This window comes from Streptomyces yangpuensis (genome assembly GCF_024666385.1).
Taxonomy (GTDB): Bacteria; Actinomycetota; Actinomycetes; order Streptomycetales; family Streptomycetaceae; genus Streptomyces; species Streptomyces yangpuensis.
In genome coordinates this window covers 3517501-3632409 of the sequence record NZ_CP102514.1, presented here as the reverse complement: position 1 = coordinate 3632409, position 114909 = coordinate 3517501, and the positions used below count along the sequence as shown (strand labels likewise).

General features: G+C 72.8%; 99 protein-coding genes, 13 tRNA genes and 1 other RNA gene (1 of these 113 only partly in view). 60 read left to right on the top strand and 53 right to left on the bottom strand.

What is annotated here, in order from left to right:
* Positions 1-101: 101 nt before the first annotated feature.
* From NRK68_RS16555 to NRK68_RS16520, 8 genes are all read left to right on the top strand, one after another.
* A complete protein-coding gene (locus tag NRK68_RS16555; protein ID WP_257856116.1) occupies positions 102-533 on the top strand; it encodes a DUF6344 domain-containing protein in 432 nt (143 codons plus the stop codon).
* Between the two features lie 398 nt (positions 534-931).
* Positions 932-2083, top strand: a complete 1152-nt coding sequence (locus tag NRK68_RS16550) for an acyl-CoA dehydrogenase family protein (RefSeq protein WP_257856115.1) — start codon at positions 932-934, stop codon at positions 2081-2083.
* Positions 2080-3030, top strand: coding sequence for a bifunctional MaoC family dehydratase N-terminal/OB-fold nucleic acid binding domain-containing protein (locus NRK68_RS16545; protein WP_257856114.1), 951 nt, complete (start codon positions 2080-2082; stop codon positions 3028-3030). Before NRK68_RS16550 ends, NRK68_RS16545 begins: the two co-directional genes overlap by 4 nt.
* Positions 3030-4061 (top strand): acyl-CoA dehydrogenase family protein, encoded by a 1032-nt coding sequence (locus NRK68_RS16540; protein ID WP_257856113.1) that lies wholly within the window; start codon positions 3030-3032, stop codon positions 4059-4061. The genes NRK68_RS16545 and NRK68_RS16540 overlap by 1 nt, the downstream gene beginning before the upstream one ends.
* Positions 4058-4441: a MaoC family dehydratase gene (locus NRK68_RS16535; protein ID WP_257856112.1), complete on the top strand. Its 384-nt coding sequence runs from the start codon at positions 4058-4060 to the stop codon at positions 4439-4441. The genes NRK68_RS16540 and NRK68_RS16535 overlap by 4 nt, the downstream gene beginning before the upstream one ends.
* Positions 4438-5604 carry a lipid-transfer protein gene (locus NRK68_RS16530; protein WP_257856111.1) on the top strand — a complete coding sequence of 389 codons (1167 nt, stop codon included), beginning with the start codon at positions 4438-4440 and terminating at the stop codon, positions 5602-5604. Before NRK68_RS16535 ends, NRK68_RS16530 begins: the two co-directional genes overlap by 4 nt.
* 136 nt (positions 5605-5740) lie before the next feature.
* Positions 5741-6274 (top strand): SigE family RNA polymerase sigma factor, encoded by a 534-nt coding sequence (locus NRK68_RS16525; RefSeq protein WP_183066323.1) that lies wholly within the window; start codon positions 5741-5743, stop codon positions 6272-6274.
* A 152-nt stretch (positions 6275-6426) separates the two neighbouring features.
* Positions 6427-8076: a long-chain fatty acid--CoA ligase gene (locus NRK68_RS16520; protein ID WP_257856110.1), complete on the top strand. Its 1650-nt coding sequence runs from the start codon at positions 6427-6429 to the stop codon at positions 8074-8076.
* A gap of 21 nt (positions 8077-8097) precedes the next feature.
* Here the strand turns inward: NRK68_RS16520 and NRK68_RS16515 are convergent, their stop codons facing one another.
* The 3 genes from NRK68_RS16515 to NRK68_RS16505 all read right to left on the bottom strand — a co-directional run bounded on the left by NRK68_RS16515 (position 8098) and on the right by NRK68_RS16505 (position 12574).
* Positions 8098-8673 (bottom strand): antibiotic biosynthesis monooxygenase, encoded by a 576-nt coding sequence (locus tag NRK68_RS16515; protein ID WP_257856109.1) that lies wholly within the window; start codon positions 8671-8673, stop codon positions 8098-8100.
* 13 nt (positions 8674-8686) lie between these two features.
* On the bottom strand, positions 8687-12028 hold the full coding sequence (locus NRK68_RS16510) for a PAS domain-containing protein (protein ID WP_257856108.1): 3342 nt from the start codon (positions 12026-12028) through the stop codon (positions 8687-8689).
* 120 nt (positions 12029-12148) lie between these two features.
* Positions 12149-12574, bottom strand: a complete 426-nt coding sequence (locus tag NRK68_RS16505) for an SSI family serine proteinase inhibitor (protein ID WP_257856107.1) — start codon at positions 12572-12574, stop codon at positions 12149-12151.
* A 186-nt stretch (positions 12575-12760) separates the two neighbouring features.
* Here NRK68_RS16505 and NRK68_RS16500 point away from each other — a divergent pair.
* The 3 genes from NRK68_RS16500 (at position 12761) to NRK68_RS16490 (ending at position 13744) form a co-directional block, all read left to right on the top strand.
* A tRNA-Ser gene (locus NRK68_RS16500) sits at positions 12761-12851 on the top strand.
* A 259-nt stretch (positions 12852-13110) separates the two neighbouring features.
* Positions 13111-13183: transfer RNA gene (locus NRK68_RS16495), tRNA-Arg, on the top strand.
* Positions 13184-13378: 195 nt separating this feature from the next.
* The gene (locus NRK68_RS16490; protein WP_030956977.1) at positions 13379-13744 is read left to right on the top strand and encodes a PH domain-containing protein; all 366 of its coding nucleotides are present in this window, start codon (positions 13379-13381) and stop codon (positions 13742-13744) included.
* On the opposite strand, the gene NRK68_RS16485 is transcribed toward NRK68_RS16490, so the two are convergent.
* Positions 13702-14673: an SMP-30/gluconolactonase/LRE family protein gene (locus NRK68_RS16485; RefSeq protein ID WP_257856106.1), complete on the bottom strand. Its 972-nt coding sequence runs from the start codon at positions 14671-14673 to the stop codon at positions 13702-13704. The genes NRK68_RS16490 and NRK68_RS16485 overlap by 43 nt on opposite strands.
* Positions 14674-14780: 107 nt before the next feature.
* Here NRK68_RS16485 and NRK68_RS16480 point away from each other — a divergent pair, with 107 nt between their 5' ends.
* From NRK68_RS16480 to NRK68_RS16440, 9 genes are all read left to right on the top strand, one after another.
* Entirely contained in the window at positions 14781-15215 is a 435-nt protein-coding gene (locus NRK68_RS16480; protein WP_030956979.1) for an Lrp/AsnC family transcriptional regulator, read from the top strand.
* Positions 15212-16105, top strand: a complete 894-nt coding sequence (locus NRK68_RS16475; protein WP_257856105.1) for a DUF2797 domain-containing protein — start codon at positions 15212-15214, stop codon at positions 16103-16105. The genes NRK68_RS16480 and NRK68_RS16475 overlap by 4 nt, the downstream gene beginning before the upstream one ends.
* Positions 16106-16264: 159 nt before the next feature.
* A complete protein-coding gene (locus NRK68_RS16470) occupies positions 16265-16603 on the top strand; it encodes an antibiotic biosynthesis monooxygenase family protein (protein ID WP_183066317.1) in 339 nt (112 codons plus the stop codon).
* Positions 16587-17468, top strand: coding sequence for an amidohydrolase family protein (locus NRK68_RS16465; RefSeq protein ID WP_257856104.1), 882 nt, complete (start codon positions 16587-16589; stop codon positions 17466-17468). The genes NRK68_RS16470 and NRK68_RS16465 overlap by 17 nt, the downstream gene beginning before the upstream one ends.
* Positions 17469-17538: 70 nt before the next feature.
* Positions 17539-18306 (top strand): response regulator transcription factor, encoded by a 768-nt coding sequence (locus NRK68_RS16460; RefSeq protein ID WP_046777547.1) that lies wholly within the window; start codon positions 17539-17541, stop codon positions 18304-18306.
* Positions 18306-19892 carry a sensor histidine kinase gene (locus NRK68_RS16455; protein WP_257856103.1) on the top strand — a complete coding sequence of 529 codons (1587 nt, stop codon included), beginning with the start codon at positions 18306-18308 and terminating at the stop codon, positions 19890-19892. Before NRK68_RS16460 ends, NRK68_RS16455 begins: the two co-directional genes overlap by 1 nt.
* A 25-nt stretch (positions 19893-19917) precedes the next feature.
* Entirely contained in the window at positions 19918-21279 is a 1362-nt protein-coding gene (locus NRK68_RS16450; protein WP_257856102.1) for a bifunctional glycosyltransferase family 2/GtrA family protein, read from the top strand.
* Positions 21276-23432, top strand: a complete 2157-nt coding sequence (locus NRK68_RS16445) for an ArnT family glycosyltransferase (protein WP_257856101.1) — start codon at positions 21276-21278, stop codon at positions 23430-23432. The genes NRK68_RS16450 and NRK68_RS16445 overlap by 4 nt, the downstream gene beginning before the upstream one ends.
* Positions 23433-23605: 173 nt before the next feature.
* Complete coding sequence (locus tag NRK68_RS16440) at positions 23606-24268, top strand: TetR/AcrR family transcriptional regulator (RefSeq protein ID WP_183066314.1); 663 nt, start codon at positions 23606-23608, stop codon at positions 24266-24268.
* Between the two features lie 36 nt (positions 24269-24304).
* On the opposite strand, the gene NRK68_RS16435 is transcribed toward NRK68_RS16440, so the two are convergent.
* A complete protein-coding gene (locus NRK68_RS16435) occupies positions 24305-25927 on the bottom strand; it encodes an MDR family MFS transporter (RefSeq protein ID WP_259656613.1) in 1623 nt (540 codons plus the stop codon).
* Positions 25928-26036: 109 nt separating this feature from the next.
* Positions 26037-26540, bottom strand: a complete 504-nt coding sequence (locus NRK68_RS16430) for a MarR family winged helix-turn-helix transcriptional regulator (protein ID WP_308296183.1) — start codon at positions 26538-26540, stop codon at positions 26037-26039.
* A 116-nt stretch (positions 26541-26656) separates the two neighbouring features.
* Here NRK68_RS16430 and NRK68_RS16425 point away from each other — a divergent pair, with 116 nt between their 5' ends.
* On the top strand, positions 26657-26896 hold the full coding sequence (locus tag NRK68_RS16425) for a hypothetical protein (RefSeq protein WP_257856100.1): 240 nt from the start codon (positions 26657-26659) through the stop codon (positions 26894-26896).
* Between the two features lie 37 nt (positions 26897-26933).
* On the opposite strand, the gene NRK68_RS16420 is transcribed toward NRK68_RS16425, so the two are convergent.
* The 10 genes from NRK68_RS16420 to NRK68_RS16375 form a co-directional block, all read right to left on the bottom strand.
* Positions 26934-27716 carry a hypothetical protein gene (locus tag NRK68_RS16420; RefSeq protein ID WP_257856098.1) on the bottom strand — a complete coding sequence of 261 codons (783 nt, stop codon included), beginning with the start codon at positions 27714-27716 and terminating at the stop codon, positions 26934-26936.
* Positions 27717-27802: 86 nt separating this feature from the next.
* Positions 27803-28645 carry an RNA polymerase sigma factor SigF gene (locus NRK68_RS16415; protein WP_183066311.1) on the bottom strand — a complete coding sequence of 281 codons (843 nt, stop codon included), beginning with the start codon at positions 28643-28645 and terminating at the stop codon, positions 27803-27805.
* 230 nt (positions 28646-28875) lie between these two features.
* Positions 28876-29751 carry an RNA polymerase sigma factor SigF gene (locus NRK68_RS16410; RefSeq protein ID WP_373024464.1) on the bottom strand — a complete coding sequence of 292 codons (876 nt, stop codon included), beginning with the start codon at positions 29749-29751 and terminating at the stop codon, positions 28876-28878.
* Positions 29752-30083: 332 nt separating this feature from the next.
* On the bottom strand, positions 30084-30245 hold the full coding sequence (locus NRK68_RS16405; RefSeq protein ID WP_167344740.1) for a hypothetical protein: 162 nt from the start codon (positions 30243-30245) through the stop codon (positions 30084-30086).
* A 424-nt stretch (positions 30246-30669) separates the two neighbouring features.
* Positions 30670-30999: a hypothetical protein gene (locus NRK68_RS16400; RefSeq protein WP_136230385.1), complete on the bottom strand. Its 330-nt coding sequence runs from the start codon at positions 30997-30999 to the stop codon at positions 30670-30672.
* Positions 31000-31142: 143 nt separating this feature from the next.
* Positions 31143-31227, bottom strand: a tRNA-Ser gene (locus NRK68_RS16395).
* A 57-nt stretch (positions 31228-31284) separates the two neighbouring features.
* On the bottom strand, positions 31285-31713 hold the full coding sequence (tadA, locus tag NRK68_RS16390; RefSeq protein ID WP_257857869.1) for a tRNA adenosine(34) deaminase TadA: 429 nt from the start codon (positions 31711-31713) through the stop codon (positions 31285-31287).
* 59 nt (positions 31714-31772) lie between these two features.
* Entirely contained in the window at positions 31773-32321 is a 549-nt protein-coding gene (locus NRK68_RS16385; RefSeq protein ID WP_030957005.1) for a tRNA adenosine deaminase-associated protein, read from the bottom strand.
* 272 nt (positions 32322-32593) lie between these two features.
* On the bottom strand, positions 32594-32773 hold the full coding sequence (locus NRK68_RS16380) for a hypothetical protein (protein ID WP_030647083.1): 180 nt from the start codon (positions 32771-32773) through the stop codon (positions 32594-32596).
* A gap of 84 nt (positions 32774-32857) precedes the next feature.
* Positions 32858-33814: a universal stress protein gene (locus NRK68_RS16375; protein ID WP_257856094.1), complete on the bottom strand. Its 957-nt coding sequence runs from the start codon at positions 33812-33814 to the stop codon at positions 32858-32860.
* Positions 33815-33977: 163 nt separating this feature from the next.
* On the opposite strand from NRK68_RS16375, the gene upp reads away from it, so the two are divergent.
* Positions 33978-34613, top strand: a complete 636-nt coding sequence (upp, locus tag NRK68_RS16370) for a uracil phosphoribosyltransferase (RefSeq protein WP_030647077.1) — start codon at positions 33978-33980, stop codon at positions 34611-34613.
* Positions 34614-34688: 75 nt separating this feature from the next.
* Here upp and NRK68_RS16365 read toward each other — a convergent pair whose 3' ends face one another.
* Entirely contained in the window at positions 34689-35366 is a 678-nt protein-coding gene (locus NRK68_RS16365) for a LytR C-terminal domain-containing protein (protein ID WP_257856093.1), read from the bottom strand.
* Positions 35367-35458: 92 nt separating this feature from the next.
* The gene (locus NRK68_RS16360) at positions 35459-35755 is read right to left on the bottom strand and encodes a type II toxin-antitoxin system VapB family antitoxin (protein WP_008740979.1); all 297 of its coding nucleotides are present in this window, start codon (positions 35753-35755) and stop codon (positions 35459-35461) included.
* A gap of 88 nt (positions 35756-35843) precedes the next feature.
* Here NRK68_RS16360 and NRK68_RS16355 point away from each other — a divergent pair, with 88 nt between their 5' ends.
* Both NRK68_RS16355 and opcA read left to right on the top strand, forming a co-directional pair.
* Positions 35844-37523 carry a helicase HerA-like domain-containing protein gene (locus NRK68_RS16355; protein ID WP_257856092.1) on the top strand — a complete coding sequence of 560 codons (1680 nt, stop codon included), beginning with the start codon at positions 35844-35846 and terminating at the stop codon, positions 37521-37523.
* 20 nt (positions 37524-37543) lie between these two features.
* The gene (gene opcA, locus NRK68_RS16350; RefSeq protein ID WP_183066308.1) at positions 37544-38476 is read left to right on the top strand and encodes a glucose-6-phosphate dehydrogenase assembly protein OpcA; all 933 of its coding nucleotides are present in this window, start codon (positions 37544-37546) and stop codon (positions 38474-38476) included.
* Here the strand turns inward: opcA and NRK68_RS16345 are convergent.
* Both NRK68_RS16345 and NRK68_RS16340 read right to left on the bottom strand, forming a co-directional pair.
* On the bottom strand, positions 38425-38898 hold the full coding sequence (locus NRK68_RS16345) for a cupin domain-containing protein (protein ID WP_183066307.1): 474 nt from the start codon (positions 38896-38898) through the stop codon (positions 38425-38427). The genes opcA and NRK68_RS16345 overlap by 52 nt on opposite strands.
* Before the next feature lie 92 nt (positions 38899-38990).
* On the bottom strand, positions 38991-39617 hold the full coding sequence (locus tag NRK68_RS16340) for an HhH-GPD-type base excision DNA repair protein (protein WP_257857868.1): 627 nt from the start codon (positions 39615-39617) through the stop codon (positions 38991-38993).
* 103 nt (positions 39618-39720) lie between these two features.
* On the opposite strand from NRK68_RS16340, the gene NRK68_RS16335 reads away from it, so the two are divergent.
* Positions 39721-40533, top strand: coding sequence for a VOC family protein (locus NRK68_RS16335; protein WP_257856091.1), 813 nt, complete (start codon positions 39721-39723; stop codon positions 40531-40533).
* A gap of 122 nt (positions 40534-40655) precedes the next feature.
* Complete coding sequence (locus tag NRK68_RS16330) at positions 40656-41438, top strand: hypothetical protein (RefSeq protein WP_257856090.1); 783 nt, start codon at positions 40656-40658, stop codon at positions 41436-41438.
* Positions 41439-41517: 79 nt separating this feature from the next.
* On the opposite strand, the gene NRK68_RS16325 is transcribed toward NRK68_RS16330, so the two are convergent.
* From NRK68_RS16325 to NRK68_RS16315, 3 genes are all read right to left on the bottom strand, one after another.
* A complete protein-coding gene (locus tag NRK68_RS16325) occupies positions 41518-41940 on the bottom strand; it encodes a PIN domain nuclease (RefSeq protein WP_183066303.1) in 423 nt (140 codons plus the stop codon).
* Positions 41937-42152: a type II toxin-antitoxin system VapB family antitoxin gene (locus NRK68_RS16320; RefSeq protein WP_183066302.1), complete on the bottom strand. Its 216-nt coding sequence runs from the start codon at positions 42150-42152 to the stop codon at positions 41937-41939. Before NRK68_RS16320 ends, NRK68_RS16325 begins: the two co-directional genes overlap by 4 nt.
* Before the next feature lie 406 nt (positions 42153-42558).
* Positions 42559-42643, bottom strand: a tRNA-Ser gene (locus NRK68_RS16315).
* Between the two features lie 121 nt (positions 42644-42764).
* Between NRK68_RS16315 and ffs the strand changes: the two genes are divergently transcribed.
* From ffs to NRK68_RS16285, 6 genes are all read left to right on the top strand, one after another.
* An RNA gene (ffs, locus tag NRK68_RS16310) (signal recognition particle sRNA small type) lies at positions 42765-42859 on the top strand.
* Positions 42860-42962: 103 nt separating this feature from the next.
* On the top strand, positions 42963-45218 hold the full coding sequence (locus NRK68_RS16305; protein WP_257856089.1) for a DNA polymerase III subunit gamma and tau: 2256 nt from the start codon (positions 42963-42965) through the stop codon (positions 45216-45218).
* Between the two features lie 61 nt (positions 45219-45279).
* Entirely contained in the window at positions 45280-46533 is a 1254-nt protein-coding gene (purD, locus tag NRK68_RS16300) for a phosphoribosylamine--glycine ligase (protein ID WP_183066300.1), read from the top strand.
* A 286-nt stretch (positions 46534-46819) separates the two neighbouring features.
* Positions 46820-48673, top strand: a complete 1854-nt coding sequence (locus tag NRK68_RS16295) for a M48 family metalloprotease (RefSeq protein ID WP_257856088.1) — start codon at positions 46820-46822, stop codon at positions 48671-48673.
* Positions 48674-48911: 238 nt separating this feature from the next.
* The gene (locus NRK68_RS16290; RefSeq protein WP_183066299.1) at positions 48912-50399 is read left to right on the top strand and encodes a N,N-dimethylformamidase beta subunit family domain-containing protein; all 1488 of its coding nucleotides are present in this window, start codon (positions 48912-48914) and stop codon (positions 50397-50399) included.
* A gap of 95 nt (positions 50400-50494) precedes the next feature.
* The gene (locus NRK68_RS16285) at positions 50495-51400 is read left to right on the top strand and encodes a phosphoribosylaminoimidazolesuccinocarboxamide synthase (RefSeq protein WP_183066298.1); all 906 of its coding nucleotides are present in this window, start codon (positions 50495-50497) and stop codon (positions 51398-51400) included.
* 47 nt (positions 51401-51447) lie between these two features.
* Here the strand turns inward: NRK68_RS16285 and NRK68_RS16280 are convergent.
* The 8 genes from NRK68_RS16280 to NRK68_RS16245 form a co-directional block, all read right to left on the bottom strand.
* Positions 51448-51520: transfer RNA gene (locus NRK68_RS16280), tRNA-Gly, on the bottom strand.
* Positions 51521-51542: 22 nt separating this feature from the next.
* Positions 51543-52154, bottom strand: a complete 612-nt coding sequence (locus tag NRK68_RS16275) for a response regulator transcription factor (protein ID WP_046777520.1) — start codon at positions 52152-52154, stop codon at positions 51543-51545.
* Positions 52151-53389, bottom strand: coding sequence for a sensor histidine kinase (locus NRK68_RS16270; protein WP_183066297.1), 1239 nt, complete (start codon positions 53387-53389; stop codon positions 52151-52153). The genes NRK68_RS16275 and NRK68_RS16270 overlap by 4 nt, the downstream gene beginning before the upstream one ends.
* A 21-nt stretch (positions 53390-53410) precedes the next feature.
* The gene (locus NRK68_RS16265) at positions 53411-54175 is read right to left on the bottom strand and encodes an ABC transporter permease (protein ID WP_257856087.1); all 765 of its coding nucleotides are present in this window, start codon (positions 54173-54175) and stop codon (positions 53411-53413) included.
* Positions 54172-55116: an ABC transporter ATP-binding protein gene (locus tag NRK68_RS16260; RefSeq protein WP_257856085.1), complete on the bottom strand. Its 945-nt coding sequence runs from the start codon at positions 55114-55116 to the stop codon at positions 54172-54174. Before NRK68_RS16260 ends, NRK68_RS16265 begins: the two co-directional genes overlap by 4 nt.
* A 149-nt stretch (positions 55117-55265) precedes the next feature.
* Positions 55266-55338, bottom strand: a tRNA-Gly gene (locus tag NRK68_RS16255).
* Positions 55339-55410: 72 nt separating this feature from the next.
* Positions 55411-55482: transfer RNA gene (locus NRK68_RS16250), tRNA-Gly, on the bottom strand.
* 88 nt (positions 55483-55570) lie between these two features.
* The gene (locus NRK68_RS16245) at positions 55571-55888 is read right to left on the bottom strand and encodes a histone-like nucleoid-structuring protein Lsr2 (protein WP_183066294.1); all 318 of its coding nucleotides are present in this window, start codon (positions 55886-55888) and stop codon (positions 55571-55573) included.
* A 320-nt stretch (positions 55889-56208) separates the two neighbouring features.
* On the opposite strand from NRK68_RS16245, the gene purS reads away from it, so the two are divergent.
* The 6 genes from purS to NRK68_RS16215 all read left to right on the top strand — a co-directional run bounded on the left by purS (position 56209) and on the right by NRK68_RS16215 (position 62468).
* A complete protein-coding gene (purS, locus tag NRK68_RS16240) occupies positions 56209-56460 on the top strand; it encodes a phosphoribosylformylglycinamidine synthase subunit PurS (RefSeq protein ID WP_008740952.1) in 252 nt (83 codons plus the stop codon).
* A 2-nt stretch (positions 56461-56462) separates the two neighbouring features.
* The gene (purQ, locus tag NRK68_RS16235) at positions 56463-57143 is read left to right on the top strand and encodes a phosphoribosylformylglycinamidine synthase subunit PurQ (protein ID WP_257856084.1); all 681 of its coding nucleotides are present in this window, start codon (positions 56463-56465) and stop codon (positions 57141-57143) included.
* Positions 57140-59389, top strand: coding sequence for a phosphoribosylformylglycinamidine synthase subunit PurL (purL, locus tag NRK68_RS16230; protein WP_257856082.1), 2250 nt, complete (start codon positions 57140-57142; stop codon positions 59387-59389). The genes purQ and purL overlap by 4 nt, the downstream gene beginning before the upstream one ends.
* A gap of 135 nt (positions 59390-59524) precedes the next feature.
* Positions 59525-60799 carry a hypothetical protein gene (locus NRK68_RS16225; protein ID WP_257856081.1) on the top strand — a complete coding sequence of 425 codons (1275 nt, stop codon included), beginning with the start codon at positions 59525-59527 and terminating at the stop codon, positions 60797-60799.
* 17 nt (positions 60800-60816) lie between these two features.
* Complete coding sequence (locus tag NRK68_RS16220) at positions 60817-61599, top strand: maleylpyruvate isomerase family mycothiol-dependent enzyme (RefSeq protein WP_257856079.1); 783 nt, start codon at positions 60817-60819, stop codon at positions 61597-61599.
* A 53-nt stretch (positions 61600-61652) separates the two neighbouring features.
* Positions 61653-62468 (top strand): META domain-containing protein, encoded by an 816-nt coding sequence (locus NRK68_RS16215; RefSeq protein WP_183069835.1) that lies wholly within the window; start codon positions 61653-61655, stop codon positions 62466-62468.
* Between the two features lie 130 nt (positions 62469-62598).
* Here NRK68_RS16215 and NRK68_RS16210 read toward each other — a convergent pair whose 3' ends face one another.
* A complete protein-coding gene (locus NRK68_RS16210) occupies positions 62599-64020 on the bottom strand; it encodes a sulfatase-like hydrolase/transferase (RefSeq protein WP_183069836.1) in 1422 nt (473 codons plus the stop codon).
* A gap of 116 nt (positions 64021-64136) precedes the next feature.
* Entirely contained in the window at positions 64137-64232 is a 96-nt protein-coding gene (locus tag NRK68_RS36945) for a putative leader peptide (RefSeq protein WP_310942119.1), read from the bottom strand.
* 148 nt (positions 64233-64380) lie between these two features.
* Between NRK68_RS36945 and purF the strand changes: the two genes are divergently transcribed.
* Together purF and purM are read left to right on the top strand one after the other, a co-directional pair.
* Positions 64381-65898, top strand: a complete 1518-nt coding sequence (gene purF / locus NRK68_RS16205; protein ID WP_046777511.1) for an amidophosphoribosyltransferase — start codon at positions 64381-64383, stop codon at positions 65896-65898.
* 94 nt (positions 65899-65992) lie between these two features.
* Positions 65993-67063 carry a phosphoribosylformylglycinamidine cyclo-ligase gene (purM, locus tag NRK68_RS16200; protein ID WP_257856076.1) on the top strand — a complete coding sequence of 357 codons (1071 nt, stop codon included), beginning with the start codon at positions 65993-65995 and terminating at the stop codon, positions 67061-67063.
* Positions 67064-67142: 79 nt separating this feature from the next.
* Here purM and NRK68_RS16195 read toward each other — a convergent pair whose 3' ends face one another.
* Positions 67143-67406, bottom strand: a complete 264-nt coding sequence (locus NRK68_RS16195) for a DUF3073 domain-containing protein (RefSeq protein ID WP_030957046.1) — start codon at positions 67404-67406, stop codon at positions 67143-67145.
* A gap of 281 nt (positions 67407-67687) precedes the next feature.
* The gene (locus NRK68_RS16190; protein ID WP_030664648.1) at positions 67688-68806 is read right to left on the bottom strand and encodes a Leu/Phe/Val dehydrogenase; all 1119 of its coding nucleotides are present in this window, start codon (positions 68804-68806) and stop codon (positions 67688-67690) included.
* Positions 68807-68999: 193 nt separating this feature from the next.
* On the opposite strand from NRK68_RS16190, the gene NRK68_RS16185 reads away from it, so the two are divergent.
* The gene (locus NRK68_RS16185; protein WP_183069743.1) at positions 69000-69854 is read left to right on the top strand and encodes a DUF8083 family protein; all 855 of its coding nucleotides are present in this window, start codon (positions 69000-69002) and stop codon (positions 69852-69854) included.
* A 568-nt stretch (positions 69855-70422) separates the two neighbouring features.
* Positions 70423-70629, top strand: coding sequence for a developmental transcriptional regulator BldC (gene bldC, locus NRK68_RS16180; RefSeq protein WP_003949541.1), 207 nt, complete (start codon positions 70423-70425; stop codon positions 70627-70629).
* 600 nt (positions 70630-71229) lie between these two features.
* Here bldC and NRK68_RS16175 read toward each other — a convergent pair.
* Positions 71230-71303, bottom strand: a tRNA-Asp gene (locus tag NRK68_RS16175).
* 72 nt (positions 71304-71375) lie between these two features.
* The gene (gene hrpA / locus NRK68_RS16170; RefSeq protein WP_257856074.1) at positions 71376-75314 is read right to left on the bottom strand and encodes an ATP-dependent RNA helicase HrpA; all 3939 of its coding nucleotides are present in this window, start codon (positions 75312-75314) and stop codon (positions 71376-71378) included.
* Between the two features lie 111 nt (positions 75315-75425).
* Here hrpA and NRK68_RS16165 point away from each other — a divergent pair, with 111 nt between their 5' ends.
* The 3 genes from NRK68_RS16165 (at position 75426) to NRK68_RS16155 (ending at position 77676) form a co-directional block, all read left to right on the top strand.
* The gene (locus NRK68_RS16165) at positions 75426-75992 is read left to right on the top strand and encodes a hypothetical protein (protein WP_257856073.1); all 567 of its coding nucleotides are present in this window, start codon (positions 75426-75428) and stop codon (positions 75990-75992) included.
* 119 nt (positions 75993-76111) lie between these two features.
* Entirely contained in the window at positions 76112-76843 is a 732-nt protein-coding gene (locus tag NRK68_RS16160) for a DsbA family protein (protein ID WP_257856072.1), read from the top strand.
* Positions 76840-77676, top strand: coding sequence for a cytochrome c biogenesis CcdA family protein (locus NRK68_RS16155; RefSeq protein WP_183069739.1), 837 nt, complete (start codon positions 76840-76842; stop codon positions 77674-77676). The genes NRK68_RS16160 and NRK68_RS16155 overlap by 4 nt, the downstream gene beginning before the upstream one ends.
* Positions 77677-77713: 37 nt before the next feature.
* Here NRK68_RS16155 and NRK68_RS16150 read toward each other — a convergent pair.
* From NRK68_RS16150 to NRK68_RS16140, 3 genes are all read right to left on the bottom strand, one after another.
* A tRNA-Phe gene (locus tag NRK68_RS16150) sits at positions 77714-77790 on the bottom strand.
* A gap of 22 nt (positions 77791-77812) precedes the next feature.
* Positions 77813-77886: transfer RNA gene (locus NRK68_RS16145), tRNA-Asp, on the bottom strand.
* A 39-nt stretch (positions 77887-77925) separates the two neighbouring features.
* Positions 77926-77998: transfer RNA gene (locus tag NRK68_RS16140), tRNA-Glu, on the bottom strand.
* Between the two features lie 104 nt (positions 77999-78102).
* Between NRK68_RS16140 and NRK68_RS16135 the strand changes: the two genes are divergently transcribed.
* From NRK68_RS16135 to NRK68_RS16110, 6 genes are all read left to right on the top strand, one after another.
* Positions 78103-78453, top strand: coding sequence for a metallopeptidase family protein (locus tag NRK68_RS16135; RefSeq protein WP_030012899.1), 351 nt, complete (start codon positions 78103-78105; stop codon positions 78451-78453).
* Positions 78450-78944: a FluC/FEX family fluoride channel gene (locus NRK68_RS16130; protein ID WP_257856071.1), complete on the top strand. Its 495-nt coding sequence runs from the start codon at positions 78450-78452 to the stop codon at positions 78942-78944. Before NRK68_RS16135 ends, NRK68_RS16130 begins: the two co-directional genes overlap by 4 nt.
* Positions 78941-79315: a fluoride efflux transporter CrcB gene (crcB, locus tag NRK68_RS16125; RefSeq protein WP_183069737.1), complete on the top strand. Its 375-nt coding sequence runs from the start codon at positions 78941-78943 to the stop codon at positions 79313-79315. Before NRK68_RS16130 ends, crcB begins: the two co-directional genes overlap by 4 nt.
* A gap of 95 nt (positions 79316-79410) precedes the next feature.
* Positions 79411-79950: a hypothetical protein gene (locus NRK68_RS16120; RefSeq protein WP_257856070.1), complete on the top strand. Its 540-nt coding sequence runs from the start codon at positions 79411-79413 to the stop codon at positions 79948-79950.
* Between the two features lie 279 nt (positions 79951-80229).
* The gene (locus NRK68_RS16115) at positions 80230-82539 is read left to right on the top strand and encodes a DEAD/DEAH box helicase (RefSeq protein WP_257856069.1); all 2310 of its coding nucleotides are present in this window, start codon (positions 80230-80232) and stop codon (positions 82537-82539) included.
* A gap of 244 nt (positions 82540-82783) precedes the next feature.
* Positions 82784-82856 (top strand) — tRNA-Lys (locus tag NRK68_RS16110).
* 105 nt (positions 82857-82961) lie between these two features.
* On the opposite strand, the gene NRK68_RS16105 is transcribed toward NRK68_RS16110, so the two are convergent.
* Genes NRK68_RS16105 through NRK68_RS16090 form a run of 4 tightly spaced genes read right to left on the bottom strand, consistent with a single transcriptional unit; the run spans position 82962 to position 87977 of the window.
* Positions 82962-83396 (bottom strand): hypothetical protein, encoded by a 435-nt coding sequence (locus NRK68_RS16105; RefSeq protein ID WP_183069734.1) that lies wholly within the window; start codon positions 83394-83396, stop codon positions 82962-82964.
* 57 nt (positions 83397-83453) lie between these two features.
* On the bottom strand, positions 83454-87047 hold the full coding sequence (locus NRK68_RS16100; RefSeq protein WP_257856067.1) for a CHAT domain-containing protein: 3594 nt from the start codon (positions 87045-87047) through the stop codon (positions 83454-83456).
* A gap of 28 nt (positions 87048-87075) precedes the next feature.
* Complete coding sequence (locus tag NRK68_RS16095; protein WP_183069732.1) at positions 87076-87819, bottom strand: hypothetical protein; 744 nt, start codon at positions 87817-87819, stop codon at positions 87076-87078.
* The gene (locus NRK68_RS16090; protein ID WP_183069731.1) at positions 87816-87977 is read right to left on the bottom strand and encodes a hypothetical protein; all 162 of its coding nucleotides are present in this window, start codon (positions 87975-87977) and stop codon (positions 87816-87818) included. Before NRK68_RS16090 ends, NRK68_RS16095 begins: the two co-directional genes overlap by 4 nt.
* 205 nt (positions 87978-88182) lie before the next feature.
* Here NRK68_RS16090 and NRK68_RS16085 point away from each other — a divergent pair, with 205 nt between their 5' ends.
* A complete protein-coding gene (locus NRK68_RS16085) occupies positions 88183-88698 on the top strand; it encodes a GNAT family N-acetyltransferase (RefSeq protein ID WP_257856066.1) in 516 nt (171 codons plus the stop codon).
* A gap of 84 nt (positions 88699-88782) precedes the next feature.
* On the opposite strand, the gene NRK68_RS16080 is transcribed toward NRK68_RS16085, so the two are convergent.
* Positions 88783-90045: an LPXTG cell wall anchor domain-containing protein gene (locus NRK68_RS16080; protein WP_257856065.1), complete on the bottom strand. Its 1263-nt coding sequence runs from the start codon at positions 90043-90045 to the stop codon at positions 88783-88785.
* Between the two features lie 318 nt (positions 90046-90363).
* Between NRK68_RS16080 and NRK68_RS16075 the strand changes: the two genes are divergently transcribed.
* From NRK68_RS16075 to NRK68_RS16065, 3 genes are all read left to right on the top strand, one after another.
* A tRNA-Met gene (locus NRK68_RS16075) sits at positions 90364-90437 on the top strand.
* A 282-nt stretch (positions 90438-90719) separates the two neighbouring features.
* Positions 90720-91859 carry a PP2C family protein-serine/threonine phosphatase gene (locus NRK68_RS16070; protein WP_373023563.1) on the top strand — a complete coding sequence of 380 codons (1140 nt, stop codon included), beginning with the start codon at positions 90720-90722 and terminating at the stop codon, positions 91857-91859.
* A 300-nt stretch (positions 91860-92159) separates the two neighbouring features.
* Positions 92160-93179 (top strand): M23 family metallopeptidase, encoded by a 1020-nt coding sequence (locus tag NRK68_RS16065; protein WP_183069728.1) that lies wholly within the window; start codon positions 92160-92162, stop codon positions 93177-93179.
* Here NRK68_RS16065 and NRK68_RS16060 read toward each other — a convergent pair.
* The 4 genes from NRK68_RS16060 to NRK68_RS16045 form a co-directional block, all read right to left on the bottom strand.
* On the bottom strand, positions 93088-94506 hold the full coding sequence (locus tag NRK68_RS16060) for a PrsW family intramembrane metalloprotease (protein WP_183069727.1): 1419 nt from the start codon (positions 94504-94506) through the stop codon (positions 93088-93090). The genes NRK68_RS16065 and NRK68_RS16060 overlap by 92 nt on opposite strands.
* A 43-nt stretch (positions 94507-94549) precedes the next feature.
* Positions 94550-95389, bottom strand: coding sequence for a tRNA (guanosine(46)-N7)-methyltransferase TrmB (gene trmB / locus NRK68_RS16055; protein ID WP_373023562.1), 840 nt, complete (start codon positions 95387-95389; stop codon positions 94550-94552).
* Positions 95390-95519: 130 nt separating this feature from the next.
* Positions 95520-96752, bottom strand: coding sequence for an L-2-hydroxyglutarate dehydrogenase (gene lhgD / locus NRK68_RS16050; RefSeq protein ID WP_257856064.1), 1233 nt, complete (start codon positions 96750-96752; stop codon positions 95520-95522).
* 29 nt (positions 96753-96781) lie between these two features.
* The gene (locus NRK68_RS16045) at positions 96782-98512 is read right to left on the bottom strand and encodes an NsdA family TPR-like regulatory protein (protein WP_257856063.1); all 1731 of its coding nucleotides are present in this window, start codon (positions 98510-98512) and stop codon (positions 96782-96784) included.
* Between the two features lie 639 nt (positions 98513-99151).
* On the opposite strand from NRK68_RS16045, the gene NRK68_RS16040 reads away from it, so the two are divergent.
* Entirely contained in the window at positions 99152-101377 is a 2226-nt protein-coding gene (locus NRK68_RS16040; RefSeq protein ID WP_257856062.1) for an asparagine synthase-related protein, read from the top strand.
* Positions 101378-101422: 45 nt separating this feature from the next.
* Here NRK68_RS16040 and NRK68_RS16035 read toward each other — a convergent pair whose 3' ends face one another.
* Entirely contained in the window at positions 101423-102730 is a 1308-nt protein-coding gene (locus NRK68_RS16035) for an MFS transporter (protein ID WP_257856061.1), read from the bottom strand.
* A gap of 151 nt (positions 102731-102881) precedes the next feature.
* On the opposite strand from NRK68_RS16035, the gene NRK68_RS16030 reads away from it, so the two are divergent.
* Positions 102882-103388, top strand: a complete 507-nt coding sequence (locus NRK68_RS16030; RefSeq protein WP_183069722.1) for a MarR family winged helix-turn-helix transcriptional regulator — start codon at positions 102882-102884, stop codon at positions 103386-103388.
* 41 nt (positions 103389-103429) lie between these two features.
* The gene (locus NRK68_RS16025; protein ID WP_257856060.1) at positions 103430-107113 is read left to right on the top strand and encodes an AfsR/SARP family transcriptional regulator; all 3684 of its coding nucleotides are present in this window, start codon (positions 103430-103432) and stop codon (positions 107111-107113) included.
* Positions 107114-107144: 31 nt separating this feature from the next.
* Here NRK68_RS16025 and NRK68_RS16020 read toward each other — a convergent pair whose 3' ends face one another.
* A complete protein-coding gene (locus tag NRK68_RS16020) occupies positions 107145-109193 on the bottom strand; it encodes a sigma-70 family RNA polymerase sigma factor (protein WP_183069720.1) in 2049 nt (682 codons plus the stop codon).
* Positions 109194-109542: 349 nt separating this feature from the next.
* On the bottom strand, positions 109543-110319 hold the full coding sequence (locus NRK68_RS16015; protein WP_183069719.1) for a TetR/AcrR family transcriptional regulator: 777 nt from the start codon (positions 110317-110319) through the stop codon (positions 109543-109545).
* A gap of 333 nt (positions 110320-110652) precedes the next feature.
* Here NRK68_RS16015 and NRK68_RS16010 point away from each other — a divergent pair, with 333 nt between their 5' ends.
* Positions 110653-112083 carry an NAD(P)/FAD-dependent oxidoreductase gene (locus NRK68_RS16010; protein ID WP_257856059.1) on the top strand — a complete coding sequence of 477 codons (1431 nt, stop codon included), beginning with the start codon at positions 110653-110655 and terminating at the stop codon, positions 112081-112083.
* A 135-nt stretch (positions 112084-112218) separates the two neighbouring features.
* Complete coding sequence (locus tag NRK68_RS16005) at positions 112219-114042, top strand: ATP-binding SpoIIE family protein phosphatase (RefSeq protein WP_183069745.1); 1824 nt, start codon at positions 112219-112221, stop codon at positions 114040-114042.
* A gap of 99 nt (positions 114043-114141) precedes the next feature.
* On the opposite strand, the gene NRK68_RS16000 is transcribed toward NRK68_RS16005, so the two are convergent.
* A protein-coding gene (locus NRK68_RS16000; protein WP_257857865.1) for an MFS transporter crosses the window boundary here: on the bottom strand, positions 114142-114909 show its 3' portion. Its footprint extends 516 nt past the window's final position; only the last 768 of its 1284 coding nucleotides appear in the window; its start codon lies beyond the right edge, outside the window; the stop codon is at positions 114142-114144.

Genomic DNA, 114909 nt, shown 5'->3' with positions numbered 1-114909 from the left:
GAAGATCGGCGCGTGTGATGAGCGCAGTGCGGTTGCCCCCACATCATGACGAATGTATTCAGATCCGCCCGTCCGAACATCGCGAATCGAGGCACTCCGTCATGGCTCACCGCACCGCCCTCACGTCGATCTGGACCTCCGTCCTCGCCGCCCTCGTGGCGGTCCTCTCCGCCCTCGGCCTCGGCGGCAAGGCGGCCCCGGCCGCCGCCTCCACCGCCGGCGGTTCCGCGGCCACGGCGGCCACCGTCGCCACCCCGGTCCGCCGGCCGGCCGTCTCGGCCCCGCGGAGCTGGCGGCAGATGATGCGGGGCGGTTCGCTGCCGCCGACCCTGAAGCAGCGCATCCGGGCCGAGGCCCACGGCAAGACCCCCGGTGTCCGTCGCTCGACCACCGCCGCGGCCATGGGCGCCGCCCCGGGAACCGCTGCTCGGGCCCTGACGCCTCCCGCGGTACCCGCCCCCCGCGCACTCCGCGCCGCACGTGCCATGGGTGCAGCAGGTGCCGCCCGCGAGACGCTGGCCCTCGCCGCGTAGCCCCGTACGGGCGGTCCGGACGAAGCAGGAACGCAGAAGCAGCGACGTACGCAGGCGCTGGAGCCCGGTCGGTCGTGACCGCGGATCGCGCCGCGTGGTGCCCCGGCAGCGGGGCACGGATGGATCACCCCGGCGTTGCGCCGGGGAGCGTGCAGGGGGCGTGAAGCCTGGCATGGCAGGGCCGCAGGCCCGGGAGACGGTGGGGTTCCCGGACGGCGCGGCCCTTTTCGGCATGTCCGCAAGCGGCGGTCTGGCGGAACGCTTCTGCGACCGGACCGGCTGGGGTCCGGTAGCGCGGGCGCCCTCGCGCATGCCCGGCCCTTCCGACCTTGACACCGCGGGCAGATCTGACGGACAGTCAGGTACCTCGACGATGTGGATGCCGGGAGGCCTGCGCCGTGCACCTCGCCCCGACCGAAGGCCAGTTGCGGCTCCGTGCCGAACTGCGCGCGTACTTCAAGGAACTCCTGCCCGACGGGGCCCCCGACGACCCCGCCCGCCAGCGGGAACTGCTCCGCCGCATCGGCGCCGACGGGCTGCTCGGCCTCGGCTGGCCCGTCGAGTACGGCGGACAGGGTCGCGGCGCGGACGAGCAGTTCGTCTTCTTCGACGAGGCCTACCGGGCGGGCGCTCCCGTCTCCATGGTCACGCTCAACACCGTCGGCCCGACCCTGATGAAGTACGGGACCGAGGAACAGAAGGACTACTTCCTCCCCCGGATCCTCGCGGGTGAGACCGTCTTCGCCATCGGCTACTCCGAGCCCGAAGCCGGCACCGACCTTGCCGCACTGCGCACCCGGGCGGTCCGCGACGGCGCCGACTGGCTGATCGACGGACAGAAGATCTTCACCTCCAATGCCCAGAACGCTGACTGGATCTGGCTCGCCTGCCGCACCGACCCCCGGGCCCCGAAGCACAAGGGCATCTCGATCATCCTCGTGCCCACCGCCGGCCCCGGCTTCTCGTGGACCCCCATCGACACCGTCGGCGGGCTCACGACCACGGCGACGTACTACGACTCCGTCCGCGTGCCGGCCGGGAACCTCGTCGGCCCCGAACACGGAGGCTGGGGGCTGATCACCAACCAGCTCAACCACGAGCGCGTGGCCCTCGCCGCGATCGGCATGCAGGCCGAGGATTTCTACGAGCGCGCCCTCCGGCACGCCCGCACCCCCGACCCGGCCACCGGGGAGCGGCCCGCCGACCTGCCCTGGGTACGGTCCCGGCTCGCGGAGGCCCACGCCCGGCTGGCCGCCGTACGCCTCCTCAACTGGCGTCTCGTCCAGGACGTGGGCAGCGGCAGCCTGGCTCCCGGCGACGCCAGCGGCGTGAAGTTCCTCGGCACCGAGTCCACCGTCGAGGTGTACCGGATGTGCCAGGAGGTGGTGGGCGAGGAGGCGCTCGTACGCGGTCCAGCGGCCTTCGCGGGCGGCGAACTCGAACGGATGAACCGGGCCGCCCAGATCAACACCTTCGGCGGCGGAGTGAGCGAGGTCCAGCGGGAGATCGTCGCCATGATGCGGCTCGGCATGAAGGGGAGGAAGCGATGACGGCGGACGCGACCGGTACCGCCGAGGAGGCAGCCCGGTTCCACGCACTGCTGGCGGCCTTCGAGGGACAGCCGGCCGCCGTCGCCGGCCGCGGCAAGGACGCGGTCAACGAGCCGATGATCCGCCACTGGTGCGAGGCGATGGGCGACACCAACCCCGCCTACACCGGACCGGACGCCATCGCTCCCCCCACCATGCTGCAGGCCTGGACCATGGGCGGGCTCTCCGGCCACTCCGAGCGCTCCTCCGCCCAGGACGAGCTCTTCGCCCTCCTCGACGGCGCCGGCTTCACCTCCGTGGTCGCCACCGACTGCGAACAGGAGTATCTCCGCCCGCTGCGCCCCGGCGACACGATCACCTTCGACGCCGTCATCGAGTCCGTGTCACCGCGCAAGACGACCAAGCTCGGCACCGGCCACTTCGTGACGACCCGCATGGACGTCCGGGCGGGCGGGGAGCCCGTCGGCACGCACCGCTTCCGGATCCTCAAGTACGCCCCCGCACAACGGCCGGCGAAGCAACCCGAACCCCGTGGGAAGAAGACCGGGGTGCAACGCCCCCGCCCCGTGGTCAACCGCGACAACCAGGGCTTCTGGGCCGGGGTGCGGGACCACCGGCTGCTGATCCAGCGCTGCACCTCCTGCACCACACTCCGCTTCCCCTGGCTCCCCGGCTGCAACACCTGCGCGAGCCCGGACTGGGACACGGTCGAAGCCTGCGGCGACGGCACCGTGTTCAGCTACGTCGTCATGCACCACCCGCCGTTCCCGGCCTTCGATCCGCCCTACGCCGTCGCGCTGGTGGAGCTCGCCGAAGGGGTCCGCATGATCAGCAACATCACCGGTGTCCCGTACGACAAGGTGCGCATCGGCATGCCCGTCCGACTGGAGTTCCAGCGCGTCGATGACGACCTCGAACTCCCCGTCTTCCGCGGGAGCGAGGGCTGATGGACTTCCACCCCACCGAGGAACAGGCCGCCGCGGCCGGCCTCGCCGCCCGGATCTTCTCCGATCTCGCGACCCACGAACGCCTCGCCGCCACCGGCACCGGCAGCGACACCGAACTGTGGAAAGCACTCACCGTCGCCGGGCTGACCGCAGCCGTCGAGGAGATCGGCCTGGTCGGGCTGGTCCTGCTGCTGGAGGAGCAGGGCCGCACCACCGCCCAGGTCCCCTACGCCGCCACCTGCGTGTACGGGATCCTCCCGGTGGCCGCCCACGGCAGCCCGGAGCAGCGCGCCCGTCTGCTGCCCGCGCTCGGCAGCGGGGAGGCGGTGGCCACCGGAGCCTTCCCGGCGCGCGGCCGGATCACCGCCGAGCGCGGCCGGCTCACCGGCACCGTCCCCGCCGTCCCCTGGCTGCGCGACGCCACGCACGTCCTGGTACCGGACACCGGCCGGGCCCTGTGGCTCGTACGGACCGACGCGCCCGGCGTGCGGACGTCCCCCGTCGAGACCACCGCCCCCTGGTCCGCGGGCCGACTGGCCCTGAGCGGGGCCGACGGCGAACGCATCGGCTCCGACGGCGCCTACGAGCACACCCTCGCCGCGGCGCGCACCGCCTTCGCCGGGCTCCAGGCGGGCGTCTGCGCGGGCTCGCTCGCCCGCGCGGTGGAATACACCTCCACCCGCGAGCAGTTCGGCCGGCCGCTCTCCACCAACCAGGGGGTCATGCTGCGCGCGGCCGACGCCCACATGGACACCGAGGCGATCCGCGTGACCACCTACGAGGCGGCCTGGCGCATCGACCAGGGGCTCCCGGCCCACGAGCACGCGCTCACGGCGGCCTGGTGGGCCTCGGAGGCGGGCAAGCGGGTCGTGCACGCGGGCCAGCACCTGCACGGCGGCATGGGCGCCGACCTGGACCACCCCGTCCACAGGCACTTCCTGTGGGGGCGGCAGCTGGACGCCTACCTGGGCTGCGGCAGCGAGCTGCTGGCCGAGCTGGGAGCTTCGATAGCCGAGGGAGAACAGGCATGAACGTCGGCGACACGCTGCCGCCGCTGGAGATCGCGGTCACCCGCACGCTGATCGTCGCGGGCGCGATCGCCTCCCGCGACTTCCAGGACGTGCACCACGACACGGCGCTGGCACGGGAGAAGGGCTCCCCGGACATCTTCATGAACATCCTGACCACCAACGGTCTGGTCGGCCGCTACATCACCGACCACCTCGGGCCCCGGGCCGTGCTGCGCAAGGTGGCCATCCGCCTCGGCGCCCCCAACTATCCGGGGGACACGATGACCCTCACCGGCACCGTCACCGCCGTGCTCGGCAGCACCGTCGAGATCCGGGTCGTCGGAGCCAACGGCATCGGCCACCACGTGTCGGGAACGGTTGTCGCGGAGGTGTCGGCATGAGCGTCCGCACCCGGGACGAGCTCGGCGGCCGGGCCGCGATCGCCGGCATCGGCGCGACCGAGTTCTCCAAGGACTCCGGCCGCAGCGAGCTCAAGCTCGCCGTCGAAGCCGTGCACGCGGCGCTCGACGACGCCGGGCTCACCCCCGCCGACGTCGACGGCATGGTCACCTTCACGATGGACACCAGCCCCGAGATCACCGTCGCGCAGGCGGCGGGCATCGGGGAGCTGTCCTTCTTCTCCCGCATCCACTACGGCGGGGGCGCTGCCTGCGCCACCGTCCAGCAGGCCGCCCTCGCCGTTGCCACCGGTGTCGCGGAGGTCGTCGTCTGCTACCGCGCGTTCAACGAGCGCTCCGGACGCCGCTTCGGTTCCGGCGTCCAGCAGCGTGAGCCCTCGGCGGAGGGCGCGGCGCTGGGCTGGTCCCTGCCCTGGGGGCTGCTGACCCCCGCCTCCTGGGTGGCCATGGCAGCCCAGCGCTACCTGCACGCCTACCACCTCACCCCCGAAGCCTTCGGGCACGTGGCGGTCACCGACCGCCGGCACGCCGCGAACAACCCGGCCGCCTATTTCCACGGCAAGCCGATCACCCTCGCCGACCACGCCGCCTCGCGCTGGATCGTCGAACCGCTGCGGCTGCTGGACTGCTGCCAGGAGACCGACGGCGGCCAGGCCCTCGTCGTCACCACGACCGAACGGGCCCGCGCCCTGCGACACGCCCCCGCCGTGATCACCGCGGCGGCGCAAGGCGCGGGACGCCGCCAGGAGGGCATGACCTCCTTCTACCGCGACGACCTGACCGGCCTGCCGGAGATGGACGTGGTCGCGCGCCAGCTGTGGCGCACCAGCGGGCTGCGGCCCTCCGACATCGACGTCGGCATCCTCTACGACCACTTCACGCCCTTCGTGCTGATGCAGTTGGAGGAGTTCGGCTTCTGCAAGCCGGGCGAGGCCGCCGACTTCGTGGCCGCGGACGCGCTCTCGCTCAACACCCACGGCGGGCAGCTCGGAGAGGCGTACCTGCACGGCATGAACGGCATCGCCGAAGCCGTCCGCCAGCTGCGCGGCACCTCCGTCAACCAGGTGGCCGGGGCCTCACACGCACTCGTCACGGCCGGAACCGGGGTGCCGACGTCCGGGCTGATCCTCGGCGCCGACGGCTGAGACCCCGGTCCTTGCCCGGGCCCCGCCCCTCCACCTTCAGGCGGTGGGGGTGGCCCTACTCCTACAACCTGAGGTGGATCCCCCATCGGCACCTGCGGGCGATTCCAGGGCCGACGGGCGCTCCTAGCGTGGAGACATGACCCCGCCTGTGTGCACGCTCGCCTCGAACCCGACGCCGTACCCGTCGTTCTCGGCGTACGTCCGGACCCGCGGCACGGTCCTGTTGCGCACCGCGCGCTCCCTCACCGCCAACCCGTGCGATGCCGAGGACCTGCTCCAGACAGCCCTCGCCAAGACGTACGTGGCCTGGGACCGCATCGAGGACCACCGTGCCCTGGACGGCTATGTCCGGCGGACCCTGGTCAACACCCGCACCTCCCAGTGGCGCAAGCGCAAGGTCGACGAGTTCGTGTGCGACGAGCTCCCGGAGACCGAGGAGGCACCCTCCTCCGACCCCGCCGAGGCCCAGGCGCTGCGCGACGCGATGTGGCGTGCGGTGACCCGGCTGCCCGACCGGCAGCGGGCCATGGTCGTCCTGCGCTACTACGAGGACATGAGCGAGGTACAGACCGCCGAGCTGCTGGGGGTCTCGGTGGGTACGGTCAAGAGCGCCGTCTCCCGCGCGCTCGGCAAGCTCCGCGAGGACCCGGAGCTCACCCCGGTCCGCTGAGGCGGGCGATGTTTCACGTGAAACGAGAGGATGTTTCACGTGAAACACGAAGCGGTTTCTACCCTCGGGTAGTGACAGACCGACCGGTACGTGCGCAGAATCTGCTGCATCCGTAGCCGCCGCAGCGCCGCAGCGCTCACCGGGAGGACGCTTTGCTCAGCACCATGCAGGACGTACCGCTCCTCGTCACCCGCATACTCCGTCACGGGATGACGATCCACGGAAAGTCCCAGGTCACGACCTGGACCGGGGAGGCAGAGCCACACCGCCGCAGCTTCGCCGAGATCGGCCTCCGCGCCACCCGCCTCGCCGGCGCCCTGCGCGACGAGCTCGGGGTGCAGCAGGACGACCGGGTCGCCACCCTGATGTGGAACAACGCCGAACACGTCGAGGCGTACTTCGCGATCCCCTCCATGGGCGCGGTCCTGCACACCCTGAACCTGCGGCTTCCCCCGGAGCAGCTGGTCTTCATCGTCAACCACGCCGCCGACCGGGTGGTCCTGGTCAACGGCACGCTGCTGCCCCTGCTCGCGCCGCTGCTGCCGCACCTGCCGACCATCGAGCACGTCGTCGTGGCCGGCATCGGCGACCGCTCCGTGCTGGACGGCCTGAACGTGCGCGTGCACGAGTACGAGGAGCTCCTGGAAGGCCGCTCCGACAGCTACGAGTGGCCGGAGCTGGACGAGCGCCAGGCGGCCGCGATGTGCTACACCTCCGGCACCACCGGGGACCCGAAGGGCGTCGTCTACTCCCACCGCTCGCTCTACCTGCACTCCATGCAGGTCAACATGGCCGAGTCGATGGGTCTGACCGACAAGGACACCACCCTCGTGGTGGTTCCGCAGTTCCACGTGAACGCCTGGGGCCTGCCGCACGCCACCTTCATGACCGGCATCAACATGCTGATGCCGGACCGCTTCCTGCAGCCCGCCCCGCTCGCCGAGATGATCGAGCGGGAGAAGCCCTCGCACGCCGCGGCCGTCCCCACCATCTGGCAGGGTCTGCTGGCCGAGGTCACCGCCAACCCGCGCGACCTGACCTCGATGAAGCAGGTCACCATCGGCGGTGCCGCGTGTCCGCCCTCCCTGATGGAGGCCTACGACAAGCTCGGTGTGCGCGTCTGCCACGCCTGGGGCATGACGGAGACCTCCCCGCTGGGCACGATGGCGCACCCGCCGGCCGGTCTGAGCGCCGAGGAGGAGTGGCCCTACCGGATCACGCAGGGCCGCTTCCCCGCCGGTGTGGAGGCACGTCTCGTCGGCCCCGGTGGCGACCTGCTGCCCTGGGACGGGGCGTCGGCCGGCGAGCTCGAAGTGCGCGGCAACTGGATCGCGGACGCCTACTACGGCGGTGCCTCCGGCGAACCCTTCCGGCCCGAGGACAAGTTCAGCGCCGACGGCTGGCTCAAGACCGGTGACGTCGGCGTCATCAGCCCCGACGGCTACCTCACTCTCACCGACCGTGCCAAGGACGTCATCAAGTCCGGCGGAGAGTGGATCTCCAGCGTCGATCTGGAGAACGCCCTCATGGCGCACCCCGAGGTCGCCGAGGCCGCAGTGGTCGCCGTTCCCGACGAGAAGTGGGGCGAGCGGCCGCTGGCGACCGTCGTCCTCAAGCCCGGTGCGACCGTGGACTACACGGGGCTGCGCGAGTTCCTCTCGCAGTCGATCGCCAAGTGGCAGCTGCCGGAGCGCTGGACGATCATCGACGCCGTCCCGAAGACCAGCGTCGGCAAGTTCGACAAGAAGGTGATCCGGCAGCAGTACGCGGACGGCGCACTGGAAGTCACCAAGATCGCCTGATGCCGCCCGCCCGGCCGGGGGCTAGTCCCGCGTGAGCCATGGCCGCAGCAGCCTGCTGACGGCGGGCATGGCCACGTAGGTCATCAGCGTGCTGAAGACGACGGCGAAGGCGGCCGTCCGCAGCACGAAGTGCAGATCCACCAGGTACGGCCCGAGCACCGCGTTGCCGGCGAGCGAGATCGGGAAGATGGCCAGCCCCGAGCTGATCGCCATCTTCCACCGCGGCGGCGCGGGCCGGGTCGTACCCGGCATGGCGAACCAGGTCTCCATGCCCTGCAGTTCCCGCCGGGCTATCTCCCTGTGGTGGTGGCCCAGGCAGTTGGAGAACCACTGGGCCCGCTCCGGAGAGTCCTGCCAGCGCTGGAAGGCGGCCTGGTTGCGGAAGCGGTGGACCAGGAACCACGGCCCGCCCTCCGTCGCAGGGCGGAACAGCCCGTAGCCCAGATGGTCCGGAAAACCGGCGGCCGTCTCCAGGATCCCGTGGGCCCAGGCCTCGAACGTCTCCTCGTGTCCCGGTTCCACCTGTCGCGCGATGAGCAGGTTCACCTCCCCGTTGTCGGCGGGGACGGTGTGCTCGGTCGTGTTGATGATGGCCATCGGGCCAGGATCGCTAGTTGGTGCCGATCTTGGCGAGCAGGTCCACGATGCGACCCTGGACGTCCGTCGTGGTGGCCCGCTCGGCGAGGAAGAGCACGCTCTCGCCCGAGGCCAGCCGCGGCAGTTCGGCCGGATCGATGCCGGTCGCCGTGTAGACCACCAGCGGGGTGCGGTTCAGCTGTCCGTTCGCCCGCAGCCAGTCCACGATCCCGGCCCGCCGACGGCGGACCTGCATCAGGTCCATGACCACCAGGTTGGGCCGCATCCGCGTCGCCAGCTCCACGGCGTCGGTGTCCGCGCCCGCCCGGGCGACCTGCATCCCGCGCCGCTCCAGGGCCGCGGTCAGCGCGGTCGCGATCTCGTCGTGCTCCTCGATCAGCAGGACCCGCGAGGGATGCTGCTCGCTGTCCCGCGGTGCCAGCGCCTTCAGCAGCACGGCCGGATCGGCACCGTACGCCGCCTCGCGCGTGGCGTGCCCCAGCCCGGCCGTGACCAGTACGGGCACCTCGGCGGCCACGGCGGCCTGCCGCAGCGACTGCAGCGCGGTCCGGGTGATCGGCCCGGTCAGCGGGTCGACGAACAGAGCGGCCGGGAAGGCGGCGATCTGCGCGTCCACCTCCTCACGCGAGTGCACGACCACCGGGCGGTAGCCGCGGTCGCTGAGCGCCTGCTGGGTCTGCACGTCGGGTGCCGGCCACACCAGGAGCCGGCGCGGGTTGTCCAGCGGCTCCGGCGGGAGTTCGTCGTCCACGGGCTGCGGCACGGGCCGGTTGACGACCTCGACCGCACCACCCGGGCCGTCCAGCGGCTCGGGGCCCTCGTCGGAACCGGCCTCGGGGGCCCCTATCGCGAAGGCCCGGCCCTGCGCCCCGGGCTCGGCGAGCCGGCGACGGCGGCCGGAGCCGGAACCCGTGGCGGGCCCCGCCGCGGCGGGGTCGACGGCGATGCCCTGGCCGAGGGTGCCCAGAGCGCGCACGCTGATCGGCTGCGCGGCCTGCCCCTGCGCCGGTGCGTCCTGCGGCTGGCGGGCTCCGGGGAGCGCGACCTGGCCGGAGGCCCCGTCGTCCTCGGAACCGGTACGGGCGGCCGGAGCCGGCCACGCCGCCGGGGCGCCGGCCAGCGCGCGCCGCCGCCCGGTCGGGTTCTCGGCGGGCGCGTCGGACGGTGCGGCCGGCGTCTCGGGCTCGGCTCCCGGGGCGCCCAGCGCCCGGCGGCCACGCCGCCCGGACGGTGCCTCGGCGTCGGGTCCGCCCTCGCCCTCGGGGACCGCCACGGACGTGCCGGCCACCGCGGGGGTCTGGGGGGTGGAGGGAACCGGAGACGGGCCGGCGGGCAGCGCGAAGCCGCCCTCCGGAGCGATGGGCCGTGCCGGAGCGGGCGTCGGGCCGAGCCCCGTCGCCGGTACCGGCCCGCCGGGCTGCGCCGGCCCGGCCGTACCCAGCGCCCGCCGTCGGCCGGCGGGGTGCTCGGACACCGGAACGGGGGGCACCGCGGGTACGGGCGGGAGCGCGGGCATGGCGGTGCCCTGCGGCTGCACGGGCCGGCCGGGGCCGCCCTGGCCTTCGGGGCCGCCTTCACCGCTGTCGTCACCGGCCCGGCCGCGCCGGCGGCCGGTTCCGAGACCCGCGGGGTTCACCGGGGACTGCGCGAGCTCGGGACCCGAGGGCGGGGCGGCCTCGCCCGCCCGCCGACGGCCCGACGGCAGCGCCAGCGCGCCCCCGCCCTGACCGGCCTGACCGGCCTGCGGACCCGAGGTCTCGTCCTCCAGGAAGGCGTCCACCCCGCGCCGGCCCCGCCGGCCGCCGGAGACCCGGCCGGGGGCGGCACCCTCGGCCGTCCCGGCGCCGTCCGGCCCGTTGCCCGCCGGGGGCTCCTCCGGCGGATCGGGCAGCGTCACCGTCCCGGCACCCGCGCCGAGCGGGAGTTCCAGCACATAGGCCCCGCCGGGCGCGCCCGGGACCTCCACCGTCTGCAGTACGCCCCCGTGCGCGGCCACGATGCCCCGGACGATCGGCTCGTGGACCGGGTTGCCGCCCTCGTAGGGGCCGCGCACCTCGATCCGTACGACATCGCCGCGCTGCGCGGCGGCCACCACGATCGTCGAGTCGCTGTAGCCGCTGCCCTGACGGGTCTTGCCGGTGGCGTCCACCCCGGCGACGTCCGCGACCAGGTGCGCGAGCGCGGTCGAGATCCGCTCGGCGTCCACCTCGGCCTCGATGGTCGGCGCGTGGACGGCGAACTGCGCACGACCGGGCCCGATCAGCTCGACCGCGCCGTCGACGCCGGCCGTGACCACGCCGTTGATCAGGACCTTCTTCTTCGCGAGCTTGTCGCGGCCGGCGTCCAGGCGCTGGAAGCCGAGCACGTTGTCCACCAGGGTGGTCATCCGCGAGTACCCGGCGGCCAGGTGGTGCAGCAGCTGGTTGGCCTCCGGCCACAGCTGACCGGCGTCGTCGGCCGCCAGCGTCGCCAGCTCGCCGCGCAGCTCGTCCAGCGGCCCGCGCAGGGAGTCACCGAGGACGGCGATCAGCTGCGCGTGCCGCCTGGCCAGGGCGTCATAGGGCCGCCGGTCCGTGAAGGTCATGACGGCGCCCACGAGCTGCTCCCCGTCCCGTACGGGAGAGGTGGTCAGGTCGACGGCGACCGGCTGTCCGGCCTTGTTCCACAGCACCTGCCCGCGCACGCGGTGCTTGCGACCGCTGCGCAGGGTGTCGGCGAGCGGGGACTCCTCGAAGGGGAACGGCGAGCCGTCGGCGCGGGAGTGCTGGACCAGGCCGTGCAGTTCGCGGTTGCCGAGGTCGGTGGCGCGGTAGCCGAGGATCTGGGCGGCCGCCGGATTGACGAGCACCACGCGGCCGTCGGTGTCGGTGCCCACCACGCCCTCGGCCGCGGCGCGCAGGATCATCTCCGTCTGCCGCTGGGAGCGGGCCAGCTCGGCCTCGGTGTCAACGGTCTGCGAGAGGTCGCGGACCACGAGCATCAGCAGCTCGTCACCGGTGTAGGCGGGTTGCGGCTCGCGGTAGGCGTCGCGGCCGTCGAGGTGGGCGCTGGTGACCTCGACGGGGAACTCGGAGCCGTCGGTGCGGCGGGCGACCATCCGCTTGGGTTTGGTGCGACCGCCGTCGTCCTCGCCGGGCCGGCGCATGGAGCCGGGGATCAGCTTGGAGTCGAAATCGGGCAGGAGGTCGAGCACGCCCCGGCCGACCAGTCCGGTGCCGGGGCTCTCCATGACCTCGAGCGCGATCGAATTGGCGTTGACGACCGTGCCGTTGGCGTTGACGAGCAACAGCGCGTCCGGAAGGGCGTCGAGTATTGCTGCGAGGCGAGCAGCGCCTCGGGATGGCCTGCTGCTCACGACGAGCTTCCTCCCTGACCAACGACTACCGGCAAGTCACGGGAGGAGTCTAAGGCCACGGGCCCGCGGCGAGGTGGCCGATGTGCGGCCGACGACGCCCCTTCCGGGCATCCTCCCAGGTCAGGAACGCCCACTCGGAAGCAGAGGTTCCAAGTCGTCCCAGCGCTTGATTTCGCATCCGTCCGTCCGGCGGAAGGTGGCGTTCACCTTGTGTCCGTTCCACGTTCCGGTGATGCGCGCGGTGGCGGGTCCGCCGTACTGCTTGGTGCAGATCCGGTCCGGGGGGACCGGCGCGAAGGGGTTGCGGCCCTCCGCGGCCAGCTGGTCCAGCCGGGCGCAGGCACCCTCGGCCTCGGGGTGGTCACCGCCGACGGGGCCGCATTCGAGCGTGTACTCCCGGTCCAGCTGCCGGTTGCCGGTGTCGGCCATGGTCATGGTCAGCCGGTCGGGCGTCGCCAGCAGCTGTCCCAGGGGCAGTGGGGGCAGCGGCCCGGCGGCAGCGGTGGCCAGGGCCGAGGTGACGGCGAAGGCGGCGAGACGCAGCATGGGGCACTCCAGGTCGTCCGTGGGTCATACGCCTGACCAACGACGGGGGCCCGCCGATGTTGCGTGCGGCGGGGCCTTTAAGGCTTTGCCCTCGGCCCGTCCCGCCTAGTACCGTGGGAGCGGATTGGTGAGGGGCCCTGCGCCTGTGTCATCATCTGCACGCACCTTCGTACGCGGGGGTGTGCTGGAGGCGTCGCCTAGTCCGGTCTATGGCGCCGCACTGCTAATGCGGTTTGGGTCTTACCACCCATCGAGGGTTCAAATCCCTCCGCCTCCGCAGTTCATCGAAGCCCCGGTCCATCAGGACCGGGGCTTCGATGCGTTCCGGAGTCTCTGCGCCCGCCGGGGGTGTTCCGGCCGGTTGCGAGCGTTGCCCGACCGCTGTCCGTCCCTTGCGCCACCTCATACGGACGATCTTCATCCGGGGCGTTTCCGCAGGTCAGCTGGGGTTTGGCTAATGGATTTCGCGTCCCGGCGAGGTCCATGTATTGTTGTTCTCGCAAGGCCAACGGGGCGAAAAACCCCGGGAAGCTCAAGCACTCGTAGCTTAACGGATAGAGCATCTGACTACGGATCAGAAGGTTGCAGGTTCGAATCCTGCCGAGTGCACAGCAGGGCAGAGGCCCCGGACGAAAGTCCGGGGCCTCTGTCGTATACCCGTCTTCGGTATGCCTGTCCTCCTTGATGGGGAGGGGTCCCCCGGAAGATGTCAGGGGCGGGATGGCTCCGGCGGGGGACGTCGACCACCCGGCGGCGTCGGTACGGTTCTTGGAGATCGTCCGAAGCTGGAGAACGGGGGCAATCATGGGACTGTTCGGGAATGCGCACACCGTCGACCCCGTGTCGGCGCAGCGGGACTACGCGCGGCTGCTGGGGCAGGGGGAGCAGGTGCACGCCGCCTTCCTGCTGATCCGGGACACGATCCTGTTCACCGACCGGCGCCTGGTGCTCGTCGACAAGCAGGGGCTCACGGGTAAGAAGGTGGAGTACCACTCCGTCCCGTACCGCAGCATCACGCACTTCTCCGTGGAGACCGCCGGCCACTTCGATCTCGACGCCGAGCTGAAGATCTGGATATCCGGCAGCCCGACGCCGATCGAGAAGACCTTCACCAAGGGCGTCGACATCTACGAGGTGCAGGCGATCCTGACGCAGTTCGTCGCCCGGTAGTCGGCTGTCCGGCCGCCTCGGAGGACCCGTGGGAGGCCGGTCACCGACATCACCAGCGAGTAGAGGGAGGTGGTGGCGGTGATGAAGAGGCGGTTGTTCTTGGGGCCGCCGAAGGCGATGTTCGAGACGGGCTCGGGGACGCGCAGGCGGCCGATCAGGGTGCCGTCGGTGGCGTAGCAGTGGACGCCGTTCTCCATGGCGGCCGTCCACAGTCGGCCCTCGTCGTCGAAGCGGATGTTGTCGACGCCGGGGCAGGTGGTGAAGACACGGTCGCCGGTGAGGGTGCCGTCGTCGGTGACCTTGAAGGCGCGGATGTGGCCCGCCCTGGTGTCCGCCGCGTACAGCTCGCTCTCGTCGGGGGAGAAGACGAGGCCGTTGGGGCCGAGGAAGCCGTCGGCGGCCAGGCGCACTTCGCCGGTCGAGGGATCGGCCCGGTAGAGGTTGCAGGCGCCGATCTCGCCGGGCGCGCGGTGGCCCTCGTAGTCGCTGGTGATGCCGAAGTCCGGGTCGGAGAACCAGATGGAGCCGTCCGAGCGGACCACCGCGTCGTTCGGGCTGTTGAGCCGCTTGCCGTCGAAGCGGTCGGCGATCACGGTGATGCTGCCGTCGGGCTCGGTGCGGGTCACGCGCCGGTTGCCCTGTTCGCAGGAGATCAGGCGGCCCTCGCGGTCGAGGGTGTTGCCGTTGGAGTGGCCGGCGGGTGACCGGAAGACGGAGACCGTGCCGGTCGCCTCGTCCCAGCGCAGCATCCGGTCATTGGGGATGTCGCTCCACAGCAGTTGCCGCCAGGCCGGCAGGTACAGCGGGCCTTCGGCCCAGCGGCAGTCGTCGTAGAGCCGCTCCAGCCGGGCGTCGCCGTTGGCGCAGCGGCCCGTCTTGAAGCGCTCGTCCAGAATCTCGTACAAAGTGAGGTCGGCTATGGCAGACATGATTCCCCCTGAGGAAGTACTACCGAATTCTGTTCGGTCTGAGGGTGAGATTGCAGGATCATGTACCGTCTTCGCAAGGGTTGTCAGGCCCATGAGAGGAAGATTGCGTGGACGACATCGACCGGGCGCTCGTCCTGCGCCTGCAGCAGGACGCCGGGCAGTCCTACGCGGCTCTCGGTACGGCTGTCGGCCTTTCGGCCGGGGCCACCCACGAGCGCGTGCGCAAACTGCGCGAGCGCGGGGTGATCCGGCGGACCACCGTCGACGTCGATCCGGCCGCGGTGGGCAGCGGGGTCCTCGCCTACGTGATGGTCGACTCCAACGCGTGGATGGGCGAGTCCGGAGACGACTTCGCCGCGATCCCCGAGATCCAGGAGGCGCACATCATCGCGGGCAGCGCGTCCGTACTGGTGAAGGTCCGCACGGCCTCGACCGAGCAGCTGCAGGACGTCCTGCGCCGCCTCTACGCCATCGACGGGGTCAGCGGTACGCACGCGACCGTCGTCCTCGAGACCTTCTTCGAGCGGCCGCTCCCGCTGTGACCTGGTGGTGCACCGGGATCCGGTGGAAGGACTCCGCACCCGCCATCGGGTGGTACGGCAAGGAGCGCGGCGAGCGGGCGAGCGCCCTGGTGTACGGGCAGCGACTGGCCTTCGTCGCACGCGGGGAGCGGTGCTGCCTGGGCGTGCGGCGGGCCGGGAAGCGGACGCCCTGTCCGGCCTCCGCCACCGTGCCCGGCCGTGGCGGGAGCGCGCAGTGCCCGGAGTGTGCGCGCCTCGACCGGTCGTTCTCCGTGGCCGCCGACACCAACGCCGCCGATCCGCGGACCTACCGGGTCTATCTGGCCTGGTTCGGGCCCGGCATGGTCAAGGTGGGCATCACCGCCGAGGAGCGCGGCTCCGCCCGGCTGCTGGAGCAGGGGGCGATGTCGTGGACCTGGCTGGGGCGCGGGCCGCTGATGGCCGCCCGGCGCACCGAGGAGCTGCTGCGGGCGGCGCTCGGGGTGCCCGACCGGATCGGGTACGCCCACAAGCGCGCCGTACGGGCGCACCTGCCCGGCGCGCCGGAGCGGGCGCGGGAGGTCACCGAGCTGCACGGCCGGGCGGCGGCGCTGTCCGGGTGGCCGGAGACCCTGGAGCGGCTGGAGTGCGAAGTCAGCGACCACGCGGCGGTGTTCGGCACGGACGGTTGGAAGGGGATCCCGGAACCGGACCGGGTGATCGCGGAGATGGCGGCGGAACGGGCCGTCGTGGGGCGGCTGGTCGGCGCCGCCGGGCCCGACCTGCACTTCGAGGACGGACTCGTGGTCGACACCCGGCTGCTGGCCGGATGGGAGCTCGCCGTGCCGGCTGAGGGGGCCGTGACCTCGGTGCCGGTGGCGCGGATCCCGTCCGCGGCCGCTCCTCAGGCCGGGCAGGACGGGCTGTTCTGACGTTGCGGACGCGGAGGACCCCGAAGGATGATGACGGTCCGTGAGAGCGGCCGGTACCTACGGGCTCCATGGATGCCATGGTCAAGAATTGGATCCCTTTGGGCTCCCGGGGCTGATTCGGGTGGACATGCCGGGGGCGCTCCGCCGAGGGTGGTGGGCATGACCACTCAGCCGGTGGCGGCCTTCGAACCGCCCTATGTCATGGCCGTCTTCAGCAACGTCCGCACCGCGGACGACACCGGATTCGACGAACTCAACGACCGGATGGAAGAGATCGTCGAGGCCATCCCCGGCTACCTCGGCTACGAGTCCGCGCGCACCCCCGGCGGCCTGGGCATCACCGTCGCCTACTTCCGGGACCACGAGGCCCTCACGGTGTGGCGCGAGAACCTGCAGCACCAGGCGGCCATGAAGCGGGGCCGCGCCGACTGGTACGAGAGCTACACCCTGCACGTCGCCACCGTCGAGCGGAGCCACGGCTTTGTCCGCAACGGCTGATGCGGTCCGCGCCTTCACCGAGCGGCTCGGACTGCCCGGACTGGTCGACGTCCACACGCACTTCATGCCCCGGCGGGTCCTGGACAAGGTGTGGGACTACTTCGACGCGATCGGCCCGCTGACCGGCGTCGAGTGGCCCATCACCTACCGCCACGAGGAGGAGCAGCGGGTCGCGCTCCTGCGGGAGTTCGGGGTCCGGGCGTTCACCTCCATGCTCTACCCGCACAAACCGGAGATGGCCGCCTGGCTCAACGCCTGGTCCGCCGATTTCGCGGCCCGCACCCCCGACTGCCTGCACACCGCGACCTTCTTCCCGGAGGAGGGCGTGGCCGGCTACGTCGGCCGGGCCGTCGCCTCGGGCGCCCGGATCTTCAAGGCCCACCTGCAGGTCGGCGGCTACGACCCGAACGACGACCGACTCGACCCCGTCTGGGGGCTGCTGGCCGAGGCCCGCATCCCCACGGTGATCCACTGCGGTTCCGGCCCCGTCCCCGGCAAGCACACCGGGCCCGAGCCGGTCGCCCGCCTGCTGGCCCGCCATCCGCGGCTGCCGCTGATCATCGCCCACATGGGGATGCCCGAGTACGCGGACTTCCTCGACCTCGCCGACCGACACCCGACGGTGCGCCTCGACACGACCATGGCCTTCACCGACTTCTCCGAGCGGTTCAGCGGCTTCCCGGCCGCAGACCTCGGACGGCTCGCGGACCTCGGCGACCGGATCCTGTTCGGCACCGACTTCCCGAACATCCCCTACCCGTACGAGCACCAGCTCGCCGCCCTCGATCGGCTGGGCCTGGGCGACGACTGGCTGCGGGCGGTCTGCCACGACAACGGCGCCCGGCTGTTCCGCCTCGACCGCTGACCCGCCCTTTCTCAGGAAATTCACAGGTTGGGGCAAGAACGCTCTCAGAGGCACCGGGGAACGTGTGCGTATGACTGCGACGACCACCTCCCATGCGTCCACGTCCACCGGCAATCACACGGCCCTGGTACGGCCCGACGGCGGGCCCTGCCGGGTGCTCGTCGTCGACGACGAGGCCTCGCTCTCCGAGCTGCTGTCCATGGCCCTGCGCTACGAAGGCTGCGAGGTCCGCAGCGCCGGCGACGGGGCCGGGGCGCTGCGGGCCGCCCGCGGCTTCCGCCCGGACGTGGTGGTCCTCGACGTCATGCTCCCCGACATGGACGGCCTCACCGTCCTCGGGCAGCTGCGCCGGGAGATCCCCCAGGTCCCCGTCCTGTTCCTGACCGCCAAGGACTCCGTGGAGGACCGGATCGCCGGCCTCACCGCGGGCGGCGACGACTACGTCACCAAGCCCTTCAGCCTGGAGGAGGTCGTGGCCCGGCTGCGCGGCCTGGTGCGGCGTTCGGGCGCGGCACAGGCCGCCCGCGGCGGCTCGGTCCTGACCGTCGGCGATCTGTGCCTCGACGAGGACAGCCACGAGGTGGTGCGCGCCGGCCAGGACGTCCACCTGACCGCCACCGAGTTCGAGCTGCTGCGCTACCTCATGCGCAACCCGCGGCGCGTGCTGAGCAAGGCGCAGATCCTGGACCGGGTCTGGTCCTACGACTTCGGCGGCCAGGCCAATGTGGTCGAGCTCTACATCTCCTACCTGCGCCGCAAGCTGGAGAGCGGCCTCGGGCTGCCGTCGATGATCCACACCCGGCGCGGCGCCGGCTATCTGATCAAGCCGGCCGAGTAGTGGCACGGCGCGGGCGCCGGCGACCGGGCGGCCGCCGGCCCTGGTCGCTGCGGACCCGGCTCGTCGTCTCGGCGGTGGCCCTGATCGCCGTGGTGGGAGCGGCCATCGGCACCGTCACCACCCTCGCGCTGCGCTCGTACCTGGTCACCCAGCTCGACGAGCAGCTGGCCACCTCCATGAAGATGGCGGCCCGGATGCCGGGCGGGAAGGCGGTCCGGGAGAGCGGCGCGGGCTTCGTCGTAGCCCCCGGCAGCCCCGTGGACGCCGCCGGGATCCGGCTGGACCACACCGGAGCGGTCCTCGGGAGCGCCCGCAACACCCGCCACGAGGGGTGGTCGCCCGACCAGATTCCGCCGTCCCTCACCGAAGCCCAGAGTGCGACTCTCGCCCGGGCCGCAGAGAAGGCCGCGCAGGGCTCGCCCGAGCGGGCGGCGGGCGCGGAGCTTCCCGGCCTCGGCGCCTACCGGGTGCACGTCTCCCCCGACCGGACCCTCGTGCTCGCCTTCCCGCTCCAGGAGGTCGACTCCACGGTCCGCACCCTCGTCGGGGTCGAGCTCTGCGTCACCCTGGCCGGACTGATCGCCGCTTCGCTCGCCGGGCAGGCCCTGGTCGGCGTCGCCCTGCGCCCGCTGCGCCGGGTCGCCGCCACCGCCACGCGCGTCTCCGAACTCCCCCTGCACCAGGGCGAGCCCGCCCTCCACGAACGGGTCCCGGACGCCGAGGCCGACCCCCGCACCGAGGTGGGCCAGGTCGGCGCCGCCCTCAACCGGATGCTCGGCCATGTCTCCTCCGCCCTCACCGCGCGCCAGCAGAGCGAGATGCGGGTGCGGCAGTTCGTCGCCGACGCCAGCCATGAACTGCGTACGCCGCTGGCCTCCATCCGCGGCTACGCCGAACTCACCCGCCGGGGCCGCGAGGAGCCCGGCCCCGACACCCGGCACGCCCTGGGGCGGATCGAGTCCGAGGCCACCCGGATGACCGGGCTGGTCGAGGACCTGCTCCTGCTGGCCCGGCTCGACGCCGGCCACCCGCTGTCCATCGGCGACGGCGACGGCGGTGACGGCGGCGACGGCGGCGGCAGTACGGGCACGGGCACGGGTGCCGGCACCGATCTCGCCCCCCTCGTCATCGACACCGTCAGCGACGCCCGGGCTGCCGGGCCCGAGCACCACTGGCGCCTGAACCTGCCCGAGGAGCCTGTGCCCGTGCGCGCCGACGCGGCCCGCATCCAGCAGGTACTGGTCAACCTGCTCGCCAACGCCCGTACGCACACACCGCCCGGCACCACCGTCACCGCCCATGTTTCACGTGAAACATCCGCCGTCCGGCTGCGCATCGAGGACGACGGCCCGGGCATCGCGCCCGAGCTGCTCCCCCGGGTCTTCGAGCGCTTCGTCCGTGGTGACGCCTCCCGCTCCCGGGCCGCCGGTTCGACCGGCCTCGGGCTGGCCATCGTCCAGGCCGTGGTCACGGCCCACGGCGGGACCGTCGCCGTGCGGAGCCGGCCGGGGCGGACCTGCTTCGAGGTCGTGCTGCCGCTCGCGGCGGACTCACAGACGGGCCACAGGCTCAGCACACTGAGGTGACAGGCGGCCCCACGAGGGTCGGAGCATGCCAACCGACACCTCTCCCGGGGCCCTTCCGGCACGGACGCCCCTCGCGCCCGTGCCCGGCGAGCCCGTCCTCGACGTGGTGATCCCGGTCTTCAACGAGGAGAAGGACCTCGGGCCGTGCGTGCGCAGACTGCACGACCACCTGACACGGACCTTCCCCTACCCCTTCCGGATCACGGTCGCCGACAACGCGAGCACCGACCGCACCCCCGAGGTCGCGGCCGGGCTCGCCGCGGCACTGGACTGCGTACGCAGCACCCGGCTGGAGGAGAAGGGCCGGGGCAGGGCCCTGCGTACGGTGTGGTCCGGTTCCGACGCACCCGTCCTCGCCTATATGGACGTGGACCTCTCCACCGATCTGAACGCACTGCTTCCGCTGGTCGCCCCCCTGATCTCCGGCCACTCCGACCTCGCCATCGGCACCCGCCTGGCCCGCTCCTCACGGGTCGTGCGGGGAGCCAAGCGGGAGTTCGTCTCCCGCGCCTACAACCTGCTGCTGCGGTCCTCGCTCGCCGCCCGGTTCAGCGATGCGCAGTGCGGCTTCAAAGCCATCCGGCGCGAGGTCGCCGAGCGGCTGCTGCCGCTGGTGGAGGACACCGGCTGGTTCTTCGACACCGAGCTGCTCGTGCTTGCCGAGCGGGCCGGGCTGCGGATCCACGAAGTGCCCGTCGACTGGGTCGACGACCCCGACTCCACCGTGCACCTCGTCAGGACCGCCACCGAGGACCTCAAGGGCGTCTGGCGCGTGGGCCGGGCGCTGGCCGTGGGGGCGCTTCCCCTCGACCGGCTCGCCCGCCCCTTCGGTGACGACCCCCGCGACCGCATCGCGGTGCCCGGAGTTGACGGCGGACTGGCCCGCCAGCTCATCGGCTTCTGCACCGTCGGCGTCCTCTCCACCCTGCTCTACCTGGTGCTGTACTCCGCCTTCCGGGCCGGGGCCGGGCCCCAGCTCGCCAACGGCGCAGCCCTGCTGCTCTCCGCCGTGGCCAACACCGCGGCCAACCGCAGGCTCACCTTCGGCGTCCGCGGCAGGGAGCGGGCCGTACGCCACCAGGCCCAGGGTCTGGTGGTCTTCGGTATCGGCCTGGCACTCACCAGCGGCTCCCTCGCCGCCCTCGCGGCGGCCACGTCCCATCCCGCGCACGGCACCGAGCTGGCCGTGCTGATCACCGCGAACCTCGCGGCCACCGTCCTGCGCTTCCTGCTCCTGCGCGCCTGGGTCTTCCCCGAACGGCGCGGCGCCGATCCCCGCAGCCCCCGCACAGCCACCGCCACGGCCACGCCCACGGCCACGGCCACGGCCACGGCCACGGCGACCCCCATGTCCACGTCCACTTCCCCGTCCAAGGAGGGCCGATGACCACGGCAGCACTCCCGATCCTCCCGGCCGCCGCGGCCGGCGCCCGTACCGCCCGGCCCGGCTGGGAGCGGCCCGCCCTCGCCGGGCTGCTGATCGCCACCGCGGCCCTGCTCCTGTGGGACCTGGGCTCCTCCGGCTACGCGAACTCCTTCTACTCGGCCGCGGTCCAGGCCGGCAGCGAGAGCTGGAAGGCCTTCTTCTTCGGCTCCTCCGACGCGGGCAACTCCATCACCGTCGACAAACCCCCGGCCGCCCTGTGGCCGATGATGCTCTCGGTCCGGCTCTTCGGACTGGGCTCCTGGCAGATCCTGGTCCCGCAGGCTCTGATGGGGGTGGCGACCACCGGTGTGCTGTACGCCGCCGTCCGCCGCCAGTTCGGGCCGGGAGCCGCGCTGCTGAGCGGGGCCGCCTTCGCGCTGACGCCCGTCGCCGCGCTGATGTTCCGCTTCAACAACCCCGACGCCCTGCTGACCCTGCTGCTCACCGTCACCGTGTACTGCCTGCTGAGGGCCCTCGAAGGGGCCCACACCCGCTGGCTGGTGTGGGCGGGTGTCGCGGTCGGGTTCGCCTTCCTGACCAAGACTCTCCAGGCCTTTGTCATCCTGCCGCCGCTCGCCGTGCTCTACGCCGTCTGCGCGCCCACCGGGCTGCGCCGGAGGCTCGGCCAGCTGCTGCTCGCGGGCGGGGCGATGGTGGTGGCGGGCGGCTGGTGGGTCGCCGTGGTCGAACTGTGGCCCGCCTCCTCCCGCCCGTACATCGGCGGCTCGCAGAACAACTCCTTCCTGGAGCTGACCCTCGGCTACAACGGCCTCGGCCGGATCAACGGCAATGAGACCGGCAGCGTCGGCGGCGGCGGAGCCGGTGGCCCCGGTGGCGCCGGCGGTGGCGGACGCTGGGGCGAGAGCGGCATCGACCGGCTGTTCTCGGGCAACATCGGCGGGCAGATCTCCTGGCTGCTGCCGGCGGCCCTGGTCCTGCTCGTGGCCGGGCTGGTGATCACCTGGCGGGCCCGCCGCGCCACGGACTCGGTGGACGGCATGGCGCGCGCGGCCTTCCTGGCCTGGGGCGGCTCCCTGCTGATCACCGCGGTGGTCTTCAGCTACATGCAGGGCATCTTCCACGAGTACTACACCGTGGCCCTGGCGCCCTTCGTGGCCGCGCTGATCGGCATGGGCGTCGCCGTGCTGTGGGAGGAGCGGGGCAGCGCGGTGGCCGCGGCCACCCTCTCCGGCACGCTCGCGCTGACGGCCGTCTGGTCGTACGTCCTGCTCGGCCGCGCCACCGGCTACCTGCCGTGGCTGCGCTGGGCGGTGCTGGTGGGCGGGCTGCTCGCCGCGGTCGCGCTGCCGTTCGCGGGGCGGGCCGGCCGGCGGATGGTGCGGGCCATCGCGGGTCTCGGGGTGGTGGCGGCCCTGGCCGGGCCGTTCGCGTACTGCATGACCACCGTGAGCACGGGACACACCGGCTCCATCGTGACCGCCGGACCGGCGGTGGCGGGCAGCCGGGGCGGCCCCGGCGGGATGCTGGGCGGCCCGGGCGGGTTCGGTGAAATGCGGCAGGGCGGCCGGGACGGCGGGCAGCAGCCCGGTGGCACGCTGCCGCAGGGCGCCGTACCGCCCGGCCAGGGTGCCGTACCGCCGGGCCAGGGCGGTATGCCCGGAGCGGACGGCCGCGGGGCCGAGCGCCCGGGAGGCTTTCCCGGCGGCATGACCGGCGGCGGCCCGGGCGGAGGCGGCGGCGCCGGCGGCCTGCTCAACGGCGCCCGTGTCAGCAGTGAGGCCGAGGCGGCGCTCACGGCCGGAGCCGACTCCTACACCTGGGCGGCGGCCATCGGCTCGCAGAACGCGGCCAGTTACCAGCTGGCCTCCGGCGTTCCCGTCATGCCGGTCGGCGGCTTCAACGGCAGTGACCCCTCGCCGACCCTGGAGCAGTTCAAGGAGTACGTGCGGGACGGGAGGATCCACTGGTTCATCGGCCAGGGAGGCACCACCGCCGCCGGCGCCGAGGCGGACGGCGGACGTCGTGGCGGCGGCGGTCCCGCGGGCCCCGGTGGTGGCACCAGCACGGAGATTGAGAACTGGGTCAAGGCCACGTTCAAGGAGTCCACGGTCGGCGGAGCCACCTTCTACGACCTGACGGCCCCGACGTCCTGATCCCCTGAGCCCCTGATCCCCTGAGCCCCTGATCCCCCGTCGTTCGGCCCGGCGGCGGACACCCCCAGGGGGTCTCCGGCCGATCAGCCCGCAATGCCCGGCCCGACCCCTAGCATCAAGAGGGCGGACCGGGCATTCCGGGCTGGTCCGGCCGTCGCGAGGAGGGTGCCCTCATGGTGTCCGCGGCCGATCCAGGCGAGAACCGGACCAGCGTGTGGCTGGTGGCCAAGCCCGCCACACCCGTCAGACGCCGTACCGAGGCTCCCTCGGGGCTCGACCGGGAGCGGATCACCGCCGCCACCGTCCGGCTGCTCGACGCCGACGGGCTCACCCGGTTCTCGATGCGGCGGCTGGCCGCCGGGCTCGGCGTCACCGCGATGTCCCTCTACTGGTACGTGGACACCAAGCACGATCTGCTCGAACTGGCCCTGGACCGGGTCCTGGGGGAGCAGTCCCTGCCGGCCGGACCGTACGGCTCCGGCGGGGCGGGCTGGCAGGACGGGCTCAGGGATCTGGCCCGGGGCTACCGGCGGGTGCTGGCGGCGCACCCGTGGGTGGCTCCGCTCAGCGCCGCGTACCCGGACATCGGCCCCCACGCCCGGGCCTTCGACGCGGCCCTCCAGCGGCTGATGGACGCCACCGGCCTGGTGGGCGCCGTCCGGACCGGTGCCCATCTGGCGGTCCGGCAGTTCCTGCACGGCTGCGGGGGCGCGGTCCGGCGGGCGCCCGAGGGCGACTTCTGTCTGGCACTCGACGTTCTGATCACGGGCATCGAGGCCAGGGCCGAAGCCGGGACAAAGACCACGGCCACGGCCACGGCCACGGCAGACGCCTGAGCGCCGCCCGGACTGCCGGGCGGGCTCAGGCAGGGGTCAGGCCTTGACGGTGGCGTCCGCAACCTCGCCGGCGCCAGCCGTCCCGGCCGTCCCGGCGGTCCCGGCCGTCCCGGCGGGCGAGGCACCGGCCGACGCCGCCGCCGGGCTGTGGACCGCCGGCTTCGACTTCAGGGCGACCTCCTTGATGAACACCACCAGCACCAGGCCGAGGAGCGCGAACGGGGCGGCGTAGAGGAAGACATCGCCGACGCCGTGCCCGTACGCGGACTCGATGACCTCACGGAGGGGCGCGGGCAGCTTGTCGAGGTCGGGGATCCCGCCCCCGGCCGTACCGCTCTGGCCCATGGCCGCCGCGGCCTTCGGGCCGAGGGCGGCGAGCCCGTCCTGGACGTAGTCCGTGACCCGGTGGGCCATGACCGCACCCAGTGCCGAGACGCCCATCGCGCCGCCGAGCGAGCGGAAGAAGGTGACGACCGAGCTGGCCGCACCCAGGTCCTCCGGGGCCACCTGGTTCTGGGTGGCGAGGACCAGGTTCTGCATCATCATGCCGAGACCGAGGCCGGTCAGCGCCATGTAGACCGCGATGTGCCAGTACGGGGTGTCGTACCGCAGGGTGCCGAGCAGCCCCAGTCCGGCCGTCAGCAGCACACCGCCGGAGACGAGCCAGACCTTCCACTTGCCGGTCTTGGTGATCACCTGACCGGAAACGGTGGAGGAGACGAAGAGCCCGGCGATCATCGGAATCGTGAGAATTCCGGACATCGTGGGGGACTCGCCGCGGGCCAACTGGAAGAACTGGCTGAAAAACACGGTCCCCGAGAACATCGCGATGCCCACGAACAGCGAGGCCGTGGAGGCGAGGGTGATGGTCTTGTTGCGGAAGAGCCGCAGCGGAATGATCGGGTCGCTCGCACGGGACTCGACGAGGACGAAGAGCAGTCCGAGGAGCACCGAGCCGCCCGTCATGGCCCAGGTCTGCCAGGAGATCCACTCGTAGGAGTCCCCGGCCTGGGTGACCCAGATGAGCAGCAGCGAGACGGCGGCGCTGATCAGGAAGGCGCCCAGCCAGTCGACCTTGACGTCGCGCCGTACGACCGGCAGCCGGAGCGTCTTCTGGAGGACGATCAGCGCGATGATCGCGAAGGGCACGCCGACGTAGAAGCACCAGCGCCAGCCCAGCCACTCGGTGTCGGTGATGACGCCGCCCAGCAACGGGCCGCCGACGGTGGCGACGGCGAAGACCGCGCCGAGGTAGCCGCTGTACCGGCCGCGCTCGCGCGGGGAGATCATCGCGGCCATCACGATCTGGGCGAGCGCCGAGAGGCCGCCGACGCCGATGCCCTGCACCACGCGGCAGGCGATGAGCGTGCCGGTGTTCTGGGACATCCCCGCGACCACGGAGCCGAGCACGTAGATCACCAGGGATATCTGGACCAGCAGCTTCTTGCTGAAGAGGTCGGACAGCTTGCCCCACAGCGGGGTGGCGGCCGTCATGGACAGCAGGGCGGCGGTGACGACCCAGGTGTAGGAGGACTGGGTGCCGCCGAGGTCGCTGATGATCTGGGGCAGGGCGTTGGAAACGATCGTGGAGGACAGGATCGCCACGAACATGCCGAGCATGAGCCCGGACAGCGCCTTCATGATCTGGGGATGGGTCATGTCCACGCCGGTGGACGTGGAAGGAGATGTGGAAATGGACGCGGAAGTGGACGCGGACGTGGACGCGGGGCCGGTGGTCTTCTCCGACGGGGCCATGTCCTTCCTTTCTCTAGAAGCTCGATCGGAGTCGGGCCAGCAGGGTGTTGAGTACGTCGATGTCCTGGACGGACCAGTCGTGGAGGGCTCTCTCCAGGGCGGCCGTGTACCGGGCGCCGATCTCGGCGAGCAGCGCCCGGCCGGCCGGGGTGAGCCGCAGGATGCGGCAGCGCCCGTCGCCCGGGTCCGGCTCGCGCTCGATCCAGCCGCGGGCGGTGATGTGGCTGACGTGCCGGCTGGTGACCGAGATGTCGACGGCCATGAGGTCGGCCAGACGGCTCAGCCGCATCTCCCCGTGCCGGTCGAGAACGGTGAGCACGGCGGCGGTGCCGGGCGGGCAGTCCGGGGGCAGGTTGCGGGCGAGCTCACGCTTGACCGCACCGATGCCGGTGAGCCGACGGGCCAGTTCCTCGTGCGGAGTGGTCAGTGTGGTCGGCGCGGTCTGTGTGGTCCGCGTGATCTGCGCGGTCCGCGTCGTCGGCACGGTCTGTGTCGTCGGCATGGTCTGTGTCGGCACCGGGCGACCCCCATCTTGTTGCTTGAGGCAACCATAAGAGTCGGTGGTTGCTACAGGCAAATGAATCTGGGGGTGGGGCGGTAAAGGAATCGGAAAACCGGCTAGGGTCCTGCTCCATGGCTGACAACCACAACTCACAGGTCCCCGAGGGCAACTACGACCCGGCGGGCAGCACTCAGATGTTCCGGGCCTTCGTGGAGGAGGCCGCACCGGCGCGGCAGCCGGGCCCGGGGGCGCGCCAGCAGCGTCGCGCAGAGCAGGACGCCGCCAAGGGGTCGGGCCCGGCCGTGAAGGTGGCGCTGGCCCTTGCGCTGGTGCTCGTGATCGGTGCGGTCGCCTGGCTGGTCCTGGGCTGAGACCGCGGAAGGCCGCAGCCGACCGGCTCCGGGCCGTTCAGTTCCAGGTGGCGGTGACCTTCCGGGTGTCCACGTGCATGCCCAGCGGCACCCGCCAGGCCTCCAGGCACACCGTGTAGGTCTGCGTCTTCGAGGCCCCGCCCGCGATCGGTGCGGGGAGCGGCTGGGTCGAGGTGATCGTGGCCCAGTCGATGCCGAGAGCGCCGATGACGTGCGTCGCGAAGCTGACCGTGCCCGAACGGGCCGCGGTCGTGCCGGTGTTGGTGAAGGTCAAGGCGACCCGCTCGCACCAGCGGTCGGCCGCGGCCGACCGGACCGGCGCCGACAGCGTCAGCTGCGCCGGGGTGGCCGGGGGCGGCGGCGCCGGGGGCGTGGTGCCCGGCCTGCTGGGCGGCCCGCCGGGGCTCGTCGGACCCGTGGGGCCGGTGGGGTTCGCGGGGGCGGGCGCGCCGGGAGTGCCGGGCGGTATGGGAGTACGTCCTGGGCCGCCGGTGGATCCTGGGGCGCTTGCCGGGCCGCCGGGGGCGGTACTCGTGGCTCCGCCCGAGGTGGGGCCGCCCGCGCCGTCCGGTCCCGGGGGCGGGGCCGACGTACCGGGTGACGCGGGGGATCCGCCCGCCACGGACGGGCCGCCGAGCTGCTGGAACTCCACCCCACCCTGCGGTGCGACGTTCTCCCCCGCGCCCCGTTCGGGGCCCGGGGCGGCGGCGCCCACGGCGGAGAAGCCCTCGCGCCCCGGACCGCCGCAGCCGGTGAGGCCCACAGTGGCCGTGCAGCACAGGGCGAGCAGGGCGGTGGCCGCGCGCGATCCCTTTCGCATCGCGCCAGTGTTCCTGACGGATCGTCAATTGGGAAGCGCTCGGCATCGGCCGGGCGGCCCGGATACCGGACCGCCCGCCCCTCGTGTCAGTCCCCGATGAGGCCCACGCGCAGCTGCGCGAGCGTGCGCGTCAGCAGCCGGGATACGTGCATCTGGGAGATGCCGACCTCCTCGCCGATCTGCGACTGCGTCATGTTCGCGAAGAACCGCAGCATGATGATCTGCCGCTCCCGGGGCGGGAGTTTGGCGAGCAGCGGCTTCAGGGACTCGCGGTACTCGACGCCTTCGAGCGCGGTGTCCTCGTAGCCGAGGCGGTCCGCGAGCGAGCCCTCGCCGCCCTCGTCCTCGGGGGAGGGCGAGTCGAGCGAGGAGGCCGTGTAGGCGTTCCCGACGGCGAGGCCGTCGACGACGTCCTCCTCCGACACGCCCAGCACGGCGGCGAGTTCCGGGACGGTCGGCGAGCGGTCCAGCTTCTGGGCGAGCTCGTCGCTGGCCTTGGTGAGCGCCAGGCGCAGCTCCTGGAGCCGGCGCGGGACGCGCACGGACCAGGAGGTGTCCCTAAAGAATCGTTTGATCTCGCCCACGACGGTCGGCATCGCGAACGTCGGGAACTCCACGCCGCGTTCGCAGTCGAACCGGTCGATCGCCTTGATCAGACCGATGGTGCCGACCTGGACGATGTCCTCCATCGGCTCGTTGCGGCTGCGGAAGCGGGCTGCGGCGTACCGCACGAGGGGCAGGTTCAGCTCGATCAGGGTGTCGCGCACGTACACCCGTTCGGGGCTGTCCGCGTCCAGGGTGGAGAGTCGCTGGAAGAGCGAGCGGGAGAGGGTTCGGGTGTCGATGGCTTCCGAGCGTTCGGAAACAGCCGGCGGCGTCACGGGCTTTACGAGCGTGAGCACCTTGGAGCTGCCCTGGTCTACGGACATGCCACCCCCTTGAGGTCGCGGACGGTCGCGTACGGCGCGCCCGTCAGAGGAACGCAGCTTCCACCTGAATACCGGAGGCGGGGCCGCGGCAAACGCGGTTCACGCAGAATGTCACATGTCGGCAACACGCTGTAGCGCCATGTCGACATATAGTTCCGACGACAGAAGGGGGCAGAGCGTGATCAGCCCGTTCTGTCGGGAAAAAGGCGAATGATCTACGCCCGTTACGGTTACGCCTCGATCCTGTTTGCGGATCTCAGTCGGGCGAAGCTGCGCGCCAGCAGTCGCGAGACGTGCATCTGGGAGACCCCGAGCTCGGCACTGATCTGTGACTGCGTCAGATTGTTGTAGTACCGCAGCAGCAGGATCCTTTGTTCACGCTCGGGCAGCTGCACGAGGAGATGCCGCACGAGGTCGCGGTGCTCGACCCCGGCCAGTTCGGGATCCTCGTAGCCGAGCCGGTCCAGCAGCCCGGGCATGCCGTCGCCCTCCTGCGCGGCCTCCAGCGAGGTCGCGTGATAGCTGCGCCCGGCCTCGATGCAGGACAGCACCTCGTCCTCGGTGATGCGCAGTCGCTCGGCGATCTCGGCGGTGGTCGGGGTGCGGCCGTGCAGGGTGGTGAGGTCCTCGGTGGCGGCGTTGACCTGCACCCACAACTCGTGGAGCCGGCGCGGCACGTGGACGGTGCGGACGTTGTCGCGGAAGTACCGCTTGATCTCGCCCACGACCGTCGGCATCGCGAAGGTCGGGAACTGCACGCCGCGGTCCGGGTCGAACCGGTCGATGGCGTTGATCAGGCCGATCGTGCCGACCTGGACCACGTCCTCCATCGGCTCGTTGCGGCTGCGGAAGCGGGCGGCCGCGTAGCGGACCAGCGGGAGGTTCGCCTCGATCAGGGCCCCGCGCACCCGGGCGTGCTCGCTGCTGCCCGGCTGGAGGCCCTTCAGCTGGCCGAACAGGACCTGGGTGAGGGCCCGGGTGTCCGCGCCGCGGCCCGCGGGCCGGGGGGCTGCCGGAGAGGCCGTCGGGGAGGCTGTCGAAGGGGTTGCCGGTGAAGCTGCCGGGGGGACGGCCGCCGGCGGGGCCGGTGGGACGGCCGGGGAGATCGCCGGAGGGGCAGCCGCCGGAGGCTCCTCCGGCGGCTGCCCCTGGCGGCTACCGGTGCGGGGCTCCTGCTGGGGCGGTACCTGGGGGTCCTGCTGGGGTGGCACTTGAGGCGCAGTACTGGCCGGCACGGTCACGCCACCCCTTCAGTCAACTCATCCGTTAAAAGCGGTCATAGCATCACAAGAGATGTGCACTGTGTGCAAGCACCGTATATCGCCGTGTTGACGGCAAGTTGGGCATATCCGGGCATTATGCCCGGCAGTGGGTACGCAAAAGCCCCCCACCCGTCGAGTGGGGGGCCGGAAGTCCGGGAACCGCTTCGGCGTACGGGTCAGCGCACCAGTTCGGTTATGAACTCGCCGATGCCGGAGGCGGCATCCGATATCCCCTGGAAGCCTATTTCCACGATCTCGGCGGCTCGCTTCGGCTGGGTGATGATCACGAAGAGGGCGAATACGGTGAGGGCACCGGTGATGAGCTTCTTGGTGTCCACGTGCGGGCGGCCTCCCCAACCGGTCCTTGCAAGTCGGGTGAGTCTAACCGGTCGGGTTTGGGCACTCACCTGTCCTTTAAGGACCAATGACCCGGTGCTCCGGGTCCTTTGCCGGTCGGTCGCCGGCCGGGGCGGACGCAGGATGGATGTGAGCCCACCGGTTCTGGCAGGAAACCGGTGGGTGGGGGACAGGGCCTCACTGCGGGGTCCGGCCGCGAGCTTCCCCCTGAACTGCGGCCGGGCCGGCAGGTCCGTCCTCGTCGGGGGAAGTGGCTTGTCCCCCGATGCCGCTTCCCCCGCAAACGCGTCGAAGGCCCCGGCCCCGGTCGGGGCCTTCTTCGTGCGCGCCCTTCGTGCGCGCCCTTCGTGCCCGCCTTCGGTGCGCTCCTCGGCGCGCGCTTCGTGTGCGCCCGCGGAGCGGCGGCTACTGGATGGCGCCGGCCAGGTCGGTGAGGGGCTGTACGGGGGCGATCACGGGGGCCAGCTGGTTGGGCAGGTCCGTCAGCGCGTTGAGCCCGTTCGCGCCGTCGCCGACCTTCCCCACGACCTCCTGGACGGAGGCGGGCTGGACCCCCGCGGGCGTCCCGGGCGACGGGATCGGCACGTCCGGGAGGGTCAGCGGGGAGATCGGGGCCGTGTCCGCGGAGGCGGCGGGTGCGGCGAGGCCCGCGGCGGCCCCCGCGAGGGCGAAGGCGGCGAGGATGCGCTGGGTCTTGGTCATGCCGTGACAACGGCCGAGGGGGCGGGCGGTCACGCCGCTGTCCTCCGGAGGGCCGATCGGGAGCGGCCCCGAAAGCCGGTCGGAAGCCCACCCGAAATCCGGTCCGCAGCGCCCCCGCATGTCAGTCGGAAACGCCGAGAGCCCCGACCCTTGCGGGGCGGGGCTCTCGATCGAAGCGGTAGTGGAGGGATTTGAACCCCCGATGGGTTGCCCCATACTCGCTTTCGAGGCGAGCTCCTTCGGCCACTCGGACACACTACCGAGATGGATCCTAGCCTAAGGAACCCCATCCGCTGAAATCGGTGCGCCGACCCCGGCTCACAGGTCGCGGAAGAAGTCCGTCAGCTGCCGTGCGCACTCCTCGCCGAGCACCCCGCGCACCACTTCCGGCCGGTGGTTGAGCCTGCGGTCCCGTACGAGGTCCCACAGCGACCCGGCGGCGCCGGCCTTCTCGTCGTCCGCGCCGTAGACGACCCGGGCGATCCGTGCCTGCACGAGCGCGCCCGCGCACATGACACACGGCTCCAGGGTGACCACGAGGGTGCATCCCGGGAGCCGCCATTCCCCGAGTGCGGCGGCGGCCCTGCGCAGCGCCAGGACCTCGGCGTGCGCCGTGGGGTCGCCGCTCGCCTCGCGTTCGTTGTAACCGGTGGCGAGGATTTCGCCGTCCGGGCCCAGCACGACGGCGCCGACCGGCACATCGCCGGCCGGCACCGCCCGGGCGGCCTCCTGGAGCGCCAGGCGCATGGAGCCCAGCCACGGGTCCCGCACGGGATCCACGGGATCGGTGGTGTTCGCGGTGAGCACTAGCGGACGGCCTCCAGGACCTCGGTGGCGCCGAGGGACTCGGCGATCTCCGTGAGGGCGTCCCCGTCCAGGGTCATCAGTTGCTTGTTGGTCACGCCGAGGTCGTCCAGCAGCCGGGGGTCGCCGAGCGGGCCGGCCGGTACCGGCTCCGAGCCGGCCCCGCGCTCCCCGTCCTCGTCGGCGTCCTCGTCCGTGAACGCGGCGATGGATTCCTCCTCGCCGTCCTCGGTGCCGTCCAGGTCCAGCTCGTCGAGTTCGTCGTCCTCCTCGTCGCTGCCCAGCAGCTCTTTGGTCAGCATCGAGCCGTAGGAGCTGCGGGCGGCCGCGGCGGCGTTCGAGACGAAGTACCGCGGGTCCTCCTCGCCGTCCACGCGGACGACGCCGAACCAGGCGTCCTCCTGCTCGATGAGGGCGACCACCGTGTCGTCGTCGACAGCGGCGGAACGGGCGAGATCGATCAGATCACTGAGGGACTCGACGTCGTCGAGTTCCATGTCGCTCGCTTCCCACCCGTCTTCGGTGCGCGCGAGCAGTGCGGCGAAATACACCGTGACTCTCCCACTGGTCTTAGGCGTGCCGGTTGGAGGTCCCCCCGGCCGGAGGATGGGACGAAAGCGGCCGTGCTACTCGCCGCCCTGCCCCGCCCAATCGGCATCGTGGCAGAAACGGCGGCGTTGCGAGAGGTCTTCCGCGCTTGCGTCGTGCCGCGCCGTCCCCCGCCGGGGCCGGTGCGGTGTTGCGGCGCCGGGGCGTTCCGGGGTGCCGGGGGCCGCGCCGGTTGCCCGACGGGCCGCTCGTGTCGCGCCGCGCGGCTCCCGTATCACCAGCGGAACGTGCGCATGCGCATCTGCTGGCGCATACGGGCCGCACGCGCGCGGCGGGGCTGTACGCGATCGCGCAGCGCGCGGGCCTCCATCAGGTCACGCAGGAACTGTGCGCGGCGTGCTCGGCGCTGCGCCGCCGTCTCCGGAGTGTCGTCGCTCGGCTGCGTGTCGGGCATCGGCCACCACCCTGGGCTGGTCGGTCGTTTCCCCCTGCATCCACCTTCCCCCGGACAGGGCGTTTGATGCCACCCCTGTGCAGGTCAGACGTCGTCCTTGAGGGTCGGGACGATGGCCACCGGGCCGTGCGCGTGGTGCAGTACGGCGTGGGCCACGGAGCCGATCTGCAGGGACATGGCGGTGCGCCGCGGGTGGTGGCGGCCGACCACCACCAGGGCCGCCGAACGGGAGGCGTCGACGAGCCGTCCCGCCGCGTCGCCGGGGACCGCGGCCTGCTCCACGGGGACGTCCGGGTAGCGGGTGCGCAGCGGCGCCAGCCGCTCGGTCTGGGACCGGAGCATCTCCCGCTCGGCCGGTACGGCGTCGCCCTCGTCGGCGAGCCCCTCGGGCGGGATCACCTCGAAGGGCCGGTCGATCACGAGGGCCGGCGCGGGCGGGACGGTGTACGCGGAGACCACCTGGACGGTGGTCCCCCGCACGGCCGCTTCCGCGAAGGCGAAGGACAGCACGTCGTCGGGGGTCTCGGCGGCGTGCAGACCGAGCACCACGCGTCCGGCGGACGGCTCGGGGGCGGTCGTGGCGTTGGCCGCGGCGGCGTGGCGCTCGGCGTGCGGGACCACCACCACCGGGCACGGGGCGGTCGACGCCACCGCCCTGCTGCTCGATCCGAGCAGCAGGCTGGCGAAGCCGCCGCGCCCCCGAGAGCCCATCACCAGCATCAGGGCGCCGGATCCGATCACGCGCAGTGCCTCGGGGACGGAGCCCTCCAGCGACTCGTACCGGACCCCTTCGGGCAGCGCGGAGCCGGCGCCCAGCACGCCGCGGACCCAGTCGCCCACGGGGTCGGCGAACTCGTCGGGCTGCCGGGCGTCGTGCAGTGACGCCCGGCGGCCCGCGTACAACTGGGCGTGGTCGGGCAGTACATGGGCGATGAGGAGTTCCGCACCGTGCCGCAGGGCGGCACCCCGCGCCCACTGGAGGGCCACCAGGCTGTGCTCGGACCCGTCGACGGCTGCGATCACCGGTGCGTTGCTGCTCATCAGTCCAGCGTGCTGGGCGTCCGCGCGGGCCGCATCCGCAGGCCGCCGCGGGCGTGGCCGGCGCTGGGGACGCGAGGGGGGCGCGTCAGCGCGTAGCCTTTTGGGTGCAGGTCGCGTCGAGCGGCCGTTTTTGCTGGTCGCACGCTGAGTTTTGGAGGATGTTGTGCGTTTGCAGGTCGTCGATCACCCCTTGGTGGCGCACAAACTCACCACCCTGCGCGACAAGCGCACCGACTCCGCGACGTTCCGGCGTCTCGCGGACGAGCTGGTGACCCTGCTCGCGTACGAGGCCACCCGCGACGTGCGCACCGAGCAGGCCGACATCGAGACCCCGGTGGCCCCGACCACCGGTGTGAAGCTCTCGGCCCCCCGGCCGCTGATCGTCCCGATCCTGCGGGCCGGCCTCGGCATGCTCGACGGCATGGTGCGGCTGCTGCCGACCGCCGAGGTGGGCTTCATGGGCATGGTCCGCAACGAGGAGACCCTGGAGGCCTCCACGTACGCGACCCGTATGCCGGAGGACCTCTCCGGACGCCAGGTCTACGTCGTGGACCCGATGCTCGCCACCGGCGGCACGCTCGTCGCGGCGATCCAGGAGCTGATCAAGCGCGGCGCCGACGACGTCACGGCCGTGGTGCTGCTGGCGGCGCCCGAGGGCGTCGAGGTCATGGAGCGCGACCTTGCGGGCACGCCGGTGACGGTCGTGACGGCCGCGGTGGACGAGCGGCTCAACGAGCACGGCTACATCGTGCCGGGCCTGGGCGACGCCGGCGACCGGATGTACGGCTCGGCGGAGTAGTCCCCGGGCGCCGCGGAGCAGCCGTCGGGCCGCCGCGGCGGCCCGACGGGGCCGCCGCAGGCGCCGTACGGGGGCTCAGCAGTTCTTGGCGGGCGCGGGCACGGGGTTGGCCAGGAGGGCCAGGGCCTTGTCCGCGTCCTCCTTCGTGCTGAGCTCCTTGAAGGCGTCGCCCAGGATCAGGTCGACGTCCGCGGTCTCACGGGCGTCGGTCTGCTGGGTGGTGCCGGGGAGCTGAGTGCCGAGCACCGCGTAGACGGCCTTGTCGGTCGCGGGGGAGCCCAGCAGTATCCCGGTCCCGGGGACCTTCTTGTCGAAGTCGGCCGGGGCGTTGCCGACGCTGCCGATGACGAATCCGCGTTTGGCGAGTTCGTCGCCGACGGCCTTGGCCAGGCCCGCGCGCGGGGTCGCGTTGTAGACGTTGACCGTGATCGTGCCGGGCTGGGGGAGCACGACCGCGGGTCGGGCGGGTGCGGACGCCGCCGAGGCGGCCGCGGGGGCGCCCTTCTTGGCAGCGGCCTCGGGAGATTTCGTCGGGCAGTCCTTGGCGCCGGCAGCCGTGTTCCGTTTCGGGCCATCGCCCTGGAACACGTCGATGAGCTGCAGTGCCCCGTAGCCGACCAGGGCAAGCGCGAGGACCGAGCCGAGCACGCCGAGGACGATCCGTCGTCGGCTCCGCTTACGGCTCATGCGGGGGTAGGCGGTCCCCGTGACGCGGTACTTTCCGCCCATGCCGGGGGGAGTGAGCATGCTCATGGGCGCAGCGTAGTGCGACCCGGTGGCGATGCCTACTAAATGATCTGCTGATAGGTCAATGGTGACCCGAAAGGCGCAATCTACGCGAAGCGTCAGTCCATCTCGAGGACGCGGGCGTGCAGCACCTGACGCTGCTGCAGGGCCGCGCGCACGGCGCGGTGCAGCCCGTCCTCCAGGTAGAGGTCGCCCTGCCACTTCACGACGTGGGCGAACAGGTCGCCGTAGAACGTCGAGTCCTCGGCGAGCAGCGTTTCGAGGTCCAGCTGGCCCTTGGTCGTCACGAGCTGGTCGAGCCGGACCGGGCGCGGCGCGACGTCCGCCCACTGCCGGGTGGTTTCCCTGCCGTGGTCGGGGTACGGCCGCCCGCTTCCGATGCGCTTGAAGATCACACGGAAAGCCTACCGGGCCCGTGCCTGCGGGCGCAGCCTCGCAAGGGTGGTGCAAAAGTGACGGACAGTGCTATTTGGGGAGTGATCCATGAGCGAGAGCACCGATGCCACCGCCGCCGGGACGGGCAAGGCGGACAAGGCGGGCGTGACTGACAGGGCGGACGCGGTGGACGCGGTGGACGCGGCGGGCCCGGTGGACGCGGCGGGCCCGGCCGGGCGGATCGCCGCCGGGTACGCCTTCACCGGACCCGCGCTCGACCTGGGAGCCCTCCTCTGGGACGGGGCGTGCCTGCCCGACCGTCAGATCCGCATCCCCCTGGCCATGCTCAACCGGCACGGGCTGGTCGCCGGCGCCACCGGCACCGGCAAGACCAAGACGCTCCAGCTCATCGCCGAGCAGCTGTCGGCGGGCGGCGTCCCCGTCTTCCTCGCGGACATCAAGGGCGACGTCTCGGGGATCACCGCGCCCGGGGTGCCCGGTGAGCGGACCGACCAGCGGGCCCGGGACGTGGCCCAGAGCTGGCAGCCCACCGGATGCCCGGGCGAGTTCTACTCGCTGGGCGGGATCGGCCCCGGCATCCCGGTCCGGTCCACCGTCACCGCCTTCGGCCCGGTGCTGCTGTCGAAGGTGCTCCAGCTCAACCGGACGCAGGAGCAGTCCCTCGGCCTGATCTTCCACTACGCCGACACCAAGGGCCTGGAGCTGATCGACCTCAAGGACCTGCGCGCGGTCGTCGCCTTCCTCGTCTCCGACGAGGGGAAGGCCGAGCTCAAGGGCATCGGCGGACTGTCCACGGTGACCGCAGGGGTGATCCTGCGGGCGCTGACCGCGTTCGAGGCGCAGGGGGCCACGGAGTTCTTCGGCGAGCCCGAGTTCGACACGAGCGAGCTGCTGCGCACGACCGCCGACGGCCGCGGAGTGGTCTCCGTACTCGAACTCCCGGCGGTCCAGGACAAGCCGCAGCTCTTCTCCACCTTCCTGATGTGGCTGCTGGCCGACCTCTACACCGACCTGCCGGAGGTCGGCGACCTGGACCGGCCCAAGCTCGTCTTCTTCTTCGACGAGGCCCACCTGCTCTTCAGCGGGGCCTCGAAGGCCTTCCTGGAGTCGGTCACCCAGACCGTCCGGCTGATCCGCTCCAAGGGCGTCGGCGTCTTCTTCGTGACGCAGACCCCCAAGGACGTGCCCGCCGACGTGCTCGCCCAGCTCGGCAACCGCGTGCAGCACGCCCTGCGCGCCTTCACCCCCGACGACGCCAAGGCGCTGAAGGCGACCGTGAAGACCTTCCCGCACTCCGCCTACGACCTGGAGGAGCTGCTCACCGCACTGGGGACCGGCGAGGCCGTCGTCACCGTGCTCAGCGAGAACGGCGCCCCCACCCCGGTCGCCGCGACCCGGCTGCGGGCCCCGCAGTCGCTGATGGGGCCCCTACCGGCGGCGGACCTGGACCGGGCGGTGAAGTCCTCGCCGCTCTGGTCGCGCTACGCGGAGCCGGTCGACCGTGAGTCGGCGTACGAGAGGATCAGCGCCGAGCAGGCCGCCGCGGAGGCCCGGGCGGAGGCGGCCGCGGCGGAGGCGGAGGCCGGGAAGCAGGCCTCGAAGGCAGCCGCCAGGGGCACGGGACGCGGCGCCCCGAAGGAGGACCCCTCGCTGGTCGAGCAGGTGGTGGGCAGCGGACTGTTCCGCTCGCTGGCCCGGTCCATCGGTACGCAGCTGGGCCGGGAGATCTCGCGCTCCGTCTTCGGGACGGCGCGCAGGCGCAGGTGACGCGGTGACAGACTCGGGGCATGCGGACCGAACTCACCGACACCACGTCCAGCAAGGTCAACCGGGCCCTGCTCGCAGCACGCCGGGCGATAGGCAGCCCCACCATGGGGCTGGTGCTGACGCTCGTCGTCGTCACCGACGAGGAGAACGCCTACGACGCCGTACGCGCGGCCACCGAGGCCTCGCGCGAGCATCCCTGCCGCATCATCGTCGTCATCAAGCGGGTGTCGCGCGGCCCGCACAAGCTCCGCGCGAGCCGGGTGGACGCCGAGCTGCGGGTCGGGTCCGACGCCGGAGCCGGGGAGCTCGTACTGCTGCGCCTGCACGGGGCGCTGACCGAACAGGCCGGGTCGGTCGTCCTGCCCCTGCTGGTGCCGGACGCGCCGGTGGTGGCCTGGTGGCCGGCCGCCGCCCCCGCCGACCTGGCGCGGGACCCGCTGGGCGCGCTCGCGCAGCGGCGGATCACCGACGCGGCCGCCGCCTTCGACCCGGTGGGCGTGCTGGAGGAGCGGGCCGCCGGCTACCAGCCCGGCGACACCGACCTGGCCTGGACCCGGCTCACGCCCTGGCGGGCCCTGCTGGCCGCGGCCCTGGACCAGACGCCGCTCGCGGTGACCGGCGCGGCGGTGGAGAGCGAGCCCGACAACGCGAGCGCCGAGCTGCTGGCGCGCTGGCTGGAGGACCGGCTCGGGGTCCCGGTGGACCGCGTCGCGACCGACGGCCCGGTCATCACCGCGGTGGTACTGCGCACCACCGGCGGGGAGGTCCGGGTGGACCGGCCCGCGGGCGCGCTGGCCACCCTGACCCTGCCGGGGAGCCCCGACCGCAGGGTGGCCCTGAAGATCCGCAGCGGCGCCGAACTGATCGCGGAGGAACTGCGCCGCCTCGACGCGGACGTGGTCTACGGCTCCGCGCTGCGGCGGCGGCCGCTCCAGGCGGGGCTCTCGGCGTAGTGGTTGTCGTAGGTCGCCGAGCTGTCCTTGATGTCCTGCACGGTGGCCTCGCCCGCGTGGACCCGGCCGAGGAGGCGGTAGTAGTCGAAGCGGCCCATGCCGGGGGTGAAGCCGACGAAGACGCTCGCCGTGTGGCCGGCGGCGGGGGCGAAGGCGTGCTTGACGCCCGGCGGGACCGCGATGAAGTCGCCGGCGTCCAGGGTCTGGATCTCGTCGCCGACAAGGACGTCGAGCCGGCCCTCGGTGACGTGGAAGAACTCCGTGGCCCGGGTGTGGAAGTGCACCGGGGCGCCCGCCGCGCCCACCTCGAAGGCGGCCGTGTTGCAGGTGAGCTCGGCGGTGTCGGTCAGCAGGGTGATGAGGCTGCCGGGGGCGTCCTGGATGGCTTCGGCGGTGGCGGCGCGGGTCGCGATCTCTGTCATGTCCCTCAGCCTACGAACCCGATCGACCGGGATCAGGGGTCAATCGGGGCCCAGTACCGCCGGTCAATTCACCCCCTCACCCCCTCACACCTTCATCCCTTCGCGGTCTTGGCGGTCTTGGTGGACTTGGTGGCTTGGGCGGCCTTGGCGGCGGCCTTCATCTCCTGCTTGTGCGCCCGCACCTTGGCCAGCGACTCGGGACCGGTGATGTCGGCCGCCGAGCGGTAGACGTTCGCCTGGCCGTAGCCGCCCGCGGCCTCCCGCCAGCCCGGCGGCCGCACCCCGAACCGCTTGCCGAGCAGGGCGAGGAAGATCTGCGCCTTCTGTTCCCCGAAGCCCGGCAGCGCCTTGAGCCGCCCCAGCAGGTCCCGCCCGGTCGGCGCACCGGACCAGACGGCCTCGGCGTTCCCGTCGTAGTGCTCCACCAGGTACGCGCACAGCTGCTGGATCCGCGTCGCCATCGACCCCGGGTACCGGTGCACGGCGGGCTTCTCGGAGAGCAGCGCGGCGAAGGCCTCCGGGTCGTACGCGGCGATGACGTGCGCGTCCAGATCGTCGGAGCCCAGCCGCTGCGCGATCGTCCAGGGCCCCGAGAACGCCCACTCCATCGGCACCTGCTGGTCCAGCAGCATTCCGACGAGCGCGGCGAGCGGGCTCCGGCCGAGCAGCGCGTCGGCCTCGGGCTGCTGCGCCAGCCGGATGGTGATGTCCTTGTCCATGGCTCCAGCCTCCCGCGCGGGCGCGCTCCCCGCGCGGTCGGCACACCGCGCGCCTAGCGTGAGTACGACGGCAGCGACGAACGAGCCGAGGAGTCGATCGATCATGCTTGAGTTCCCCGAAGGCGCGCCGTGCTGGGTGGACGCGATGTTCCGGGACGTGGAGGCCGCCAAGACCTTCTACGGCGACGTGCTGGGCTGGACCTTCGGTGAGTCCAGCAGCGAGTACGGCAACTACACGCAGGCCTACTCCGACGGCAAGGCCGTCGCGGCCGTCGTGCCGCCGATGCCCGGGGTCGACGCTCCCTCGCAGTGGTGTCTGTACTTCGCCTCGCCCGACGCGGCGGCCACGGCCGGGAAGGTGACCGCGAACGGCGGCGAGGTCCTGATGGGCCCGATGCAGGTCGGCGCCTTCGGCACGATGCTCATCGCGAAGGAGCCGAGCGGTGCCGTCTTCGGCGTCTGGCAGCCGGGCGAGCACAAGGGCTTCGAGAAGATGGGCGAGGCCGGCTCCTACGCCTGGGCGGAGGTCTTCACCCGGGAGCCGGCCAAGCCGGACGCCTTCCTGACGAAGGTCTTCCCGTACGGCGCCGAGCGGATGGACCCGGGCGACGACCCGGAGGCGGCCGACATGGACTTCATGGTCTTCAGCGTCGGCGACCCGGGGCAGCCGGTGCTGGGGCGGATGAAGATGGGCGACGACTTCCCGCCGGAGGTGCCGCCATACGTCCAGGTCTACTTCGCGGTCCCGGACTGCGACGAGGCGGTGTCGAAGACGCAGAAGCACGGAGGGAAGCTGTACTTCGGCCCGATGGACAGCCCGTTCGGCCGGTTCGCGGCGGTTTCGGACCCGCAGGGCGCCGCGTTCGCGGTGATCGACCTGACGACGACGGTCGGTGAGATGCCGTCCTTCGGCTGATCCCGCCCGAGGGCCGCGCGGTCCGCGCGGCCTCCACCGGGGCCCGCCGGGGCCGTGGCGGCGTACGACCGGGCAGACTTCGCCCCTGATACGTGAGTTCGAGCGTGCGGGGGGCGGGTCCGATGGGACGTACGGCGGTCGTGATGGCGATGGCGATGGCGGGATGCGGGCTGGCGGTGCTGGCGACGGCCTCGTGCGCGATGCCCCCGGCGCCGCCGATGTCACCTGGGGCGCTGCCGAAGGCCGCGCCCGTGCCCACGTCCGCCCCTTCGCTGAAGCCGCCGCTCTCGCCGTCCCCGCCCTCTCCCTCGGCGTCGCCGTCCTCCCCCTCTGCCTCGGCGTCGCCGTCGTCGCCCGCGCCGCCGTCCGGCTCCGGGCCCGCCGTGCCGGTCGGGGACGGCGTGGTCACGGCCGCCGACCAGCCGCTCCTGGCGGCCGCCCGGCAGGAAGCCGGTGCGGCCGTGCCCGGCGACGACGCCGTGATCGTGATCAACCGCGGTCCCTCGGGCACGGGACAGCTCGCCTGGATGCCGGACGAGCGGAGCTACTGCCTGGCCGTGGTCCGCGAGGCCCGGGCGCGGACGAGCTGCAAGGCCCTGCCCGCGTCCTGGGCGCGGATCGGGGTCCGGCTGGTGACCACCGGCGGTACGACGGCCGCCCGTACGGTTTTCTTCGCCGTCGTGGACGGCGGCCACGGCCCGTACGGCTACCAGGGAAGGGCAGGCGCCGCCCCCGGCCCGGACATGGGCCCGGTCCACGACGCCACGGCCGTCTTCGCCTCCGGCCGGACGCTGAGCCTCCTGACGTACGAGCGCACCGTCGGGGTCCTCACGCCCGGTGACCACGACATCTGCAGCGCGGACAACGCGATCTGCTTCCCGGCCCTCGACGCCTACGCCGGCTAGCCGGGAGTTCGGGCTCAGCGGGCCGAGAGCGGGCCGAGCGGGCTTCCGAGCTCCTCGATCCCGGTCAACCACTGGCGGGTTACTTGCCGTGTTCCGGGCCGTACCACTGGAGGGGCTGGCCAGTCACGGCCGCGATGCACTCGAAGTCGTGGTCGCGATGAAGGAGGGTGAGCCCCTGGAGTTCGGCTGTCGCGGCGACGACGAGGTCGACGGCGCCGGCACTTCGGTGCTTCCCCTGCCTGGTGAGGGCGTCCTGGACCTGCCAGGCGCGGTCGTAGGCGCGGTCGTCGACGGAAACCCAGCCGAAGATCAGCCGCATGTCCTCGATGCCGCGCGCCCGGTCGGCTGTGGACCGGGCGCTGTAGAAGAACTCCAGCTCGGTGATGGGACAGGTGGCGATGAGACCGGCGGCTGCCGCCTGGTCCCAGCCGTACTGCTCCGCATCCCTGCGCATGAAGCGCGCGAGCGCGCTGGTGTCGATCAGGAACTGCGCCGCGTTCACCGCCGGTAGTTCCTCTTGTTCTCGAAGAGCTCCAGGTCGAAAGCGCCTTCGTCGGCCGCGGCACGGAGCCGGGTGAGCGCCAGGGCGCGGCGCCGGTTCTCCAGCACCTCGCGCAGGGCGGTGTTGACAGTCTCCTTCTTGGTGCTCGTTCCGAGGGCTTTCGCCACGTCGGCGACCAGCTCGTCGTCCAGATCGATGACGGTCCGACTCATGTGCACCTCCGGGATATCAACTGTGGGCTCAAATATATCGCGCAAGCTGCACTTCCTGCCGCAAGGCTGCTCCGGCCCGGGTGCCAGAGAGGTGGGTGGGGCGGTCAGCAGCCGGGCAGTCAAGGCCTCCATGTCGGCGGCGGCCGGGCCCTACGAGGTGCGGACGGCCATGCTTCGGGTGCCGCGCTGGCGCCGGTCCTCCGAGGGCCCGGCTCCTGGCCGTGGACGACGCAGCCGGCCGGTGCGATGCGCACACGGCCGTGGCTGCGCGCGGGGCGGGACGCGCGGCCGGTGTACCGGCGACGACGGCGGTGAGGCCGGCAATTCGACGCATGGAAACGCAACATGCCGAAGGCCCCGGCCGCTGGAGCGGTCGGGGCCTTCGGTTCGCCTGTTCAGGCGGCTGCGGAGGATACGAGATTCGAACTCGTGAGGGGTTGCCCCCAACACGCTTTCCAAGCGTGCGCCCTAGGCCTCTAGGCGAATCCTCCGCCGCAAACAATACAAGACGTGGAGGGGTGCTCGCGAACGTGATCGTTCGCCGGGGATCCGGCGGGGGTCGGAGCGGGGGGCGGGGTCGATTCCGGGGCTGCGGATCCGCTAGGGTGGGGCCCAGCCCCTCACGTGGCGCTATCTCACCCAACTCCCCCAGGGCCGGAAGGCAGCAAGGGTAAGTGGGCTCTGGCGGGTGCGTGGGGGGCCCTTTGCGTTCCAGGGCCGGGCCGGCCCTCGTGTTCCCGGCCCCCGTGTTCCGGAGCCGGTGGCGTTCGTGGGCCGCTGTTGTCGGTGGGCCCGGATAACCTCGTAGACGTGTCGTCCCTTGCGCTGTACCGCCGCTACCGCCCCGAGTCGTTCGCCGAGGTCATCGGTCAGGAGCATGTCACTGCACCCCTGATGCAGGCCCTGCGGAACAACCGGGTCAATCACGCGTACCTGTTCAGCGGGCCGCGCGGGTGTGGAAAGACCACCAGCGCGCGCATCCTCGCCCGGTGCCTGAACTGTGAGCAGGGTCCCACTCCGACCCCCTGCGGGGAGTGCCAGTCCTGCCGCGACCTCGCCCGGAACGGGCCGGGGTCCATCGACGTCATCGAGATCGACGCCGCCTCGCACGGTGGTGTGGACGACGCCCGCGACCTGCGCGAGAAGGCCTTCTTCGGCCCCGCGTCCAGCCGCTACAAGATCTACATCATCGACGAGGCCCACATGGTCACCTCGGCGGGCTTCAACGCCCTGCTGAAGGTGGTCGAGGAGCCGCCGGAGCACCTCAAGTTCATCTTCGCCACCACCGAGCCGGAGAAAGTGATCGGGACCATCCGGTCCCGGACGCACCACTACCCCTTCCGGCTGGTCCCGCCCGGCACCCTGCGCGAGTACCTGGGCGAGGTCTGCGGCCGGGAGGGCGCCCGGGTCGAGGACGGCGTGCTGCCGCTCGTCGTGCGCGCCGGCGCGGGCTCCGTGCGTGACTCGATGTCCGTCATGGACCAGCTCCTCGCCGGAGCCGGCGAGGAGGGTGTGACGTATGCCATGGCCACCTCGCTCCTCGGCTACACCGAGGGCTCGCTGCTCGACTCCGTCGTCGACGCCTTCGCCTCAGGCGACGGCGCGGCCGCCTTCGAGGTCGTCGACCGGGTCGTCGAGGGCGGGAACGACCCGCGCCGGTTCGTCGCCGACCTGCTGGAGCGGCTGCGCGACCTGGTCATCCTCGCCGCCGTGCCCGACGCCGGGGAGAAGGGGCTGATCGACGCCCCCGCCGATGTCGTGGAGCGGATGCAGGCCCAGGCGTCGGTGTTCGGCGCCGCCGAGCTCTCGCGCGCCGCCGACCTGGTCAACGCCGGGCTCACCGAGATGCGCGGCGCGACCTCGCCGCGGCTCCAGCTGGAGCTGATCTGCGCCCGCGTGCTGCTCCCCGCCGCCTTCGACGACGAGCGGTCCTTCCAGGCCCGTCTGGACCGCCTGGAGCGCAGCGGGGCCGCCGCCTTCGCCGCCGGGCCGCCCGCCATGGGCTACGTGCCCGGGCCCGAGGCGCACGCCATGGCACCCGCCGGTCCGGGCGGGGGGCCCGCCGCCGCGCGGGCCGCCGCTGCCGCCGCGATGTCGGCTCAGGCTCCCGCTCCCGCTCCCGCTCCGGCCGCGCCGGCCGCCGCTCCCGTACCGGCCCCCGTACAGGCTCCCGCGCCCGCCGCGGCTCCCCCGGCGCAGCCGCAGGCCGTGCCCGCCGCTCCCGTCGCCGGGCCCGTCCCGGCGGCGCCCGCCCCCGGCGCGTGGCCCGGTGCCGCGCAGCCGGGCAGCGGTGCCCCGGCCGCCCGGCCCGCCGCCGCGGCCCCCGCGCCCGGCGCCTGGCCCAGTGCGGCCGCTCCCGGCCAGGGCGCGCCCGCACCCGTGCAGGTTCCGGCCACCCCGGCGCCGGCCCCCGCCGCCCCGGCTGCCGCCCCCGCGCCCTCCCCCGGCATGGCCGCCGGCGCCGGACAGGTGCAGGCGATGTGGCCCGGCGTCCTGGAGGCCGTCAAGAACCGCCGCCGGTTCACCTGGATCCTGCTCAGCCAGAACGCCCAGGTCACCGGCTTCGACGGGACCACCCTGCAGCTCGGCTTCCCCAACGCGGGAGCCCGCGACAACTTCGCCAGCAGCGGCAGCGAGGACGTGCTCAAGGCGGTCCTGGCCGAGCACTTCCAGGTCAACTGGAAGATCGACGCCGTCGTCGGCGGCTCCCCGGTCCCGGCTTCGGCGCCCGGCTCGTCCTACGGCTCGTCCTACGGCGCTCCGTCCGCGCCCGCTCCGGCCTACAGCCCGCCGCCCCCGCCGCCGCAGACCCCCGCGCCGCAGGGCCCGGCCGCGCCCCAGCAGCAGCCGCAGCAGCCGTCCCACCAGTCGCAGCAGCCGCAGCAGCCCCAGCAGTCGGCCTCCGCGCCGCCCCCGCCCGTACAGCAGGCACCCCCGCCCGTCGCCCCCGAGGACGACTTCGCGGAGGACGACGACCCCGACCTCGTCGAGAGCGCGCTGACCGGGCACGACCTGATCGTGCGCGAGCTCGGAGCGACCGTTGTGGAGGAGTACACGAATGAGTAGCCCGTTCTGATTCGGGTGGCCGCACGAAGCCGTCGCCGCCGTCCGGGCTAGGCTGAGCGGCGTGAAGGTCCTCGTCATTGGCGGCGGCGCCCGCGAACACGCCCTGTGCCGCTCTCTGTCCCTCGACCCCGACGTCTCCGCGCTCTACTGTGCTCCCGGCAACGCCGGCATCGCCGAGGTGGCCGAACTCCGCCCGGTCGACGCCCTCGACGGCGAAGCCGTCGCCGCTCTCGCGACGGAACTCGGCGCCGGCCTGGTCGTCGTCGGCCCGGAGGCCCCGCTGGTCGCCGGCGTCGCCGACGCCGTGCGCGCCGCCGGCATCCCCGTCTTCGGCCCGTCCGCCGAGGCGGCGCAGCTCGAAGGCTCCAAGGCCTTCGCCAAGGACGTGATGGCGGCGGCCGGGGTCCCGACCGCGCGCAGCTACGTCTGCACCACCCCGGAGGAGGTGGACGCGGCCCTCGACGCCTTCGGCGCCCCCTACGTCGTCAAGGACGACGGTCTGGCGGCCGGCAAGGGCGTCGTGGTCACCGAGGACCTGGAGGCGGCCCGCGCGCACGCGCTCGCCTGCGACCGCGTCGTCATCGAGGAGTACCTCGACGGCCCCGAGGTCTCCCTCTTCGCCATCACCGACGGCGTCACCGTGGTCCCGCTCCAGCCGGCGCAGGACTTCAAGCGCGCCCTGGACGACGACCAGGGCCCCAACACGGGCGGCATGGGCGCCTACTCCCCGCTGCCCTGGGCCGACCCGAAGCTGGTCGACGAGGTCATGGAGCTGGTGCTCCAGCCGACCGTCGACGAGCTGCGCCGCCGCGGCACCCCCTTCTCGGGGCTGCTCTACGCCGGCCTCGCGATCACCGGTCGCGGCACCCGGGTCATCGAGTTCAACGCCCGCTTCGGCGACCCCGAGACCCAGGTGGTCCTGGCCCGGCTGCGTACCCCGCTCGCGGGCGTGCTGCTGAACGCCGCCAAGGGCACCCTGGCCGACGAACCGCCGCTGGTGTGGCACGAGGACGCGGCCGTCACGGTCGTCATCGCCTCCCACAACTACCCCGACACCCCCCGCACCGGGGACCCGATCGAGGGCCTGGCCGAGGTGGCCGCCAAGGACGCGCCCGACGCCTACGTGCTGCACGCCGGCACCCGGCGCGAGGGCGACGCCGTCGTCAGCGCGGGTGGTCGCGTGCTGTCGGTGACGGCGACCGGTTCCGATCTGGCGCAGGCACGCGAGAAGGCGTATACGGCGGTCGGTCGCATCCGCCTGGACGGCTCGCAGCACCGTACGGACATCGCCGCGAAGGCGGCCGGGCTGCGCTGAGCAGCGGCTCCGCAGACCCGCGGGCCCGGTGCGCACGTTCCGCGCCCGGGCCCGCGGGCGTGTCCGCGTGCGACTGCATCCGGCCTCGTTCGAACGCATCCACCTTTACCCAAAGCCATTCCATCGGGTGATCGTCAGCTTGTCTGCCTGACGGCCGGGCGCGCCCCAACTAGGGTGCGGCGCAAGCATTCCGGCACTTGGCCCACCGACCTTGCGATGTCAGTGGCGGGTGTCACAGTGGGGGAGTGAGCAACGCAGCCGCAGGGCAGAGGGGGTGAGACCGGCCGTGTCCGGAATCGGTTCGATCATGGAAGCGGGCGTTCCGTCCGCGCGGTCCCGCGCCCTGGCCGTGCTGCGCGTGCGCAGCCGGGCCCTGGCCGTCGTGCTGCTGCCGGCCGCCCTCGCGGTGGTGTTGGTGGCGGCCCGGACGACGGGACGGCTGGCGGGCGAGGCCTGGGGCACCGTGACGCTCGTGGTGTGCGCGGTGGCCGCGCTGGTGCTGCTCGTCGGCGGGGTGTTCGCCGCGGTGGTGCTGCGGGCGAGCCCGGCGGTGACGCCGACGGTGCCGCTGTCCGAGGCCGCCGCCCCCGATCTCTACCGCCTGGTGCGGGACCTGGCCGACCGGATGGACGTGCCGCCGCCCTCCGCGATAGCCCTGACGCCGGACTGCGACAGCTGGCTGGAGGACCGCGCCCATGCGGCCCACCGCCGGGGCGGCATAGCCGGCGGCCCCCAGTCCGCGCCCGGTGCGGCTCCGGTGCTGGTGATCGGCTCGCCGTTCCTGTGGTGGATGCGGGTCGCGGAGCTGCGGGCGGTCCTCGCGCCGGTCGTCGCCGGTACAGGTCCTTCCGCGCAGCCGGACATAGCCGACGCGCGGGCCTTCGTGCGGGGTCTGGACGCGGCCGTGGACGTGGGCAGCCGTCGCGGGCTCGGCTGGATCGCCGCACCGGCCCGGCTCCTGCTGAGGCTGTGCCGGACGGACGCCGCCGAGATGGAGCGCGGGGTGGCCGCCGCCGCGTCGGACCGTGCACAGGGTGTGGACTACGGGCTGCGCATCGTCGCCCAGGAGCAGGTGGGCCTGGCCTACGCGGGCTGGGACCGGCTGCTGACCCGGGTGGCCCTGCCCGCCTGGCGGATGGGCCGCTGGCCCGCGCATCTGGACGCCGGGGTGGTCTCGGCGCTGACCGAGCTGTCGCGGCGCGACCGGCTGGCGGAGGGCTTCACCTCGCGGCTCGGCGAGCGGCCCGCCTGCGACCTGCTGGAGCAGCCCGGCGTGATCGACGAGGCGGCCTCGCTGCTGGCGGCGCGGCTCTTCCACGGCGGACCCGCCGAGGCCGGGCCCGACTGGTCCCCGGTGGAGTGGGCGGCCTATCCGGAAGAGGTCGTGGACCGCAAGTGGCGTACGGAGGCTGCCCGCCTGCACACGGCACTGGACGCGCTGGCCGGCCCGGCGGGCCTGGCCGGTCCGACCGGGGCGGCCGGATCCCCCGGGGCCGCCGGCTCCGCGAGCCCGGAGGGTGCCGGGACGGCCGCCCCCGCCGCGCCGGTGGCCCCCGCAACCGCCGCCGGCCCCGTCTCTGCAACCGGCCCCGTCTCTGCTGCCGGCGCGGCCGCCGGCTCACCGGCCCCGTCCGGTCCGTCCGGTGCGGCGGGACCCGTCACGATCGAGGCCGCCGACGCGGCGCCCCCCGCCGTGGACGGCTTCGCCGGGCCCACGCTGGAGCGGGTGCTCGGCTGCCTCACCGGCGCCTCGGGAGAAGGGGCGCTCGGCGAGGCCCTGGCCGGCCGGCTCAGCGCCGACCTGGCCCGTGAGGAGCGGGCCGCGGGCGCCGCCGGCGGGGCCGGGAAGGCGCGCGGCGCGGACGCCGTACCGCTGTTCCCGCTGCAGCCGCCGCGCAGCGGCCGGGACCTGCTGGCCGACCACGTGACGGCGATGGTGTGCTGCGCGGCCGTGGACTCCGCCGGGGCCGCCCCCGGCATGGACTGGCTCGACGGGCCGGTCCTGCTGGTCGACGGCGACCGCCGGGCCGATCTGCCGCCCCGCGTGCTCTGCCTGGTCGAGGACGGCGACCCGGAGCCCCTGCGGGAGTGGCTGTCGGCCCTGGGCGTCCGCACGGAGAAGCCGGTCCGCCTGGTCTGAGAGAGCCACCCCCTCCCCCGGCGGGGCGACGGACCGCACACACAAGCGGACGTCAATGTTCCGGTCTCGTCAATTCGCGACGAACGGTGACGGACTGCGTGCGTTATGTGATGTGCTGGGACCGGTAGCGGCTGGACGCTCCCGAAGCGGAGGTCCGGACAGTGCCGTACCGGCGCCGACCGGCGCCACGCACCGAGGCGATCCACGCCGGCCGGGGGAGCGAGGGAGGGGAGCGGTCATGGGTACGGACCAGATCCGGCGTTGGGAGTCGGGTGCGCTCGCGCACGCGGTGAACGACCCCTTCGGACAGGGCCCCCTGCCCTGGTTCCGGGGCAGCGAGCTCTACTTCGACGACACCGGCCAGGTGGTCCCCTGGTACGTGGACCCGGCCGCCGCGGCCGCCGGAACCGGCCAGATCCCCCGGGCCCGCGGTGCCGGCGGCCCCCGCACGGCCGACGACGTGCACCGCCAGATCAAGGGCTTCGCCTCCACCGGAGCCGTCGCCCCGGGCGAGGCCATCGACTTCCATATCACCGTCGACCCGCCCCAGCAGTTCTCCGTCGACGTCTACCGGATCGGCCACTACGGCGGCGACGGCGCCTCGAAGATCACCACCAGCCCCCGCCTGTCCGGCATCGTCCAGCCCGCCCCCCTCGCCGCGGACCGCACCGTCTCCTGCCACCACTGGTGGCTCTCCTGGCGCCTGCAGGTCCCGTCGTACTGGAGCGTCGGCGCGTACGTGGCCGTCCTCACCACCGCCGACGGCTACCGCTCCCACATCCCCTTCACGGTCCGCGACGACCACCCCGCCGACCTCCTGCTCCTGCTCCCCGACATCACCTGGCAGGCGTACAACCTCTACCCGGAGGACGGCCGGACCGGCGCCAGTCTCTACCACGCCTGGGACGAGGCGGGCCGGCTCCTCGGCGAGCAGGACGCGGCCGTCACCGTCTCCTTCGACCGGCCCTACGCGGGCGCGGGCCTGCCCCTCCACGTCGGCCACGCCTACGACTTCATCCGCTGGGCCGAGCGCTACGGCTACGACATCGCCTACGCCGACACCCGCGACCTGCACGCCGGCCGCGTCGACCCCACCCGTTACCGGGGCCTGGTCTTCCCCGGCCACGACGAGTACTGGTCGGCCCCGATGCGCCGCACCGTCGAGCGGGCCCGCAACCACGGGACGTCGCTCGTCTTCCTCTCCGCGAACACCATGTACTGGCAGGTCGAGCTGGCTCCGTCGCCCTCCGGCGTCGCCGACCGGCTGCTCACCTGCCGCAAACGCCGCGGACCGGGCCGCCCCAGCCTCTGGCGCGAGGTCGACCGCCCCGAGCAGCAGCTGCTCGGCATCCAGTACGCGGGCCGCGTCCCCGAGCCCGCGCCGATGATCGTGCGCAACGCCACGCACTGGCTGTGGGACTCCACCGGCGCCGGCGAGAACGACGAACTGCCCGGCCTGGTCGCGGGCGAGGCCGACCGGTACTTCCCGCGCACCCAGCTCCCCGAGCACCAGGTCCGGATCCTGCTCGCGCACTCCCCGTACCTCGACAGCGAGGGCCAGCGCCGCCACCAGGAGACCTCCCTCTACCGGGCTCCCAGCGGGGCCCTGGTCTTCGCCTCCGGCACGTTCGCCTGGTCCCCGGCCCTCGACCGCCCCGGCCACGTCGACGAGCGCGTGCAGCGGGCCACGGCCAATCTCCTCGACCGGATCTGCAAGCACGACTGACACGGCGGCGGGCGGCCGCGCACCCCTGTCCCCGGGAGGGGACCCGGGTGCGCGAGAATCGGGGTGCGCGTCATACAGAACCACAGGGAGACCCCGTGTCCGGATTCGTAGAAAAGCCCGAGCCGGTTCAGGTTCCGGGCCTCGTCCACCTCCACACCGGAAAGGTGCGCGACCTCTACCGGGACGAGGACGGCCGCCTCGTCATGGTCGCCAGCGACCGCATCTCCGCCTTCGACTGGGTGCTGCCCACCGAGATCCCGGACAAGGGCCGGGTCCTGACCCAGCTCTCCCTGTGGTGGTTCGACCAGCTCGCGGACCTCGTCCCGAACCACGTGCTCTCCACCGAGCTGCCCGCCGGCGCCCCCGCCGACTGGGCCCGCCGCACCCTGGTCTGCAAGAACCTCGACATGGTCCCGGTCGAGTGCGTGGCCCGCGGCTACCTCACCGGCTCGGGCCTCGTCGAGTACAACCAGACCCGCACGGTCTGCGGACTCGGCCTCCCCGAGGGCCTCGTCAACGGCTCCGAGCTGCCCGGCCCGATCTTCACTCCGGCCGCCAAGGCCGAGGTCGGCGAGCACGACGAGAACGTCTCCTACGAGGAGGTCGCGCGCACCACCGGCGCCGAGACGGCCGCACTGCTGCGCCAGACCACCCTCGCCGTCTACAGCCGGGCCCGGGACATCGCCCGCGAGCGCGGGATCATCCTGGCCGACACCAAGTTCGAGTTCGGCTTCGACCCGGAGGACCGCACCCTGGTCGCCGCGGACGAGGTGCTGACCCCGGACTCCTCCCGCTTCTGGCCCGCCGACGAGTGGGAGCCGGGCCGCGCGCAGCCCTCCTTCGACAAGCAGTACGTCCGCGACTGGCTGGCCTCCGCGGCCTCCGGCTGGGACCCGAAGGGCGAACTCCCGCCGCCGGCCCTCCCGACGCAGGTCGTCGCGCAGACCCGCGCGAAGTACATCGAGGCGTACGAGCGCCTGACCGGTCTGGACTGGGCGTAGGGAAACGAAGAAGCCCCGGTCCGAGGACCGGGGCTTCTTCCTTACAGAGCGGACAACGCGACTCGAACGCGCGACATCCACCTTGGCAAGGTGGTGCTCTACCAACTGAGCTATGTCCGCAAGCGCCGTAAGGCGAGACCTACTATACCCAACCTCGCTCCCTCGCGAGACGCACTGCGGTGTGCCGGTTCTCGGCACCCAGCTTCGTGGCCGCCGAGGACAGGTAGTTGCGGACGGTTCCCTGCGAGAGCGAGGCCCGCTCCGCGATCTCCGCGATCGGCGCCCCGTCCCCCGCCAGCTCCAGCACTTCGGCCTCCCTGGCGGTCAGCGGGGAGTCCCCGGCGCTGATCGCGTCGGCCGCCAACTCCGGGTCCACATAACGGCCTCCGGCGTGCACGGTCCGGATCAGTTCGGCCAGCCGCTGCGCCGAGACCGTCTTCGGGGCGAAGGCCCGCACCCCGGCGGCCAGGGCCCTCTTCAGGTGTCCGGGACGGCCGTGACTGGTCACGATCATCGTCCTGCAGTCGGGGAGTTCGGCCCGCAGGGATGTGGCGACACTCACACCGTCCGCCCCCGGCATCTGCAGGTCCAGCACCGCCACGTCCGGGCGGTGCGCCCGCGCCATCGCCAGCGCCTCGGGGCCGGACGCCGCCTCCGCGACGACCAGCAGGTCGTCCTCCAGGGCGAGGAGCGCGGCCAGCGCCCCGCGGATCAGGTGCTCGTCGTCGGCGAGCAGTACGCGTACGGGGCTCACGCCCGCACCTCCAGTCCATCGAGCCGTGGGCCCGGTATCTCGGCACGCAGCCGGAACCGGCCGTCGCCGACCAGCCCCGCCTCCAGCGTGCCCTCCAGTACGGCGAGCCGTTCCCGCAGCCCGGCCAGTCCCGAGCCGGGCGGCCCGGCAGGGGCCTCCGGCGCGCCGTCGTTCTCCACCAGCAGCGTCACGGGGCCGCTCTCCGGGGCCGTCAGCCGGATCCGGCAGCGCTGCGCGTCCCCGTGCCGCAGCACGTTCGTCGTGGCCTCGCGGACCACCCAGCCGAGCGCGGACTGGACTTCGGAGGGCAGCTCCCGGTCGGACCGGAAGTCGACCCGGCAGTCCATCCCGGCCGCGCTCAGCACGCCGCGCGCGCCCTCCAGCTCCACCGCCAGGTCCGCCTCCCGGTAGCCGCGCACCACGTCCCGTACCTCCCGCTGGGACTCCCGGGCGATCCGCTGGACCTCGATCATCTGATCCACCGCCTCCGGGCGTTCGCGCCGGGCCAGTTGGACCGCCAGCTCGCTCTTGAGGGCGATGACGGCCAGGTTGCGGCCCATCACGTCGTGCAGGTCGCGGCCGAAGCGCAGCCGCTCCTCGGCCACCGCCAGCCGCGCCTGGACCTCGCGGGAGCGGTCCAGTTCGTAGACGGTCCTCAGCAGCCAGCCCGAGAACCCGCACGTGGCGCCGAAGAACAGGCCTCCCAGCAGCACGCCGACGGCGTACCCGAGGGCCTTCGCCGCAGGCATCCCGAGGCCCAGGGCGGCCAGTCCGGTGGCGACGGCCGCCGCCGCCGAGACGTACCACATGCGCCGTACCGACTTCAGGCACAGCACGAGCGCTCCGGAGGTGAACCAGGCCAGCCCGGCCACCATGGTCGGGGCCACGGTCGCCTGGGACTCCCCGGTGGTCCGCAGCGCGAGGACGGCCAGGATGCAGCCCGCCGTCACCAGGGCGGTGGTCACCGCGAGCCGGGTGGGGCGTTCGCGCCGCCCCACCACCCAGTGCAGCGCCCGGGAGCTGAGCACCCCGCACAGGGCCGCGTGCGCGCACATCATGAGGAAGAGCGCGAGGGGCACCACGTGGGAGGTCCGTTCGGCGGCCGCGGCGACCAGCGGGGTCAGCCCGAAGGACACGACCTCCAGGATCACGAAGAGGTAGAACGACCCGCGGGTGTACAACTCCACCTTCCCCGCCGTGCTGCGGTTCTTCCACCACCCGGTCAGTTTCGACACGGCCCCGTCCCCCGACTCGTCCTAGCGGCGCGGTTCCCAGCGGAACCACCGCTGGACAGCAAACACGCTGATCATGATCCAGGCCAGTGCGGTGAGCGCGGCCCCCAGCAGGTCCCCGCCCTCGGCGCCGCCGCTCCAGCCGGCCCGTACGAGCGTCATCACCCCGCTGAGCGGCAGCAGTTCGCACAGCGAGGCCGCGAGGTCGGGCAGTGCGTCCGTCGGGGCGAACAGCCCCGAGCCGAGCACGGTCGCCAGGAACAGCGGCAGTGTGGTGAGGCCGGCGGTCTCCACGGTGCGGGTGAAGGAGCTGGTCACCGCGGACAGCGCGGCGAGCACCAGGACACCGGCGAGGACGGCTGCCACCAGCAGCAGCGGATTCTGCGGCATGCGCACGTCCAGGGCGGCCGCCCCGGCGACCGCGAGGACGGCGATCTGCGCGAGGGCGAGAGCGGCGGCGGGCAGCGCGGTCCCGGCCAGGATCTCCAGGTCGCTCGCCTCGCCGGTCCGCAGCCGCTTGAGGACGAGTTCCTCGCGGCGGGCGACGTAGGAGGAGACCAGGTTCATGTGGACGACGAGGAGCAGCACCATGCCGATCCCGCCGGTCAGGGTGGCCTCGCCGACGGCCCGGGCGCCCTCGGCGCCGCTGAGGGAGGAGCGCAGGACGAACACCATCAGCAGCGGCATCAGCAGGGCCAGGGTCAGCGTGGCCCGGTTGCGCACCAGCAGGGTGAGCTCGGAGCGGCCGAGTGCCGTGATCCGGCCGGCGTTCAGGGTGGGTGTGTTCATCGGATCCCTGCCATGGTGTCCTCGGTACGGTCGCCGGCGCCACGGCGGTTCTGGGCGATCTCCAGGAAGGCCTCCTCCAGGGAGGCCGACCGGGCGTCGAGCCCGGTCAGCCGTACGCCGTCCTCCCGGGCCCAGCCGAGCAGCTCGGTCAGGTCCTCCTGGAGCCGTTCGGTACGGATCTCCACGCGCTGCCCGAAGGCCGCCGCCCGCAGGGTCAGCGGGAGCCGGGCCGCGGGCACCCCGTCGGGCAGGGTGAAGCGGATCCGGGCGGGCCGGGTGGCGGTCACCTCGGCCGGAGTGCCCGACAGGACGAGCTCGCCCTCGTGGAGGATGGCGAGGCGGTCCGCGAGTTCCTCGGCCTCTTCCAGGTAGTGGGTGGTCAGCAGCACCGTGGTGCCCTGCTTCCGCAGTTCGCGCACCAGGGCCCAGGTGTCCCGGCGCCCTTCGGGGTCCATTCCGGTGGTGGGCTCGTCCAGGAAGAGCACCTCCGGCCGGCCGAGCAGGGCCAGCGCCAGGTCGAGGCGCCGCCGTTCGCCGCCGGACAGCTGCTTGACGCGTACGGAGGACCGTGCGGCCAGGCCGACCAGGTCGAGAACCTCGGCCGCCGGGCGGGCGCCGGTGGTGACCCCGCCCCACATCCGTACGGTCTCGGCGACCGACAGGTCGGAGGGGAAGCCGCCCTCCTGGAGCATGACTCCGGTGCGCGGGCGGACCTCGGCCCGCCGGGTGAGCGGGTCGAGGCCGAAGACGCGGACCTGCCCGCCGCTCGGCGCGGCCAGCCCCTCCAGCAGTTCGACGGTGGAGGTCTTGCCCGCGCCGTTCGTGCCGAGCAGGGCGAAGATCTCACCTCGCGCCACGGAGAAGGAGACGCCCCGTACGGCCTCGAATCCTCCGGTGTAGCCGCGGCGCAGGTCCCGGGCTTCGATCACGGTGTCAGTCATGATCCAAGCGTCCCGGCGCCCGGACCGGGCCGGCAGTGCGCGCTGTCATGGCCGGAGATGACATTTGTCAGGAGGCCCGGTGCCGGATGCGGCCGAGGCGGAATACGAAGAAGGCCCCGATCGAGATGATCGGGGCCTTCGACTTACAGAGCGGACGACGCGACTCGAACGCGCGACATCCACCTTGGCAAGGTGGTGCTCTACCAACTGAGCTACGTCCGCAAGCAGTGCACTGCCGGAGCAGTACGTGCATCACTCTACCCGATCCACCGGAGTGGTCGGAAAGTCATGCAGAGCGGGTGACAGGAATCGCACACTGCGCCTTCCCTCTGGAAGAGGGATGTTCTGCTACTGAACTACACCCGCACGACCTCGGAGGCTCTGACCTGCGGCCTCGCCCCTCGGCGTGATCCACACATTAGCCGAAGGGAGGGGGTGGATGGCAAATCGGCCCTCAGTGAGCCGCGTTGTAGGCCTCGTAGATCTTCTTCGGGATGCGGCCCCGGGGCGGCACGTCGTGCTGGTTGGACCGGGCCCAGGCGCGGACGACCGCCGGGTCGGGTGCGACCGAGGTGTGCTTGAAGGTCTTCCCCGAGCGCGACTGGCGGCGGCCGGCGGCCACGAAGGGCGCGAGGCTCTTCCGCAGTTTCTTTGCGTTGGCCACATTGAGGTCGATCTCGTACGACTTACCGTCCAGGGCGAACATGACCGTTTCCGCCGCTTCTCCGCCATCGATGTCGTCGGAGAGCGTGACCACTACGCGCTGCGCCACGGATATCGGTCCCTTCGTGCGACGCCGCCACCTGCTGACGTGCGGCGATGTCGCCTGTTCGGATGTTTTGGGGCAATGAAACTTTCGGCCGGAATCCCGGTTGATTCCTTTGTACCCCGATTCCCATTGCATTGCGAAGCTCAGTTAATTCTCTCCGCGTGTCCCGCCGCAATGCCGGGTACGTGGTTTTCCTGGGGATTTTGCGAAGCGTTGGTGAAGCCGAAACGGCCCGGTGATCAGGCCCCTCGGATATCTACCCGCGTAGAAATTTCGGGCGGGTACGCTGAAGGAACCGCCTTGCACCAACCACCTCATCGGGAGTGCCAGTGGCACGCGTCGTAGTCGACGTCATGCTCAAGCCGGAGATCCTCGACCCCCAGGGCCAGGCGGTGCAGCGTGCACTGCCGCGCCTGGGCTTCGAGGGCATCGCCGACGTCCGTCAGGGGAAGCGCTTCGAACTGGAAGTGGAGGGACCGGTCGACCAGGCCGCCCTCGACCGCATCCACAAGATGGCCGAAACGTTCCTCGCCAACACCGTCATCGAAGACTTCACCGTGAAGGTCGAGGCCTGACGGTGACCACTCGCATCGGTGTCGTCACGTTCCCCGGAACGCTCGACGACCGTGACTCGCTGCGCGCCGTCCGCCTCGCGGGGGCCGAGCCCGTCTCGCTGTGGCACCGCGACAAGGACCTGCACCAGGTCGACGCGGTCGTCCTCGCGGGCGGCTTCTCCTACGGGGACTACCTGCGCGCCGGGGCCATCTCCCGCTTCTCGCCGGTGATGGAGACCATCATCGAGCAGGCCAGGGCCGGCATGCCGGTCCTCGGCATCTGCAACGGCTTCCAGGTCCTCACCGAGGCCCACCTGCTGCCGGGGGCGATGCTCCGCAACAACCACCTGCACTTCATCTGCCGCGACCAGAAGCTGCGGGTGGAGAACGCGGAGAGCGCGTGGACCGGCGACTACACCGCCGGCCAGGAGATCTCCGTACCGCTCAAGAACATGGACGGCCGGTACGTCGCCGACGAGCGCACGCTCGACGAACTGGAGGCCGAGGGCCGCGTGGCCTTCCGGTACCTGGACGTCAACCCCAACGGCTCGCTCCGCGACATCGCGGGCATCACCAACGCCGAGGGCAATGTCGTCGGCCTGATGCCGCACCCCGAGCACGCGGTCGAGCCGCTGGTCGGGACCGGCCGCACCGACGGCCTCCCGTTCTTCACGTCGGTCCTGAAGAAGCTGGTCAGCGCATGAGCCTCGACACCGTCAAGAACGCCACCGAAACCCCGGACGCCTCCCAGCCCTGGAAGGAGCTCGGCCTCAAGGAGGACGAGTACGCCCGGATCCGGGAGATCCTCGGCCGCCGCCCGACCGGCGCCGAGCTCGCCATGTACTCGGTCATGTGGTCCGAGCACTGCTCGTACAAGAGCAGCAAGGTCCACCTGAAGCAGTTCGGCGAGAAGGCCCCCCAGAACGACGCCATGCTCGTCGGCATCGGCGAGAACGCCGGCGTCGTCGACGTCGGCCAGGGCTACGCGGTCACCTTCAAGGTGGAGTCGCACAACCACCCCTCCTACATCGAGCCCTACCAGGGCGCGGCCACCGGCATCGGCGGCATCGTCCGCGACATCCTGGCGATGGGTGCCCGCCCGGTCGCGGTGGTGGACCCGCTGCGCTTCGGCGCGGCCGACCACCCCGACACCAAGCGCGTCCTGCCGGGTGTGGTGGCGGGCATCGGTGGTTACGGCAACTGCCTGGGCCTGCCGAACATCGGCGGTGAGGTCGTCTTCGACGCCTGCTACCAGGGCAACCCGCTGGTCAACGCCGGCTGCATCGGCGTGATGAAGCACGAGGACATCCACCTCGCCCAGGCCTCCGGCCCCGGCAACAAGGTCATCCTCTACGGCGCCCGCACGGGCGGCGACGGCATCGGCGGCGTCTCGGTCCTCGCGTCCGAGACCTTCGACGACACCAAGCCCACCAAGCGCCCCGCCGTCCAGGTCGGTGACCCCTTCCAGGAGAAGCTCCTCATCGAGTGCACCCTGGAGATCTTCAAGGAGAAGCTGGTCGCGGGCATCCAGGACCTCGGCGGCGCCGGCCTGTCCTGCGCCACCTCCGAGCTGGCCTCGGCCGGCTCCGGCGGCATGCGCGTCGAGCTCGACACCGTCCCGCTGCGCGACGCGACGCTCTCGCCCGAGGAGATCCTCATGAGCGAGTCGCAGGAGCGGATGTGCGCGATCGTCGAGCCGCAGCACGTCGACCGCTTCATGGAGATCTGCGAGAAGTGGGACGTCATCGCCACCGTCATCGGTGAGGTGACCGACGGCGAGCGCCTGGAGATCTTCTGGCACGGCGAGCAGATCGTGGACGTGCCCCCGGGCACCGTCGCCCACGAGGGCCCGGTCTACCACCGTCCCTACGCCCGCCCCGACTGGCAGGACGCCCTCCAGGCCGACGACGCCGGCAAACTGCCCCGACCGCAGACCTCCGAGGAGCTGCGCGCGCAGGTCCTGGCCCTGGTCGCCTCGCCGAACCAGGCGTCGAAGTCCTGGGTCACCGACCAGTACGACCGGTTCGTGCAGGGCAACACCGTTCTGGCCCAGCCCGAGGACGCGGGCATGGTCCGCATCGACGAGGAGTCCAACCTCGGCGTCGCCATGGCGACCGACGGCAACGGCCGCTATGCCAAGCTCGACCCGTACACGGGCGCGCAGCTGGCCCTGGCCGAGGCGTACCGCAACGTCGCCGCGACCGGCGCCAAGCCCCTCGCGATCTCCGACTGCCTCAACTTCGGCTCCCCCGAGGACCCGGGCGTCATGTGGCAGTTCGCCGAGGCCACCCGCGGTCTCGCGGACGGCTGCCTCCAGCTCGGCACACCCGTCACCGGCGGCAACGTCTCGCTCTACAACCAGACCGGCGACGTCGCGATCCACCCGACCCCGGTCGTGGCCGTCCTCGGCGTGATCGACGACGTCAACCGCCGTACGCCGATGGCGTTCGCGGAGGCCGGACAGCTGCTGTACCTGCTCGGCGACACCGCCGAGGAGTTCGGCGGCTCCGCCTGGTCGCAGGTCGTCCACGACCACCTCGGCGGCCTGCCGCCCAAGGTGGACCTGGGCCGCGAGAAGCTGCTGGCCGAGATCCTGATCTCCGCCTCGCGCGACGGCATGATCGACGCCGCGCACGACCTGTCCGACGGCGGTGTCATCCAGGCGCTGACCGAGTCCTGCCTCAAGGGCGGCAACGGCGCGCGCGTCGTGGTCCCCGAGGGCCTGGACGCCTTCACGTTCCTCTTCTCCGAGTCAGCGGGCCGCGCCATCGTGGCCGTCCCGCGCAGCGAGGAGCTCCGCTTCACCGACATGTGCGGCGCGCGCGGCCTTCCGGTCGCCCGCATCGGCGTGGTGGACGGCGACGAGATCGAGATCCAGGGCGAGTTCAGCCTGCCCCTGGCCGAGCTCCGCGAGGCCCACGAGGCGACGATCCCGGCCCTGCTGGCCTGATCGACGGCGAGAGTACTGCCGGGCCCCGCACAGAACTTCCGTGCGGGGCCCGGCCTCTTCACCGCCAAGCGGCCGTTGCGATTCCGTGGCACGACGGCCGTATCCGCGCCTGTGAGGGCTCCGCATACTGACCGCGTGAGCATCGTCAAGCACCTGCCGGACGCCGCGATACCCGACGGCGGCGCCCCTCACTGGCACGTCAAGGACGCCCAGCGCTGGCTCGACGCGCGCGTCCCGGCCGGCTTCGCCCCGGTCACCCTCGGCTGGGTCCTCGCGCCGCTGGTGGTCCTCGCGATCGTCCTCGTCGCCTGGAACGACCCGGGCGCACCGGCACACGGCACCACGTGGGCCGGATACGCCCCGGCCGTCCTCCTGCTGTCCCTCCCCGCCTGGTACCGGTTCCTCCCGGCCGCCACGCTTCTGTCCGCGCCCGTGATCGCCGCTGACGCGGTGCGGAACCTGTACGCCCTGGATCCCGCAGACGCCGCCGGCCGGGCCGGTGGGGCGCTGATGCTGGTCCTGTGCGCCTGGGCGTTCGCCGGGTCCGCGCTGCGGATCCGCTCGCGCAGCCGCCGGCGCGAGCTGTTCCTCGCCGCCGCCGGGCACGCCCGTGCGGCGATCCCCGAGCACCTGCCGGACGGCCACCGCCGACGCGGACGGGTGCTCGCCGCCACCGGCGCGGGGCTGTGCCTGGCCGCCGCCGCGCTGCTGGTGTGGGGCCTCGCGCAGGACCTCGGGGCCGGCCCGGAGCACCCGTACGACGCGATCGGCCAGCAGGTCCTGGCCATGCTGCTGCTCGCCCCCGGCGTCCCGCTGCTCGGCCGCGGCCTCACGGCACGGCGCGCCGCCCGGCGGCTGCACGACGGGCCCCAGCCGGTGATCCGCGTGGGCGTCCGCGAGCAGTGGCTCGGACCGGTCTGGCTGGTCGCCGACGCCGACACCACGACCGCCCCGCCGCTGATCGCGTTCCGCGACCGCTTCGAGGACCGCTACCGCAGCCACCCCGCCGAGACCCTCCTCGGGGGCGCGGAGAGCCGGCTGCGGGCCGACCACCATGACATCGACCGGCACGCCGAGCCCTACGAGGCGCTCCTGTACGGGGTGCCCTGCGAGGGGTCCGAGGTGATCCTCCGGTACGCCGACTACCGGGGCGACAGCACGATCACCGACGCCGTCCGCGCGGTGCCGCTGATGCCCTTCCGCCGGCACGGCCTCCGGTCGCCCTGGCGGGCCGCCGGCACCTCGTACACCCTCAGGCGGCGGGCCGAGGAGGAGGAGCGCAAGCAGCGCGCGGCGCAGCGGCCCCGCGGCTCGGGCGGTTCCTGCGGCTCCTCCGGCGGCTGCGGATCCAGCAGTTGCTCCAGCAGTTGCGGCAGCAGCTGCGGCGGCGGCTGCGGTGGCGGCGACTGATCGGGCAGACTCCGTGCATGGCACCCAGGACCCGCAGGTACGACGACGCCAAAATCAGAGCGGCCGTGATCGCACAGTTCGGTCATGTCGCAGGGGTCGTACGGGAGTTGGGCCCCGAGCAGCTGGAGCGTCCCAGCGGGCTCGGGGACTGGAGCGTCGCCGGCCTCGCCGCGCACATCGCGTGGATCGCGGACTCGCTGGCCGCCGGCCTGGCCCGGCCGCCCGCCGCCGTCGCCGAGCTGACGGCCGTCGAATGGCCCTTCGCCACCGCCTCCCTCGCCGGGAAGATCTCCGAGGCGGCCCGGGAGACCCTGGCCGGAGCCCCGCTGCCCGAGCTGTACGAACGGGCCGCCGACGCCATGGCCCGGGCGCTCGCGGAGAACCCCGGCGGGCGCGTCCTCCAGCTGTGGGTCGGGGACATGACCCTGGCCGACTTCCTGGTCACCCGGACCGTGGAGCTGGTGGTCCACACCGACGACCTGAACCGGGCCGCCGGACTGGACGTCCCGATCGAGCGGCAGGCCCTGGCCGCCTGTACGCGCCTGCTCGCCGACTCCCTCGCCCTGAAGGCCCCGGGCGGCTCGGTCGAGGTACGGATCCCGCCCTTCGCGGTGGTCCAGTGCATCGAGGGCCCGCGCCACACCCGCGGCACCCCGCCGAACGTCGTGGAGACCGACCCGCTGACCTGGATCCGGCTCGCGACCGGCCGTACGACATGGGCCGAGGAGCTCGACGCGGCGCGGGTGCGGGCCGGCGGAGAGCGGGCCGACCTGTCGGCGCTGCTCCCGCTGATGAGCTGAGCGGGGGCGCGGCCGTGGGGGAACCGACCGGAGCCCGCGTTCGTCCCAGGGGCATGCGTACCCTCCGGCACGTCACCGTCCCCGCGGGGCCGGCCCTCGTCCTCGTCCTCGCGCTCGCCGCGGCCGGCTGCGGCCTGGCCGAGGAGCAGGGCGCGGGCGCGGTGCTCCCCGACCCCGTGGGCCGCTGGGCCGTCGAGTCCCTGACCACGGACGGCCGCACCCTGCACGCCCCCGAGGCGGCCCGGCTCGACTTCGGCGAGAACCAGGTCAAGGGCAACTACGGCTGCAACGGCTTCACCGCGACCGCCTCCTTCGCGGGCACCTCCGCGGTGACCGTGACCCCCGGCGCCTCGACCACCATGGCCTGCGCGGACATGGAGTTCGAGACGGCCTTCGCCAAGCTGTTCACCGGGCGCCTGACCATCGACCGGGGGCCCGACCGGCTCACCCTGAAGACCGCCGACGGGAGCACCATCGCCATGACCTCGGCGCCCGCGACCCCGGACGCACCGCTGACCGCGGTCGAGTGGACCGTCCAGTCCCTGATCAGCGGCTCGTCGGTGTCCTCGCTGCCCGCAGGGGCGGCCGGCACCGCGCGGTTCACCATCGCCGCCGACCTGTCCGTGAGCGGGACCCTCGGCTGCAACCGGTTCAGCGCCCAGGTCACCCGCGACGGCGACCGGCTCACCTTCGGGCCGCTCACCACCACGCGGATGGCGTGCGACGGCCCGGCGGGCGAGGTCGAGGCGAAGCTGACCGATCTGTTCGCGAGCGGCCCGCTCCTCCCCCGGATCGAGGGCCGCCTGCTGACCCTCACCTCCGCGGACGGCAAGGGCCTGATCGCCGAGGCGCCGTCCGACGTCGAATAGCCGAGCGGCGGCGGGCCGGGGCGGGTGGCCGCAGTGACGCGCCGCCCGCCCCGGCCGCCCGCCCCGCCCCGGCCGCCCGCCCCGCCCCGGCCGCCCGCCCCGCCCCGGGCACCCGCCCCGGCCGCCCGGTTCACGCCGGGTAGGGCAGCAGGCCCGCGTTCACGGCCTCCCAGGCCGTGCGCAGCTCCGCCAGCCGGGCGGGCTCCACGCCGGCCTTGTCGGCCTGTTCGCGGATGTCCCCCGCCAGGTGGAACAGCTGGTCGCGGCCCGTCTTGCCGCGGTAGTACTTCCAGTCCCCGCGGCGCAGGGCCCGCTCCCCGCGGACCCGCCAGAACAGGTCCCGTTCGGCGACCTTCTCGCCGCGCAGCAGGTATCCGGCCAGGCTCACGCCGTCCAGCGGGTAGGCCGGGTGCGGGCGGGCGCCGGCCAGCTCCAGCAGGGTCGCGGTCCAGTCGGGGCTGAACACCGGCACGCGGCTGACCTGGCCGCCGTCCAGCCGGGCGGGCCAGCGCAGGATGTTCGGCACCCGGATGCCGCCCTCCTGGAGGGAGGCCTTGCTGCCCGACAGCGGCCAGTTGTAGGAGAACCGCTCGCCGCCGTTGTCGCTGGAGAACACCACGACGGTGTGCTCCTCCTGGCCGGAGCGCTTCAGGGCCGTCAGCACCTCGCCGACCGACCGGTCGAGGTCCTCGACCATCTCCTTGTACTTCTCGACCGAGCCGCCGTCCTGGTGCCACAGGGCGCGCCCGTCTCCCGCCTTGATGCGGCGGACGATCTCGGCGCTCTGCTCGGTGTCACCGTCGGCGATCCACGGCCAGTGCGGCGTGGTGAAGTTCAGGTTCAGCAGCCAGGGCCTGCCGTGGTGGTCGCGGGAGACGTACTCGCTCGCCCGCTCGGTGATGATCCGTGTGTAGTAGCGCAGGTCCTTGTACTCGGCGTCGCCCTCGTAGAGGTCGTACTCGCCGCCCAGGCCCAGCTTGGAGTAGTACTCCAGGGCCCCGCCGAAGTTCCCGAAGAACTCGTCCCAGCCGGACCTGGTGGGGCTGTAGTCGGGCAGATAGCCGGCGTGCCACTTGCCGATCAGCGCGGTCGCGTACCCGGAGGCCTTCAGCAGCGAGGCCAGCGTGGGGTGGGTGGGCTCCAGGCCGGCGGACTTGTCCGCGATCGGTTCGGCCAGCCCGCCCTTGGTCCGGGCCGGGTAGCGGCCGGTGTAGAGGCTGAACCGGGTCGGCGAGCAGGTCGCGGATCCGGAGTAGGCGTCGGTGAAACGGACGCCCTGGCGGGCCAGCCGGTCCAGGTTCGGCGTGCTGATGTGGGGGGAGCCGTACGCCGAGAGGTCGGCCCAGCCCAGGTCGTCACCCAGGATGAACAGGATGTTCGGGCGGCGCGACGGGCGGCGCCGGGAGGCCCGGAACTCCCGCTCCGGCGGACCCGCCTGCGGGGTCCCGGCGGCCTGGGCGGGGGCGGCGCCCAGCCCTGCGGCGGCGGCGGCGGTCACCCCGACGGCGCCTGTGAAGGCACGCCGGGACAGCTTGTTCTCGTACGAAGACACAGGTACTCCAAAGCACGGCCCGCCGGCCGGCTCCGGGCGGGGCGCGGGACGGCGCGCGGCACGGCGGAGCAGGGCGGGGCGGGGCGGAAAGGGGAAAGGCGCAGGAAGAGTTGTGGCTACGCGGAGCAGCGACAGATGGCGCTCGCGACACGGACCAGGTCCACGTGCCGGCGCTCGAAGAGGGTGACGGCGCGGTCACCGAGAGGCTGCATGGACCGAGAGCCTGTACGAATGCCTTCGTGCATGTCAACAAGGTGATCCGAATACCGAGACGCGAGCGTCCGGTCACCCTCTGTGCTGTGACATTTCCCGGCCGTCCCCAATTCGGACCAGTGGTCGATCTCGCCTACACTCGGGAGCGTGCCTCGTGGTGATGGACGACTCAACCACGACCTGCTCCCCGGCGAAAAGGGCCCCCAGGACGCTTGCGGCGTCTTCGGTGTCTGGGCTCCGGGTGAAGAGGTCGCCAAGCTCACCTACTTCGGACTGTATGCGCTGCAGCACCGTGGACAAGAGTCCGCGGGAATCGCTGTGAGCAACGGTTCCCAGATCCTCGTCTTCAAGGACATGGGCCTCGTTTCCCAGGTCTTCGACGAAACCTCCCTCGGTTCGCTCCAAGGTCATATCGCGGTCGGTCACGCCCGCTATTCGACCACCGGCGCGTCCGTCTGGGAGAACGCGCAGCCCACTTTCCGCGCGACCGCCCACGGCTCCCTGGCCCTGGGACACAACGGCAACCTGGTGAACACCGCCGAGCTCGCCGAGATGGTCGCCGACCTCCCCCGTCAGGACGGCCGTGCCACCCAGGTGGCCGCCACCAATGACACCGACCTGGTCACGGCCCTGCTGGCCGGCCAGGTGGACGCGGACGGCAAGCCGCTGACCATCGAGGAGTCCGCCCGCGTGGTGCTCCCGAAGGTCAAGGGCGCCTTCTCGCTGGTGTTCATGGACGAGGGGACCCTCTACACCGCCCGTGACCCGCAGGGCATCCGCCCGCTGGTCCTCGGCCGCCTGGAGCGCGGCTGGGTGGTGGCGAGCGAGACCGCCGCCCTCGACATCTGCGGCGCCAGCTTCGTCCGCGAGGTCGAGCCGGGTGAACTCGTCGCCATCGACGAGAACGGTCTGCGCACCTCCCGATTCGCGGAAGCGAAGCCCAAGGGCTGTGTCTTCGAGTACGTCTACCTGGCGCGCCCGGACACCGACATCGCCGGCCGGAACGTCTACCTCTCGCGTGTCGAGATGGGCCGGCGCCTGGCCAAGGAAGCCCCGGTCGAGGCCGACCTGGTGATAGCGACGCCGGAATCCGGCACGCCCGCCGCGGTCGGATACGCCGAGGCCAGCGGGATTCCGTACGGATCGGGCCTGGTCAAGAACGCCTACGTCGGCCGGACCTTCATCCAGCCCTCGCAGACGATCCGCCAGCTCGGCATCCGCCTGAAGCTCAACCCCCTCAAGGAAGTCATCCGGGGCAAGCGCCTGGTGGTCGTGGACGACTCGATCGTCCGCGGCAACACCCAGCGCGCCCTGGTCAAGATGCTCCGCGAGGCCGGCGCGGCCGAGGTCCACATCCGGATCTCCTCGCCGCCGGTGAAGTGGCCGTGCTTCTTCGGCATCGACTTCGCCACCCGGGCCGAGCTGATCGCCAACGGCATGACGGTCGACGAGATCGCCACGTCGCTGGGTGCGGACTCCCTCTCCTACATCTCGCTCGACTCGATGATCGAGGCGACGACGATCCAGAAGCCGAACCTCTGCCGTGCCTGCTTCGACGGCGAGTACCCGATGGAGCTCCCCGACCCGCAGCTCCTCGGCAAGCAGCTCCTGGAGACCGAGCTGGCCGGCGGCGCGGACGCCGCCGACGCCCTCCGTCGCCCGTAGAGCCCCCGGCTCGACCTGCGCGGGGCCCTGTCTTTCAGGCTTTTCCCAGGGCCCCGCACCAACCGCAGTAACGACACGAAAGCTCTCTCCTGTCATGACAGAGAAGACCACCGGTGCCAGCTACGCAGCCGCGGGCGTCGACATCGAAGCGGGAGACCGCGCCGTCGAGCTGATGAAGGAGTGGGTGAAGAAGACGCAGCGCCCCGAGGTCCTCGGCGGCCTCGGCGGTTTCGCCGGCCTCTTCGACGCCTCCGCCCTCAAGCGGTACGAGCGCCCGCTGCTGGCCTCGGCCACCGACGGGGTCGGCACCAAGGTGGACATCGCCCGCCAGCTGGGCGTGTACGACACCATCGGCCACGACCTGGTCGCGATGGTCATGGACGACATCGTCGTCTGCGGCGCCGAGCCGCTCTTCATGACCGACTACATCTGCGTCGGCAAGGTGCACCCCGAGCGTGTCGCCGCGATCGTCAAGGGCATCGCCGAGGGCTGTGTCCTCGCCGGCTGCGCCCTGGTGGGCGGCGAGACCGCCGAGCACCCCGGTCTGCTGGGCCCGGACGACTTCGACGTCGCCGGTGCGGGCACGGGCGTCGTCGAGTACGACCGCCTGCTCGGCGCGGATCGCATCCGTACGGGGGACGCCGTCATCGCGATGGCATCGTCCGGCCTTCACTCCAACGGGTACTCGCTGGTCCGTCACGTCCTCTTCGACCGCGCCGGGATGTCCCTCGACGCTCATGTGGAGGAGCTCGGCCGGACCCTCGGCGAGGAGCTGCTGGAGCCGACCAAGATCTACTCGCTGGACTGCATGGCCCTCACCCGGACGGCCGAGGTGCACGCGTACTCGCACATCACCGGCGGCGGCCTGGCGGCCAACCTGGCCCGGGTGATCCCGGACCACCTGCACGCCACCGTCGACCGTGCGACCTGGACGCCCGGCGCGATCTTCGACCTGGTCGGCAAGGCCGGGCAGGTGGAGCAGCTGGAGCTGGAGAAGACCCTGAACATGGGCGTCGGCATGATGGCCGTGGTCCCGCAGGAGTCGGTGGACGTGGCCCTGACCGCGCTGGCCGACCGGGGCGTGGACGCCTGGGTGGCGGGCGAGATCCTGGACCGCGGCGACCGCACCGAGGGCGCGACCCTCACCGGTTCCTACGCGAGCTGAGCAGCACTGAAACCCGGCCCGGGGCTAAGCCCTGGACCGGGTTTCAGTCTTTGGTGTGTCGTGCAGACGCCTCAGGGCGTCAAGCGCCGCGACGCTGTGCCGACGGACCGGACTCGTCGTCCTCGTCGTCGTCATCGCTGTTGTAGAGGTCCGCGTACCGAGCGTACGGGTCGTCCTCGTCCAGCTCGTCGTCGTCCACCTCGACCGGCTCGCTGACAGACAGCGGTTCCGCGGTCGATGCGCCCAGCTCGTTGGCCAGACGCGACAAGTCAGTCCCGCCGCTGCTGTACTTCAGCTGGCGGGCGACCTTTGTCTGCTTGGCCTTTGCCCGGCCGCGCCCCATGGCTCGACCCCCTCGGTGACGGGGCTCGACGGCCCCAGAGTCTGACACGCGTTCATGGTTCGGAGCGGGCTCTCCGTGGAGAGACCGTCCGTAGGGGTTTAACGGTACCTGCTTCCGCGGCCATACGGTACGCCGCCCGCATGACGCGCCCCGGTGCAGAACCAACAAGGCGCCCCGTCCTCGCTGGTCAGCTGCGATTTTAACCCTTTCCTGGCGGGCGACCCGCCGAAGTGCAGTGAGTTCCGTCTCGCCACACCCCGGCGGGCCTCCCCAAGGGCCCTCTAGGAGGCCGTCACCGGGAGGGTCCGGCGGCCGTCGGCCATCCGCTGCTCGGCGATCCGGTCGGCGGCGGCGGCTGGCGGGATGCCGTCCGCCTTCGCACGAGCGAAGATTTCCAGCGTGGTGTCGAAGATCTTCGTGGCCTGCACCTTGCACCGGTCGAAGTCGAAGCCGTGCAGCTCGTCGGCGACCTGGATGACACCGCCCGCGTTGACCACGTAGTCCGGGGCGTAGAGGATGCCGCGGTCCGCGAGGTCCTTCTCGATGCCGGGGTGGGCGAGCTGGTTGTTGGCCGCGCCGCACACGATCGTGGCGGTGAGGGCCGGGACCGTCTCGTCGTTCAGGGCGCCGCCGAGTGCGCACGGGGCGTAGATGTCGAGGCCCTCGACACGGATCAGCGCGTCCGTGTCGGCGACCGCGGTGACCTTGCCCGGGTGCTTGTCGAGGATGCGCTGCACCGACTCCTGGCGGACGTCGGTGATCACGACCTCGGCACCGTCCTCCAGCAGGTGCTCCACCAGGTAGTGGCCGACCTTGCCGACGCCCGCGACGCCGACCTTGCGGCCGCGCAGGGTCGGGTCGCCCCACAGGTGCTGCGCGCTGGCGCGCATGCCCTGGAAGACGCCGTAGGCGGTGAGCACCGAGGAGTCGCCGGCGCCGCCGTTCTCGGGGGAGCGGCCGGTGGCCCAGCGGGTCTCACGGGCGACGACGTCCATGTCGGCGACGAAGGTGCCGACGTCGCAGGCGGTCACGTAGCGGCCGCCGAGGGACTCCACGAAACGGCCGTAGGCCTCCAGGAGTTCCTCGGTCTTGATGACGTCGGGGTCACCGATGATCACGGCCTTGCCGCCGCCGAGGCCGAGACCGGCCATGGCGTTCTTGTAGGACATGCCGCGCGAGAGGTTGAGCGCGTCGCGCACGGCCTCCTCGTCCGAGGCGTAGGCGTGGAAACGCGTACCACCGAGGGCGGGGCCCAGGGCGGTGGAGTGGATCGCGATGACGGCTTTCAGGCCGGTGGCTCGGTCCTGGCACAGCACGACTTGCTCGTGGCCGCCCTGCTCCGTGCGGAACAGGGTGTGCAGGACGCCGTCGGTCATTTCGGTCACGGTGGTGACTCCCATGGAAGAGATGCGGCGGGAAGACGCCCCCCCTGCGGGTGGGGGAGGACGTGCTGGGAGCAGAGTAAGACCTGTGGGCCGGATGGGGGCCACCTGTCCGGGGATCGAAACACTCCCGGAGTACGGGAGGCGGTCCGGGCCCTTCCGCCCGCGGGCCGGAGGTGAACCGGACCCCGGAAGAGGGGAGTACGAGAGGGTGACCGAATCCCCCGAACCGCTGCTGCCCTCCGCGCGCTCGGCGCCTGCCGTCCCGTACGCCTCCTACCTGCGCGTCTACGAGCCCCTGGCCGCTTTCGCGGAGCCGGAGCGCACCCACTGGGCCGCGTACGCCCGGCGCGGGACGGCCCCGACCGCCCAGGACGAACTGCGTCGGTCGCTGGCGGAACTGGTGCGGGTCCCCCTGGTGGGGGTGCCGGCCCACGAGAGCGCCGACGCGTTCACCGCGGAGGTCGACGGGGTGCTGCTGGTCTGCCCCTGGCGCACCCGGCTGCGCGGCTGGCTGGCACTGGAGGAGCTGGTGGACCAGTTCCCGCTCCCGGTGCTGGACGCGGCGCTGCCGCCGGTGGCGCGCCGGCGGGCGGCCGAGGAGTACGAGCGCTGGCGCGAGCGGAACCCGGACGCGCGCCCCTGGATCCGTACGGGGGTGTGGCAGATCCCGCTGCGCTGGTTCGTGCTGGTGGCCGACGAGGAGCGGGAGTACGTGCAGGGGGAGCGGCTGCGGTACCGGACTCCGATGGTGCAGGCGCGCCGGCGCCTCGCCCGGGCCCTGCGGACGCTGCGGGCCGCGGAGGGGTACGGGATGCTCGCCGAGGGGCTGGTCGAAGTGGGGAGCTGGCTGGAGGAGTTCCATCCGCGGTCGATGGTCGAGCTGGACTACGGCGGGCTGGTGCACGCCCTGCCGGCGGACCGGCTGGCGGCCGACCGCTCGGCGGGGGATCTCGCGGCGGGAATCGAGGCCCTGCGGGCGGGGGACGCCGAGGGTGCGGCGGCGGTGTACGGGGGGCTCGCGGAGCGGTGGCGGGCGGTCCGCGAGCGGCTTTTTGCGAATTAGGCCGAAAATCGCCGGTGTGGCCGGTTTCACCTTTCAGAGGTCCGTACGTACCGCCGCGTATCGGTCGTTCGGTTAAAACTGGCTGATCAGAGGCCTGACTGTGGCATTTAGGACGTAGTGCCAGGACCTACGTCCCGATACGGGCCATTGGCCCAAGCGTGACGGACCGCACTAACCACACCCTTGCGCCCTTCCCCTACCCTCGTGCCAAAATAGGACAAGGAGTCCGGGGAGGGTTCCTTCCGCCCAAGTAAGGGCGGAATGCTCGGCATTGCACTCTACGGGGGGTCTGACGACTCCTGATCGCTCTGTGACTGATCGTCACAGTGGGGTGACTGTCCGTTATGGGACGGTCCATCGGGCTTCCGCCGCTGATGAACACCTCGGAGGGCAATTCCGTCGGTTTGGCCGTCGCGGCTGGACGGATGGTGTAGTTGTAGTGCCGAGGACAAGCCGTTCGTCCTATAACCGACTCGGCCCGCGTATGTCCATTTCGGGCAACGCGGGCCAAGGTGCAGAATTTAGAGGAAAGAACCGAGATGGTTCGGTTCTCCCGAGGAGGCCGCTCATGACCGCTCGCACCCCTGATGCCGAGCCGCTGCTGACCCCGGCTGAGGTTGCCACGATGTTCCGCGTGGACCCGAAGACGGTCACCCGCTGGGCCAAGGCTGGCAAGCTCACGTCCATCCGCACCCTGGGTGGACACCGCCGGTACCGCGAGGCCGAGGTCCGCGCACTGCTGGCGGGAATTCCGCAGCAGCGCAGCGAGGCCTGAGGTCGCGTAAACACCCCGCTTTAAACGGGTCGCTGTCGGGTCCCCCAATCCGATGAGACCCATATTGCTTCAGACGGCCCGGCCTGCCCCAACAGGTTCTCGGGTCGTTCGATCGCGCTGGACTCCGCCGGGTCCAGCGCGATCTTTTTTATGCCCAGGTCAGGGGGGTGTCGGAGGCCAGCCGGGACGCCTGACAGAGTAGGTACCATTGCACATATTAAATCGAGCGGGCGTATGGATGCGATAAAAGTGTGAGTCCGAAAAACTCATGCGGTGACACCCGTCACAGATGATCACTCTTGTATACCCGCCAATGCACCCCGTAATGGGGAAGTCCGTCGCGATGAGCATCATGCGAACGGGGGATTCTCCGTCGGGAGGACGATTCACGGGCTTGTGCGGCCGGGGAAGAGCACGGGCTGCCGCAGGAGCGGACGCGCGGAGCCTGCCGTAGGGCCGGACGCGGGGGCGGATGCGGGGGCGGATGCGGGGCCGGACGCGGGGCCCGCGGCCGCCCTTCCCAACCCGGCCCGGGCGACGGCACCCGCCAACGCGTCAGGGCCCGCATCCCCTGGGGGGATGCGGGCCCTGATGTTGTTGCGATCCTGACGGGACTTGAACCCGCGACCTCCACCTTGACAGGGTGGCGAGCTAACCAACTGCTCCACAGGACCTTGATTTCGCGGCCGCTCGGAGGCGGCTGCGAAACAGACTGTACAGCAGCTCAGGGGGTGCGGTCGAACCGATCAGGGGGCCGCCGCGTCCACCGCCTTCACGATCCGCTTGTCGGAGATCGGGTAGGCCGTGCCGAGGGCGTGCGCGAAGTAGCTGACGCGCAGCTCCTCGATCATCCAGCGGATGTCGGTCACGGTCTCCGGGACCGGCCGTCCCTTCGGCAACTGCTCCAGCAGCCAGGCGTACTCGTCCTGCATCTCGTGGACCTTCTCCATGCGCGTGGTGTCGCGCTGGACGCCCGTGGGCATCTGCTGGAGCCGCCGGTCCGCCGCCACCAGGTAGCGCATCAGGTCCGGCAGCCTGCGCAGCCCGGTGAGCGTCACGAAACCGGCCGGCATCAGGGCCGCCAGCTGCGTCCTGACGTCCTGGATGTTCGCGACCAGGGCGAGGCTGGAGGTGCTCTTCAGACGCCGCTCACAGGCCTGCCAGGCGGCCAGCACCTGCTGGGTCTGGTTCACGGCCCGCACGGTGGTGTCCACCAGGTCGGCGCGGACGGCCTCGTAGAGCTTCCGGAAGCCCGCCTCGTCCCACGCGGGGCCGCCGTGGTCGGCGATGAGCTTGTCGGCCGCCGCGGTCGCGCAGTCGTCGAACAGCGCCTGGATGGAGCCGTGCGGGTTCCTGGAGAGCGCGAGCTTCTGCTGGTTGGTGAGGTGGTCCGAGGCGAACTTCGCCGGGTTCACCGGGATGTTCAGCAGGATGAGCCGGCGGGTGCCCAGCCACATCGCCCGCTGCTGCTCCGCCTCGGTGTCGAAGAGCCGTACGGAGACACTCGTGCCCTCGTCCACCAGCGCCGGGTACGCCTTCACCGGCTGGCCGGCGCGGCGGGTCTCGAACACCTTGGTCAGCGTGCCGATCGTCCAGTCGGTCAGCCCGGTCCGCTCCACCGACTCCCCGCCCGCCCGTTCGGCGGTGGCCGCGGCGGCCTTGGAGAGGGCCTGGCGGGCCTTGGGCTTCAGCCTGAGCCGCAGGGCCTCCAGGTCCTTGTCCTCGGCGATCTTGCGGCGCCGCTCGTCGACGATCCGGAAAGTGATCTTCAAGTGGTCCGGGATGCGGGTGAGGTCGAAGTCCTCGGCCGACACCGGCACCCCGACCATGCGCTGGAGCTCGCGCGCCAGCGTCACCGGCAGCGGCTCCTGCAACGGCACGGCCGTGGCCAGGAACCGGCCCGCGTAGTTCGGCGCGGGCACGTAGTGGCGGCGGATCGGCTTGGGCAGCGAGCGGATCAGCTCGGTGACGACCTCCTCGCGCAGGCCCGGGATCTGCCAGTCGAAGCCCTCCTCGGTGACCTGGTTGAGCACCTGGAGCGGGATGTGGACGGTCACGCCGTCCGCGTCCGCGCCCGGCTCGAACTGGTAGGTCACCCGGAACTTCAGCTGCCCCTGCCGCCAGGAGTCCGGATAGTCGGCCTTGGTGACCCCGGCCGCCTTCTCCGTGAGCAGCATCTCCCGCTCGAAGTCGAGCAGTTCGGGCTCGTCCCGCTTCTTGTGCTTCCACCAGGAGTCGAAGTGCGCCCCGGAGACGACGTGCTCGGGGATCCGCTGGTCGTAGAAGTCGAAGAGGGTCTCGTCGTCGACCACGATGTCGCGGCGCCGGGCCCGGTTCTCCAGCTCCTCCACCTCGGTGAGGAGCTTGCGGTTGTCGGCGTAGAACTTGTGGTGGGTGCGCCAGTCGCCCTCGACCAGCGCGTTGCGGATGAACAGCTCGCGCGATACCTCGGGATCGATCCGGCCGTAGTTGATCTTCCGCTGGGCGACGATCGGCACGCCGTACAGCGTCACCTTCTCGTACGCCATCACCGCGGCCTGGTCCTTCTCCCAGTGCGGCTCGCTGTAGGTCCGCTTGATCAGGTGCTGCGCCAGCGGCTCCACCCACTCGGGCTCGACCTTGGCGTTGACCCGGGCCCACAGCCGCGAGGTCTCCACCAGCTCGGCCGACATCACGAACTTCGGCTGCTTCTTGAACAGCGAGGAGCCCGGGAAGATCGCGAACTTGGCCGACCGGGCGCCCAGGTACTCGTTCTTGTCGGTGTCCTTGAGGCCGATGTGCGAGAGCAGTCCGGCCAGCAGCGAGACATGCACGACCTGCTCGGGGGCGTCCGCCTCGTTGACGTGGATGCCCATGCTCTTGGCGACCGTGCGCAGCTGCGAGTAGATGTCCTGCCACTCGCGGATCCGCAGGAAGTTCAGGTACTCCTGCTTGCACATCCGGCGGAAGGAGGAGGAGCCGCGCTCCTTCTGCTGCTCCCGGACGTAGCGCCACATGTTCAGGAACGACAGGAAGTCGCTGGTCTCGTCCTTGAAGCGGGCATGGTGCTGGTCGGCCTGGGTCTGCTTGTCCGAGGGCCGCTCGCGCGGGTCCTGGATGGACAGGGCCGCCGCGATGACCATGACCTCGCGGACGCAGTTGTTCTTGTCGGCCTCGATGACCATGCGGGCCAGCCGCGGGTCGACGGGCAGCTGGGACAGCTTGCGGCCCATCTGCGTCAGGCGCTGCCCCTTCCTCCCCTCCGGGGAGGACTTCTCGTCCGTCTCCAGCGCCCCGAGTTCCTGCAGGAGCTGGACGCCGTCGCGGATGTTGCGGTGGTCCGGCGGGTCGATGAAGGGGAACTTCTCGATCTCGCCGAGGCCGGCGGCGGTCATCTGGAGGATGACGGAGGCCAGGTTCGTGCGCAGGATCTCGGCGTCGGTGAACTCGGGCCGGGCGTCGAAGTCGGCCTCGGAGTACAGCCGGATGCAGATGCCGTCGCTGGTACGGCCGCAGCGGCCCTTGCGCTGGTTGGCGCTGGCCTGGGAGATCCGCTCGATCGGCAGGCGCTGCACCTTGGTGCGGTGGCTGTAGCGGGAGATCCGGGCGTTGCCCGGGTCGATCACGTACTTGATGCCCGGCACCGTCAGGGAGGTCTCGGCGACGTTGGTCGCGAGCACGATCCGGCGCCCGGTGTGCGGCTGGAAGACCCGGTGCTGCTCGGCGTGCGAGAGCCGGGCGTAGAGCGGCAGGACCTCGGTGAACCGGAGCTTCTTCTTGATCAGCGCGTCCGCGGTGTCGCGGATCTCGCGCTCGCCGGAGAGGAAGACCAGGATGTCGCCCGGGCCCTCGGCCTGGAGCTCGTCCACGGCGTCACAGATCGCGGTGATCTGGTCGCGGTCGGAGTCCTCGGAGTCCTCTTCGAGGAGCGGCCGGTAGCGCACCTCCACCGGGTACGTCCGCCCGCTGACCTCGACGATCGGGGCGTCACCGAAGTGGCGGGAGAAGCGCTCCGGGTCGATCGTCGCCGAGGTGATGACGACCTTCAGGTCGGGCCGCTTGGGCAGCAGCGTCGCCAGGTAGCCGAGCAGGAAGTCGATGTTCAGCGAGCGCTCGTGGGCCTCGTCGATGATGATCGTGTCGTAGGCGCGCAGCTCGCGGTCCGTCTGGATCTCGGCGAGCAGGATGCCGTCCGTCATCAGCTTCACGAAGGTCGCGTCCTGGTCCACCTGGTCGGTGAACCGGACCTTCCAGCCGACGGTCCGGCCGATCTCGGACCTCAGCTCCTCGGCGATGCGTTCCGCGACCGTGCGGGCGGCGATCCGGCGGGGCTGGGTGTGCCCGATCATGCCCCGGACGCCCCGGCCCAGCTCCATGCAGATCTTGGGGATCTGCGTGGTCTTGCCGGAGCCGGTCTCGCCCGCGACGATCACGACCTGGTGGTCGCGTATCGCCTCGGCGATCTCGTCCTTCTTCTGGCTGACGGGCAGGTTCTCGGGATACGTGACCTCCGGCATCCGCGAGGCACGGCCGGCCAGTCGCTCGGCGGCCTTCGCGGCCTCCGTGGCGATCTCGTCGAGCACGGCCTGCTTGGCCTCGGGCTTGCGGATGCGGCGGGCGCCTTCGAGGCGGCGGCCGAGGCGGTGCGCGTCACGGAGGGAGATCTCACCGAGAAGCGTCTGCAGGGCGGCGAAGGAAGTAGACATACCTGATCGAGGATCTCACCTGGGCCCTCCGGGTGGCGAACGCATTTGTCGGGCGGACCCGTACCATTTCGGGACGAGTCCCTCAGCCGTACGAGTGAGAGGCAGCCCACCTTGTCCCGCCCCCGCCCCTTCGGCCGCGCCGTGCTCGCGGTGCTGGTGGCGGTCCTGGCGATGCTGCTGGGCGGGCCGGCCCCCGCCGCTGCCGGAACGGTCCTGCCGGATGCCGGCCGGGCCGCCGCCCCGGCCGACTCGGGTACGCCTGGAGCGCTCAAGGCCGCGGCCGGGCATCCCGCGACCGATGCTGCCGGTCCGCAGGCCGCCCCGGCCCCCGACCCCGCCCGGGCTCCCGATGCCGCCCCGGGCGTCCGTGCCGGGGCGGGCGCCGGCACCGGCCGGGCCCCGCTGCGGGCCGTGCCGGGCCGGTCCGAGGCACCCGGCGCACCCCGCGCTGCCGCCGCCGTCCGGGGCGGCGGGCCCTCCTGCGCCCCCGCGGCCCCCGACCACGGCGGGACGCCCGCCGCTCCCGCCCGGGCCGGGGGTGACCACGCCCAGGTCCCGCCGGGCCGCCCGGTGCCGCCGGCCGCCCGGCCGCACACGGGCCTGCCCCTACCGGTGCCCGGCCGCGGCCCCGACCGGCCCGCCCCCGGCCCGGTGGAACTGTCGGTGATGCGGGTTTAGAAGGGGTCCGCCCGCGCGGTCCTTCCCCGGCCCGCGGGGACCTCGTGTCCCCGCCCGCCGCCCCAGAGACCGCCCGGCCCGGCCCGTACCGACCTCTCCCGCAGAACCGGAGCATCCGTATGTCCTCCTCCAAGACCAAAGCCGGCACGTCCTCGGCCAAGCCCATGCTGATCTCCGCGGGGGTCGCCCTCGCCGCCGTCACCCTCGGCCTCGTCTCCTGGCAGGCCACCGCCCCCGCCGAGAAGGCCTCCGCCGGCTCCGCGCCCGCGGCCGCGCCCCGTTCCGACACCTCCGCCGCGCTCAAGGCCCTGGCCCGCCGGGAGCCCGGCGACAAGCTGGCCCTCGGCCGCCCGGACGCGCCCGTCGTGCTCATCGAGTACTCCGACTTCAAGTGCGGCTACTGCGGCAAGTTCGCCCGGGACACCGAGCCCGAGCTGGTGAAGAAGTACGTCGACAACGGCACCCTGCGCATCGAGTGGCGCAACTTCCCGATCTTCGGAGCCGAATCCGAGGCCGCCGCCAGGGCCGCCTGGGCCGCGGGCCGGCAGGACCGGTTCGCCGCCTTCCACGCGGCCGCGTACGCCGAAGGCTCCAAGGAGAAGGGCTTCGCCGAGCCGAGGCTGCTGGAGCTGGCCCGCGAGGCCGGGGTCCCCGACATCGAGCGCTTCAAGGCCGACATGGCCGGCGAGGAGGCCACCGCGGCCCTGAAGAAGGACCAGGAGGAGGGCTACCGCATCGGCGTCACCTCCACCCCGTCCTTCCTGGTGGACGGCAGGCCGATCGCCGGCGCCCAGCCGCTCGGCGCCTTCACCGCCGCCATCGAGCAGGCCCGGGCGGCGGCGAAGCAGTGACCGACATCGGATACCTGGCCGCCCTGCTGGGCGGCCTCCTCGCGCTGCTCAGCCCTTGCAGCGCCCTGCTCCTGCCGGCCTTCTTCGCGTACTCGATCGACTCCACCTCGCGCCTGCTGGCACGTACCGGCATCTTCTACGCGGGCCTCGCGAGCACCCTCGTACCGCTGGGGGCGGCCGGCTCCTACGCCGGCCGGTTCTTCCACGGCAACCGCGACCAGCTGGTCCTGGCCGGCGGCTGGCTGATCATCGCGCTCGGCGCCGCGCAGATCCTCGGCCTGGGCTTCGCCTCGAAGCGGATCTCGGAGCTGTCCGGGAGGATCCGGCCGACCACCGCGCTGTCCGTGTACGCGCTCGGCGCGGTCTACGGGCTGGCCGGCTTCTGCGCCGGCCCGATCCTGGGCAGCGTCCTGACGGTCGCGGCGGTCAGCGGCAGCCCGGTTTACGGCGGCCTGCTGCTCGCCGTCTACGCGCTGGGGATGGCCGTGCCGCTCTTCGTGATGGCCTTGCTGTGGGAGCGGTTCGAACTGGGCCGGCGGCGCTGGCTGCGCGGCCGGGCCCTGCGCGCGGGCCGCTTCGAGGTGCACAGCACGTCGCTGCTGTCCGGGCTGTTCTTCATCACCCTGGGCGTGCTGTTCCTCGTCTACGACGGGGCGAGCGCACTGCCGGGGCTGCTGGACGTGGACGACTCGTTCGCGGTGGAGCAGTGGGTGAGGTCGCTGGCCGGGGCCGTCCCGGACGGGGCGCTGCTCGGCCTGGTCGCCGTGGGCGCGGCGGCCTTCGGCCTGGTGCAGTGGCGCCGTCGCTCCGGCGCCACGCGCGAGACCGAGTGACGAAGGAAGGCCCCGTCCGATGGACGGGGCCTTCCGATGGTGGCTGGGGCCGGGGTCGAACCGGCGACCTATCGCTTTTCAGGCGATCGCTCGTACCAACTGAGCTACCCAGCCACGAGACCGTTTCCGGCCTCAGCGATCCTGACGGGACTTGAACCCGCGACCTCCACCTTGACAGGGTGGCGAGCTAACCAACTGCTCCACAGGACCTTGCGGTGTGCGAGACAAAGTCTTGCACACGGTAATGCGTACCCCCAACGGGATTCGAACCCGTGCTACCGCCTTGAAAGGGCGGCGTCCTGGGCCACTAGACGATGAGGGCTAAAGACCCACCGGGCACTTGTTCAGCGCGTCGGGGACGTGAGAAGCATATGGGATCCGGGGAGCTATCGCCAAAACGGTTTCCCCCGGAGGGACAATGGCCCGGTGCTGGAGATGACGCGCGAGGAGTTCGAGGAGCTCGTCGCAGAGGCCCTGGACCGGATCCCGCCGGAGCTGACGCGGCTGATGGACAACGTGGCGGTGTTCGTCGAGGACGAGCCGCCCGCCGACGACCCGGAGCTGCTGGGGCTCTACGAGGGGACCCCGCTGACGGACCGCGGCGAGTGGTACGCCGGGGTGCTGCCGGACCGGATCACCATCTACCGCAATCCCACGTTGCGGATGTGCGAGGACCGGGAGAGCGTGGTCGCGGAGACGGAGGTCACCGTGGTGCACGAGATCGCCCACCACTTCGGGATCGACGACGAGCGGCTGCACGCGCTGGGGTACGGGTGAGCCGGAGAGGCTCCCGGCCCGCCCCCGGCGCCGCCGAGGCGATCGACCCGGACGTCGACCTGCACGTGCCCGCGCAGCGGGCCGAGCCGCAGGGCCAAGTGCTCGCGGCGGTGGCCGTCGGCGGTGCCCTGGGGGCCTCGGCCCGGTACGGGATCTCCCTGCTCTGGCCGGCCGCGCCCGGCGCCTTCCCGTGGGCGACCCTGTGGATCAACGCCTCCGGGTGCGCGCTGATCGGCGTCCTGATGGTGCTGATCAGCGAGGGCGGACGGACGGCGCCGCACCCGCTGCTGCGGCCCTTCGCCGGGGTCGGCGTACTCGGCGGCTTCACCACCTTCTCCACCTACGCGATGGACTTCTCGCGGCTGCTGGACGAGGGGGAGGCGCGGTCCGCGCTGGCCTACGCGGGGCTCACGGTGGTGGCCGCGCTGGGCGCGGTGTGGGCGGCGGCCTCGGTGACCCGGTTCGCCGTGCGGTACCCGGTGGCCCGGTGAACTGGCTGCTCGTGGTGGCGGGCGCGGTCGTGGGCGCCCCGCTGCGCTACCTGACGGACCGTGCGGTGCAGCAGCGGCACGACTCCGTCTTCCCGTGGGGGACCTTCGTCGTGAACACGGCCGGCTGTCTGGTGCTGGGGGTGCTGACCGGCGCGGCGGTGGCCGGGGCCGCCTCCTCGTGGGTGGTGCTGCTGCTGGGGCCCGGGCTGTGCGGTGCGCTGAGCACGTACTCGACCTTCTCGTACGAGACGCTGCGGCTGGCCGAGCGCGGCCGGGGTTTCCTGGCGGCGGCGAACGTCGTGATGTCGGTACTGGTCGGGCTGGGCGCGGTGCACCTCGGCGCACAGGTGGCGCGACAACTGTTCGCCTGAGGGCGTGTCCCTCACGGGGCAAAGGGAGTTGGGCACGACGACCCGCTCCTGCGGGCCTCTCGTCCCCAGGCTCCCCAGGCTCCGGAGGTGCCCCCGTGCGCCAGTTGTCCGCTTCCCTCAGACTGGCCGTCACCGCGCTCGCGGTCGCGGCGACGGCCGGCTGTATGAGCGTCGGCGAGGACGCCGCGAAGCCGGGGCCCTCCGCCGCTGCGGAGCGGCGCGCCGGCTCCGAGGCGGGTGCCGGGGCCGCCTCCGGGCGGGGCTCCGGGATCCGCGGCAACGGGCACGGCGCGAAGGACGGTACGGAGGGCCAGGGCGGCAAGCACAAGGAGGACGGCAAGGCCTCCGGCGCGACCGGGGCCACTCCCGGCCCGGGTGCGCCGAGCGGGGCGCCGGGCGCGGCCGTGCCGTCGGCGGGGCCGGGCGGCGGCGCCGGCGGGCAGGGCCCGCAGCAGCCGCCGGCGGGTGGTTCCGGCGGTCCGGGTTCCGGTGGACCGGGCGGGACGGGTGGCGGCCACCAGTCGGCGAGCCCGACCCTGGAGCCGCCGCTTCCGACGCCCCCTGTGACGGAACCCACGCCGAGTCCGTCGAGCCCGCAGCCGGAGCCCAGCACCCAGCCCGCACCCCAGGCCTAGGGGCGCCTGCGGCGGGTGACGGCTTCCGGAGGCGTGGCGGCACCCTCCCGATCCGAGGTGTTTGTGCAGGTCAGGGGTGATTCCACCGGAGCGACTTGCCAGACCCCCGGGAGGGTGCGTATGGTTATAGATCGTTTGATCCCATTGCCCGGCGCCGAATCCGAAGAGCGCCGTGTGGCGCGTACTCTCCCTAGCCGTGGCTGACCGCATTGAGGCGGTCGATTTGCGATTCACGGAGTTTGGGCGCGTGCCGAGACTCCGGAAGGTTTCGCATTTCGCATGTCCATTTCCAGTTCTGACCGTTCCGTCATGCCCGAGAACGACTCCAACGAGATCATCGACACCGAAGCCCTTGTGGTCACCGAGGCCATCGAGGCCGCAGAGGCCGAGGGCATCATCGAGGCTCTCGAGGCGGACGTGAGCGGTGGGTCCTTCGAGGACTCCTCCGACGACTTCGACGCCGATGCCGACGCCGAGCCCACGATCACCTTCGGTGACCTGGGTCTGCCCGAGGGCATCGTGCGCAAGCTTGCCCAGAACGGCGTCACCACCCCCTTCCCGATCCAGGCCGCGACCATCCCGGACGCCCTGGCCGGCAAGGACATCCTCGGCCGCGGCCGCACCGGCTCCGGCAAGACGCTCTCCTTCGGTCTGCCGACCCTGGCCACGCTGGCCGGCGGCCACACCGAGAAGAAGAAGCCCCGCGCGATCATCCTCACGCCGACCCGTGAGCTCGCGATGCAGGTCGCGGACGCCCTGCAGCCGTACGGCGACGTCCTCGGCCTGAAGATGAAGGTCGTCTGCGGCGGTACCTCCATGAGCAACCAGATCTACGCTCTGGAGCGCGGTGTCGACATCCTCGTCGCCACCCCGGGCCGACTGCGCGACATCATCAACCGCGGTGCCTGCTCCCTGGAGAACGTCCAGGTCGCGGTCCTCGACGAGGCCGACCAGATGGCCGACCTGGGCTTCCTGCCCGAGGTCACCGAGCTGCTCGACCAGATCCCCGAGGGCGGCCAGCGCATGCTCTTCTCCGCCACCATGGAGAACGAGATCGGCACCCTGGTCAAGCGCTACCTGTCCAGCCCCGTCACGCACGAGGTCGACAGCGCCCAGGGCAACGTCACGACCATGACGCACCACGTGCTCGTCGTGAAGCCGAAGGACAAGGCGCCGGTCACGGCCGCCATCGCCGCCCGCAAGGGCCGCACCATCATCTTCGTCCGCACCCAGCTGGGCGCCGACCGCATCGCCGAGCAGCTCGTCGAGGCCGGCGTGAAGGCCGACGCGCTGCACGGCGGTATGACGCAGGGCGCCCGTACCCGCGTCCTCGCCGACTTCAAGGACGGCTACGTCAACGCGCTCGTCGCCACCGACGTCGCCGCCCGAGGCATCCACGTCGACGGCATCGACCTGGTCCTGAACGTGGACCCGGCCGGAGACCACAAGGACTACCTGCACCGCTCGGGCCGTACCGCCCGTGCCGGCAAGTCCGGTGTCGTCGTCTCCCTCGCGCTGCCGCACCAGCGCCGCCAGATCTTCCGCCTGATGGAGGACGCGGGCGTCGACGCCTCGCGCCACATCGTCCAGGGCGCCGGCGCCTTCGAGCCGGAGGTCGCCGAGATCACCGGTGCCCGTTCGCTGACCGAGGTCCAGGCCGACTCCGCGAACAACGCCGCCAAGCAGGCCGAGCGCGAGGTCGCCGAGCTCACCAAGCAGCTGGAGCGCATGACGCGCCGCGCCGCCGAACTGCGCGAGGAGGCCGACCGCCTGGTCGCCCGTTCCGCGCGCGAGCGGGGCGAGGACCCGGAGGCCGCCGTCGCCGAGGTGGCCGAGGCCGCCGAGGCCGAGGTCGCGGCCGCCGCCGCGGCTGCCGCCGCCGAGATCGCCGCGCAGGAGCGCCGCGAGGAGAACCGCGCCCAGCGCGACGACCGCGGCAACTACGAGCGCCGGGACAACCGCGGTGGCGACCGCGGTGACCGTGGCGGCTTCCGCCGTGACGACCGCGGTGACCGTGGTGGCGACCGTGGTGGCTTCCGCCGTGACGACCGTCCCTCCGGTGGCTTCCGCCGCGACGACCGTCCGTCGGGTGGTTTCCGTCGTGACGACCGTCCGTCGGGTGGCTTCAACCGTGACGACCGCGGTGACCGTGGTGGCGACCGTGGCGGTTTCCGCCGTGACGACCGTCCCTCCGGTGGCTTCCGCCGCGACGACCGTCCGTCGGGTGGTTTCCGTCGTGACGACCGTCCGTCGGGTGGCTTCAACCGTGACGACCGCGGTGACCGTGGTGGCGACCGTGGTGGCTTCCGCCGCGACGACCGTCCGTCGGGTGGTTTCCGTCGCGATGACCGTCCGTCGGGTGGCTTCAACCGTGACGACCGCGGTGACCGTGGTGGCGACCGTGGTGGCTTCCGCCGCGACGACCGTCCGTCGGGTGGTTTCCGTCGCGATGACCGTCCGTCGGGTGGCTTCAACCGTGACGACCGCGGTGACCGTGGTGGCGACCGTGGCGGTTTCCGCCGCGACGACCGTCCCTCCGGTGGCTTCGGCCGCCGTGACGACAAGCCGCGCTGGAAGCGCAACGGCTGACAGCGGCTGAGCACGAACTCCTGACAGGGCCCCCACGACTCCGGTCGTGGGGGTCCTGTCGCATCACGTGCGACCTGTCGGTGACAAGGCGTCAGGTACTCCGATCGCCCCGGCGTGGAAGGGTTTCCGTCCCCCGCGTCCCGGCCGCCGGCCCGCCCCCCAACCCGACGCCGACAGGCCGGTCGGTCGATACCCGATCGGCTGACCGGCGCTGTCCGGCTATGCTCTGGGGTGAGCACCTGGAGGGCCATTAGCTCAATTGGCAGAGCAGCGGACTTTTAATCCGTTGGTTGTCGGTTCGAGTCCGACATGGCCTACCGCTCCCAGGCGGGGGAATCCCCCTCTGACCTGGTACTGAGCGCCCCACCCCGTTCCGGCCGGGTGGGGCGCTCAGGCTTTTCCGGCCCGCGCGCCCCCTCGTCTCAGAGGTAGGCGTTCTGGAAGGCCCGCGCGAACTCCGGGTCGGTCACCGAACCGTTGCCACCCCCTCCGGTGCGGTGGCCACGGCCGGAAAGGGCGAGGACCGGGTCGAGCACCTCCCGCATGTAGTGGCCGGTCCAATCGGAAGGCTGACCCTCGTAGCCCGGCATGGGCGTGAGGATCGCCAGGCTTCCGGCGGGGTGCCTGACGACACCCCACACGATGCGGTACATCCCGACGCGGCTCACGATGAGTCCGTCGGCCCTGACCTCGTGGTCCTCGGACAGGCGCGGGGCTACCTCGACAATCGCTCCGATGGTCTCGTTCAGGCCGATCGACGTCTGCACCGTGGTGACGAGCCCGGCGGCCTCCACCAGCCTGTGGAGGGTTTCCACCGCTGTACCGCGGGCGTGCGGGCTGAGCACAAGGTCGTACAAGGGATCCTCCGGTCGGGTTGGGAACGGCGTGACGGATGGTGCGGGAGGCCGGCCTTCTCAGCCGGTTGCCGGGCTGTCGTTCCACCTGGCGGGGTCGTCCTCCTCAACGGCGGCGGAGGAGCCGGCCGGTGGTGTCACGGGGAGGGCGTCGAGCGCGGCCCGGACCTTCTCGGCGGCGAGGGCGTCGCCGAAGGCCTCGTGGACTCCGAGAGCCTCCCGATAGGCGCGGCGGGCCTCGTCGAGGTGCCCGATGTCCCGCAAGCAGTCGGCGACGGTCAGGTGTGCGTCGCCCGATCCCCGTGTGTCGTCGGTGAGCTCGAAGAGGGAGAGTGCCCGGCGCCCCTCCGCGAGACCGGTGAGGGGCGCGCCGGAGAGACGGGCGAGTACGCCGAGGTGGGTGCGGTTGGACGCCTCGGCGGCGATCCTGCCGAGCCGCTGATTGAGCTGCAGGGCCGCGCGGAAGTGCCGTTCGGCGATGGCGTGCTCGGCCCGGTGCTGGGCGGAGATGCCCAGATGGTGGTGGGCGCGGGCGATGTCGATCGAGGCCTTCCGGCGTTCGGCCTCTTCCAGCACCGCGTCGAACGCCTCGTACGCGCCGTCGTGATCACCGGACATGGTGAGGAGGATGCCGATCCGCTGCCGGACCTCGGCCGCCGCGAACCGGTTGCCGTCGGCCTCGCAGATCGTGGCGGCGGCGTCGAGGTGGGTCCTGGCGGACGCCAGGTCGCCGGTCCGCTCGGCCAGGGAGGCGAGCCGCTGATGACAAGCGATCAGCGCCTGGCCGTCCTCGACCCGGTGGAAGACCGTCATCGCTGCGAGCAGCCCCTTGCGGGCTTCCACCAGTCTCCCGAGGTCCTCGTCGATCATGGAAATCTGGGCGAGGGTGGCGGCGGCGTCCCGTTCGAGCCCCATGTCGGCGAACACGTCCGCCGCGGCCCGGTAGCGGACCATGGCCGCGTCGAAGAGTCCTTGCTCATGCTCCACACTGCCGAGCTGGTGCTGGGCGTATGCGATGCCGCGCAGGTCGCCGGCCTTCTCGCTGATGGCCAGGGCCCGTTCCAGGTGCCCACGGGCGCCGGGCATGTCTCCGCGGTCGCGGGCGATGAGCCCGAGCTGCCGGTGCGTCATCGTCTCGTCCGGCGTGCCGGGTTCCATCCACTTCAGCAGGTCCGAGCAGATGCGTTCCTCCGTTCCCCACATGCCGGAGACGTGCAGGCGGCCGCACAACCTGCTGGCCACGCGTACGGCTCGCTCCTTCTCGCCCGATTCGACCAGATGGTGCATCGCCTCCTGCGCGGCGACGAGCCTCAGTTCGAGCGGGGCCCCGTCCTCCTCGAAGCGCCCTTGCCAGTACTGGGCCGCCGGGGCGTGTCCGGCTGCCTCCGCCTGCGGGTCGAGGCGTGCCAGCTCCGTCGCCGTCCAGCGGTGGACGAGCCAGCGGTCGCCTCCGTCGTCGGACGAGACCAGGCCGGATTCGACGAGGCGGCGCAACGGACGACGGCCGTCGTCGTCGGTGAATGCCGTGGCCGGGACGGGCTTGCGGAAGACCGCGGTGCGGTGAAGCATCGCGCGGGAAGGCCCGTCCAGAGCGGCGACGAGATCGGCCAGCAGCACATCGGCGGCGGCGAGCCGGGACGCCTCCGCCAGAGCGAGCCGGGGCCGTCCGTCGACCAGGGCCACGGCATCCGGCAGGGCGCCGTCGGTGAGCCGGTCCAGCCGGGCTGCCAGGTCGGCGGAGTCCGTGCGGCCACCGCTGAGGAGCGCGTCGAGGTAGTTGTACGTGCGGGGGTGGCCGCCGATGGCCCGCTGTACGTCTGCCCAGGCGCGGTGCGGCAGGCTGCGGAGCGCGGGCAGGCGGGCACGCAGCAGGGCGGTCTCCGCTTCGCTGAGCGCGGGCAGCGGCAGGTGGACCACACGGTCGGCCGCCGTGGGAGGCAGCGGCAGCGGGTGGCGGGAGGTGATCAGCGTTCGTGCCCCCGGGACTTCGGTGAGCCAGAGGCGGAGGAAGTCCGCAACCTCTCCGTCGCGATACACCAGGCCGCCGCCTTCCTCGGCCCTGACGAGGTTGTCCTCGAACCCGTCCAGGACCAGCAGCGGTGGCGGCCCGGTGAGCGCTGCGAGGCGCGTGCGCCAGGGCACCCGGGTGTCGGCGAGCCGCGCGTAGCCTTCGGCTCCGAGGGTCGCGCCGAGGGCGGCGAGGATCTGGTCGGTGTCCAGAGGACCGGACAGCAGGGCGAGGCCCGTACGTGCAGCCGGGAGGAGGCGCAGCACCTCGCCCAGGAACGAGGACTTCCCGGCGCCGCCCATGGCGTGGACGACGAGAGCGGGGTGTCCTTCGCCGCTCAGCGCGCGGACGGTGGTCCGCAGCAGGGATCGGCGGCCGACGAATTCACCGATCGGCATCGCGAGGGCGGTGACCGGCCGCGCGGATACGTCGGGAGCGGCGACGGCCTCGGCCGGCAGCAGCCCGGGGGCCACGGGGCGCCGCCCGTGGGGGTCTTCCGGCGGGGCGGGCCGCGTACGGTCCGCCTGGTGCGGGCCCCGCGCACCCGGGCGGGCGGGCTCCGCCACGGATCCGGCGAACAGGACCGCGGCGCCCCACTCCGGGAGCCGGCGTGCGCCGTCCTGCCGCCTGGCCCGCTCCAGCGAGATCCGCGCGTTCTGGAGGGCGTCGAGTACCTCGGCGCCCTGCGCCAGTTCCGAGTAGAAGGCGGCGATCAGCGTGCCGGCGTAGCTGTCGCTGACCTGGGTGGACATGGCCAGTACGCGGGGGATGCCGGATGCGGCGAGGTGCTGGGCCAGGCCGGGGAGTTCTCCCGCTCCTACGTCGCCGGCCCGTGGCACCGGGCCCGCCGCGGTGGCGCATCCGGCCAGAACGACGATGCCCGGGCGCGTCGGGGTCACCAGTGCCGCGGTCAGGCGCTCGGCGCCCTCCGGTGCCGGCCGGCCGGTGGCGTCCTCCAGGAGGAGCAGACCGGGCCGGGCATGGCAGGCGATGTGGACGACATCGGCCGGCGAGTCCGCCAGCGCCCGCGCGAGGCCGTCCAGGCTGCCCAGGCCGAGGGTCCGAAGACGTGCGCGGCCCGGCAGCCGGTCGACGACGTCGGCCAGCCGGCGGGTCTCCGCCTCCAGGTCCAGCAGAGCCGCCGGCACGGCGTCGGGGTCCTCGGGAAGCGGATTGGACAGCAGGGCCAGGACGTCGAGACGGCTTTCGGAGAAGTCCGGGCCCCTTCCGGGATACGCCGCCGCGGCGTCGGGCAATCGGTACGGCCGTACGACCGGGTGCAGGGCCAGTGGAGTCGTGGCGCCCGGCAGGATCATGGTTTCCCAGGGCAGCGCGGCCTGTTGGGGGCTGCTCGTCGCGAAGCCGAGGTGCAGGGTCCGTCCTGTGGCGCGCGCGGCATCGACGGCGGAGACGAGCCGGCTCGCCACCGGTCCGGGGACGGCTTCGGCGAGGTGCCGGCCGAGCAGCAGCAGCGCGTTGTCGATCTCGGCGAGCGCCTCCGGCTCCAGTCCCCGCAGAAGAGCCCGGGCGAAGGCGCGTTCGACGGCCCGATGGGTCTCTCGCAAGGAGAAGGCGGACGCGGTCGGGCCCGCCGCCCGTGCGACGACGGAGGGCCCGTCCAGGAGGGTCACGTGATCGGCACCCATGACGAGCCGACGATGCATGGTTGCGGGCTCAGCGTGCACAGGGGTCTCCGAGCAGGGGTGGCGGCGGCGGGGATGCCGTGGAGATGCAGATACGGACCGGCGCCGGGGCTTTGGACGTCGTGCCCGGTGCGGTGAAGAAGAGCGCGGCCCCGAGTACGACGGCGAGCGATGCCACGAAGGTGTCCCGGCGTGCCGTGCGCAGTGCTTCACGTACCTGCCAGGCGTGGATCCAGGTGAGCAGCCGCCGCTGGGTGCGTTCGGCGAGGCTCGCGTTGCCGCGGGCCACGGCCAGCGCGTGTTCGAGGGTGCGGCGCCGGGTCGCGTCGTCTTCGTGCACCAGCGCGGCCGTCAGCCGCGTACAGACGGCGGTGCGCAGAGTGCGCTCCTCCTGGAGTGCGACGGGGTCGGGGCTGAAGGGACCGTAGAAGTCGCCGGGCGAGCGGTCGATCAGTTCGCGCAGACCGCGCAACGCCGGGCGGCCGAGGTCGTCGAACGTGGCCACCCGGGGCGTCAGCACCTGACTGGTGCGGTGGATGGCCCAGGCCACTCCCAGGAGCGCCATCAGCAGGCCGGCTGCCGCGACGACGGCGTCGCCGACGTGGTGGAGTTTGCCCACGACCGTCAGCGGACCGCCGGCCAGCAGAAGGGATCCCGCTGCGGCCGCAGCCCCGACGATCCACCGGGCGGTGGACCTCATGTCGGCCACGGACGCCCGCAGATCGAGCACGACGGGATCCGCGTTCGTGGCGTCCGGCTCCGACGGAGTGGTCACTGATGGCCGCCCCCGCCGTCGTAGTCACGCATGTCCGGCGGCGTCCGGTCGTCCGGGAGCTCCCGGTTCTCGACCCAGGCGGCGCCGTCCCAGTACTCGACACGGGTTCCGACCAGTCGGATTTCCCCGACATCGGGCGGTGGTGGCGGAGTTGTCACCTTGTCATTGTGCTTCTCCCCGGCATCCCGTGCGGGCGGTTTCGACAGAGTTCTACGGTCAGAGGCCCGGCCACCGCCCGCACGTCACCCGAGACTCCTCGAACGAGGTGCGCGAGGGCTCGTCCGCCGGATCCCACCGGGTCCGGGGCGACTTGGGCGGTAAACCGGGTGAGCCGTGCGGACGGTGGGCGGTAGCGTCGGCGCCGTGACTCCGGTTCTGCGTACCGAACGCCTGCTGCTCGATCCGTACACCCCCGAGGACGAGGAAGCCTTCGTGGCGCTCTTCCAGGACACCCGGGTCTCCCGGTGGATGGGGGACGGCCCCGCCACCGAGGCCGAGGACCGCGCCCTGTTCGGGCGGGTCTTCACCAAGGTCTACGCCGAGGACCTCTTCGACGTCTGGGCCGTGCGCAGGGACGGACGGCTGGTCGGGCACGCCGAGATCAAGCGGACCGACGAGGTCGACGGCCACGAGATCATCTACGCCCTCGCCCCCGGCGCCTGGGGGTCCGGCCTCGGCACCGAGATCGCGGAGGCGGTCGTCGCGTACGGCTTCGGCGCGCTCGGCCTGACCGAGGTGCACGCCACGGTGGCCGCGGCCAACACGGCCTCCCTGGCCCTGCTGGCCCGCATCGGCTTCGCCCACGTCCGGGACGTGCGGGAGGACGACGGCTCCACCACCCGCGTCCTGACCCGCCACCGCGCACCCGCGGACGCCTGACCGCACCCCCGTACATGTGAAGCGCCCCGCCCGAGGGATCGGGCGGGGCGCTTCGGGGTGTTTTAGGGGTGTGGGGAGGTGCGATCAGACGTGGGTGCGGCGGCGGCGGCCGAGCCAGGCGGCGGCCGCGCCGAGCGCGACCAGGGCCGCGGCGAGGCCGGCGTACAGGCCGGTGGACGAGCCGGCGCCGGTGCTGGCCAGCGCGCCCGTGGAGGAGCCCGTGGTCGTCACGTCGGAGTTGCCGGTGGTGGTGGCGACGGCCTGCCGGACCGCCGTGGTGGAGGAGGGAGAGGCGGTCGGGGACGGGGTGGCGGTCGGGGTGGTGGTGGTCGGGGTGGTGGTCGGCTCGGCCGGCGCCGGCTCCGTGATCGGGACCAGCGGGAACTGCACCTGGGCGGTCCTGACGGGCCAGGTGTTGCCCTCGGCCTGGCGGACCTCGGCCTCCATGGTGATCGTGGTGCGCTTCGTCAGCTTGGTGTTCTTGCCCAGGCTGAGGCGCAGGGGCTGGGTGTGGACGCCGGAGGCGGCGCCGAAGCCCTTGGCGATGCGCGGCAGCTCGTAGCGGCTGTCCTCGGCCTTCAGGTCCTGCCAGCGGCCGTCGATCAGGGCCTGGAGCCGGAAGTCGGCGTCCTGCTCGCCCGGGTGGGAGAGGGTCAGGCTGGTGGCGAGGGCGGTGGCGAAGGTGCCGTCACCGGTGGCCTGGTGGTTCAGGTCCAGATAGGCGCGCTGCTCCTGGCCGTCCTTGCCCGAACTGACCTGCTTGAACCAGGTCTTCAGCTCACCCGTCTTGATCTGCGGGTCGACCTTGAAGAGGTGGGAGTCGGCGCCGCCGGGGGCGACGGAGCTGTTGGAGCTGCCGGCGGTGAAGGTGAAGTCGCCGTTGTTGGTGGGGTAGTTCGCGCCGAGACCGAGGGTGACCTTCCAGGTCATCTTGCCGTTCGCGGGGATGTCGAAGCCCGCGCCCGGCTCGCCGGCGGACGGAGAGAACTCGCCCTGCCACTCGCCGTCCTGCTGACCGATGCCGGACTTGGTCGCCGGGGCGTCCACCGCCTCGACCTTGAAGACGATGTCGCTCTCGTCGAGCCGGCTCGGGCCCTTCGGGTCGAGCAGCATCCACGGCTTGTACTCGACGGCCTTGCCGGTCGGGTTCTTCACCGTCAGGTCGAAGGTCTCGGTGGCGCCGCCGCGGGTCAGCGGGCCGCCGGGGACGGGAGCGCCCATCTCCGTACGCAGCACGGCGTGGTCGTCGGCGGCGGGTGCGGCGGACGCGGCGGTGGCCGAGAGCGGCAGCAGAGTGGTGACAACGCCGGCGACGACTGCGATGGCGGCTGCGGTGCGAACGGACATGGTGGGACTCCCCCCGGGAATCACAAGGGCATCGGCAGAGCGCCGAGCCGGTGGGTGTGGTCTGGTCTGACCTGGTCTGTGTCGTCCGGCCGGTTCGTGTTCCCCCTGGCCCTGGCGACAGATGAATCTTCACCCGGAACCGATCGCGGAACCATCCCTGCAGTGTCACCGCCGTGCAACAGAGATGATCTTGGTCTGGGTGGTGCTGGTTTCAGCCCGGTTTTCGGGCTTTGACCTGCGGTGATGCCGCTTCTTGGGTGGGCCGGCGATTAATTGGCGGAGGGCCGCTCCCGGATGCCGTAGAGTTGGGTTCACCGACGCGGGGTGGAGCAGCTCGGTAGCTCGCTGGGCTCATAACCCAGAGGTCGCAGGTTCAAATCCTGTCCCCGCTACTGAAGACGAAGGCCCGGTTCCCTTGGGAACCGGGCCTTCGTCGTGTTCCCCGCCCTTCCGGCCCGCGGCCGCGCCCCGCGCACCCTTCCCGCGCCCCCATCCCCCGTACGGCCGCCGCCGGGTCGCCCGCGCCCGCACCCGCGGCCAGCCTTGAGGGGCGCGGCGGCGGGCCCGCACCCGTGACACGGGACCGGGCGGCAGGAGAGTGTGTGGTGGGGCTGGGCCGGAAGGGCAGCGGTGGGCGGCGCAGGGACGGCGGCGGGAGAGGTACGGCCCGACGCGTGCTCCGGGTGATGCCCTGCGTGCTGATCGCCGCCGGTCTGGCCTTCGACCTGCTGACACCGCCCAGTTTCACCGGGTCCCCGTCGTTCTCCGCGGCCCCGCTGGTCGCCGCCCCGCTGTACACGCTGTGGGCCACGGCCCTGACCGGTGTGCTGGCCGTGCTCGCCGTGTTCCTGCTGCACCTCCACCACGGCACCGGCTGGACCGCCCAGGGGCTGACCGAGCTGGCCACCCTGGTGACCGTGGCCGGGCTGGCGCTCCTGATCAACCGCGTGGTGCGGCGCAGCGGTGAGCGGCTGGCCTCCGCGCGGGGAATCGCCGAGGCCGCGCAGCGGGCGGTGCTGCCGAAGCCCGCCGAGCGCGTCGGGGGGTTGCAGGTGTCCGCCTGGTACGAGGCCGCGCAGGCCGACGCCTTCATCGGCGGGGACCTGTACGCGGTACAGGAGACCCCGTACGGGGTGCGCCTGGCGGTGGGCGACGTACGGGGCAAGGGGCTGGGGGCGGTGGAGGCCGTCGCGGTGGTGCTCGGGGCGTTCCGGGAGGCGGCCGAGACCGAGCCGACGCTGGAGGCGGTGGCGCAGCGGCTGGAGCGGGCCCTGGTGCGGGAGGGCGCCCGGCGCGAGGGCCTGGACGCGGTGGAGGGGTTCACGACGTGCGTCCTCGGCGAGATCCCGCCGGAGGAGGGGGTGCTGCGGCTGCTCAACCGGGGCCACCCCGAGCCGTTGCTGCTGTACGGGGACGGGGAGCTCGCGGTACTCGCCCCGGCCGAGCCGGCCCTGCCGCTCGGCATGGGCGAACTGGGCGGGCGGCCGGGACGGGTCCAGCAGTGGGCCTTCCCGGCGGGAGCCACCCTGCTGCTCTACACGGACGGGCTGACGGAGGCCCGCGACGGGTCGGGAGCCTTCTACGATCCGGCGGACCGGCTGCGCGGCCGGATCCTGCCCGGCCCCCAGGCCCTGCTCGGCGCGGTGAGCAGCGACGTACGGCGGCACACGGGCGGGGCGGCGACGGACGACATGGCGCTGCTCGCGGTGGGCCGGCCCGGGCGGCGCCGGCCCGAGCGGAGCCAGGCGGAGCGGCGGAGACCGGAACGGCGCCGGACGGTGCCGGTGGTGAGGCGGGGCGACGAGACGCTGTGACATTGTGACGGTGCGTGAGGGAACAGGCGCTCAGTGCAAGCTGATTGAGAGTCAGTCATGTCGATTGTGTGGCTGAGGAGATGGCTGAATCGCTTGATCTTTGCCCGAGTTGCACCACTTATCGACCGAAAAGGAACGGCCAAAGCAAGCCACAGCGTGGCTCATTGGTGGGAACGATCAAGCGCAACAGCTTGGAATCACTCCCTCACGTCTATTACCTTTCGATAACGCAGCGCGGTCGTCCCGGCCGTCGCAAGAGACGGCACCGTGCGCGTGCGTGTCAATGAGGAGTGTGCCCCGGTGGCCTCCAACTCGCCTGCTCCCGAAGGCATCGAGATCCAGGAGCCGCCCACCGCGGGTGCCTGGGGCGAGTGGAACCCCACCGAGGACTCGGTCCGTCCGGTCCGGGGCAAGCACCGGGTGGCCAAGCAGCGCGGGGGACTTGCCCGCAGCTCCACCGTGCTCGGCGTCGGCGTCATCGCGGCGGTCGGAGCGAGCGGCATCGCCACCGCGCAGGACCGCCCGCAGGTCGCGATATCCATTCCCTCCCTTCCCGACTTGATGCCCGGGGGCGACGGGCGTCAGGACGACGGGGATTCCGGCCGGCAGGCCGCAGCCGCCGCCGGCACGACCGGGATCATCGCCCAGCAGGCCGACCGCGGCGCCGACGCGGGCGAGATCCTGCGCAACCGCATCCTGCAGCAGGCCGAATCGCAGCAGGAGGCCGCCGAGGCGAAGGCCCGTGCGGAGGCCGAGCGCGCCGCGCACGAGGCGGCCGCCCAGGAGGCCAAGGGCAAGCTGGAAGCGGCCCGTCAGGCGGCCGAGGACGCCAAGGCCGCGGCCGAGGCGAAGGCCGCGGAGGAGGCCGAGGCCGCCCGGAAGGCCGCCGAGGCCAAGGCGGCGCAGGAGCGCGCCGCAGCGGCGGGCAGCTGGTCCCTGCCCACCTCCGCCTACACCCTCACCTCGCACTACGGGGTCGCCGGCTCCATGTGGTCCTCCGGCCACCACACCGGCCTCGACTTCGCGGCCCCGACCGGCACCCCCGCCAAGGCGGTCGGAGCGGGGAAGATCACCTCGGCCGGCTGGTCCGGGGCGTACGGCTACCGGATCGTCCTGGAGCTGGAGGACGGTACGGAGGTCTGGTACTGCCACCTCTCCTCGATGTCGGTGACCTCCGGTGCGGTCGGCGCCGGCGACACCATCGGCAGGGTCGGCGCCACCGGGAACGTCACCGGACCCCATCTCCACCTGGAAGTACGCAAGGGCGGATCGACGGTGGACCCGCTGGCGTGGCTGGAGTCCAAGGGCCTGAACGTCTGAGGAACGGTTCCTCCCGTCGCGGTTCCGCCTGCCGCGGTTCGTCCTGTCGCGGTTCCTCCCGTCGTGGCGCCGGCACGGCCGCCGGGTCCGCCACCGCCACCGCCACCGTGACCCGGCCCGCCGGGTCCGGTGCCTGGGTCCGGGGCGGCAGCAGCTCCTCCAGCACAGCCGCCCGCGCCAGCGCGGGTCCCGCCGTCGCGCGCCGCTGCCACAGCCGGTGCAGCAACTCCTTCTCCCGGCGCGCGAAGTCCGCCTTCAGCGGCGGTCCCCCGCGGCGGGCCCGGTTCCGCAGCAGTGCCAGGGCGGCCGCGTCCGCCTCGTACCGTGCGACCGTGCGTCCGGCGGCCCGGCCCCCGCTGCGCCGCGCCAGGGCGCGGGCCAGCGACCTGGCCGGCACCGAGGCCAGGGCGGGCACCTCGGCGGGAGTCAGCCAGCCCGCGGCCGCGTAGAGCGCCAGCTCATCGGCGACGGCCCGCAGCCTGCGGTGCCGCAGCCGCACCGCCAGCCACCCCAGCAGCCCGAACGCCGGGACCATCACGCAGGCGTAGACGATGTAGAAACCGTGGTCCCCGAACTGCGAGGAGCCGTTCCACAGGGCGTGCATGCCCATGGCCGCCGCCAGGCCGAGCAGGGGCAGACAGATCCGGTACGAGCGGCGGACACTGACTGCGGCCGCGCCGGCTCCGAGCCCGGTGAGCACCGTGAACAGCGGGTGCGCGAACGGCGACAGCACGACCCGTACGAAGAAGGTCGCCGCGGTCACCGAGTCCAGCACGCCGGTACCGTCGGCGAGGTCCTGAACGAACGCGTTGCCGAGGTAGAGGATGTTCTCGGTGAAGGCGAAGCCGGTCGCGGTGAAGCCCGCCACCACGAAACCGTCGGCGGGGCCGGTGAAATGCCGTCTCTGGAACGCGAACACCAGCAGCAGGGCGGCCGCCTTGGCGCTCTCCTCCACCACCGGGGCGATCGCGACCGAGCCGAGCCGGTCCGCACCCGAGGGGTCGGCGGTGGCCGCGGCTATCCACTCGGTGGCGAAGTTGTTGGCCAGTATGGCGATCAGCGCGGCGGTGCAGGCGCCCCAGCCGAAGCAGAACAGCAGCTGGGGCCATGGCGCGGGCGCGGCCCGGCCCAGCCACCGGAAGGCCGCCATGAGGGGCGCCACCGGCAGCAGGGCCAGGCCGAGGCCGACGAAGAAGCCCGGGGTGCCGGTCTGCTCCCGTACGAGCTCCAGGATGGCGATGCCGGTGGCGGCGAGCAGGACGAGGAGCACGCACGTGCGGACCGTGCCGGACGGACGGGTGAACACAGGGCGAAGCGCTCGGAACACATGATGACCCTAGCGATCCGCTCCGACACGGGCGGTGACGTTGTCAGTTCTCGGTGCGACGGAAGAGCAAGTCGTGTACGACGTGCCCCTTGTCGAGGCCCTGTCCCTCGAAGCGGGTGAGCGGCCGGAAGTCGGGCCGCGGGGCGTAGCCGCCGTCCGCCTGCGTGTTCTCGAAGTCGGGGTGCGCCGTGAGGACTTCGAGCATCTGCTCGGCGTACGGCTCCCAGTCGGTCGCGCAGTGCAGTACGGCCCCGGGCGCCAGCCGGGTGGCGGCCAGGGTGAGGAACTCGGGCTGGATCAGCCGGCGCTTGTGGTGGCGGGCCTTGGGCCACGGGTCCGGGAAGTACACGCGGATCCCGGCGAGCGAGCCGGGCGCCAGCATCTCGCGGAGCAGGATGATCGCGTCGCCGTTGGCGACGCGCACGTTGCTGAGCCCGCCCCGCTCGGCGAGGGCGAGGAGATTGCCCTGTCCGGGGGTGTGCACGTCGGCGGCGAGGACGCCGGTGGCCGGGTCCGCGGCGGCCATCTGCGCGGTGGCCTCACCCATGCCGAAGCCGATCTCCAGGACGACCGGGAGGCCGCCGAACAGGGCCTCGAGGTCGATGACCGAGTGGCCGTCGATGTCCAGGCCCCAGGTGCCCCAGAGCCGCTTGAGGGCCTCGCCCTGGCCGGTGGTGACCCGGCTGCGCCGGGGCTGGAAGCTCCGGATCCGCCGCTCGTGGTGCGAGCCGGCCGGGTCCGGCGCGGGGCCGTCGGGGAAGCGGGGCTCGGTGCGCCACTTCGGGGGCACGTACGAGTTCGCCTCCGGCGCGGCGTCGGCGGAGTAGTCGGCGACGGGGGCGTCCGGGACGGCGGGCGGCGTGGGGTTCAGGGACTCAGACACAATGCGCTGATTCTACGACGGGGCGATGGGCCCTGCCGGGCGCCGACCCCCACGGGGTGAGGGCGGCGCCGGTCGCTTCCAGGCCCGCCGGCGTCCGAGGCGCGGGGTGCGGGGCGGAGCCCCGCACCGGTCAGGCCGGGCCGAGGGCGCGCAGGACTCGGGTGGCGATTTCGCGGCCGATGGGGAGGGAGGCCGTCGCCGCCGGGGAGGGGGCGTTGAGGACGTGGACCGTGCGCGGGGCGTCGCGGATCAGGAAGTCGTCCACCAGGGTGCCGTCGCGCAGGACGGCCTGCGCGCGGACCCCGGCCGCGGCGGGCCGCAGGTCCGCCGCGGTGGCGGCCGGCAGGAGGCGGCGTACCGCCCGGGTGAAGGCCTGCTTCGACAGCGAGCGGTGGATCTCGCCCGTGCCGTACCGCCAGTGCCGGGAGGCCATCCGCCAGGCGCCCGGCCAGGCGAGCTCGTCCGCGAGGTCCCGCGGGCGCACCGTCGACCAGTCGTACCCCTCGCGGGCCAGCGCGGGCACGGCATTGGGGCCGACGTGGACGCCGCCGCCGATGCCGCGGGTGAGGTGCACCCCGAGGAAGGGGAACGCCGGGTCGGGCACCGGGTAGACCAGCCCGCGGACCAGGTCCGGGCGGGCCAGGTCGTAGTACTCCCCGCGGAAGGGGATGATCCGCATGCCCGGCTCGTCTCCGGCCAGGCGGGCGATCCGGTCGCAGTGCAGGCCCGCGCAGTTCACCAGCATCCGGGCCCGGAACACCAGCCCCGCCGTGGTGCGTACGGCCACCGCCGACGCGCGGCGCGAGATCAGGTCCACCTCGGCGCCGTAGACGATCTCCGCGCCGGAGGACTCCGCGAGCTGGGCGCTCACCCGGCCGTAGTCCACGATGCCCGTGCTGCCGACGTGGATCGCGGCCAGCCCCTGGACCTGCGGTTCGTACTCCGTGATCTGGGCCGGGCCCAGCTCGCGCACCGGGATGCCGTTCTCCCGGCCGCGCTGGACCAGGGCGTGCAGCCGGGGCAGCTCCTCGCGCTCGGTGGCGACGATCAGCTTCCCCGTCACCTCGTGCGGGATCCCGTGCTCCGCGCAGAACTTCACCATCTCGGCGGCGCCGCCCACCGCGAAGCGTGCCTTCAGCGAGCCCGGGCGGTAGTAGATCCCGCTGTGGATCACCCCGCTGTTGCGGCCCGTCTGGTGCCGGGCCGGGCCCGACTCCTTCTCCAGGACGATCACCCTCGTACCCGGAGCCAGGCGCGACAAGGCGTGCGCCGTCGACAGGCCGACGATTCCGCCGCCGATCACCAGCACATCGCAGTCCACGCCACCGCCCACGCCGATACCTCCCACCCCTGCATACTGCACCCCCGCACCGACAACGAGGCCACGCGGGTCTACGCCGGAGCCACCAGGAGGGGCCGGGCCCGCTCGCGCAGCTCCGCGACGCGCGGTTCGTCCCCGTAGGGTTCCAGGCGGTGCAGCAGGTCCCGTACGTATTCGGTCGTGCGCGCCGAGGAGATCCGGCCCGCCACCTCCACCGCCCGGGTGCCCGCCGCGCACGCCGCGTCCAGATTGCCCGACTCCAGCTCCGCGACCGCGCTGACGACCAGCCGCAGCCCGTGGGACCGCACGTACTCCTCCGTGGGCCGCGACAGCGCCTGCTCGGTGAAGCGCCGCACCTGCCGCGGGAGTTTGAGGTCCCGGTAGCATTCCGCCGCATCCGCCGCGAACCGGTCGTACGAGTAGAAACCGAGCCAGGTCGGATCCGGATCACCCTCACGGGACCGCTCCAGCCAGCCCTCCGCGGCCCGCAGTGCCGCCCCCGCGGCGGCCGAATCGCCCGCCTTCGCGTGCGCCCGGGCCTCGACCAGCCGGAAGAAGCTCATCGTGCGCGCCGTGGCCAGGCCGCGGTTGCGCTCGACGGCCGCCTGCGCGAGGTCCACGCCCTCGTCGGGGAAGTCCCGGTAGGTCGCCTGCAGGGACATCGAGGCCAGCACGTAGCCCCCGAGCGGGACGTCCGCGGCCGCGCGGGCCAGGCGCAGTGCCTGGATGTAGTAGCGCTGGGCGGCCTCCTGCTGGCCGGTGTCGAAGGCCATCCATCCGGCCAGCCTGGTCAGTTCGGCCGTCGCGCCGAAGAGGGCGCGGCCCACCTCGTCGCTGTACGAGCCGAGCAGCAGCGGCGCCGCGTCCACCCGCAGGCACTCGGGGACCATCGACGAACGCCAGTCGCCGCCGCCGTACTTGGAGTCCCAGCGGCGGGCGTCCTCGGCGGCCTCGCGCAGCTTGGTCACATCGCTGTGGCCCACGCGCTGCACGTGTTCGCGCGGCGTTTCGGGTCCGTGCTGCGCGGGCACAACGGTGGTCGGCGGGCCTGTCGGCGCGCCGGCCGGTGCCGACATCGGGCCCGTCGCGGGCCCGGTCGTACGGCCCTCCGGGGAGGCCCCGGGAGCCGGCGCGGGCGCGCCGTGCGAAGGCGTGCCGTGCGTCGCCGGTGCCCCGGGCGGCGTCGACTGCTGTGACGGGAGGTCGCGCGCCGGTGTGTCCGGAGCCTGAGCCCCGGTGCCGGGAGGGGAGGGGGCCGCAGTCGTGGACCGCTGATGCGCCGGTCCTGCCGTACTCGCGGGACCCGCCGTACCCGCCGGACCCGCCGGTTCCCGTGCCACCGAACTGTCGGCGGGAGATATCAGCCACCGCGAGGCGGGCGTCGCGTACGCCGCCACGGAGAACGAGCCCGCGAGCGACTGCCAGATCCCGCCACCGCCCCGCCGGCCGGCGAGGTCGAGCCGGTAGAGGTCGGTGGCCGAGCGCACGGCCGCGCCGACGTCGCGCGGGAAGGCCAGCCCCACCTCGGGCGCGGGGTCCGCGTCCGCCAGGCCGATCTCGTGGAGCGGCACCGGCCGCCCCAGCTTCGCGCCGATGGCGGCGGCGATCAGGTGCGGGGCGGCGCCCTGCGGCACCATCCCCTTCGACACCCACCGGGCCACCGACGTCTTGTCGTACCGAAGCGTCAGGCCGCGCTGCGCGCCGAGGTCGTTGACCCGCCGGGCCAGCCCGGCGTTGCTGATGCCGGCGAGGGCGAGGACGGCGCCGAGCTTCTCGTTGGGCTCGCGGAGCTCCCTGGACATGCGCCACCCCTCGTCACACGCGGAACGCATACAACGCATACGCCGCCGGGGCATAGGCGCCCGGCATTTCGTAAACCCAGCGTAGTTCCCCGCCTCCCAAGCGTTAAGGCCCTTACTTCCGTATGGCGGGATTGTTGTCCGTTTGCGCGGTCCGGTCCGGCGCCGGTGGCGGGGGCGCACGTCCCGTCGCGTGCTCCGCCCGTGTGGCCGTGCGCCCGCCCGTGCGCTCTGGCCGGTCCGGGAGCCCGGCGATTCGATGTGCGGTGCGTGGGTCGGCCCGCTGCCTGGACCGGGTGGGCCGGGGGATGCCGCTGCCTCAATCCCCGCGGGTGGCGGAACGGTCCGGGGGGCGGAATCCGCCTCCCGGACCGCGCCTGCGCGCCGGGCGCCGACACCGCGCGACGGTTCTTCAGACGGCCGAAGAATGGCCGAAAGCGACCTATGGGGCGGTGGGAACGGAACGCCAAATACCGCGTGGCCGGGGCGTGTTCGTTTGCGTGTGCGCCCCCTATAACCCCTCTCGCACGCCTGTCCCGTGGCAGCATGGACCCGAGCCACCGGGGACCGGCCGACCGCGCCCTCAGCGCTGTCCGTGCTGCCCGTGCCCCGGTCATGTGCCCACGGGCTGGGGAGGCGGCGGTGCGCTGGTTGGTGGGGTGGAGCAGTATCGCCGCGAGCTTCGGCACGGCGGGCCGCGTCTCCGGCCAGGGGGCCGGCTACGGACCGGGCGCATACGGACCGGTCGGCCACGGACCGGGCGGATACGGCGGCGACGGCGCGCCCCTGCACGGCGGCATCGCGGACGCCGCCCACGCGGCCGACCCCGGCGCGGACGCGGAACGCACCGTCCACCCCGTCGGCTCCCAGCTGCTCTGGGGCGATCCCGACCCGCTCTGGGCCGTCGGAGACTGGCGCCCCGACGAGATCCGCACGGTCACCGCCGACCCGGCCGACCCCTTCACCCGGCTCGCCGTCCTCGGCTGCTGCGGCGCCACCGACGCCGAGCTGCGCCGGGCCCTCTACGCGGCCCGCGGCGGCGCGCTGCGCCACCTCACCCAGTGGTCCGGCAGCTACACGGCCGTCGTGCAGGCCGGCCGCCGCATCACCGTCGTCGGAGACCTCGCGGGCGCCCGGCCCGTCTTCTACACCCCCTGGGCGAGCGGCACCGCGTACGCCACCGCCGCCCTCCCGCTCGCCGACCTCATCGAGGCGCAGCTCGACATCGGCCATCTCGCCGCCCTGCTGGCCTGTCCGGACAGCCCCGAGGCGCTGGGTGACGGCACCCCGTACGCGGGGGTCCGCCGCATCCCGCCCGGGCACGCCCTCATCCTGCGCGAGGGCTCCCGCGAGATCACCGGCTACGAGCAGGTCGCCTCGCTCGCGGTGGCGGCGCCCGAGGCCGACGCCGACCGCGCGGTGGAGGGCGTACGCGAAGCTTTGGTCGACGCGGTGCGCGCCCGGCTCACGGCACCGCGGCATGCTCCCGACACCCTGCCACCGTACGATCCCGGCCCCGTGCCCGGCATGGGCCCGGCCGACCGGCGCGCGGCCCGCGGCGCCCCGGCCCCCGGGGTGGGCGCCGATCTGTCCGGCGGCAGCGCCTCCGCGACGCTCGCCCTGCTGGCGGCCGGACTGCCGGGAGCGCCCGGCAGCCTCACCAGCCCCGCCGGGGCCCGGCTGCTCGCCGTCACCTTCAACGACCTGGCCACCCCGCAGGGGCGCGAGGACGAACTGGAACGCGCCCGGGCCGTCGCCGCCGACCCCCGCCTGCATCACGTCGTGGTCGCCGCCGCGGCCGAGGCCCTCCCGTACACCGACCTCGACGGCCCGCTCACCGACGAACCGGGCCCGTCGCTGGTCTTCGCCGCCCGCGAGCGCCGCAGACTCGCCGCCGGAGCCGCCGACCACTTCACCGGCCACGGCGCCCGGCAGGTCCTCGACGCCCACCCGGCCCGTATGGCGGACCTCCTGATGGACCGGCGCCGACGCCACCTGCTGCGCCCGGTGGCGGCGCTGGCCCGGTCCGCCTCCGCCTCCGGAGCGGCCGGGGAGTCCCTGCTGGTGCCGCTCACCGTGTACTCGGCGGCCCGCCGGCTCGCCCGTACGACGTACCGCGCGGGGATGGAGGCCGCCGCGGCCCGGCTCCGCGAGGGCGGGGTCACCGCGAGTGCCTCCGGTCCGGTGGACGCCTCCCTCGCCGCCCTGACCTGGTCCCGGCCGGGTCCGGCCGCGGGCTGGCTCACGGGGGAGGCGCTGGCGGAAGTATCCGTCCGGCTCACGGCCGCGGCCGGGCGGCCCCCGCTGTCGCTGCGGCCGGGAGAGGCCCGCGCGCGTTCCGTGCTGGCCCGCCAGGCCGCCGACCACCGGGTCTTCGAGCAGGCGGTGGAGGTCCGCAGCCAGCGCCTGCACGCCCCCTTCCTCGACAACCAGGTCGTACGGGCCGCGCGGGCCCTGCCCGAGTCCCTGCGCGTGCAGCCGGGCGCCCGGGCGGAGATCCTGCGCAGCGTCCTGTACTCGGCCGGGGTGCGTGAGCTCCCGCCCGGCTGGGGCGCCACCGCGCACACGCCGAACGAGACGGCGACCAGGCTGGGGCTGCGGGCCGCTCTGGGTGAGCTGCTCGACCTCTTCGCCGCCCCGCTGCTCGCGGACGCCGGCCTGATCGAGGCCCGGGTCGTGCGGCAGGCGCTGCTCGACGCGGCCGACGGCCGCCCGGTCCCGCTGGACGGGCTCGCGGAACTCGTCTCGATGGAGCTGTGGCTGCGCCGGCTGCTGGCGCGGCGCGGCACCTGCTGGACGGGTACGTCCGCGGCCCGGCGCAGGGCGGTGCCCGAGGGCGTCCCCGTGCACCGCCCGGCGCTGTCCTGACCGTGGCGGTGCGTGCGGGGGCCGAGGTACGGGTGGTGGCGGGGGTCAGGCGCCGAGGACCAGGGCGGTCGCGATGGCGGGGCCGAAGGCGCCGCCCAGCTGGTAGCAGAGGGTGAACAGGCCGATGGCCGTGGGGCGCTGAGGGTCGGGGACGCTCGACGCGGCCTGCATGGACAGCACCGCGTTGGCGCCGGTCGCGCCGAACACGCCGCCGAGGGTGGCCATCAGGAGCAGCGGGCCCCAGCTCGCGAACACCGCGAGCACGGCGGCCAGGGTGCCGGTCGCGACCAGCACCGTGCGCACGGCCGTCCGTCCCATGCGCGCCGAGCCGGCCGCCAGCAGCCAGGACAGCGCGGATCCGGTGAGCAGCGCCACGAGCTGACCGGTCCCGGCCGCGGTGACGTCCCAGCCCGCGCGGTCGCCGAGCAGCCGCGGTACGGCGAACAGCAGCGTGAAGTACGAGGTCGACAGCGCGAGCGCCAGCAGCGCCGAGCCGACGAAGAGCGGGCTGCGGACCAGGGCGGCAGGGACGAAGCCGTCGGGCCGGCGCCGTACGTGGAGCGCGAGGAGCGCGGCGGCGACGACCGCGGAGCCGAGGGCGACGGCCGGTGCGTGCGGGAGCAGGACCAGGGCGGTGGCCAGCACGGTCAGCAGCGCGGCGCCGCGTGCGTCGAACCGGCCCTGCGGGGCGGCGGTGGCGGCCGGGGCCGTTGCGTACCTGCTCACCGCGGGTACGGCCAGCAGCGAGACGAGCGACACCGAGAGTGAGAGCCGCCACGACACGGTGTGGGAGAGCTGCGCGCCGAGCAGGGGGCCGGACGCGCCGAGCATGCCGAAGCCGGCGCTGATGACGCCCATACGGCGGGCCGAGCCGGCCAGGCTCATCGCGGCCGCCACCAGGCCGGCGCCGCCCGCGGCCTGCGCGGCCCGGCCGAGGAGGGTCGCGGGGAGCCAGGGGGACGCGGCGACGAGGAGCGTGCCGCCGAGGAGGAGGGCGGTGGACAGCCGGAGTACGGGGGCGAGGCCGAGGCGGCGGAGCAGCCCGGCGAGCAGGGGGATCGAGACGGCCATGGCCCAGGCGAAGGCGGCGACGAGCCAGGCGGCGGTCGAGGTGCCCACCCCGAGGGAGGCGGCCATGTCCGGGAGGATCAGCACGGGGGCGTTGGCGGCGGCGGCCACGGGGGTGGCGAGCAGGGCCAGCCACAGCACGGGGACGGGGGCGCGGCCGGGGGCCGGGCCGGGCGCCTCCGCCGGGGTGGCGGCGGTGGTGGTTTTCGTGGCGGCCGTGGCGGCCGTGGTGGTCGTGGTGTCAGGGGTGGCGGTCGTGGTGCCAGGGGTGGCGGTCGTGGTCATGGTGGCGCCCGCTCCGATCCATCTCAAGGTTCAGAATCTCAACGTTGAGATAAAATCAGAGCAGTCCTCTCAACGTCAAGTGTCTCAACGTTGAGATATTCTGCGGATGAACGGAGCGGGCGAGCACGCCGGCGGAAGAGGGAGCGGCAGCATGAGCGACGCGGTGGACGCGATCATCGACCAGTGGACGCAGGAGCGCCCCGACCTGGTGCCGGGCCTGTGGCCGGTCGAACTCCTGGCCCGCATCCAGCGGATGAACCGGATCCTCGACAAGCACCTCAAGGCCTTCGCGGCCGAACGCGACCTGGAGGTGGGCGAGGTCGACATCCTCTTCACCCTCCGCCGCAGCGGCCCCCCGTACGCGCTCACCGCCGGCGCCCTCATCCCGGCCGCCATGGTGACCTCCGGCGCGATCACCAACCGCATCGACCGCATGGAGGCCAAGGGGCTGGTCGAACGGGTGCGGGACGGCCAGGACCGCCGCACCGTCCGGATCCGGCTGACCGAGCAGAGCATCGCGCTCACCGAGTCGCTGTTCGAGGACCACCTGCGCCAGTACGCCGAACTGCTCGCCCCGCTGGACCCGGCCACCTGCGCCACCGTCGCCGAAGCCCTGCGCACCCTTCTGGAAGCCGGCGGCGACACCTCGATCACCTGAGGGCCGACGCCATCCACCGTGCGTCCGGGCAGAATTGACGGGTGCGGTACCTCATCCTCGGCGTCACCGAGGCACGCGACGAGACCGGCGCCCCCGTCCCGATAGGCGGCGCCCGGCTGCGCGCGCTCCTTGCCGCCCTCGCCCTGCGCGCCGGCCGTCCGGCCCCCGTCGCCGAACTCGTCGACGACGTCTGGGGCGACGCCCCGCCCCTGGACGCCCCCGCAGCCCTCCAGGCCCTCGTCGCCCGCCTCCGCCGCGCCCTCGGCGGCCGGGACACCGTCCACTCGGCCCCCACCGGCGGCTACCGCCTCACCGCCGACCGCGACGACGTCGACCTCCACCGCTTCACCCGCCTGGTCGCCCGGGGCGACCGGGAACTGGCCGAGGACCCCGCTGCCGCCGCCCGCACCCTGCGCACGGCCCTCTCCCTCTGGCGCGGCCCCGCCCTGGCAGACCTGGCGGAACCGGGCCGCACCGCGCACGCCACCGCGCCCGAGGCACGCCGCGCCGTCGCCCTGCGCCGACGCATCGAGGCGGACCTGCTCAGCGGCACCACCGCCCCGGCCCTGCTGCTGCCCGAGATCGAGGCACTGGTCCACGAGAGCCCGTACGACGAACCGCTGCGGGCCCAGCAGCTGCGCGCCCTGCGCGCCGCCGGCCGTCCCGCCGACGCCCTCGCCGCGTACGAGCGCACGCGCCGCACCCTGGCCGACGCCCTCGGCACCGACCCCGGCCCCGAACTCACCGCCCTCCACACGGAACTGCTCCGCCCGCACCCACCCCAGCCCCCACCGACCCCGCAGCCCTCACCGGCCTCGGCGTACCCTCAGACCGCACCGGCCCCGCAGCCCTCACCGGCCTCGCAGCCCCCGGCGTACCCCGAGGCCCCGCCGCCCGCGCCGGCCCCGCAGCCCCCGGCGTACCCGCCGCCCGTGCCGACCTCGGCGTACCCCGAGGCCCCGCAGCCCCCGGCGTACCCGCAGCCCGCACCGGCCCAGCAGCCCTCACCGGCCTCGGCGTACTCGCAGCCCGCACTGGCCCCGCAGCCCTCGGCGTACTCGCCGCCCGCGCCGGCCCCGCAGCCCCCGGCGTACCCGCCGCCCGCGCCGACCTCGGCGTACCCCGAGGCCTCGCAGCCCGTGCCGGCCTCGGCGCCCCCGGCGCATCCGCAGCCCGCAGCGACCGCGGCGCCTGCGCCCATTGCGCCGACCGTGGCGTACCCGCAGCTCCCGCTGTCGGTGGCGTCCCCACAGGCCGCCGGGAATCCGTCCGCCCGGCCGGAGGCGCTGCGCGGGAACCTCCGGCCCCGGCTGAACTCCTTCGTCGGCCGCGAGCCCGAGCTGGCCGCCCTCCACGACGACCTCGCCCACCTCCGCCTCGTCACCCTCACCGGCCCCGGCGGTTCCGGCAAGACCCGCCTCGCCGAACACGCCGCCGCGGCCCACCCCGAGCCCGGCTGGCTCGTCGAACTCGCCCGCCTCGACCACCCCGCCGCCGTCCCCGGCGCCGTCCTCAGTGCCCTCGGCCTGCGCGAGAACACCCTCGTCGCCCGCGAGACCCCGGCCCCGACGGCCGCCGCCGACACCACCACCCGCCTCGTCGAGCACTGCGCGCACCGCAGCCTGCTGCTCGTGCTCGACAACTGCGAGCACGTCGTCGAGGCCGCCGCCGAGCTCGCCGAACACCTCCTCACCCACTGCCCCGGCGTACGGGTCCTCGCCACCAGCCGCGAGCCCCTCGGGATCCCGGGTGAGACCGTCCGCCCCGTCGAACCGCTGCCGCCCGACCCCGCCCACCGGCTCTTCGCCGACCGTGGGGCGGCGGCCCGTGCCGGTTTCACCGTGGACGAGGACCCGGCCGCCGCGGCCGAGATCTGCGCCCGCCTCGACGGGCTGCCACTGGCCATCGAGCTGGCCGCGGCGCGGCTGCGGCTGCTGACCCCGCGGCAGATCGCGGACCGGCTCGACGACCGGTTCCGGCTGCTGACCAGCGGCGCCCGTACCGTGCTGCCGCGCCAGCAGACCCTGCGGGCCGTCGTGGACTGGTCCTGGGAGCTCCTCGACGAGGCCGAGCGGACCGTGCTGCGCCGCCTGTCCGTCTTCGCGGGCGGCTGCGACCTCGCCGCCGCCGAAGCCGTCTGCGGCGACGGGACCGGCCCCGACGTCGCCGACACCCTCGGCTCCCTCGTCGACAAGTCCCTCGTCCTGGCCGAACCGTACGAGGACCACGGCATGCGCTACCGCATGCTCGAAACCATCCACGAGTACGCCGCCGAACGCGCCGCGGCCCACCCCGACGACGCCCGCGCCACCGCCCGCCGCCACATCGCCCACTTCCTCGCCTTCGCCGAGCGGGCCGAACCCCTGATCCGCTCCGCCGCCCAGCTCCCCTGGATCCGGCTCGTCGAGACCGAGCTCGACAACCTCCGCGCCGCCCTCCACACCACGACCGTCGACGAGGGCGACGCCGAAACCGCGCAGCGCCTGGCCTTCGCCCTCGGCTGGTTCTGGTGGCTGCGCAACTACCGCGGTGAGGGGGCCGAGTGGACCACCCGGATCCTCGCCCTCACCCCCGTCCCGCCGCCCGAGGGCACGCCCGCGTACTGGCGGTACATGCGTCTGCAGGTCTTCGACATGTTCCTGCTCGCCGAGAGCAACTCCGCCGAGAGGTTCCGCACCCCCGAGTACCGCGACCTCGCCGTGCGCGTCAAGGAGACGTTCCGGCACGGCTCCCCCGAGACCACGCTCTTCCCCGGAATCCTCTGGCCCGCCGTGTCCTTCCTCACCGGCGACGTCCTCGAATTCCACACCGACCTCGACCGGTCCGTCGAGAACTGCCGCCGCCACGCGGGCGCATGGGAACTGGGCGTCGTCCTCATGCTGCGCACCCACGTCGCCATCGACATCACCGGAGGCCTGCCCACCGTCGACTCCGACCTCGCCGAACTCCACGCGATCGCCCAGCGCGTAGGCGACCGCTGGACGCGCGCCCAGGTCGCGAGCGCCACCGGGGAGATCGCCCTCTCACGCGGCCGGTACGCCGAGGCCCGCACCGAGTTCGAGGAGTGCCTGCGCCTCGCCCGCGAGGTCGGGGCCCATGTCGAGGCGCCCTTCGCCATCGCCCGGATCGCGGAGGTCGCCTACAGCGCGGGCGACCTCGACGACGCCGAACGGCTCCTGGCCGAGGCCGACGAGGAGGCCGACCAGCACGGAGGCGTGTACGACGTCAGCGCCTACGCACGGCTGCTCGCGGCCCTGCTCGCCCTCCAGCGGGGCGATGCCGAGCGGGCCCGGGCCGAGTGTGAGCTCGCCCGCGTCCAGACCGAACGGATCACCGTGCCGGCCCAGCTCACCGCCGGGCTGGACACGGTCGACGCCGTCCTCACCGCACGCGAACAGGGCCCGGAGGCCGCACTGGCCCTGATCGGGCCCGCCCTGGGCGCCGCCGTCGAGGGGCGGTGCGCCGAGCGCGTGCTGGCCGGCATCGCCGAGGCGGCGGCCCGGTTCCTGGCCGACGCCGACCGCCCCGCCGAGGCCGTACGGGTCCTCGCGGCGGCCACCGCCTGGCGGGCGGGCCTGCCCCGCTCGGCCCCCGAGGCAACCGTCGTGGACGGCCTCCCGGAACGCACCCGCGCGCTGCTCGGCCCCGACCGCTGGGCGCCCGAGGAGGCCGCGGGCGCCCTGCTCACCCCGGCCGAGGTCGTCACGGCCCTCACCGGCGGCTGAGACCCCCCACCGGCCTATCAGCGGCCGTCCGTCACCGGCAGCCGATCACCGCGTCGGCCCAGCTCGCCAGCGTCGGCAGGTTGCCCGGACCGGCCCGTTCCACCACCAGCCGCAACGACGAGCGCCCGGCGACGGAGACCTGGACGGCGGCCGGCGGATCATCGTGCCCGAGGACGCCGGACTGCCACAGCCGCTGCCCGTCGGCGTACACGGAGAACCGCACCGACCTGTCGGTGAACAGCGACAGGTCGTCCACCCCGGCCCACGCCGAGAAGGTGGTGCACTGCCGGTTGAGGGCGATCTCCACCGAGGAACGCGAGTGCACGGTGATCCCCTGCGAGAAGCGCCGGTCGCCCACCGACAGCCCCCAGCGCTGCCACACCCAGCCGCTGCGCGACGTCTGCAGCTCCGGTCCGCTGTGGTCGCCCTGCGCCGAGCGCGGCAGAGCGGCCAGCCGGAACGACTGCGGCGGCTTCGGAGCGGGAGACGGCGTCGTCGGCTCCGGCGAGGGCGTACTCGGGGACGGCGCCGGCGCGGGCTTCTCCCGGCCGGGGGACGGCGACGGGGACACCGGGGGCGCCGGCGCCTCCGGGGACGGTGAGGCCGAGGCCGAGGCCGAGGGCGACGGCGTCGGCTTCGGCGACGGCGGTACGGAGGCACGCGCGGGCGGCGGCTCCTCCCCGGCCGGGCTCGGCTCCGCCGACGGCGAGGGCGCGGCGGGTGCCTTCGGCACGGCCGGAGCGGTCACGCTCGGCGCGGGCTTCACCCGGGCCTGCGGCTCGGGATCGTCCCCGGACAGCGCGAACACCACCCCGGCGGCCGCGGCCACCGCGATTCCGGCGGCGATGCCCGCCTTGACCGGCAGCCCGATCCCCTCGGAGACCAGAACACCCCCGGCCGCGGACCCGGAACCACCGGCCCCGGCCCCGCCGGCGGCACCCCCGGCCGCGGCGGTACTCCCCGCAGCCCCGACCCCGGCCGTACCGGCGACACCGGCACCGGCGCCGGCCCCGCCTCCGGCGGTCGACCCGCCCGCGGCGGCGGCCGCGGCACCGGCCCCGCCCGCGGCGAGCGCCCCGCCGGCCACCACCCCGGCGGCCTTGGCCGCGTACGAGGCGGCGAACCAGCCGATGACCGCCACCGGAAGCAGCGCGGGAATGCCCGCATTGACATCTTTGAGCTCCCCGGCGGCCAGCCGGCACTTGACGCACTGCTCCAGGTGCCCCCGCAGGCCCCGCTCCGCCCGCATCCGCAGGCCGCCGCGCGCGTAGGCGCCCAGCCGGTCCGCGTACCGCGCGCAGTCGCCGCCCTCACTCAGCGCCGAACTCACATGGGCCTGCAGGTAGGCCTGCTTGAGCCCCTCGCGGGCCCGACTGGCCAGCACAGCCGTCGCGTTGGCGCTCAGCCCGAACAGCGGCGCGATCGTACTCGGCGACTCGTCCTCGACGGTGGTGTGCCACAGCACGGCCTGCCACCGCTCGGGCAGGCTCCGGAAGGCCTGCATGGCCAGCGACTGCTCCGCCACCCGCATCGCCCGCACGTCCGCGCCGAGTTCGAGGGTGTCGTCCCCCGACAGCCCCGACATCCCGCCGCGGCTCTCGGTGCGCGTGGCCGCCTGCTCCGCGAAGACCGCGAAGTCCTCGACGAGATGCTCCCGCTTCGCGGTCCTGGCCCAGGCCGCCGCGACCCTGCGCACGGTCGTCAGCAGATAGGCCCGCACCGACTGGTCCGGCCCGGCACCGCCCCGTACCGCCTGCAGGGTCCGCGCGAACACCTCGGCGGTCAGGTCGTCGGCGGTGTGCCCGTCCCGGCAGCAGGACCGCGCGTAGCGCCGTACGGCGTCGGCGTGACGGCGGAACAGCTCCGCGTACGCGCCGTCGTCGCCGCCCCGCATGCGGGCGATCAAGTCCCCGTCGGACGGCGGCAGCTCGCCCCCGGCGCCGCCCGGGACGGAGGAGCGCGAGGAACGTGCACGGCGCCCGCCCGGTTCGCGCTGCGCCGGCACCTGCCCGGCAGGCAGGCCCACCTCGGTATCGCCCCCGGCGCCACCGGGTGACTCTTCACGCCCGTCAATGCTCATAGCGGAAGCTCCCGCACGACACGCTCCACCGGTACACCGAGCAAGCGTGTCACATGGCGGACACGCCTCGGACCCCTCCGCGCACCATCCACCCGTCCGGGCAGGTTTGCGCGCATGCCCGAGCAGGCTCCGACCGCGCCAACGGAGCTCCGCCGCCCCGGTGTCGAAGCCGAACCCCTGCCGACCCGCCACCGGACCCGCGCCGGCCCGCTACCGCACCAGCCGGCTACCGGCACCCGCACCAGCCCGCCACCGGACCCGCGCCGGCCCGCTACCGCACCAGCCCGCTACCGGCGCCCGCGCCGGTCCGGTGCCGGCCCGTCACCGGGCCCGCACCGGACCGCCCGGATCACACCGTCCGCGAACGCAGCCCCTCCAGCAGGATGTCGAGCAGCCGGGTCGAAGCCGCCGCCTGCTGTGCCGGGTCGGGCAGCGCGGGCGCCGCCGTCGCTATCACCAGCAGCACATCGGCCACCGTGACATCGGCACGCAGCTCGCCCGCCTCCCGCGCCCGGTGCACCAGCCGGCCGACGACCTCCAGCAGCGCACCCGCACCCGCGTCGTCCGAAGGCTCGTCCTCGGCCGCGCCCCGCGCCCCGCCCACGACCCGCAGGCCGGGAGCCCCGGCGGCCTCGGCCGCCTGGCGCTGGTACGGAACCCGTGCCTCCTCCGCCTCCTCGGCCGCCTCCTCAGCGGCCCCGCCGACGCGCAGCACCTGCGGCGGCAGCAGCCGCCCGGCGCCCGACGCCACGGAGGTGCGCAGGAAGCGCGACAGCGCCTGCCACGGCTCCTCCTCCTGCCCCAGCGCGGTCCTGGCCTGCTCGGTCAGCCGAGTGGTCTCCTCCTCGGCTATCCGCCGGACCAGGACGTCCTTGCTCGGGAAACGCCGGTACACGGTGCCGACACCGACCCGGGCACGGCGTGCCACGTCCTCCATCGGAGCCCCGTAGCCCAGCTCGCCGAAGACCTCGCGGGCAGCACGCAGCACGTGCTCCAGGTTGCGCTGGGCGTCGACGCGCAGCGGCGTGGACCTGCCCACACCGTGTGTGGTCGCGCCGGTCATGGCGCGGCCGTTGCTCTCGACCGAGAGCGCGGTCGCAGAACCATGGAAATCGGAAATGTTCATATGTATCCCCCGGTAATCATTTGTCTCCCCCCGGAGACACTCCCCGCCTTCACGCCGAGGGGGGCCACGGTCTCAGGCCCGGTCCTCGACGAGATACGAACATAGTTGAGCCAGAGTCAATTCAGAAGAGGCAGCCCCGGACGGACCACCGCCCGATCGGAGCATTCACTCCCACTTTTCCCTCCCCCACCCTCGGAACCTCCCTCTCCGCCCGCCCTGACCTGCGAACTTCCGCCGCCCCCGACGGTCCTCTTCCGCCCCGTCCCAGGGCCACCACCGGTCACACAATGTGCCGGGCCTGTGGACAAACTCCCGGCCACGTTGCGTCATGGGATGGTGAAGGCTGCTAACCCCCGGGGCACGGCCCCCGGTACCCCGCCCCGCACGCGCATCCTGATCGTCGGCGGCGGCTACGTCGGCATGTATACGGCGCTCCGGCTCCAGCGAAAGCTGAGAGCGGGAGAAGCCGAGGTCACGGTGGTCACGCCCGAGCCGTACATGACGTACCAGCCCTTCCTTCCGGAAGCGGCCGCGGGCGCGATCTCACCGCGCCACGTCGTGGTCCCCCTGCGCCGCGTCCTCGGCAACTGCCGCATCGTCATCGGCCAGGCCACGAGCATCGACCACGCCAAGCGGACCGCGACCGTCAACACGCTCGCCACCGCCGACGAGGGCACCGGCCCCGTCGAGATGGAGTACGACGAACTCGTCCTCGCCCCCGGCTCCGTCTCCCGCACCCTGCCCGTGCCCGGCCTCGCCGACTACGGCATCGGCTTCAAGACCGTCGAAGAGGCCATCGGCCTGCGCAACCACGTCATCGAGCAGATGGACATCGCCTCCTCCACCCGCGATCCCGCCCTCCGCGACGCCGCCCTCACCTTCGTCTTCGTGGGCGGCGGCTTCGCGGGCGTCGAAGCCCTCGGCGAGCTGGAGGACATGGCCCGCTACGCTGCGCGGTACTACCACAACATCAAGCCCGAGGACATGAAGTGGGTCCTCGTCGAGGCCAGCGACCGCATCCTCCCCGAGGTCGGCCTCGAGATGGGCGTCTACACGGTCCGCGAACTGCGCAGCCGCAACATCGACGTCCGGCTGGAGACCCGGCTCGAATCGTGCGAGGACCGCGTCGTCGTCCTCAGCGACGGCGCCCGCTTCCCCACCCGCACCATCGTCTGGACCGCCGGCGTCAAGCCTCACCCCGTCCTCGCCGCGACCGACCTCCCCAGGAACGAGCGCGGCCGCCTCGTCTGCACCTCGTTCCTCACCGTCGAGGGCGTCGAGCACGCCTGGGCCGCGGGCGACGCCGCCGCCGTCCCCGACATCACCGCCCCGCCGGACGCCGAGGGCCCCCGCCGCGAGTGCGCCCCCAACGCCCAGCACGCCGTCCGCCAGGCGAAGGTCCTCGCCGACAACCTCCTCGCCGCCCTGCGGGGCGAGGTCCTGACCGAGTACGCCCACAAGTACGCCGGTTCGGTCGCCTCCCTCGGCCTCCACAAGGGCGTCGCCCACGTCTACGGGCGCAAGCTCAAGCGCTACCCGGCCTGGTTCATGCACCGCGCATACCACCTCAGCCGGGTCCCCAGTTTCAATCGGAAAATGCGCGTACTTGCCGAATGGACCCTCTCCGGCCTCTTCAAGCGTGAGATCGTCTCCCTTGGCTCACTCGAACACCCCAGAGCAGAATTCGAACTGGCCGCCGGCGGCGGCCCCAAGTCCCCTCCCCCGCCCCTCGCTCCCAACCCCCCGCAGAACGGCCAGGGCTGACGTTGTCAGTGCGGTCGGCCACACTGGACGTGTGACCATAGGTGTGCTCACACCTGCACAGAGTGACATCGTCCCGTCAGCGACCGCCCACGAGCGACACAGCGACCACTCGCGACACCACGAGGCTTGAACGCAGTGAACTTCACGCGCTGGAGCGCCCGGTTTCCCGGAACGCAGCGCCGCGCCGCCGCCCGGACCGAACATGCCGCCGCCCAGGCCAAGCGGGGCGAAGGCGCGGTCCCGGCAGCCCGCGGCGGCCGCCCCGACCCCGGAGCGGAGCGGTCCACGCCCGCCGCCGACGGCCACCCCGCCGACCCGACGGTCTCCGGCACCGGCTCCGGCAGCGGACCGGCCCCCGGGACCGCAGCCGCGACCGGGACGGGGACGGGCACCGGCACGGCCCCCGCCCCGCGCACCGGCGTCCTCACCGCCGTGCCCTCCCTCGACGAACTCCCCGTGCGCGAGGTCCTCGGCCGGCTCCCCTCCCTGGTCGCCCTCGTCCACGGCCCCGAGCATCGCGTCGCCTACGTCAACGACGCCTACACCGCGGGCTTCGGCGCCCGGACCCCCGGCGCCCCCGCCCACGAGGCCCTCCCCGAACTCGGCGAGCTCGGCCTCCTCCCGCTCCTCGACCAGGTCCAGCGCAGCGGCAAGTCCCGTACCGCCAAGAACCGCACCGCACCGGGCGGCGGCAGCTCGTACACCGTCACCTGCACACCCGTCGAATTCCCCCGGCCCACCACCGCGCACGAGGCGGACGCCCACCACACCGGCGTCCTGATCCACCTCGCCGACGTCACCGACCACGCCGAGGCCGTCGAGCGCCTCCGCGCCAGCGAACGCCGCCAGCGCGAGGCCGCCGTCACCCTCCAGCGCTCCCTGCTCCCGCAGGAACTGGAACAGCCCGACGACCTGCGCATCGCCGCCACCTACCAGCCCGGCGGCACCGAGGCCGCCGTCGGCGGCGACTGGTACGACGTCATCACCCTCGGCGCCGGCCGCACCGCCCTGGTCATCGGCGACGTCATGGGGCGCGGCGTCCGCGCCGCCGCCGTCATGGGCCAGCTGCGCACCGCGGTCCGCGCCTACGCCCGCCTCGACCTGCCCCCGCACGAGGTGCTGCAGCTCCTCGACGGGCTGGCCGCCGAGATCGACGCCAGCCAGATCGCCACCTGCGTGTACGCCGTCCACGACCCCAACGAGGGCCTGCTCGCGTACGCCTCCGCCGGCCACCTGCCGATCCTCGTCCGCGACGAGAACGGCACCGTACGCAGAGCCGCCGACCCCACCGGCCCGCCGCTCGGTACCGGCGGCTGGCTGCACACCTCCGGCACCATCGCGCTCGGCCCCGGCTCCACCGCCGTCCTCTACACCGACGGCCTCGTCGAGCGCCGCGGCGAGGACATCGACGAGGGCGTCGCCGCCCTGGAACGTGCCCTCGCCGGAGCCCAGGGCACCCCGTCCGTCATCTGCGACCGCCTCATGCGCGCCCTCGGGGTGGACGCCGACCACGACGACGACGTCGCCGTGATGGTGCTCCAGCAGCCCGCCCGCGCCGGCGCCGACGCCGAGCTCTTCCACAACGCCGCCCTGGAACTCCTCGGCGGCATCGAGGCGGCCCCGCGCGCCCGGGCCTTCGCCCAGGGCGTCCTCGCCTCCTGGCGCTTCCCCGTCGAGCTCTGCGACCTCGGGGTCCTCGCGGCGAGCGAGCTCGTGGCGAACTCCCTCCAGCACGGCACCCCGCCCATGCGCCTGCGACTGCGCCGCACCGACCGCCGGCTGATCATCGAGGTCACCGACGGCGACGACCACCTGCCACGCCGTCGCCGCGCCGAACCGGCCGACGAGACCGGCCGCGGCATCTCCATCGTCGCCACCATCGCCTCCGCCTGGGGCTCCCGCCGCACCCCGGGCGGCGGCAAGGCCGTCTGGTGCGAGTTCGCCCTGCCGGACAAGTAGCCGCAGCAGCCGGACACGCGCAAGGCCCCGGTCCACGAGGACCGGGGCCTTGCCCACCTGTACATATCTACGTACCTACGTACCTTCGTGCCGACGCGGCTAGGCGTGCACGGGCTCCTTCACCACGACGGCCGGCCCGCCCTGCGCGACGATCCTGCTCGCCAGCACCGGGTTGTCCTGCATCGGCGTGAGGCCCTTGCCGAGCCTCAGCGCCAGACCGGCGATCCCGAGCGACACCAGCACGAAGACCGCGATGTACAGCATCGGCGCGCCCGCACCGAGCGGCACCCCGAGCGGCCCCAGCGCCAACGCCATCTGCTTGACCAGCGCGAAGGCCGAGTTGTACTGGCCCACCGAGCCCTCGGGCGCCAGATCGGCGACCAGCGGGGCCAGGGTCGGCGACAGCATGGCCTCGCCGATGCCGAAGAGCGCGTACGTGGTGATGAACGCGGCGGCGGCCATCACCGCGCTGCCGTGGCCCAGGCCCGAGAACCCGGCGATCAGCCACGCCCCGGTCCAGATCAGCCCGACGAGCGCGATCACCCGCGACCGGCGGCGCTTCTCGACCAGCTTGAGCACGACGAACTGCGCGAGGACGATCGCACCGGTGTTGGCGGCGAGCGCGAAACCGAGCGTGGAGGGGGAGATCCCGGCGGCCTCGGTACCGAAGGCGGCCAGACCCGACTCGAACTGCCCGTAGCAGGCGAAGAACACCACGAAGCCCAGCACGCACAGCTGCACCATGGCCTTGTGCCGCAGCAGCCGCTTCCAGCCGCCGGCACCGCCCTGCGCCGGGTCCTTGGGCACGGCGTCCTTGATGCTCGGCACGTGCGGCAGCCGCACGGTCGCGACGACACCCGCCAGCAC

Coding starts and splice junctions, on each gene's coding strand:
- NRK68_RS16555 (WP_257856116.1), top strand. CDS start 102: ATGGCTCACCGCACCGCCCTCACGTCGATCTGGACCTCCGTCCTCGCC.
- NRK68_RS16545 (WP_257856114.1), top strand. CDS start 2,080: ATGACGGCGGACGCGACCGGTACCGCCGAGGAGGCAGCCCGGTTCCAC.
- NRK68_RS16540 (WP_257856113.1), top strand. CDS start 3,030: ATGGACTTCCACCCCACCGAGGAACAGGCCGCCGCGGCCGGCCTCGCC.
- NRK68_RS16535 (WP_257856112.1), top strand. CDS start 4,058: ATGAACGTCGGCGACACGCTGCCGCCGCTGGAGATCGCGGTCACCCGC.
- NRK68_RS16530 (WP_257856111.1), top strand. CDS start 4,438: ATGAGCGTCCGCACCCGGGACGAGCTCGGCGGCCGGGCCGCGATCGCC.
- NRK68_RS16525 (WP_183066323.1), top strand. CDS start 5,741: ATGACCCCGCCTGTGTGCACGCTCGCCTCGAACCCGACGCCGTACCCG.
- NRK68_RS16515 (WP_257856109.1), bottom strand. CDS start 8,673: ATGGCCATCATCAACACGACCGAGCACACCGTCCCCGCCGACAACGGG.
- NRK68_RS16505 (WP_257856107.1), bottom strand. CDS start 12,574: ATGCTGCGTCTCGCCGCCTTCGCCGTCACCTCGGCCCTGGCCACCGCT.
- NRK68_RS16490 (WP_030956977.1), top strand. CDS start 13,379: ATGGGACTGTTCGGGAATGCGCACACCGTCGACCCCGTGTCGGCGCAG.
- NRK68_RS16485 (WP_257856106.1), bottom strand. CDS start 14,673: ATGTCTGCCATAGCCGACCTCACTTTGTACGAGATTCTGGACGAGCGC.
- NRK68_RS16470 (WP_183066317.1), top strand. CDS start 16,265: ATGACCACTCAGCCGGTGGCGGCCTTCGAACCGCCCTATGTCATGGCC.
- NRK68_RS16460 (WP_046777547.1), top strand. CDS start 17,539: ATGACTGCGACGACCACCTCCCATGCGTCCACGTCCACCGGCAATCAC.
- NRK68_RS16450 (WP_257856102.1), top strand. CDS start 19,918: ATGCCAACCGACACCTCTCCCGGGGCCCTTCCGGCACGGACGCCCCTC.
- NRK68_RS16445 (WP_257856101.1), top strand. CDS start 21,276: ATGACCACGGCAGCACTCCCGATCCTCCCGGCCGCCGCGGCCGGCGCC.
- NRK68_RS16440 (WP_183066314.1), top strand. CDS start 23,606: ATGGTGTCCGCGGCCGATCCAGGCGAGAACCGGACCAGCGTGTGGCTG.
- NRK68_RS16435 (WP_259656613.1), bottom strand. CDS start 25,927: ATGACCCATCCCCAGATCATGAAGGCGCTGTCCGGGCTCATGCTCGGC.
- NRK68_RS16425 (WP_257856100.1), top strand. CDS start 26,657: ATGGCTGACAACCACAACTCACAGGTCCCCGAGGGCAACTACGACCCG.
- NRK68_RS16420 (WP_257856098.1), bottom strand. CDS start 27,716: ATGCGAAAGGGATCGCGCGCGGCCACCGCCCTGCTCGCCCTGTGCTGC.
- NRK68_RS16415 (WP_183066311.1), bottom strand. CDS start 28,645: ATGTCCGTAGACCAGGGCAGCTCCAAGGTGCTCACGCTCGTAAAGCCC.
- tadA (WP_257857869.1), bottom strand. CDS start 31,713: ATGCGCCTGGCGCTCCAGGAGGCCGCCCGGGCGGTGCCGGCCGGCGAT.
- NRK68_RS16380 (WP_030647083.1), bottom strand. CDS start 32,773: ATGCCCGACACGCAGCCGAGCGACGACACTCCGGAGACGGCGGCGCAG.
- NRK68_RS16375 (WP_257856094.1), bottom strand. CDS start 33,814: ATGAGCAGCAACGCACCGGTGATCGCAGCCGTCGACGGGTCCGAGCAC.
- NRK68_RS16365 (WP_257856093.1), bottom strand. CDS start 35,366: ATGAGCATGCTCACTCCCCCCGGCATGGGCGGAAAGTACCGCGTCACG.
- NRK68_RS16355 (WP_257856092.1), top strand. CDS start 35,844: ATGAGCGAGAGCACCGATGCCACCGCCGCCGGGACGGGCAAGGCGGAC.
- opcA (WP_183066308.1), top strand. CDS start 37,544: ATGCGGACCGAACTCACCGACACCACGTCCAGCAAGGTCAACCGGGCC.
- NRK68_RS16345 (WP_183066307.1), bottom strand. CDS start 38,898: ATGACAGAGATCGCGACCCGCGCCGCCACCGCCGAAGCCATCCAGGAC.
- NRK68_RS16340 (WP_257857868.1), bottom strand. CDS start 39,617: ATGGACAAGGACATCACCATCCGGCTGGCGCAGCAGCCCGAGGCCGAC.
- NRK68_RS16335 (WP_257856091.1), top strand. CDS start 39,721: ATGCTTGAGTTCCCCGAAGGCGCGCCGTGCTGGGTGGACGCGATGTTC.
- NRK68_RS16330 (WP_257856090.1), top strand. CDS start 40,656: ATGGGACGTACGGCGGTCGTGATGGCGATGGCGATGGCGGGATGCGGG.
- NRK68_RS16320 (WP_183066302.1), bottom strand. CDS start 42,152: ATGAGTCGGACCGTCATCGATCTGGACGACGAGCTGGTCGCCGACGTG.
- NRK68_RS16290 (WP_183066299.1), top strand. CDS start 48,912: ATGGGTACGGACCAGATCCGGCGTTGGGAGTCGGGTGCGCTCGCGCAC.
- NRK68_RS16265 (WP_257856087.1), bottom strand. CDS start 54,175: ATGAACACACCCACCCTGAACGCCGGCCGGATCACGGCACTCGGCCGC.
- NRK68_RS16260 (WP_257856085.1), bottom strand. CDS start 55,116: ATGACTGACACCGTGATCGAAGCCCGGGACCTGCGCCGCGGCTACACC.
- purL (WP_257856082.1), top strand. CDS start 57,140: ATGAGCCTCGACACCGTCAAGAACGCCACCGAAACCCCGGACGCCTCC.
- NRK68_RS16220 (WP_257856079.1), top strand. CDS start 60,817: ATGGCACCCAGGACCCGCAGGTACGACGACGCCAAAATCAGAGCGGCC.
- NRK68_RS16215 (WP_183069835.1), top strand. CDS start 61,653: ATGCGTACCCTCCGGCACGTCACCGTCCCCGCGGGGCCGGCCCTCGTC.
- NRK68_RS36945 (WP_310942119.1), bottom strand. CDS start 64,232: ATGCAGCCTCTCGGTGACCGCGCCGTCACCCTCTTCGAGCGCCGGCAC.
- purM (WP_257856076.1), top strand. CDS start 65,993: ATGACAGAGAAGACCACCGGTGCCAGCTACGCAGCCGCGGGCGTCGAC.
- NRK68_RS16195 (WP_030957046.1), bottom strand. CDS start 67,406: ATGGGGCGCGGCCGGGCAAAGGCCAAGCAGACAAAGGTCGCCCGCCAG.
- NRK68_RS16190 (WP_030664648.1), bottom strand. CDS start 68,806: ATGGGAGTCACCACCGTGACCGAAATGACCGACGGCGTCCTGCACACC.
- bldC (WP_003949541.1), top strand. CDS start 70,423: ATGACCGCTCGCACCCCTGATGCCGAGCCGCTGCTGACCCCGGCTGAG.
- hrpA (WP_257856074.1), bottom strand. CDS start 75,314: ATGTCTACTTCCTTCGCCGCCCTGCAGACGCTTCTCGGTGAGATCTCC.
- NRK68_RS16160 (WP_257856072.1), top strand. CDS start 76,112: ATGTCCTCCTCCAAGACCAAAGCCGGCACGTCCTCGGCCAAGCCCATG.
- NRK68_RS16115 (WP_257856069.1), top strand. CDS start 80,230: ATGTCCATTTCCAGTTCTGACCGTTCCGTCATGCCCGAGAACGACTCC.
- NRK68_RS16100 (WP_257856067.1), bottom strand. CDS start 87,047: ATGGGTGCCGATCACGTGACCCTCCTGGACGGGCCCTCCGTCGTCGCA.
- NRK68_RS16080 (WP_257856065.1), bottom strand. CDS start 90,045: ATGTCCGTTCGCACCGCAGCCGCCATCGCAGTCGTCGCCGGCGTTGTC.
- NRK68_RS16045 (WP_257856063.1), bottom strand. CDS start 98,512: ATGTCCAGGGAGCTCCGCGAGCCCAACGAGAAGCTCGGCGCCGTCCTC.
- NRK68_RS16035 (WP_257856061.1), bottom strand. CDS start 102,730: ATGACCACGACCGCCACCCCTGGCACCACGACCGCCACCCCTGACACC.
- NRK68_RS16030 (WP_183069722.1), top strand. CDS start 102,882: ATGAGCGACGCGGTGGACGCGATCATCGACCAGTGGACGCAGGAGCGC.
- NRK68_RS16020 (WP_183069720.1), bottom strand. CDS start 109,193: ATGAGCATTGACGGGCGTGAAGAGTCACCCGGTGGCGCCGGGGGCGAT.
- NRK68_RS16015 (WP_183069719.1), bottom strand. CDS start 110,319: ATGAACATTTCCGATTTCCATGGTTCTGCGACCGCGCTCTCGGTCGAG.
- NRK68_RS16010 (WP_257856059.1), top strand. CDS start 110,653: ATGGTGAAGGCTGCTAACCCCCGGGGCACGGCCCCCGGTACCCCGCCC.